This is a genomic window from Pseudothermotoga elfii DSM 9442 = NBRC 107921 (genome assembly GCF_000504085.1).
Lineage (GTDB): Bacteria > Thermotogota > Thermotogae > Thermotogales > DSM-5069 > Pseudothermotoga_B > Pseudothermotoga_B elfii.
In genome coordinates this window covers 1430721-1546063 of record NC_022792.1, presented here as the reverse complement: position 1 = coordinate 1546063, position 115343 = coordinate 1430721, and the positions used below count along the sequence as shown (strand labels likewise).

Sequence of the window (115343 nt, the reverse complement as noted above, 5' to 3'; positions counted from 1 at the left end):
TCGAAATCTTGGTTATTTTCAGTGCATCGTGAATAGGAACATGCTCGCTTATGATGACGATTTTCTTGATGCTATTTTCTACAGCGTCAAGAAAGGCATTCAGAACTTCTTCTTTTGGAACAAAGATGATAGCAGTATCGGGATTTTCTTTTGCCTCTTTCAGTGTCTTGTAAACTGGGATACCCTCAAATTCTGTGATTTTTCTTTTTGAAACACCACAAATAATATTTGTGCCATAGTTTTTCATTTTTATTGTATGATGACTACCATATTTTCCAGTAATTCCATAAACACAGACCCTGTCAGATTTACAAAACATAGCTCTCCCTCCTTAGAGCGTTTATAAGATCTGTGGTGCTGTCGAAAACCTTTATTCCATTTTCTGTTAAAAGTTTTCTGGAAAACATCTCATTGTTTCCTGTTATTCGGGCGAAGATTTGAATTTCCGGGTTCTTCCCTTTACATTCGATGATTGCTGAAGCAATTTCCATAGTATCGGTAATACCACCGAATATATTTGCGACTATTTTTTTATTTCTTTTACTTAGATCATTTAACACTTTCAGTGCATTTTCTTTTTTTGCTCCGCCGCCGAGATCGCAGAAAGCGCCGGGTTTAAGGCCGCATTCGATAACTGCATCGAAAGTTGCCATGACAATACCGGCTCCACAACCAATTATTCCCACATCACCTTGAAGTTCAGGATCAAAGCTGGGAATTTGTGGACACCAATTTTGTCTATAAAGAGCATTTTCATCGATATGCATAACACAATCCAGCATCATATATTCATCTTTGTTGTTGAAAGCGATCGGATTAATTTCAAGAAGTGTCAAATCTTTTTCTATAAAAAGATTTACCAGTTTATAAGTTATATCACGTACGTGATCTGGTAATTTACTGATATCTTCCATCTTAATTTTGACTATTTTTTGCTTTTCCACATCTTCTATATCAATCCCGCCGAATTCGGAATAGAGTACTGTTATATCTCTAATGTCTCTATCAATCAATATTGATAAATATTCTTCTCTATCGTGTTCAAAAACTTCCTCAACGAGCACCTTTGTACACTTTTCTCCTTTTATTTTTCTTCCAAGTAGATATGAAATTTTCTGGTAAGTTTCTTCGTATGATCTGGAGAAAACCACACCACCAGCTTTCATTCTCCCTCCAACCAGAACCTGGGCTTTCAAAACATGTGGAAGATCGAGTTGTTCAAGATCTCTTCGTTCAAAAGGCCCGTTGATCAATACGGATTTTGGTACATTAAATCCGTTTTCTTTTAGAACATTTTTTCCGACATATTCGTGAATTTTCATATCCTCACCTCCACACAAACAAAAATTTCCCAAATAGCCCTCAGCTATCGGGGAAGAATACACCTAAGGCAGGTCTCCCGGCTTCTGGATCATCCTACTCTCCGCGCCTTCCCGGATTGTACCAGTGGCCTTTCTGCGGATTTCGTCCCCAGTTACGGTTGCTGGGCAGCTCCGGATTTTCACCGGATTCCCTTTTAATCCATAAATGGAACCTCAGGTGGAAAATCATATTCAATTTTTACTATCTAAGGATAGAATATCATAAATGCTCTAACGATTGCCAGTTATGATATTTTTCTTTTTTGCGTATCGCTCAGGTCTAATCCAAGTGTCCCACCCGGATTCATAATGTTGTTGGGATCAAAGTATCTTTTTAAAGCTCTCATAACTTCAAGCTGATTTTTTCCTATACAGTTTTCAAACCATGGTGCAAATAATTTTCCTATTCCATGGTGATGACTCAACGCCGCGCCGTGTTTTACTATATTGTCGAGTATTCCGCTCTGGTACTCAACAAATTCCTCGATATTTTCAAATTTTCCTATGAATATGAAATACAGGTTAGTTCCCTGAGGGTAGAAATGCGAACAGTGGCTCATAACAATAGTTTTTGGCCTTTGTTTGCAGTATCTTCTGACGTTCTCCCAGACGTATTCAATTTGATCCCATGCCACGGCACATTCAAGGGTGTCTATTACTATGCCAAAATCGTTCAGATCATCTCTGAGGTATGGGTCTGTGAATCTGCCATGTTCCCAGGATTTTGCCACAAAACCTGTGGTGTACATCGCACCGTATTTTCTTGCCAGTTTTATTATGTTTCTTTTGACGTTTTTTGCGTAATTTTTCTCTCCCTGCGCTATGCCAAGGAGTAAACATCTTTTCATGGGCTTGAAACCCCGCAGGCTTATCATTTTGTCTATCAACGTATCTTCAACACCATAGAGTTTCAATGCAACATCTGTTTCTTCAGGATCTGATAATCTCATCACCGAAGGAACTCCAAATTGGGATTGCATTATCTCTTTGGTTGCTTCTATCGCGCTGTGAAAATCTGGAAAGATAAAACTGAACCTTTGGTCGTTTTCTGGAAGATATCTGAAGATTCTGAGTGTAGCCGAAACGAGTAATCCATAAGCACCTTCACTACCAATGAAGATCTGGTCTATTGATGGACCTAAAGCGGCCCTTGGGTATTCTTTTGTAATGATTTCTCCTACCGGGGTTATATATTCTTGGCAGATCACAAGATCCTCAATTTTTCCATAATATGTTGAATTTTGTCCCGCACCTCTTGTGACAATCCACCCACCAACGGTGGAGCCCTCAAAAGATTGGGGCAGATGACCGCAGGTATATCTATGCTCTGCGTTGAGTTCTTCAGGTGCGTTGTTCAATTTTCTCTCAAGCTCCGGGCCGTAGATACCCGGTTGAACTGTAACGGTGTGGTTAGTTTCATTCAACTTGAGAATTCGATTCATATGCTTTGTAAAATCTATGCACACACCACCGTTTACACATTCAGTCCCTCTTGTTACTGTTGAACCTCCTCCTCTTGGATAAACTGGTATTCTGTTTTCGTTGCAATACTTTACTATTTCCACGACATCTTTTTTATCTTTCGGAAACAAAACCGCATCCGGGAGATTTTCTATTTTCTTTTCTCTCAATCTCATCAAATCAAGCATAGTTTTCCCAAAACTTGCCTTTACTCTGGAGTAATCGTCTGTTTTTACGTTCTCGGCTCCAAGAATATTTTCGAAAACTTGAATGTGTTTCGAAGAAAGTTTTATCGGTATATCGACTTTTACCTGTTCAAAGCCTGGATTTACAGGATGCTCAAAGTGTTCATCAGATAATTCAAAAACTTGTTTCATCAATCTGTAAAGTCTTTTATTCGGGTGTTTAAAGAAATTTGGGTTTCCCCATTTAAATATCGATCTGTAAGAACCAGCGGGGGGTGCCTGTTCAATCCATTTGGGTTGAAATTCCATTTCTTTCACCTCTCAACATTCTGGATAACCAGTTATCTTTTGCATGGATCTATACAATGGACACAATCTGGCATACATTTTTTTGTAAACATGTTCATAAAGCTGGGAGTAAAGTTTTGCACGCTCTTTATTTGGAATAAATTGCTTGCTGTATCTAACCATTTTTTGAACAGCATCCTCAAAGGAAGAATAGTATTTTATTCCAACAAATCCGACTATGGCTGCTCCCAAACCAGAACCTTCGTAGGTTTCACCCCTGACCGTCTCTTTATTCAGAACATCTGCCAAAGTCTGGCAAACAAAATCTGATTTTGATCCTCCGCCTGTCACCATGACTTTTTCAATAGATGTGTGGGAAACTTTTTCTATTTTTTCTGCCGCGTCTTTCAACGCATAGGAAAGACCCTCTATTATTGCCCTATATAGATAAGCTCTGTTATGCACATCCCCAAACCCTATGATTGCCCCTCTTGCTTCTGGCATTTTCAAACCGGCGCCCCAATAAGGCTGAAGCATCAAACCAAGCGAACCAGGCTTGGTTATTTTCAACAATTCGTCAAAGACATCTTCGGCTGTTATGCCTTTTTCCTGTGCTATCTGAGATTCATAACTGCCAAACTCTTTCTTAAACCAGCTAACCATCCAGAAACCCCTGAATATCTCGACTTCTGGATTGAAACGATATGGAATCACAGCCGGGTATGAAGGCATGAATTTTAACGGCTCAAGGTATTTTCTGGAAGTTATTTGCATCGTGGTTGTTGTACCAAGGCTTGCACATGCAACAGATTCTGTCAAACATCCCAGCGCAATAGTTTCACAACCTTTGTCTGATCCAGCGGCTATTACTGGAGTTCCTTCTGCAATTTGAGTCAGCTGTGATGCTTTCTTTGTTAGAGTTCCTATCACAGTTGCCGGTTGGGCCAGATCGGGAAGTTTGTCTTTCTCTATTTGAAATAAATAAGGCTGATAATCGTGTTTTGGATCAGCCCATGTGAGTTTTTTGTAGTTAAATGGTATGTGACCTATTTGATTAGCAACCGAATCTATGAACTTACCAGTGAGAAGATAGTGAAACCAACCAGACAGCAACAGAAACTTGTGAGTTTTCTGCCAGATCTCAGGTTCATTCTGTCTGACCCAGTTTGCCTTACATTTTTTTGCCGAGATCATAGCTGCTTTGTTCATTCCAACTATCTTAAAGCCTATTTTGTAATGTAAAGGCAGTCTGCTGTCAAACTCAGCCATTCGTTGATCTAACCACAGGATTGCTGGCTTCAATGGACTCCCATCTTTGTCCAAGAAAACACAGGTATCTCGCTGTGTGGTTACTGTTACAGCTGTTATCTTTTTCCACAGAGCGCTGTTTTTTTCTTTAACAATCGAGCAGGCTTTTGAGAGTGCTTTTATGTAAACTTCTACATCCTGTTCAGCCCAGCCGGGTTTTGGTGAGGTGTAAGTTTGTGGGTATTCTTCTTTATGCATTTCTACTAATTTACCATCTGGATCAAAAAGAAGTGCCCTCAAGCTTTGTGTGCCGCAGTCTATTGTAAGTATCACATCAGACATACTCTATCACCTTCGATGTACCCGTTGCCACAAGATTTGCACCTGTTTTGGCTATGTTTTCAAAGACGATCTCTCCTCTTGTAACAGGTTTTTCAACAACAATTTTTTTCACACAGTCCATCACTTCTTTAAAAGATTCCAATGGTATAGGTCTATCTGTTTTTACCGGAAGCAGTTTGTGGCCAATTGTAGCAACGGTTGTACACAATATCCGCTTCGGGTTCAAAAGGTCGTTTTTGGCAAATTCAAGACCTCTCGGGCAACTGTAGCCACGAAAAGTTGCATTATTTTCGTCCAGGATTTCAATCTCACATCCCTTTGGGCAAACAATACACACTATTTTTTTGGTAGATTTCTCCACATTTTCTCCCCCCAAACCTGCAAGTTCGATAGCAATTTTACCCCCAGAAACCTCAAAATCAACAAATTCAGTTTGCTGTGGCCTGATTATCTCAAAAGTCTTTTGAGTAATTACCTCATTAGATCTAACAAGCAATTTTGCATTCTTTTTCTGATATTTTACGCGGAAAAACAACCTGATTTTTTCCTGACAGGGGAAACTGATTCTCTGAGGTACACAATAAGCAATATCGTTTGAAAATTCTATCTCTGAATAACTGTTAACTGTAAGTAACCCTTTTGAATACAGCGCTGCCGATCTTCCTGCGATCTTACCGGTTTGCGTCACATAATCTACAAGGTCGTGCACGTGCAGAGCATTCCCGCAACTGAAAACACCCTTTACACTTGTCATCATATTTTGATCAACAACTGGTCCTCTTGTTTTTTCGTCCATTTCTATTCCAAGTGACTCTGCAAGTTCATTTTCTGGTATTAATCCAACAGCCAGAATTAATCCATCGCATTCTATTATGCGGGCAGTAGAAGGAATGGGTTTTTTATTTTCATCGACTTTCATTATTTCAACAGCTTTTAATCTTTCTTTTCCGAATACTCTTGTCACTGTATGGGAAAGAAACAGAGGAATCTTGAAATCTTCCAGACATTGAGATATGTTCCTTGCAAGTCCAGATGGTTGCGATTGTATCTCATAAACCCCCAGCACCTGCGCCCCTTCTAATGTTAATCTCCGTGCCATTATCAAGCCTATATCTCCACTTCCGAGTATTACACACCGCTTGCAAGGCAAAAGACCCATTATGTTCACCAAGTATTGAGCAGTACCAGCTGTAAAAACACCGGCAGGCCTGTCGCCGTGTATAAAAATCTGTTTCGATGTTCTTTCTCTACAACCGGTAGCAAGGACAATTGCTTTGCTTTTTTTGATAGAAATTCCTCTATTATTTTGAATAGTTACATAGAAAAAATCATTCTCTTTTTTGATGTCAAGCACGAAGCTCTGAAGCAAGACGTCTATGTCAAGCTTGTTCAGTTTTTCTATATATCTTTCGGCATATTCTGGACCTGTTAATCTCTCCCTGAATTCAATCACTCCAAAGCCATCGTGAATGCATTGCTTTAAAATTCCCCCAGGCATAGGTTCTCTTTCCACAACCAGAACTTTTGCTCCAAAATTATTAGCTGATACCGCCGCAGATAGTCCTGCAGGCCCTGCCCCAATTACCAGCACATCGTAATCAGCCATGTCAATCACTCCTTGTTTTAGAAACCACTATATATGAAGAGCCACCTTTTTTTGTCAGATTCAGTACATCTATCTTTTGCTGAAGTGTCTGTAAAACATATGGGGTGCAAAAACCTCCTTGACACCTTCCCATACCACAGCGCGTTCTCCATTTTATGCCATCGAGGGTGGTTGCTGGTAAGGGTGAATTCACGGCTTTTATGATCTCTGCTTTTGTCACTTCTTCACATCTACATACAACAACGCCATAATCTGGCTCTTTTTTAATGAGTTTCTGTTTTTCTTCAAGTGGCAGATCTTTGAATAAAGGTTCACTCTTTCTGGCAGGTATAAATTCGGTGTTTGGCAGAACTTTGATCTCATTTGAGAGAATTTCTATACACATTTTGGCAATATCCTGTGCAATTGCCGGGGCACTTGTTAAGCCCGGGGATTGTATTCCAGCAGCATGAACTAAGTTTTTCACCTTTTCTGACTTTTCAACTATGAAATCCTCTTTGTAAGTTGCTGCCCTTGTACCGGCAAAGTATGTTATGACATCTTTTAAACCAAGACCTTCAACAAGTTTTGCGTGCCTTTTAATCAGTTCATTGAGGCTATCTTCATCTGTACTGTAATCTTCTTTGAAAGGGACTTCTTTTGCAGTAGGACCAAGTAGTAAATTTCCATGAACAGTTGGAATTAACCCCCCACCTTTTGTAACTGATTTTGCTTGAGTTATGTGTGGCATAGAAACAGTCAATTTTACAAGATTTTGTTTTTTTCTGTCTATTATTGCCATTTCTCCTTTTCTTGGATGTATGGTGAAAAATCTATCATTAGCAAGTTCAGCAATATAATCAGCCCAGAGCCCGGCTGCATTAACAACTACGCGAGGAAAGATTCTTCCTCTATTAGTCTGGACAGAAACAATTTTTTGTTGATTAAGTTCCATTGACTCAACAAAGGTCTGGAAAGAAAATTCCACGCCATTTTGAATAGCATTTTCAGCAAAAGCAAGGGTCATCTTAAAAGGATCGACAATTCCAGCACTTTTGAAAAAGCAAGCCCATGCAAAGTCGTCGGTTATTCTATGCTCAATCGATTTCAATCTTGCTTTTGAAAAAAATTGAATTGATTCAATCCCGTTTTTTCTGGCCCGAGAATGGATGAGCCCGGCGGCAACAAAGTAAATCCAGTGTTTGAACAAAATTGCCATGCCATTTTCTTCGAATGGAAAATCAAGTTGTTTAGAAAGTTCAGGTAACATTTTCAAACCACGTTGATTGTACAGAGCTTTCTTTGAACCTGGTCTGGGAGCAATTGGCGGGTGAGCCATACCTGCATTTCTTGAGCTTTGATGCATCGCTATGTCACTTTCTTTTTCAACTACGAGTGTACTTATTTTGTATCTTGATAGCTCTCTTGCTATTGTACAGCCTATAATTCCAGCTCCGATGATCAAAACATCGATTTTTTTATTTTCAAGTTTGTGGTCCTTTATATCAGGTTTTGATGGATTGTCTTTTTGAAGGCCTCTGCATTCTATCAGATTAACTACACCTTTTTCTGCAAAACGCGATGCAATTTTTCCAGCACTGACTACCTTTTCCCAATTGTCAACAATGCCTTCAAGGACTATTGAGCCGTCTTTTTCATATACTTCAATGCTTTTTGAAATCCTTCGTTTGAGAGTTTTTTCAAGGTTGATGATCTTAACCACCCCCTGTCATACGGTTGTCCGTACATCCTGATCTTAACTTATTGTTGTCTTTTTGTCAAGCTGTAACATTCAAGAATCAAAAGTCGCGTAAATAAGCCTTACAGGAAGGAAAGATATGCATATATTATGTTACAAAAAATCTCAATGTAATATATCAATGTCTATTATGTAACTTTAAAATAATATTAATTACCAAATAGAAACATAAAGTGAGATAAAATTCTTTTACAGGATAGGTAATATTAAGCATTAGTAAAAATATTATTTTACATCACATATCATAGGGAGGTGTTTCATATGAAATTCAGGTGTCTGTTAGCTCTGGTTACCATCATGTTGATAACTCTTGTAGCTTTTGCTGAAACTTTTCCTTCAAGGCCTGTGCAAATTATAGTTCCATGGTCGGCCGGAGGAGCTACTGATGTACTTTTTAGAGCAGTGGCCTCTGTTTTTCCAAAATATGCAAATGGACAACCTCTTGTTATTAACAATATTCCGGGTGCAGGTGCCGTTACAGGGGTGATGGAATTTCTAAAGGCAAAACCTGATGGTTATACACTGTTTTCACTTGCCACTCCTATTATCACAAAAATTCACTGGAGCGATGTTAAATTCACTGTTGATGACTTTGTACCTGTTATAAACATTGTCAATGACCCCAGCTATATTCTGGTTAAAGCAGATTCTCCATACAAAACTTTAAGCGATTTAATTGAGGCAGCAAAGAACAATCCTGAGACAATCACAATGGGGAATGGTGGTGCCGGTGGTGGGAATCACCTTGTAGCAGTTGCATTTGAAGATTTTGTGGGGATCCAGTTTATTCATGTGCCATTTAATGGCGGTGCGCCGGCTATCACAGCATTAGTTGGTGGTCATGTGGATGCTGTAATGGCAGCAGCTCCAGAGGGTGTTAGCAATGTTCAGAGTGGGCAGTTGAGAGTACTGGCTGTTCTCGGTGCATCAAGACTTTCCGTCTTTCCAGATGTTCCAACATCGGTTGAGTTAGGATACGATTTCAGACTTGGAATGTGGCGTGGCGTAGCTGCTCCAAAAGGAACACCATCAGAAATAGTTGAGACTTTACACGATATTTTCTATAAATGTATCAATGATCCTGAATTTCTTTCAAAAGCGAAAGAACTTGGTAGTGTTATATCCTATATGAATTCCGTGGAATTTTTCAATTTTGTGAGACGGCAAAATCAATTCTGGGAAAATCTTATGAAAAACAAGAAACTTGGAGAAAAATATGGAAAGTAACCTCCTCCCGCTTCGGCGGGGGGATATCGAGGAGGATGCTTGTGACTTCTCGCAAAAACGATTTTCTTTCTGGTCTGATTGTGTCGATCTTAGGATTAGTTTTTTTCCTTGGCACGATAGGTATTAAACCCGTAAAGCTCGGTTTGAGCCCGGCAGATTTTCCAAGATTGATAACGGTATCTATGATGATTCTTGGGGTTGTATTGTTGATAAAAGGCTTGTTAGTGAAGAATGATGAAACAAAGAAAAAAAGTGACACATCGGTTTTCTTGAAACTTATTTGCTTGGTCGTCATGCTCTTTGCATATATTTTGTTGATGGATAAAATAGGATTTCTCTACCTCACCCCGTTCTTAATCTTTTCATGTGCGTATTTGTTTGGTATGAAAAATTTATGGTTGAATATCGTTTTAAGTATTGTTGTTACTATCTCAGTCTATTATGTTTTTTCTCAGGTTTTCAAAATTCCACTTCCGCGTTTTTCGTTATGAGAGGTGTATAAAATGCTGGGTTACTGGATAGATGGAATTAAAACTGCTTTACAGCCTTCTTCAGTTATGTTGATGCTACTTGGAGTTGTTGGAGGTTTAATTGTTGGGGCTTTGCCCGGAGTAACTTCTTCAATGGGAATAATCTTACTTTTACCGTTCACCTATTATCTCGAACCAAAATTGGCTCTTTTGATGCTTGTTGGAATGTATTGTTCATCAATGTTTGGAGGGTCGATATCTGCTATTTTGCTTAGAACACCCGGTACACCTTCCGCGGCAGCAACGGCGCTGGACGGATATCCACTTGCCCAAAAAGGCAAAGCAGGAAAAGCTATCAGTGCAGCGTTAATAGGTTCTGTATGTGGAGGTCTTGCAAGTGGTCTTTGCATGATTTTTCTTGCTCCGTTTCTTGCAAAGATTGCCTTGAAATTTGGACCTGCAGAATATTTTTCTCTTGCTATTTTTGGCCTGACTATAATAGCAAGCGTATCAGGTAGAAATCTGGTGAAAGGCATCATTTCTGGTTTGATAGGCTTATTACTATCTGTAATTGGCATCGACAATATAAGAGGAACAGAGCGGCTCACATTTGGCATAAGTGCCTTTGAAAATGGTTTCGAATTTCTTCCAGTACTGATAGGTGTTTTTGCTGTATCGGAGATTTTCGGTCGCATAGAGAGAAAACAAAAAATAGAGCAGACAACAAAAACAGTAAGTGGGCTTTTGCTGACAAAAGATGAGTTCAAATCTATTTTAATTCCTATAATGTTCGGGATTGTGATAGGTACTTTTATCGGCGTGATACCGGGGACTGGGGGAACAATAGCAACTTTCCTTGCATACAATGAGTTAAGAAGGTGGTCCAAAAATAAAGAAAAATTTGGTCAAGGTGCTTTGGAAGGTGTGGCTGTCTGCGAAACCACAAACAACGCTGTTACTGGTGGAGCTATGGTTCCGGCTCTATCGTTAGGAATTCCAGGTGATGCTGTTACAGCTGTAATGCTTGGTGCGTTGATTCTGATAGGCGTTCGTCCTGGGCCGCTTTTGTTTACAGAACATCCAGACATCGTTTATACGCTTTTTGCAGGATGGTTTATTATTCAATTTTTAATGCTGATAGTTGGTTTTGCTTCAGTTCTGGTGGCACCAAATATATTGAAAGTTCCGGATGAGATTCTTATGCCCATAGTTATGGTTTTATGCATCGTTGGATCTTTTTCACTGCGAAATAATATCTATGATGTTATGGTTGCACTTGCTTTTGGTGTCATAGGATATCTGATGAGAAAAGCCAGATTCCCATTACCTCCACTTGTTTTAGGCTTGATTCTCGGACCACAAGCAGAGCAGAACCTAAACAGGGCTCTTTTAACATCAAAAAATGATTGGTTGATTATTTTTAAACGTCCTATTTCTCTTACGCTTCTTATCTTTGCATTTGCGTCTGTTGCCCTGTCTTTACTCAACTCTTACAGGGCTACAAAAAGGGAGGTTAACCGATGACAAGAATTGAAGAGGTAAGAATAAAACTTTCGAGGGTTAGGAATTTTTTAGACAAACATGGGCTCTCGGCAGTCCTTTTAAAAAAACAACCGAATTTTTCATGGATCACCGGCGGAGGGTTGAATATGGTTGGTATAGCTACGGAAATTGGGGTTGCTTCTGTGTTGATTACCCGAGAGAGCTGCTATATCCTGGCAAATAAGATAGAGTCTGAAAGAATGAAAGATGAAGAGTTAGGGGAGCTCAATTTCGAGATAATCGATTATGACTGGTTTGAAAATAAAGAGCTTGAGATTGTGAAAAAAATTGTTGATGGTAAAGTTGGTTGCGATGTTCCTGTATCTGATCTGAATTACGTTGAAAATGAGATAAACAAATTGAGGTATGAACTGACAGAGTCTGAAATAGAACGTTATATGTATCTTGGAGAGATACTTTCCAGATCGCTTGAAAGCGTTCTACTTTTCGTGAAACCAGGTGATAGTGAAGCGAGTGTAGCAGGAAAAATAAGTGAACAACTCTGGCAGTACAGAATAGATCCTACTGGATTTATGGTTGCGGCAGATGAAAGAGCTCGCTTGTACAGACATCCCATTCCCACATTGAAAAAAATTGAAAGATCTGTAATGGTGTCTGTGAATGCCAGATACAAAGGCTTGATAACCACAGTTACGCGTATGGTTTATTTTGGAAAAGTCCCGGCAGATGTGGTTACACAGTACAGAAATAATGTGGAAATTGAATGCATAATGATTGATAAAACCAGAGCAGGAGAAAAAATGAATGTCCCTGTTCTTGCTGCTATAGAAGAGTATAAAAGACGCGGATATCATGAAGAATGGAAATTTCATCATCAAGGTGGGCCAATGGGATATTACGCACGTGATATAAGAGTGACTCCAGCATGTGACGAAATTATAAGGCGAAATCAAGCCTTTTGCTGGAACCCTACAATAAGCGGCACAAAATCCGAAGACGGTTTTATAGTTACAGAATCTGGACCAATTATGATAACTAAACCATTTATTTTTCCAAAACTCGAAATAGGAATCGGCAATGTCAGATTTGTCAGACCTGATATTTTTGTGATGTAGGGAGGTATTCACGTGAGCAAAATAAGAGTTGGTATTGTCGGAGCCGGGTTTATAGCAAAGATACATATGGATGCTTTCAAAGAAAATTATCCATATTTCGAGGTAGTTGGTGTCTGCGCTTCAAAAAAGGAAAATGCTGAGAGATTCGCCAGAAATTACGATATTCCTGTTATTTTCAATAATTTCGAGCAATTGTGCGAGAGTGATCAAATTGATGTTGTTGATATATGTGCACCCACAAATCTGCACGATCTGATTACCTTGAAAGCCTGTGAATGCAAAAAGCATGTTATTTGTGAGAAACCGCTGCTTGGTTATCATGGTGAGGATAAACCAGATGTCGAAAGAGTAGGAACAGAGATTTCGAAAACAGAGATGTACAGGAAAGTTATGGAAAAAGTTGGGTTTTTGGAGCAAAAAATCGTCAGTGCAGGAATAAAGTTCATGTATGCAGAAAACTGGGTTTACGCACCTGCTGTTCAGAAAATGAAAAAACTGCTAAGGACTTCTAGCGGGGTTGTCTTTGAATTGAGGGCCGAGTGCAGTCATTCAGGTTCTCAAGCAAGTTATTCAAGAGAATGGAGAACCTCTGGTGGGGGGAGCTTGATGCGGCTCGGCTCTCATCCTGTGGCTGCTGTGTTGCATTTGAAAGCTTTTGAAGGAATCGTGCGTGATGGAGTCTCCATAAAACCAGTTGCTGTAACAGCACAAACTGGATTTCTGACAAAAATGTCAGCCTTAGAAGGTAAGGATTGCTACGTAGTAAGAGGCTGGGAGGATGTCGAAGATTGGTCAATCGTGATAATTGATTTCGAAGATGGCTCAAAAGCAACTGTTTTTTCGACAGATGTTAGCCTTGGGGGAATAAAAAATAGAATCGAACTCTATGGGTCGAATGCAATGATAACTGCAAATATAACACCTAACAACTCAATGATAGCTTTTGCACCCCGGGAAAATGTATGGAAAGAAGAGTACATAGCAGAGAAACTTGAAACCAAATCTGGGTATAGTTTTCCATCTTTTGATGAATTCTGGACGAGAGGATTTCCACAGGAGATGAGAGATTTTGCTTTATCAATAATTGAAGATAAAAAACCTGCCAGCGATTATGAACTTGCAAAACAGACGGTTCAGATCATCTATGCTGCATATTTATCTGCAGAATCCGGCAAAAAAGTTGAACTGGGCTAATGAAGGAAATTCTCTAAACGGATAGGAGGGGGTGTGAAGATGAGAAAGTTTGTTTTAGTTGTTTTGCTTGTCTCAACTATGGCAGTTTTTGGTTCACAGGTTTTCATTAAGGCTACCACACCTTTCCAGAAAGGTCATATTCTGGCAGATGCCATGGAAATGTTCAAAGAAAAGATCGAGGCTCTTACTAATGGTCGTATCGCTGTTGAATTGCAGATAGGCATTGTTTCTGAGGAGGAAGCAAATGTTCAGTGTTCGCAAGGAATAGTCGACATGCAATTCACGGGCGGTCGACCAGTGGAAGTATTTGCACCGGAATATTTCTTCGTCAATGCACCTTTTATCATCAAAGATTATGAACATTTTTTAAGGGTCTGGAATGGACCTCTTGGTGAAAAGGCAAAAGCTATGATTTCTGAGAAAGGGAACATGGTTTGCATAGGAACTATTTATCGTGGGTACAGGCAATTTACTTCCAACAAACCCATTCAAAAAGTAGAAGACCTGATAGGCATTAAGCTTAGATTGCCTGTTGTACAAACCTGGATAAAAGTATGGCAATCTCTTGGAGTGGAGCCGGTACCCGTTCCACTTCCGGAACTTTATCAGGCACTAAAAGAAGGTAGAGCAGAGGCATCAGAGGGCGATTTGACCCAGATATATTCTTTTAAACTCTATGAAGTTCAATCTTATTTGACACTGACGAATCATCTCTGTGGAGTTGGTTGGATAACGATGTACAGGCCTACTTTCGAAAAATTATCAGCGGAAGATCAGGAACTAATTAAGGCAATAATGGCTGAAGTTTGTAACTGGGCAACGGAAAAGATAAAAGACAATGAAAATAACATTATTGCTGAACTGCAAAAACTTGGTATGAAAGTAATTGTTCTCAATGAAGATGTCCTCCAGAAAATTAGAGAAATGGCAGAACCTGCGATTGAAGAATTATTCAAGACCACCTGGCCTGTAACGACCTGGGCAGAAGTCCTCGCCCAGTAAGGGTTGCCGCCTGGCAACCCTTTTGTGAATTACCTCCACCTGTGGGTGTGGTGACTTCCTGTTTCATCGATTAGACTTGCTACTGGGGCTGTATTACTGGTAGTAGGGGGCCAATCTCTACAGGCGTGAATTCGGACTGTTCCTGCCCTGCTGATTTCTTGTCATCTTGTATACCGAACCAGATATTTATCAACTGCTATTCATCCTTACAGAAGATGGAGATGAATTGCAGAATCTTCGTCAAATAAAATATATCTTCTTTCGTGAAAGGTGCTATAATTGTATTACCCACCCCAGGTGGGGAGCGTGAAACGTGAGGTGATACTGTGGAGAAAATAAAGAAGACTTTCACGGTGACCGGTATGACATGTGCAACATGTGCAAAGGCCGTTGAAAAAGCCCTCGGCAAAATTGAAGGTGTGGAATTTGCGGCAGTTAATCTGGCTACTTCAACAGGTTTTATCGTCGCTGAAAAAGAAATCCCTATTGAAATGATAAAGACCGCCGTTGAACAAGTTGGTTATGGTATATCAACTCAGCCCCCAGAGAAAATAGAAAAGAAAAGGTACATAGCTGCTAAAAGAAATCTGATATTTGCATGGCTTGTAACTCTTCCACTTGCTCTGATAATGTTGTACAACATGTTCATAAGTCCTGTAAACTACTTTGTCTGGCTCGAAATTTTTATGGGAGGCTTTGTTGTTTTCTATGTTGCAAAGGATACTATAAAAGGTGCATGGATTGCCCTTACTCATAAACACACCAATATGGATACGCTTATATTCTTCGGCTCTGTTGTATCATGGATTACCTCTGTTCTCGAAGCTTTTGGCCTGCCAGTCATGTCATTTGGCGCCATAGGTGCGATGATTGTAGCCTTCCATATAACCGGAAGGTTTATAGAATCCCACCTGAGGGATCGGGCAAGCAAAGAGATCAAATCACTTTTGAAACTTCAGGCAAAAGAAGCGCGTGTTATAACAGAAAAAGGTGAGATCACTGTGCCCTTAGAAGCAGTGAAAGAAGGTTTAATCGTATCGGTTCTTCCATCTGAAAGAATACCCGTTGACGGTGTTGTAATTTGGGGAAAATCTTCAGTTGATGAATCGGTCATAACTGGAGAATCAATACCAGTTCACAAAAAAGAGGATGACGAAGTGATAGGTGGTTCTCTGAATTTGACTGGTCCTCTCAGAATAAAGGTAACCAGAGTCGGCGAGGATAGTTTTTTGTCACAGATGATAAATCTGGTTCAGCAGGCTCAGGGTTCAAAAATACCTATTCAAGCGCTCGCAGACAGAATTACCATGTGGTTTGTCCCAACAATAATATCGCTGGCAGTTATAGCTTCTATTGTGTGGTATTTCAATTTTGAAAAGTTTGTACCCTTTCTTGACAAAATGAATGAAATTTTTCCATGGGTTATGAGCACGACAGAACCTGTCAATTTTGCAATTTTCGTCTTTGTTGCAACGATAGTTATAGCCTGTCCATGTGCTCTTGGACTGGCAACCCCGATGGCTCTTGTTACTGGAACAGGACTTGCTGCAAAAAAAGGTCTCTTGATAAAAAATGCTGAGGCTATTCAAACTTCTAAAGATGTGAAAGTGGTATTGATGGATAAAACAGGTACTCTTACTGAGGGAAAGCCAGCAGTGGTACAACACAATCTTGATGAAACCACTTTGAAAATAGTCGCGAGCATAGAAAAAAACTCCAATCATCCACTTGCCAGAGCAATATCTTCTACGGTCAAGGATTTTTTTGAGGTAAAAGATATCGATGAGATAGTTGGCGAAGGAATTAAGGCAAAGGTTGGTGAAGATGAGTACTTCGTGGGAAAACCGGTAAATCCAGATGTGTATGATTCTTTTTACAAAGAAGGAAAAACAGTGGTTGAAGTGAGAAAAAATGGTGATGTCGCAGGATTTCTTGCTATAGAAGACACCATAAGAAATGATTCAAAGGAAGCAGTGAGCAGGCTCAGGAATATGGGAATAAAGCCGGTAATGATAACGGGAGATAATGAGACAACGGCAAAAGCAGTGGCGAATAAAGTTGGTATAGACGAAGTTTATTCTAATGTTAAACCTCAGGACAAGCTTGATATAGTAAGAAGATATCAGGCTAAGGGATTAAAGGTTGTTATGATTGGCGATGGTATGAACGATGCCGGTGCTTTGAAAGGTGCAGATGTTGGAATTGCTGTAGGTAGCGGAACTGATTTGGCAATTGACAGTGCAGATGTGATCATCACAAAAGGTGGTATATCCAAGATAGTTGATACGATAGAGATATCCAAAAGAACTTTCAAAATCATAAAACAAAATCTTTTCTGGGCATTTTTTTACAACGTTATAGCTATACCGAGTGCTATGGCAGGGCTTTTACACCCGGTAATCGCTGAGATTGCCATGGCCTTGAGTTCCATAACGGTAACCCTGAACTCGTTGAGGATAAGTAAGGGGGTAGAAATATGATAGAAAAAATAACTGGACAGATGGCTCTGAAACAGATTATTGAGATGCACTCAGATCTTGGGGAAGCTTTGAGCAAGATGGGTTTCGACACATGTTGCAGCAAAATGTCTACTCTCGAAGATGCGTGCAAAGATAAAGGTAAAAATCTTCAATTGGTACTTGAAAAACTCAACCAAATCGTCGATCAACTGAATTTAATCGAAAGTATTGAAGAAAAGTTCAAGGAAAAAATATGAATTTGAAATTCTGTGGGTTGCTCAGCCTGAAGCAACCCACAGAATTAAATTTCACGGCATTTTGATTTGCTTGAGATTTTCTTTTATTGTTCGTGGTGTGATCCATCTCAGCAAATTTATCCATGAACCAGCTTTGTCATTTGTTCCTGAAGCTCTCGCACCACCAAAAGGTTGGCGAGACACTATTGCACCTGTGGGCTTATCATTTATGTAGAAATTTCCTGCAGCATATCGCAGTATTTTTTCAGCGAGAGCTATGGCGTATCTATCTTTTGAAAAAATGGCACCAGTTAGGCCAAAAGGTGTACTATTTTCGCATAATTTTAATGTTTCTTCATAATCATCATCGGAATAAACATATACAGTAACTATTGGTGCAAATATTTCTTCAACCATGAGCTTTCCACGAGGATTACTGGTCTTTATGACCGTTGGTTGTATGAACCACCCTTTTGAATCATCAAAGTTTCCTCCATAGATAAATTCGTATTCATCTTGATGTTCTCTGGCATACTCTATGTATAAAACAGCCCTTTTGTAAGCTGATTGATCAATCACAGCTCCCATGAAGTTCTCAAAATCGTCAACAGGGCCGTATTTAATCTTGCCGAGCTTTTCTACCAGAAAATTTCGTAAATCCGGCCAGAAACTTTCTGGAACATATACTCTGGAAACAGCTGAACATTTCTGCCCCTGTGATTCGAAAGCGCCTCTTATTATGCTTGTACCAACTTCTTCAATCTCTGCACTTTTGTGGACAAATATGAAATCCTTTCCGCCAGTTTCACCAACAAGTTTTGGAAAATTCTTATAGTTTACAATATTTTCTCCCACGGTTTTCCATATATCGATAAAAGTTTCGTAACTTCCAGTGAAATGAATTCCAGCAAGATTAGAATTTTTCAACAGTATATGTGCATTTTTGCTCCTGAATGGAACAAAATTTATTATTCCCTCAGGCAAACCAGCTTTTTCAAGAACTCTGACTATGTAATAATTGCTGAAAATGGTCGAGGTTGCGGGTTTCCAGATAACTGTATTTCCCATCATTGCGGGAGATGAAGGCAAATTTCCCGCTATAGAGAAAAAGTTGAAGGGCGTTATGGCACACACAAAACCTTCAAGTGGCCTGTAATCTAAACGATTGAGTTCCCCGGTTTCTTGATCAGGTTGTTGTTCGTAAATAAAATTTGCATAATAAGCGTTGAATCTGTAAAAATCGCAGAGTTCTATCAAATCTATCTCCGCTTCAAATGGATTTTTAGAATGGTTCATCATGATTGCCGCTATCGTTTTGAATCTTTCTGGACCGGACAGCAGTTCTGCTGCCTTCATGAATATCGAAACTCTGTGATACCAATCTAACTCAGCCCATTGCTCATGTGAATCGAGAGAAACTTCTATTGCCTTTTTCAATTCTCTTTCGCCTGCCAGATGAGCTCTTGCAAGGACAAGGTTGTGATCATGTGGAGATCTGATTTCTACAACGTCATCTGTGAATATTTCCTCACCACCAATTACAACCGGGATATCAATTGTCTGCGTTTTTATAGCATTGATTTCTCTTACAAGTTGTTCTCTTTCTTTACTGCCCTCAGAGTAAGTAATTATGTTCCTCATTTCACTGACTGGTTTGGAAATAATCCATTTCATTTTGCCACCTCCCACAATTTGAAATCTTTTGCAAAACAAAAAAGCCCTTCAACACAAAAAGAAGGGCTTTTTAAAGCACAGCAACACAACCATCCCTCCTTTCCAAACACGGGAGGCCAAGAAGTTTCCCTCTTGACCCTATCGGCCTGGATTCATAGGCATGAGCCCTTAGAAAACCAGGCTCGGAGGTTTTCAAATTATATGCTCAATTTTCTTACTATTCTTCCATCCTTCACCACGAACATCGTTTTGTTTTCCATCGGGACATAATCATTGTTCATTGGTTCTGAGCATACTACAAATCCATTCTTATCGTTGTACCAGAGCGTGTAATAATCTGCATTCGTGCTGTAACCACAATAGACAAGCAAATCATTTTTATTCATCATTAGAAAATTCATGCCGGTATGTTTGAAATTTTGGGCCACGTATGCTATTTTTTCTAAAAGCTCTTCGTAGGAATTAAACTGTCTAATTTTAAAAAAATAGGAATATGTATCACTTTCGATGAAATGAAACGGTATGTCGTATATAGTTCCATTATGACAGAAAGCCTTTCCACAATTGTCTATAAAAGGATGAACTTGCAATATACTCACCGGGAGATGCTCAGAAGCCTTTCTTGCATGGATTATACCTGCGTTCAGTTTCAAGGAAGGAAAGGTATCATCGAAGATGGGCCTTTGTGACCTGTGATAGACAACATTTTCACCGTTCAGGGCGTAAATTCCCCATCCATGATCGTGTGGCGCAAATTTTCCATTTTTTGCCATATTTTGAAGGTGCGCAAAAAAATCATCTATAGATCTTTCGCTCTTGAAGGAAAATCCAATCATTCTGCACACATCTATCACCAGTTATTAAGAATACCACCAAAACACGAATGATCTGATTAATTGTTCGTTATAAGGTCTTTTAGTCTATCTGAAGTAAATATCTCAGAAACTCTTTTCCATGTAATTGAGGATCAATTCAAGTTCTTCAAGTTTTTCTTCAATTTTTCCGCTTTCGACGGCTTGTTTAACACAAGTTTCTATGTGATTTTTTAGAACAGATGTGTTGACTTTTTTGAGCAGGGCAATAGTTGCGAGAATTTGTTTGGATATATCTATGCAGTATCTATCTTCCTCAATCATATTTATGACAGCTCTGAGTTGACCTTCAGCAATTTTTAGATCTTTCATAACATTTTGATGTTTGTGCATTTTATCACCTTAATTGATTTTAACACAAAAAAATATGGTCGGGGCGACTGGACTTGAACCAGCGACCTCCTGCTCCCAAGGCAGGCGCGCTAAGCCGTCTGCGCTACGCCCCGACTCACAAGTATATATATTATCACAAACATTTATATAATCAAGAGGCTATTTTTTCCATTTCTTGATTGATTTTGGATTAGATTGCTGAACCATTTTACTATCAAGCTGAGTTGAAAAAGAATGTTCTGAAAGAAAAACACAGTCAAAAGCCAGCTTGCTTCGCTTTGCTTCAAATTGGTGAAATCTGGATTTATTTGGATCATAACATGAAGTACAAGGCAAACAATGCCGTAGTTAAAGGGAGTGATTTGAAAGCAGATCTTTGATTTTCATATTGTTGAAACTGATTTTCTTTCTACAATGTGGGTTGGAAGGACTACCGTACGAAGGATTTTTTTCAGCTGATTACTCAATTTTTCAATCAATATGCGTGCACCAATTCGACCCATTTGCCAGCGTGGCTGAGAAACAGTTGTCAGAGGAGGAACTGTGTAAGAGGCAAAAGGGGCATCGTCAAAGGATATTAAAGAAACATCTTCTGGTATTTTCAACCCTGCCTCGTTCAAAGCTGTTATTACCCCAAGGGCGACATAATCGTTCACAGAAAAAATGGCGGTGAAATTTTTACCGTATTTCTTCAGATTATTTTTCACCCCTGTGTAACCTGTGTCCGGATTGAATCCACGTATGTTGCAACTTGAAAACTCGACATCTCTATATTTGGAGAGAAATTTTTCTATGCCCTTTTCCCGCTCATAGGAAGCGTAAACATTTGAAGGACCAGGCACGTAGAGAATTTTCTTGTGATGATGCTCATATAGATATCTCATAACGTGATATGCCCCACTGAAATTATCTATATTAACTGAATCGGCCCTCAATTCATCTATTCTGGAATCTACTGCTACCACAGGAACACCGCTATTCACGAATTTTTCAAGTAATTTTTCATCACTCCTGAGAGTGCATACGATAACACCATCGACTTTCCTCCTGAAATACTCGTCAAGTATTTCCTTTTCTATGTCTGGCACATTTCTTGTCAATGAAACCATAACGTCAAAATTGTTTTCAAAGGCATATTCTTCGATTCCGCTGAGAATTTCTGAATAGTGATAACCCCCCAAATCCGGAAGAAGTACACCTATGGTTCTGAGAAGTTCGCCATTTAGGCTATAATGCGGTTTTGGCTTGTATCCAAGCTCGCGTATTGCCTTCAGTACTTTTTTCCTAACCTCTTCAGAGACTCTGTTGCTCCCATTTATTACTCTTGAAACGGTTGCTATTGAAACCCCTGCATATTTTGCAACGTCTTTGATTGTTATCATCGATGCTACCCCCATATTTCAAGCAGTTTTTTAAATGTGTGTGCTGTATTTTTCTCAATGATTTTGCTGTACAAAAAATAGCTTGGGCGAGGTGTCAATGAACCATCGGCAAAGTCCACATGAATGAGTCCAAATCGCATGCTGTAACCCAATGCCCATTCAAAATTATCGGTAATTGACCAGTGAAGATATCCTTTTATATCCAGCCCATTTTCAATAAGTTTCTCTATTACACTTAGGTGCGAAACGATATAGTAAGGCCTATAAATATCTTTTATATCAGCAACGCCATTTTCAGTAATATAAATTGGTTTTTTGTATTTTTGCCAGCATGCAATTAGAATCTTTTCAAGCCCCTCAGGATATATTTCCCATCCATTATCCGTTGTTAGATGTCCATCAAATGATCTCGAATTTTGCTTGCAGCTTTGCCCAAATCCCCGAACTGTTTTCCAGGTGATCTTTAATCCGTTCAATTCGCATGGTTTTCTTTTTTTCACAACAGCTCTGGTGTAATAATTTGCCCCTAAGAAATCGGAATATTTCATGGCTTCATCGAGAAAATACCAGTTGGCAAATTTCATAGCTTCCTCAGCTGATTCATCTCCTTCGTACCATATTGTTGCGTATATTATTCCGACAGGTTTTTCAGTGAGTTGCTTCATTTTGTTATATGCTGATTTGTGGGCTTTTATCTGGTTTTCGATAGCCTTTTTGTAAAACTCCACACTCATTATTGATGGCGGAAAGCCAGAGTTTCTTGAAAGATATCCAAGCTGCGCAACTATGTTTGGCTCATTCATTGTACTGTACATATCACACAGATCATCGAAACATTTCACACAGAACTCTGCATACTTAGAAAATTCTTCCACCGATTTATCATTAATCCACCCATTTTTGGAGAAATCACAGTTTCGATTTACGTAAATTGGATCATGCAACCATATGGGAAGAGTAAAATGATTTAAATTTAAAATTACTCTTAGCCCTTTTTTTCTGGCATCTGTCACGATTTCTCTGTAATGCTCAACTGCCTTCATATCAGCGATTGATTGGAGTTGGTCACTTCTTGTGTCAAAGGTTGGCCGGGGAAAAATTCTCGACCATTCTATGCCAATTCGTATTGAATTTAATCCGCATTCTTCACATAATTTGTGAATTTCTTCATATCTTGACCAATAATTGACTCCATTTTCAACACAATCTTCACTTACCACGTAATTTAACTGATTCAATTCATCATGAATCCAGGCAAACCAATCGGTATTTGGATCTATGGATTTTTCATCGCCCATTTCAAATTGAAATCCGGATATAGAAACACCGAAAAGAAAATCTTTACCAAACATTTTTGTCACCTCTCTGTTTTTATTTCAAGGGAAAATATTCTTTTTTCCAGATCCACAAAGAGCTTCACATCACCTGATTTAGTACCACGTGAGATGATTTCATAACCATCTGTAGACATAATGTTTTTCACAAACGCACTCCCGGATATTAATCTCAAAGTTTTGTTGAGGATTTCTTTGCTTTGATCATCAATCAGAGATAAATCATCACTTACTACGATTATGTTGTCAAGTACACCGCACGTGTAGGCATACAGCTCTCTTTCGTTGAGTGTTAAGCTGGTTTGTTCGCTACGGAGCAAAAGACAATCCGGGTCATTCAACCAGAGTTTTCTGTGCATGAAATGCCTTGTTATTGCATTTCTCAAGGACCATTTTGCAGCTGGAGCACCCTCATCTGGTACATTTTCCCCCCAGAAAGGTGTTGTGTCGGGACCTACTCTCATGCCATCCACAAATCCAACAGCCGGTAGAAGTGGTGATCCACAGCCGAGAATGAAAGCATCTTTTACTGCTTTTCTTATAACCTCAAGTCCTTCTCTAAATACTTGTATTGGAGTTGATCCATTATGCCTTTTTCCAGGAATTGCCCCTGAGAAAAGAAAATCTATTTTGAAATAGAGGTACCCCATTTTTCTCAGTGTTGAAAATAATTCGTAAAGCCATTTTTTTACTTCACTTTTAGAAAGATCCAAGGAGAATATTTGATGGTCCCAGTTTCTGAAAGCTACTTTCGGCCGCTCCTCCTCTTTTACAAGCCAGTCTGGATGGTTTTGAGAAATGCTTGAGCTTTCTGAAACGCAAAACGGTGCTATCCAGATGCCCGGTTTCATCCCACTTTTTGCTATAGTTTCTGCCATTTGATAAAGTTGAGGAAAGCCGTCTTTTACTATTAACCAATCTCCTATATCTTTTTCATAACCATCATCTATCTGGAAAACCTCGAAAGGATAATTTGAGGCAAGGTTTATATTTTTCAATATTTCCTGCCATGTCAGATTCAAAAAATACTGATACCAGCTGCACCATCCTATTATGCTTTGTTTTCTAATAGAAACATTGTTTTCTTTTGCAATGAGTTCACCGTATTTCTCCAATAAAAAAGATTCATCAGCACCTTCCAGAATAACGAATGTTTCTAAAGGAACGTATTCATCAAATACTGCATCGAAGTAGTCTATATAGGCTGTCATAGCATTTTTCTGAACTGTGAAAAATGGGTGGGCAATTCTTGAACTGAGAAAGCCGTACAGTTTATTTTCTTCGAGTATGAAATAGTCGCTTTGAATTTGTTTCTCAAAGATATCTGGAAACAGGGAGGTAGTGTATTGCCAGTTATCATCTATCTGTCTTGGCAACTTAAGATGGTCTGTATTGATCACTTTACATGGCCCCCATGATTGCCAGTTGTTTATCAAAATTTTTTTCGAAGAATAGGTTTTGAAGAATTCAATTCTCCCGGGTTTTCCTTTGATGAATCCTGTTATTTTCCATCCATTTTCAATCTGTTTAGTAGTCCATTTTATTGAATAATTCTTCTCATTCAGTACAAAATTACCTTCCCTTATTCTGCTGCTGAACATCTCCATTTTTTACCCCCCTGTCAACCATAAAACTTGAAGCACATAACTTTGTGATTTTCCTCTATTTCAATCAACTCTGGTATTTGTTTTTGACATCTATGTTCTCTTACATTGCATCTGGAGAAATATTTGCATCCTGTTGATTCATCTTCAATAGTTTCTATTTTGATATGTTCTCGAAAGTCCCATTTTCTGTCTATTTCTGGAATTGATTCAAGAAGCATTTTAGTGTATGGATGGCATGGATTGTGAAAAACTTTTTGTGTGTCTCCCATCTCGACAATGTTTCCTCTATACATGATAAAAGATTCGTCACTTATGTAATATCCGAGTGACAGATCATGTGTGATGAAGATTACAGACATACCTGTTTTATCCTTTATTTTCGCCAGTAAATTCAATATATCGATTCTCGTAGAAGCATCAAGCATGCTAATTATTTCATCGGCAATGAGAATATTAAGTTCCAATAATAAAGTTCGTGCGATCAATATTCTTTGAAGCTGCCCTCCGCTCAGTTGATGTGGATATTTTCCGAGAATCTGAGACGGGTTCATGCCCACAGAAGTGAGTACTTTTTCTATTTTTTCTTTTCTCTGTGCGTTTTTCACATGTGGAAAAAATTCGTCAAAGACCACTTCAAAAACCCTATCTATTTTGTAGATTGGATTGAAAGAAGAATATGGATCCTGAAATATGCCCTGAACTTTTTTATAGTATTCTTTGCGATTTTTCGAAAATTTGCCAATGTCCTCTCCGTGGAAAAGAATCTGACCCGATGTTGGTTTAAGAAGTTTTAGAATGAGTTTTCCAACTGTTGTTTTTCCGCTACCACTTTCACCAATAAGAGAAACGATCTTCGATTCGTCTATGTCAAAAGAAATATTGTCTACAGCCCTCAATTTTTCCCTTCCGAAAAAGTCTAATGGGAATTCTTTCACCAGATTTTTCACTGAAAGCAGGGTCAATTTTTATCACCTTCTTCATAGAGCCAGCAGGCAACCTTTCTACTATCAATTTTGAAAACAGGTGGATCTTCTTCACATTTGTTGAAGGCCATAGGACATCTGTCTTTAAATCTGCAACCTGAATCTATATTAAGTAAATTTGGAGGATAACCAACTATACCCTTAAGCTTCCTTTGATAGTATCTAACACCTATTTTTGGCAGTGAACCAAGTAACAGCTTAGCGTATGGGGGAAGTGGTTTTCGAATAACATCTTCTATTGGTGATAACTCTGCTAATTTTCCTGCATACATTATAAGGACGCGATCTGCTATTTGCTTCAAAACAGATAGGTCATGGGTTATGAAAATGAGCGAACCCATGATTTTTTTCTCTCTCATTTCATAGAGCATCTGCAAAACTGCACGCTGTGTACTTACATCCAGAGCAGATGTTATTTCGTCTGCAATAAGTATTTCCGGGTTTAACAATGTGGCGATTACCATTGCAAGTCTTTGTTTCATGCCACCAGATAGTTCTATCGGGTACATCTCTATGACTTTTTCATTCAGGTTTACTATTTTAAGCCTTTCCTGGATTATATCTCTTCTGGATTCAAAGGTAAATCTGTGTTCTTTAAGGATATCCCTTATGATGTGCCTGATTTTCTTTGTTGGGTTCAAAGCATCCATGGCATATTGTGGAATCAGTGAAATTTTTTCGTACCTTATCTTTCTCATCTCTTTTTCAGGCAACCCCATAATATTTTTTCCATCAAGTAACGCTTCTCCAGAAATGTATTTCATGGGGGGTTTCAAAAATATCAACCCGGTGCCAAGTGTGGATTTTCCACAACCAGATTCTCCCGCAACACCGAGAATTTCTCCGCGATTAACCTCAAATGAAACATCATCGACAGCTTTCACATAACCATAGAGAGTGCTGTAATATATTTTAAGGTTTCTCACCTGCAATATTTGCTTTGACACGACTCTCACATCTCCCTCAGTTTGGGATTAAAGATTTCATCAAGTCCCGTATTCATGATATATAGTGTAGCGACTATAAGAGTGATTAGAGCTCCCGGTGTAATTGCCCACCACCACATTCCTAACTGGATTGCATTCCACAATGTAGCTTGCTGCATCATTATTCCAAGAGATATACCTCTTGTTGGCCCCAACCCTATAAAATCCAGCCCTGTGGCTGCAAGAATTGCGCCGCCAAACTGGAGAATAAAGACCATAAAAACATAAGACATCATATTTGGCATTATCTCTTGAAATATAATTTTCACTGACCCTACGCCGGTTATTCTCGCAAGATCGACAAATTCTCTTGTTTTCAAAGATAACGTCTGTGCTCTCACTGCCCTGGCAGTCCATGGCCAGGCTGTCAATCCAATAATCACGCTCTGTATGAAAATGCCCCTGTACGGCAGGTAAGCTGCTATTATTATCAACAATGCGAGGGTTGGTATTACCATAAGAATATTAGTCAGCATCATCAAAAATTCATCAAACCATCCACCTTTATACCCTGCTATGAATCCAATGCAAAGACCTATTACTGTAGCAATACCTCCCCCGAGGAGCCCAACAATCAGCGAATTTCTCAATCCATAAACAATCTGTGCAAACAAATCCTGGCCGAAAGTATTGGTTCCGAGCCAGTGATTTTTATTTGGTGGCTGGTATGGTGCTCCCACAAACTCCAGCGGGTCATATGGGGTTAAATTTGGACCAAAGATTGCCAGTATACTTAAAATACTCAATGTGCATATAGCAAAGATCACTTTTTTATTTCTGAGGAAAAAATATACGAATTCTTTTTTTGTCATCGAATCAAACCTCACCTGTGTAAGATTTTCTGATTCTTGGATCAATTACAACGTAAAAGATATCAACCAGAAAATTGGCAATTAAAACACCAAGTATTATGAACAGAAAGCATCCCTGCACGAGAAAATAATCCTGATTTAATATTCCCTGCATGAGTAGATAACCTATACCCGGATATGAAAAAACGATTTCAGTAGTTAACGTTCCAGCTACTGCTGTCCCTAATTGAGTGGCAAGTCCTGTTATTTGAGGAAGTATCGCATTTTTGTAAGCATACCGTCTAACCAATCTTTGAGAAGCTCCCAAGGTCTCTAAGTATCTCGAATAATTGGCTTCAAGTTCATATATAATCATATTTCGCATACCAATTGCCCATCCACCAAGCATGACCAGTACTAATGAGACAAATGGCAGTACCCAATGGTAAAGAAGGTTTGTAATGAATCTCCAGGAAAAAGATGGTGTGAGAGCAAAGCTGTAAGCTCCTGCAATAGGAAATATCTCCAGTACTACGCCAAATAACCACGCAAGCAATATGCCAAACCAGAAATATGGCGAAGCCGTCAGAGTGTAGAAAATTGGTAAAGCAACATTATCGAGTTTTTTCTTGCGAGCAACAAAAGCACCAAATCTGTTTCCTATGAGAAAACTGACCAGGATGGCTGGCAGAAGCAATCCGATAGAGTAAGGAAGAGCGCGAAGAATGACTTTCAGAACTGGTTGAGGATATAAATATATACTTGTACCAAGATCGCCTTTTAATAATGCTTTCCAGAAATTAATATACTGTTCGAATAAAGGTTTATCGAGCCCAAAAGCTTGTGTAAAATAACTCTGGAGAACCTTTGCAGATTCAGGCAAAGTGGCAAATCTTGATATCAAAAAATGAATGGGATTACCTGGCATAAATCTGGGAATAGCCCAATCTATAGTTACAGCGAAAAAGAATGTCAAGATGTATATGAGGACTTTCTTACACAGGAATTTTCTCAACAGATTCCCTCCTTAAAAACCCTGCCCAGAACTCCGGGCAGGGGAAAAACCTGAAACTATTTTGCTTTTATGTTGAAAAGCACTTTTACACCGCAGAGTTGCCAGTGACCTCCCCAGGAGATAGGCCATGCATAAGGATTGTTCTCATCTGGCCAGTTGGTCCAAACGTTTTCTACGGCCTGGAACCATGCTCCGTTATACCAGAGAGGAATAAACGGCAATTCTCTGAGCAATATTTCTGAGAGCTGTGCAACGGTTTGCCTTATTTTCTCTTCATTTGTGAAGGGTGTTCGGTTGAGTTCATCCAGAAGAACCTCTACATCAGGGTTTTCATATTTTCCAAAGTTACCAGAGTATGAATATTCTGATTCAACAGCATCAGGGTAAAATACGGCATTAAAATATGACCATATGGTGCTTGAAACTCCTGTGACATAATTGTTCAATATGATATCAAATTTTCCACCATACAAATCATCATTATACTTGGAGGCATCAGGATAAGATGGTTCCACATTTATACCCACTTTTCTCAGATCTTCTGCTATGGATTGTATTGAAACCATCCAGTCTGTCCAGCCATACGGGCATTCTATCGTTAGCTTAAACGACTTCCCATTTGGATCTTCCCTGAGTCCGTCTCCGTTCACATCTTTGAAACCAAGTTCATCCAGGATCTCTTTAGCCATCTGTGGATCATATTTGAAACCATATTTTTCTGCTACTTCAGATGGATAATACTTTATCCAGCCGGGAATTGGCATGATGCCAACTGCGTTGGATGGTTCTACCATTTTTTCGAAAGCTCTATCAACAATTTTATTTGGATCAATGGCAAAAGCCATAGCCCTCCTAAATTGAGCGATATTGAGAGGGTATTTTTTGACATTCAGAAATATGCCTGTCGTGTTAGCTGGTAACATGTAAGGTGCTTCCGAGTACCATGTGTGGATTCCATACGATTTTTTCAGTATAGGTATGCCCGGCAAGAAAAAGTTACTCCAGTCAAGCTCACCTTTCATCAACATCCCTACGGCAACATTGTTGCTGAGAATCCTGAGAATTACAACCCTTTCAGGTTTTGGATCGTATCCAACTTTGATGCCCCACCACTGCGGGTTTTTCCTGTACACATTTCTGTCATCAGCCCAGCTCTCAACATAATATGGCCCAGAGCCAACAGGTTTTTCGTTTGCACCCTGTAATATCTGCTCTTCAGTTCTATTTTCCCAGATGTGTTTGGGTACGATTGCTATACTTATGAGTTGTTGTCCCCATTCTTGATATCTTGGATCAGAGAATACGAAATTTAAAGTGAGGTTATCAATTTTCTGGATTTTCTCGAGCCACTCCCAGATAGGACTGTAGTTTATTCCGGTGTACTTTTTGGCAATCTCGAAAGTGAAAATTACATCATCGATCGTGAGTGGTTTTCCATCCTGCCATGAGATACCTTCTCTGAGTTTGATCTGATACGTATTGCTGTTAATCCATCTACCACTCTCCGCAAGCCATGGTTCGAATTCACCTGATAATGGATCATACAGAAACAGTGTTTCATAAACCAATCCGATAGTCCCAGTCACAGCGTTCCATGATGTGAACGGATTCCAGTTTGATGGTGGAGACCACATACCTCCTCCAACATAGACTGTTTTGCTTCTTTCAAATGTTTCGCCGAAGGCTGCAATTGTTATCAGAAGAACCATGGATAGAACCAGAAACTTTTTCATGCAAACACCCCCTTGTGGAAGTTCAGTTTGGATTTTTCCTGATGAAATCTATAATTTCATCTATATATGCAAATGCCAACGCGATGTAACTATCGGCTGCCCCGTAATATATAGCGAGTCTTCCCGTCTCAACATCGCAGATTGCCGTGCATGGGAAAACCACATTTGGGACAAAGCCAGATGTCTCATAATCTTCTTCGGGTGTTAAAAGATAATATTTTCCTCTGTAAAGAACCTTGTCTGGATTATCTATGTCAAGAAGGGCTCCACCGAAGCTGTACACATAGCCGTTGCAAGTGAGTGTAACACCATGATATATAAGAAGCCATCCAGCGTCTGTCTCTATTGGGACAGGACCAGCTCCTATTTTTAAATTTTCCCACCAGTTTTGTTTGTTTGTTCCCATGACATATCTGTGATTTCCCCAATGTATCATGTCAAAGCTTTCGCTGAGAAATATATCACCAAAAGGGGTGTGGCCATTGTCACTTGGTCTGTTTAGCATGATGTATTTTCCGTTTATCTTTCTTGGAAATAAAACACCATTTCTGTTAAAAGGAACATAAGCATTTGGAAGCCTGACGAAAGTTTTAAAATCTTTTGTTGTGCCTATACCGATAGTGGGGCCATGATCGTCTGTACAAAAAGTTATGTAATAGGAATCATCGATTTTTGTCAGTCTGGGATCATAAGCGTAATTTACCGGGAATGGTTTTCCATCAATATCGACCCATTTTATATCTTCTTCTTCAATATGCCATTGAATGCCATCTGTGCTTCTGCCAGAATGCAAAAATGGTACCCCATCTTTATGATCCACTCTAAATATTCCCACAAACTCATTTTTGTAAGGTACTATAGCTGAATTAAAAATTCTCGAACCTTTGAGAATAGGGTTTCTTTTAATTATAGGGTTTTTGCTGTATCGCCATACAACTTCTCTACATCCTTGCGGTTTGTTTTCCCAAGGAAGGTTATGAATTTTCTCGCCAAAAACCTTCAAGCAATATGTCCTCCTTAATGTCCTATTTAGACCTTTCTTGACCAAAAATTAGGCTCTCATGAAAACATTTTCATAGCAACTGTAATTTTCACGTTTTTTCGGAAAAAATATGAAAATGTTCCTGCGAAACTGACCTGATCTTTTTGAATCGCTGTTTTTCTTCTTTTTTTACTTTATATTAAAAATAACTGTTTATTGTACATACATTTGTAACTATACAGGAGATTTTTTTGCTTAGAATTCCAGAAAAAAGATTATGTTGATATATGTAAACATAAGATTACCAAACAAAAACATAGCGAAACATTTGTCTACAAGCGTATTGGAAATCGTTTTCTTTTAAGTGCTTTTTGTTTGCATTGGATGGCTTATATCTTTATAATAAAGACACGTTTAAAGCGGAGCGATGTTGATGGAAATTGTTCATGTCCCAGTCATGGTAAAAGAAGTGCTGAGTTATTTCAGCAATTTAAGAGGAGTGTTTCTGGATTGTACTGTAGGGGCAGGTGGACATAGCGAGGCGATACTCGAAAACATTAAAGGCAGCGTGGTCATAGGAATTGATGTAGATGAAGAAATCTTAAGTGTGGCGAAGCAGCGATTGAAAAAATACGAAAGCGAAGGCAGAGCGAAGTTACTGAAAGCTACGTATGTGGAGGCGCAAAGAGTTTTAAGCCAGCTTGGAGTAAAGGCAGTTAATGGAATAATAATGGATCTCGGCGTATCCACGCTGCAGCTTATGAAAGGCGAGCGTGGTTTTGCGTTTTCTTCAGATGGCCCATTAGATATGAGAATGGATAAGACGCAGCGTCTTACAGCGTATGATATCGTTAATTTCTGGCAGGAAAACCAGCTACGACGAATATTTTTTGAGTATGGGGAAGAGAAACGGTATGCAGGTCGTATAGCGCGTTTTATTGTCAAAAACAGACCTGTAGAAACAACGGCAAAGCTCGTTGAAGTTATAGCAAGAGCTTTACCTGAAAAAGAAAGAAGATTTCGAAGAAGGCATTTTGCAACCAGAGTTTTTCAGGCGATCAGGATAGCTGTAAACAACGAACTTGAGAATCTAAGAAATTTTTTGGTTCAGGTGCCAGATATTTTAAATCAAAATGGGCGAATAATTGTGATCTCTTTTCATTCACTTGAAGACAGAATAGTGAAGGAAGCTTTCAGATCCATTCAAGAATTAGATGTATTAACAAGAAAGCCTGTAAGACCGAGTTTGGAGGAGGTCAGAGAAAATCCGAAAGCTCGGAGCGCAAAGATGCGTATAGCGGAGCGAAAGTGAGAGGAGGAGGGGGTTTGGCCCTCGCGAGAATTCAAGCGAAGCGGAATTCAAAGGCTATTACGCGCACCTTGGTTCGTGACCTACCAAGATTGTTACTTATTCTGTTCTTTGGAACACTCGTAATCATATTTACAATTCCAGCTATCAGACTGACAAAAGTATCTGCTCAGCTCTCTCTACAAAACAAAGCACTCCAGATGAGAATTTTTGAGCTTGAGAAACAAATCGAGCAGCTTGAAAAAGAGCAATCATTAATTCTCGCCAGACAGGAAATAGTTAGACCAGAGGAGTATGAATAATGTATTCAGGTTGCGCGTGAAATTGATATTTTATGTGGCAGCTATATTTTCAGCGGTGATGGTTGTTTCTTTCCTTCTAAAAGGAAACGCTGCGTATTCGCCGAAGCACTGGATGATTACTTTGCCTGCCACAAGAGGTAAGTTGCTTGATGTCAATGATCGACTTTGTGCTGTCGATGAAGCGTTTTATGTTGCTTATCTGGATGTAAATTATCTTAAGCAGAGATATATTGATAGTATTGACGCGCAGCTTTCTCTACTTGTGAAAAATTTTAACCTGCCTTATTCACCAGCCGAATTGCTAAATGGCAAGACACGTTTTATAAGATTGGATGAATCTCGTGACAGGGAGGCTATAGTCAACAAAATCCCAACTTCGTTGCTTCCATTTATATCGATTGAAATTCAAACCAGAAGACGGCAAATCTCTGATTATGCTCTGGATAAAATTGTTGGCAGAGTAATTGATGGACACGGTACTGGAGGCGTGGAAGAAAAACTTGATAAGATTCTCAAAAAGAGAAAAGATGGAAAATTGCTGCTGAAATACCATGGGTTTGTCAGTTTGTCTCCGAATATAGAACAGATCATAGAACCCGAAGATGGCAGCGATGTTAAATTAAGCATAGATATAGACATTCAAAAAATTTGTTATGAGGAAATTCAGAAAGCCGTTTTGGAAAACAACGCAATTGCGGGCGGAGTTGTTGTAATGGAAACAAATACAGGAAAGATACGGGCTATGGTCACAACGAGAGATTGGAACGACGCAGTTTTGGGTTATTTTGAACCTGGTTCAGCAATTAAGCCTGTGATTTATTCGATTGCTATTGAGAATAACATAGTTGGGCCAGATGATGTTTTTGAATGTAATGGCAGTGTGAAACCAGTTGAAGATCTTGACATAGTGGTGAAGGATCTTGAAGCACATGGACAAGTTGATGTTCAGAAGGCACTTGCTGTATCCTGCAATACTGCGACGATCCTGATAGCTAAGAAGATAAAGGAAAAAATGGGAGAATATGGATATTATAGTTGGTTAAGGCGTTTCGGTTTAGGTGAAAAAACAGGTGTGGAAATAGCCGGGGAAATAGATGGTGTACTTAGAAGGCCTGAACAGTGGTCGAAAATAGATTTTGCAATGATCTCAATAGGTCATGGTATAGGTACACCTCCTCTTCAATTTCTTGCGGCATTTAATGTTATTGCAAACAGAGGAGAGTATGTTTATCCCACTTTGCTTGAAGAAAAGATACCTGAAACCAGAAGAATTGTCAGTGAAAAAACATCTTCTCTGGTCTGTCAAATGCTCAGAAAGGTTGTAGAAGAGGGTACAGGAATAAAAGCACAGGTTCCCGGTGTAAATGTAGCTGGCAAAACTGGTACAGCACAAAAAATAGCGGCCGGGGAGGGAAAATATTTTTCGATTTTCGCAGGGTTTTATCCGTACGAAAATCCAAAGTACACAATACTTGTTTACATAGACGAACCCTCGAATGAGAGATATCTTGCAAGTGAAGTGGCGGCTCCTGTCTTCGCCTCGATCGTTAGAAAAATTATAGATCTTTCAAGGGAAAGGTGGATCAGTTTTCCGAAAGGAATAATGCCAAATTTGAAAGGATTGAGCCTAAGAGATGCGCTCATAATTATGAACGAGCTGGGTGTGAAAAACGTGAGATTTAACGGAACAGGTCTGGTTGCTGATCAATATCCAGAAGCTGGTTCCAGTGATTTAAGAGAAGTTGTCTTGATATTAGAAGAGCCTTGACCGTGATCCCCCGTGATGATATAATTTGACTGGCGTTGGGAGGTCGTCTAATGGTAGGACAGCGGACTCTGGATCCGCCGGTGGAGGTTCGAGTCCTCCCCTCCCAGCCAGGGTCGCAGGCGAAAGCCTGCTTTTTTTTTGATCGTGCAAACATGCTATAATTTTTCTGTACAAAAGCTAAGGAGGTCAACGAAATGGAGCGAGTAGTTAAAACAGAGGATAAAAACATGGTTGTATGTGAATACACATTCACAAAAGATGAGATCGAAGAAGCTGAGGAAGTTGCATTAAGACAGGTAGTTAACAGAGTGGAAATACCCGGATTTAGAAAAGGGAGGGCTCCAAAGCAAATTGTAAGATCAAGATACCCGGAAACTGTAAAATCTGAAATGATTGACTTTTTCTGGCAAAAAATTGTAAAACAAATAGATGAACAGGAAAACATGCTTTTACCTCCTATCCTGGTCGATTTCGAGTTATCCAATAACAGAGCAAGAATGACAATAGAGGTTCACAGATTGCCAGATGTTGAGATCAAACCATTCGAGGATTTTGAGTTGAAGAAAGTTGACAAACCTTCTGTCATGAAAGACTATATTGAGAGAAAGTTGAAAGAGCTTCAGCAAACACACGCGATACTTGAACCAAAAGAAGGACCTGCGGAATACGACGATATGGTAAGAGTAAAAATGACTATTACGACAGATGGCAAAGTAATAATGAATCAGAAGGTAAGTGAATACGTCCTTTACAAAGAGGACGACAGACCTGTAGTCAGTGAGATAGTAGGCAAGAAGTCTGGCGATGTGGTTGAATTTGACAGAGATTTCGGAGAGGGAAAGGTATACCATTACAAAATAGAAATAGAGCAGGTAAATAAGAGGCGATTGATTGATATTTCAGACGAACTTGCAAAAACGGTAAGCGCCGAATATGAAACACTTGAGCAGTTGAAAGATGCCATAGAAAGAGAAGGAAACGAACTGTACGAGAAAGAGATGGATGAATTTTTGAAAACACAGGCTCTGGATTCACTGGTTAAAACTTCACAGCTTTTGGTATCTGAAAGGACGCTGTCGCAGTTAGTAGAAACGGTCTTTGATAAGATCAGGCGCGACAGAGAAGAGTATGAGAAATTACTGAAAGATCATGACAATAATCCGGAAAAACTGAGAGAGGCACTTAAGAACTACTATATAACAGATATGAAAGAAACCTATTCTATTCGGAAAGTTGCCCGGGAAAATAACCTGGATGTGTCGGAAGATGAGGTTCAAAATGAAGCAGAAAATCTGGCAATTGCCTGGGGAATATCGGTTGAAAGAGCGAAAAGTATTCTGAAGTCAAGAAACGATATCTTTGAGGATGTTCGCTGGGAATTGTTGAAAAGAAAAGTTGCCGAACTTATTGTTCAGCGCGCAAAGATAGTTGATGTTAAGCCGGAAGAACTTCAGAATGAGGGCAAGGAGGCTCAAAAAAATGAAGATAACTGACCAATTAATACCGACTGTTATTGAATCTACAGGAAGATATGAGCGGGCTTATGATATCTATTCCCGCCTTCTAAAAGATCGTATAGTATTTCTTGGTTACGCTATAGACGATCATGTGGCAAACCTCGTTGTTGCGCAACTTCTGTTCCTTGAGGCTGAGGATCCAGATAAGGATATTCAGCTTTATATAAACAGTCCCGGTGGGTCTGTAACAGCTGGCCTGGCCATATACGATACTATGCAGTACATAAAGAGTGATGTTGTGACTATATGTGTAGGACAGGCTGCTTCGATGGCGGCGGTTCTTCTTGCAAGCGGTACAAAGGGCAAACGATTTGCCCTACCCAACGCCAGGATAATGCTTCATCAACCACTTGGAGGAGCAGAGGGACCTGTGAAAGATGTCGAGATAATCACAAAAGAGCTGCTGAGGATTAAAAATCTCATTAACACAATACTGAGCGAGAAGACGGGACAGCCCCTGGATAGGATAGAAAAAGACACTGATCGAGATTTCTTTATGAGTGCTTATGAAGCTCTCGATTACGGGCTGGTGGATAAAGTAATAGAATCAAAAAGAAGGTGAGATTAATTGAAGCTCACCCCGATGATGCAACAGTACATGGATATAAAATCAAAGTATAAAGATGCTATTCTTCTCTTTCGCCTCGGAGATTTTTACGAGGCTTTTTTTGAAGACGCTGAGATTGTTTCTAAAACTCTGGATCTTGTCCTGACTCACAGGCAGGATGCTCCCATGGCTGGTGTACCTTATCATGCTTTGAACACATATTTGAAAAAACTTGTCCAATTCGGGTACAAAGTAGCAATATGTGATCAGGTGGAAGATCCTTCTACAGCTAAGGGTCTTGTAAAAAGAGAAGTAACCCGCATTGTCACGCCAGGTACAGTTTTAGAGGATGATCTACTTGATCAAAATTCCAATAATTACCTTGTTGCCATATGCAGGAAAAGCGAATACTCGGTCGCAGGTGTAGATATTTCAACAGGTGAGAGTTTTGTGGTGTCTTTCAAAGATTTTCAATCTATGATTGATTTTCTTGGGTCAGTGAAAGTATCTCAGGTACTTTGCGAACCAGATTTAAGGCAAGATCTTGAGAAAAATCTGGCTGATATAATGATAGAATCGCTTGCTGATTGGCATCTGGACGATGCTTTACTCGAAAAAGATATTGCAGAAGTATTCAAGGTTTCTGACATAGACCACCTCGAGCTTGGAAGTAATCTAAAAGTTTTTGGAGCGCTTGTAAGGTATTTAAGATACACATTAATGTCGCCATGCACACTTGTTAAGCCACCGAGGATTATCAGAGATCAGATGTATGTTTTTCTCGATCCTGCAACAATAGAGCATCTTAGCCTGGTTGGCGGAGAAAAAGGAAAAAATTTATTCGATGTTTTGAACCACACTAAAACATCGATGGGGTCCAGGTTGTTAAAAAATTGGATTCTCCAACCACTCAGAGATCTTTATGAGATAAATAAAAGACTTGACAAAGTGCAGGCATTTGTAGAAGATTCGATTCTTCTCAATGAAATTAGAGAGTATTTGCAAGCCGTGAGAGATATTCAGAGAATTGCAAATAGAATCAACTACGGAAAAGCCTCAGTGAAAGACCTCGTTGCTCTCCGATCAACACTTCAGGTATGTCCGTATATAAAAGAAGTTCTTTTAACAAATGAAGCGTTTCCTGAGGCGGCTATGGTTGACTGCTTGCATGATATTTGCGAAATTCTCAATGATGCGATAAAAGAAGAACCATCATCTGTTATAGGTGAAGGAAAAGTTATCAAAGAAGGTTATGATGAACAGCTTGATCAGTTGAGAGAACTTGTCTATCATTCTCAAGAATTCTTGAACAATTTTGAACAACGTGAAAGAGATCGAACTGGTATACCCAATTTGAGAGTTGGGTATAATTCAGTATTCGGCTATTATATTGAAATAACCAAATCACATTTATCAAAAATTCCACCCAATTATGTTAGAAAACAAACACTCGTCAACGCAGAGAGGTTCATAACAGATGAACTGAAAGAATTCGAGCAGAAGATGTTGACTGCTAAAGAAAATCTTGAAAGGCGCGAGAAAGAGATTTATGATGAGATATGCGCATCACTTTCTTCAAAAGTTGGCTTGATTATAGAATTGGCTGAATTTCTTGCACAGATAGATGTTCTCTCCACACTTGCATATGTTGCTATTCGCTATGGCTACACCAAACCGAGTTTCAGTAATGATGGAAAACTCCTGCTGAGAAATTCAAGGCACCCGGTTGTTGAAAGACTTGTGGATACCTTTGTACCAAATGATCTGGAAATGGATCGTACAAAGAATTTTATTATTTTGACTGGCCCAAATATGAGCGGCAAATCAACTTTTATAAGGCAGGTAGCGCTGGTTTCTATTATGGCGCAGATGGGCAGTTTTGTACCGGCAGATGAAGCGATATTACCTGTTTTCGACAGGATTTTTGCAAAAATGGGTATTCGAGACGATATAGCATCTGGTAAGAGTACGTTTTTAATAGAGATGAATGAGGTTGCCAAGATAGTTTATCAAGCAACAGAAAATAGTCTTATTTTGCTTGATGAAGTTGGAAGAGGTACCAGTACTTTCGATGGAATAAGTATAGCCTGGGCTGTATCGGAATATTTACAAAATCAGATAAGCTGTAAATGCATATTTGCGACTCATTTTACTGAACTCACAGAACTTGCAAAAATGTACGACGGCATAGTTAATAAGACTGTTCAGGTAATTGAAGAAAAAAATCAGGTGATTTTTTTGCACAGGGTTGTTGATGGAATAGCTGATAGAAGTTATGGAATTGAAGTAGCCGGCATCGCCGGATTGCCGGGTGAGATCATTCAACGGGCTCGAGAAGTACTTGATGTTATAGCCAATAAGAGCGAACTTGAGGACAAATTAAGAGTTATCAGCAGTGAAAAATTGAAAAAACTCAAAAAAAAGAAGGTGCATCCGAATCAAGCCCAACTGTGGTGATTTTCCAGTATTGCACACAACTCATTTGAATGCCGATGCCGATGGTTTTGCAAGTGTTTACTGGGGATATAGAATCATAGGTGGATATTTGTTTGTTCATCAGCCGGATGTAACGGTTTTGAATCTCATGAGAAAATTGAAAGTAGAAAACAGTATATTTCCAGAAAAAATCCACGCCTTTTATATTTACGACACATCTGAACCAGAAAAAATCCCATTCAGAGTTTACAACTATGCTGTTTTTGACCATCACGCAAATCCTGATTCTCAGTTCCTCAAGAAGGCTTTTATGAAATATGTAAGAATTAGAACAGCTAATGTTATGAACCTCTATGATTTGAGTGATGGAATAGATCTTGAGGAAGACATACTTTTTGCTTTTGCCGTAGCACTTGTTACTGATACTGGATTTCTAAAAGCAGCCAAAGGTGAAGAACTTGAATATCTTGCAAAGTTTCTCTGTGATCGCCCGCTCGATGAAGTTTTCGAAGTGGTTCTTTCTGGAAAAGTGAAAGATTACCAGAAATTTATCAAACATATCTCAAATATAGAAATAGTTAAAGATAAACTCACCTTAGCTATTGCAGAATGTGATGATGACGATGAGTTTCTCTGTGTGGTTGATTTGCTCATGTATCCATTAAATCTTTCAGTAGTAATAGGAAGGCTTCCATGGGGCAGCTGGGTGTACTGCAGAAAACCTCTTGTTCAGAGGGTTTATCAAACATTACTTAGAGAATTTCACAATCGAGATGCTGGAAGACTTTACGGTTTTTACGATGTAGATTTTTTAGTAAAAAAACTGCTGACGGAGTTTTAGAGAAAAAGGACACCATCTCGAGCAATCGAGAGAAAAAAAGCGAAATTGTCGGTTTTCTTCCTTCCATGATTTTTTATTGGGATTAGACGTTAGAAATAACTGAAAATTATTCTTGCATTTTAATGACATAAATGTTATATAATTAATATCATCATACGTATTACGTAATATGTTTTGGGAGGGAATTTAATGGCACATTTTAGAAAATCCCTGTATAGAGAGGTCCTTGATAAACTGAGAGCAGAGATAATCGAGCTTCCTGAGGGCACAAAGCTTCCACCTATAGATGAATTATGTGAAAAACTGCGTGTTAGCAGAACAATTGTGAGGGAAGTACTGGTTGCCCTTGAAAGAGAAGGGTTGATTGTGAGAAAACAGGGTTTAGGAACTTTTGTTATAAAAAATGAAGCCTTTGTTCATACAGGCATTGAATATTTAAGAGGACTTTTCAACATAATTTCTTCTTCAGGAAGAGCTCCTTCTTTCCTTATGAACGAGTGTGAAAAATTATTCGCAAATAGAGAAATTGCTAAACATCTTAATCTTGAACTCAATGCTCAAATTGCTGTAGCAAAACAATTGTATGCGGCTGATGGCATTCCAGTACTTTATGCGGAAACTTTTGTGGCAATTTCAAGGTTACCAGGATATTTCGAAAAATTCGCAGGCATTTTTCACGCAAATTCAGAAAAAATTTTGTTCGATATTCTGGAAAAGGAATATGGGGTGTCAATAAAATACGCAGTTGCTGAGATCAAGACGTTTTTAAGTAATAAAAAACTATCAAAGCTTTTAGAAATACCTGAGGGTACTCCTCTTGTTTTTCTATCTCAAATTCATTTCGACGGTGATGGAATTCCATGGATGTATTCAGAAGATTATGTAAATACCAGTATATTTACCCTGAAACTTGTAAGAAAAAGAATATAGGAGCGAGGGGGAATGATAGTGTTTTCGTATCAGATCGATTTTCGGCTGCCGACGGGTCTTGAAGGTAGGAAACAGTATCATATTCAATGCAGTGCAGGCGATATAGCTCCTGTGGTGCTTGTGCCAGGCGATCAGAATAGGGTTAGCAAGATAATCAAGCATATGGAAAAAGCTCGTAAAGTAGCAGAAAATAGAGGGTTTATCACTTATACAGGAACGTATAAAGGATTCACTTTAAGTGTCACTTCAACCGGTATGGGCGGACCGTCTGCCAGCATAGTTTATGAAGAATTAATAAACGTGGGTGCAAGAATTTTGATAAGGGTAGGGAGCGTTGCAGGACTTCAGAAAGATATTAACGAAGGTGACATAGTTGTTCCGTACGCCTGCGTTAGAGATGATGGTGTTACCAATTACTACATCTCTGAAAATTTTCCTGCCGTTGTTTCGCCCCCAGTTTATTGGGAACTGATGAATGCAGCCGAGCAAATGGGGGTCAAAGTAAAAACAGGTATACACTGGACACATTCATATTTTTACAGTAGATCAGCTGAATATTTTCAACGATGGCATCGAGTGGGAATCATTTCAATGGACATGGAAGCGTCTGCTTTGTTTGTTATTGCACACTTAAGAAATGTAATGGCTGGTTTTGTTGGTGTTTGCTATGCTAACAGATTTCTACAAACAGAAAATGGTGTGGTCGATCTTTCGGTTCCAGATATCAACCGTTCACATATACAGAACTCTGAAGAAAAGGCAATAATTATGACATTGAACGCGGCGATTAATCTTTACAGGCAGCTTGATAAAAGTTAAGAGAGTTGAGAGGAGGGGATTGGTTATGAAAACTTTTAGCTTTGTTTTTGCAGTATTTGTACTCATTGTATCCGGGACTTTGTTATCAGCAGACCTGAGATTAGTAAGCGAGGTTGGTATTCACACAGAAGCATGGAAAGCTTTAATCAAAGATTTTACAGATCAGACAGATATTAATATCGAAGTTGAGCAGATTCCATATGCACAATATTTTAACCAATTACTTTTAAGCTACACTTCTGGACGTGGTGATTACGATGTGCCCTATATTTCACTGTTGTGGTACCCAGCTCTCGCAAAAGCTGGTTATATTTCCCCCATATCGGATATACCAGGTTCAAATCAATTAAATTTCGATGACATCCCAGGAATATCAAATGCTGTGATTGACGGTAAAGTATATCTGGTACCGTTTTATCAAGAACTTGGTGGTATAGTTTATCGAACAGATCTTTTCAATAATCCAGAAGAACGGAAGAAGTTCAAAGAACAATTTGGTTATGAACTTCAACCCCCTGAGACTTTGAAGCAATATCTGGACGTTGCAAAGTTTTTTTATAGGCCACCTGATTTATATGGAGTTACCTTGATGGGGCAGAGGAGCATACATCTTGTTACTCACTTCATGCAGAGACTCTGGGCAATGGGAGGACAACTTTTTGATTCAGACATGAAGCCTGTTTTTAATTCAGATGTAGGAATAGCAGCTCTCGAAAATATGAAGGAATTTTTCAAATATGCGAGCCCTTCATCAAAAAATTACGTTTTTCAGGATGCATTGAGTGAATTTGAAAACGGAAAGAGCGCAATGGCGGAAATCTGGACAACAGCTCTTTTCTACGCAAATAATCCTGATATTTCCAAAGTTGCTGGTAAAGTGTCATTTGCGGGTTTTCCGAGAGATGAAAAACTACTTGGCGCGAAATTGCCAATGTTGTATATTACCTGGGGATTTGCTATAAGTTCTTCTGTTAAAGACAAAGAAAAGGCCCTCGAATGGATTAAGTTTGCTACTAAACCAGAAAACGAGATCAAGGTTTCACAAATTGGATGTATACCAGCACGTCTATCTGCATTGGATGATTCGAGGCTGATCGAAAAACTTCCATGGCTATCTATGTTCAAAGAAGCAATAGAAAACTGTATACCAACACCTTTGTATCCATTAATACCCGAGGGGCAGCAAATACTTTCTGACTACTTAGCACCGAATATTAGTGATTATCTATCCGGTGTTAAAACGGCTAAACAAGCACTGGATGACGCTGCAAATGGTGTATACAAGCTTTTAGAAGAACAAGGTTATTACAAAGGCAAGTGAAATGACCCTGGTGGAGAGTATCTTCTCTCTCCACCATATTTATTATTTGAACTTTGCCTGGGGGTGTTTGCTAAGAATGAAGAGGCAGGCAGTGTATTTTTATCTCCTTCCATCATTGTTGTTCGTAATAATAATATTTCTAATTCCCTTGATATATGCTACTTTCACGTCGTTTACCAAATGGTCATTATTAAGGCCTGATTTAGGAATCAGATTTATTGGATTGCGTAACTATGTCAATCTTTTCACCGACTCTTTCACCTGGTATTCTCTGAAGGTGACGCTTCTTTTTGTTGCTGGTGCAGTATCAATAGAAATAGTCCTGGGACTGGCTTTTGCACTGGCATTGAACACAGAATTTTTTGGGTGGAAAATTGTTCAATCACTCTACCTCGTGCCATTCATAATAGCTCCAGTTGTGGTTGGTTTTATATGGAAATTCATATTAGACAACAATTTTGGGTTAGTTCCTTATATTATTAAATTCATGGGGTTAGGAAAAACAGTGGAACACTTTCCATTGCTGGCCAATCCGAAAACAGCTTTGCTAATGCTTATAATAGCGGATATCTGGGAATTCACGCCTGTCGTCATGCTCATTCTCTTAGCGGGCCTTAAATCTCTGCCGTCAGAACCCTATGAAGCTGCAACCATTGATGGTGCAACACCCTTTAAAAAATTTATTTATATTACAGTACCCCTTTTAAGACCATCTATATTAGTGGCTGCTGTTTTGAGAACCCTTACTTGTCTTCAAGTTTTTGATTTGATCTATATAATGACTGGTGGCGGACCTGGGAGGTTGACTGAAACTTTATCGTTTTTTGCTTACAGTCAAGCTTTTATTTCTTATGACGTGGGGTTATCCTCAGCAGCAAATATGTTCATTCTATTCATCGCGATGATTTTTACGATCATCTATATGCGAGTCATTGGAGTTGAAGTTGAATGAGAAAAATCCCATTAAGATTCAAAATAGCCACTGCTATTGTAGTGTTGATTGGTTTGATATGGACTATGACGCCCATTTTGTGGATCGTTATGACCTCTTTTAAAGAAAGGGCCGAGCAGATGAATATACCGCCAACTTTATTTCCAAAAAGATGGACTGTTCAAAATTATGCAGAATTCTTTAAAAGAGCGGATTTTATTAGATCATTTTCTAACAGTATTCTTGTGACAGTATCATCAACGGCTATCTCATTAATAATGGCTTTACCGGGAGCATACGCTCTTGCAAGATTTAAATTTAAATTTAGAAATCTCTTTGCCTTTCTCATTTTACTTGCAAGAATGACACCCCCTATAGTTATGGTGGTTCCGTTTTTCTTAATTGCCAGATTTTTGGAATTGAATAGAACATATTTTCCAATCATTATAGCTTCATCTTTTCTCAGCGTACCATTTGCTTTGTGGATGATGAGAGGATTTTTTGCTGAGGTCCCAGGATCATTGGAAGAAGCTGCTTTAATTGACGGATGTACTCGTTCACAGGCTATCAGAAAAGTTATTCTTCCAGTAATAGCGCCTGGTCTTGCTGCTACATCAATTCTCTCTGCTCTAATTGCTTGGAATCAATTTATGTTTGCTGTTGTTCTGACAAATTCTTCCACAAGGACTCTCCCGGTGCTTGTCAACATGTTTGTATCAGAGAGAAATATCGATTGGGGGGCAATGAGCGCTGCTGCAGTGATTACCGCATTGCCAATGATTATCTTTGCTCTGCTCGTGCAAAATAATCTGGTTCGTGGGCTGGCAGCGGGGAGCGTTAAAGGATAAGTTACAATTAGCCATATGAAGCATATAGTGCACGATCGTGCACCTTGATCTATTTTCTGTCTTTGATAGTTGAGGGAATTCGAAAACATGCAGATAAGAATTGTGGACAAAAGATAGCTACAAGAAATTTGGAAAAGCAAAAGGGTAGGATATTTGCCCACCCTTTGCATAAGCCTCAAGTCCTTGCGCGCAGCGATTTCACCTTGTCCATGAGTTCCTTTACCCTGTTTTCGTCCACGTGATTTTCAAATCTCTTGTCGTATTTGAACGCTGTACCAACAATTGCACCATCTGCGACTCTTATTATCTCTTCGACGTTTTCGATGCAAACACCCGTATTCGCAAAAATAATCACATCAGGTAACACTTCCTTTATCTTCTGCAACGTACTGGTGTTTGCCGGTACCCCTGCCGTTAACCCAGAAACGCATAACGCATCTGGCCGATGGTTGAAGACCGTAGATTTTGCTATTTCTACCGGCTCTCTATCGGCAAGATATCGGGCACTTTCAGGAACTATGTTGAAGAGTAATCTCACCTTTTGTGCTCCTATGGCGCGTCTGTGCCTTGCCACTTCGCCAAAGTTCAGGTTCCACAAGCCGAAATCACTCGCGTACACACCCGAAAAAACCTCTCTGACAAAGTAGGCATCGACTGCAACAGCAAGATCGAGCGTCGCTATGGGATCCCACAATACATCTACTCCAAACGGGACCTTGATATAAGTTCTCAGCTCACCTATGATTCTCGCCATACAAGCCACGGTAACCGTGGGGACTTTCGTGACATATGGCATACTGAATTCGTTTGAGAAAAGTACACCATCAACGCCACCATTCTGCAGTGCCATCAGATCTCTTTTTGCCCATTCGATAACCTGCTTTAAATCTCCGTCACTGTAGTATGGATCTCCTGGTAGTGGGAGTAGGTGACACATGCCTATGAATGGTTTTTTTACTTTGAACATTTCTTCTAACCAATTCTGCACTTTTGATTACCTCCCTCGCCGTACGATTTATGATAGTTGCTGATCTGACAGACGAACCTGAAGATTGTGAACATCGTGCATTAGTGCCTTTGTTTGAGAGTAGAGTTCTCTGAACAATCTGTACTTGATTTCGTAAATGTCGGAGAAACTCAGGTCTGGTTCGATAGCACCCTGAATCTCAATCCAGTTGTTTATGGCCTCGATGTTTTTGAAAACACCAACTCCTATTGCAGCAAGAAATGCATCTCCATAAGATGCACCAATTTGCTGATTGGGAATATTCAGTTTGCTTGTGCAAATATCCGCTATGAGCTGTGTCAATAATGGATTTTTCAGACCACCACCAGCGAGTATGACACGCCGAGGTTGTATCCCTTCTTGTGTCATCACTTCAAAGTTGTGCCTTATACCGTATGCGATCGATTCCAGAATTGCACGTATAAGGTCGCCTCTGGTATGTTGAAGCGTCAGGCCAAAAAATATGCCCTTTGCCTCAGGGTCATTTATAGGGGTCCTCTCACCCGCAAAGTAAGGCAACACGATGATGCCTCTTGCACCCTTAGGAGAGTTCGAAGCCAATTTCGACAGCTCTTCAAATGCATTGCCTTTGCCATTTTTTTCCATTTCGAGTTCGATTTGTCCAAATTGATCCCGGAACCACGTGATAAGACTGCCTCCTGTTGACATACCACCCAAAGCTGCGAAAGTATTTTCCTGCATGAAATTGGAACTCCAGAAATTCTCAGACATTATTATCTTTGGTGTTCTGACGATGAAAAACACGCTACTACCAAGCATCAACATCATATCTCCTATTTGCGATACACCGGCACTAATGGCCTCAGCGGCTGCATCGGTCGTTCCAGCAACCACAGGAGTTCCCTCAGAAAGCCCAGTTTCACTCGCAGCTGTTGATGTAACTCGTCCCACGATCTCATGACTCCAGAAAGCCTCAGGAAGCATTTTGGTAGAAACAATCATCTCCATTTCGTCTACCCATTTTCGATTGAATACATCAAAAAGTGGGGCGTAACCAGCAGCAGAATAAATGTCTATTGCAGGTTTGCCAGTCAATTTGTATATTATATAAGATTGACTTGTCAAAAACCAGCGCGCTTTTGAATAGACTTCGGGTTCATTTCGCCGGATCCATAGGACTTTGGGCCCTGCGGCTTGGGAGGTCAATTTGGAGCCCGCCAGGCTCAGAATCTTCTTTTCACCGAGCACTTCCTCAAGATAATCTATCTCATCACCCGCACGGGTATCCACTCCATACAAAATCGCTTTGCGAAGGGGTTTCCCATCTTTGTCCACCGGTAACACACAAGGGCCTATGCCACTCGTACCGATGCCAATTATGTTCTTGGGTTGTACATCGGTAGCTTTCATCAAGTTTCTGACGATCACCACGAAATCGTTCCACCAAACTTTTTCCGGGTCGTGCTCAACAAAACCTGGTTTGGGTATTTCTATCTGGTGAGGTACCACATGGCTTGCCAACACATTTCCATCAAGATCTACCAGAACACCTTTGGAAGAGTATGTACCTACGTCTACACCAAGTAAACAAGTTTTCCCCACACACCTTCACCTCTGCATCAAATCAGTAGCTGCCCATTTTTGAAGATAAGTTCACCGTCCAGGTATATTTCCCCTTCATCGCGAAGATCTTTGATGATATCCCAATGTATTGCCGATTGATTGGTTCCACCAACGTCAGGATAGGCTCTGCCCATAGCTATATGAATGGTGCCATATATTTTTTCATCCAACAAAATATCTCCGCACATATGTTTAAGACCTGGGTTAGTGCCAATAGCAAACTCACCGATTCGACTCGCACCAGGATCGGTACTCAGAACTGCCTTCAAAAATTCTTCATTCTTTGACGCAGTTGCTTGTACGAGTTCTCCCATCTTCCAGCGAAGCGTTATATCCTGAACGACCTTGCCACCAAACACAGCAGGGGAATCGAAATAAATGGTTCCTTCAACTGTATGTTCAACGGGTGCAGTAGAAATCTCACCTCCGGGCATATTGATACGCCCATCATCCACACTCCAACTACGCCCTTCAACAGAAAAACTCAGATCAGTTCTCTTCCCCGCAAGGCGCACATGCTTGCCTTTGTTAAGAATCTTGACACAATCGTTCCACTTCTTACTGATCTGTGGCCAGTTCAGGAAGCATGCGTCGAAAAACATTTCTTCAAGGGTATCTTCATCAATTCCACCTTGCTGGGCGAGTGTCACAGAGGGTATTCTTACCAGGCACCACCGCGTCTTTTGCCAGCGTAAGGTCGACAATTTGCCAAGAGCACGGCGCAGCTTGGAAAGCTTATCAGCGGGAACAGCCCAGCATTCGTTGAGATTTGCAGCCCCTCGCAATCCGATGTAAACATCTGCCCACTCCATACCATAGGACTCTATCTCGGGTATCCGCGCTATTTGTTCATCAGAACCGAACTTTGTCAGGATCCGGTTCAGTTTTTCAGAGCGAAAAACGATCTGCGGATAGGCACCAACCTTTACTGCAGCTTCATACACTCCGCAAGTCGCAGGGTAGGAATTGATCTCCTCCATAGTTATGAGTAACTTCTCATCTCTTTTGATCTCTAAGGAATAATTGACCAATAAATCACCCAATTTTCTCCATCTCTCGTCCATGTGATTACCTCCCAGATCATGAATTCCCCTTTATGTTGATTCCGATTCTCTGTGCGATTCTCCTGACTATGAGTACCACAACCAAAAAGGCACCCCAGAAAAGGTCTTTGAAGAAACTTCCCCTTGGTGATGTCATCAAAAGAGCGTAGAAACCGGTCGAAAGCGTCTGAAGAATGACAGTAGCCAAGATCAAAGATACCATACTTCCAAACCCAGGTGAGACATTGGCCAGTGCAACGATCGCAAGGCTCAAGAGCGTATAAGTTTGTGTACCGTACTCGTATGCAACGGAACCGGTTCGGCTCATTATTATTATTCCTGCAACGGAACACAAAATACCACTCATGATATAAGTCTTCATCGTAATGGATTTATCAGGAATCCCTGAAAATCTCGCAGCATTTGGATTAGTACCGACCATTCGTATTTTGTAGCCTACCTTCGTGTATTCAATTACAAAATGAATGATAACCCCGCAGATGAGCAGTATTACAAACGGTGTGGGAATGCCGAAGATTTGACCTCGGCCGATCAATGAAAACTCGCTGGGGAAACCTGCAAGCCTTTTTCCTCTTGTGATACCTGCGGAGATACCGCGGTATAGAGTGAGTGTACCTAGAGTTGCAAGTATGGGTGGAATGCGTAAATAACCCACTAAAAGTCCATTGAGAGACCCGCAGGCAAAACCTATTGAGATCGCTATGAGTACTGTGATAAGAATAAAGAACGGAGCGGAAATTGACGAGAAGTTCTGGGATATAGCTTTGAGAAATAGTCCGGCAATGAGTGCTGACAAATTCGCGGTGTCATTAACTGATAGGTCAACACCGTTTACCATTGTGACAAGTCCCATGCCCAATCCCATGAGTCCAATCTCAGCGGATTGAGACACTATAACTGAGAAATTTCTCACACTCAAGAAACGTTTGGTGCTCAAACCAAATACAAAGATCACAATTGCAAGAATTACAATCAAAAACACGTTGTACTTATCTACAAACATTCGTCTTGCTCTCGTGGTGTTCCCGCTCATACTCGATTTCATCGAAAACCCCTCTCACAACGGAGTATTCACAATTCAGTTTCTGCGGAACAACCTCCTCAAAAAAGATCTTCCTCCGTCATTCTCGGTGATGGCCGATGAGATGGCAAAGAAAATGATAAGTATAGCACCTAATACAAACTGCTGATACTCAGCCGGTATTCCAAGGTAGATCAAACCCCTAGTTGATATCTGAATGAAAAACACACCAAGGATAACTCCTATCACAGAGCCGTATCCTCCTGTAATGGAAACTCCCCCAATTACAGCTGCAGCAATAACAAGAAGCTCATTTCCTCTGAACAGTATGGGATTAAAAAAGCGACTGTAAGAACTTTGAACTACACCAGCGATAGCTGCCAGCACCCCATCGATGATCAAGGCTACGCGAAGCGTTAGCTTTACGTTGTATCCGGTTCTTATAGCCACCTCACGGTTTCCACCTATTGCATACAAAGCGCGTCCCAACAAGGTGTATTTGAGCAGCCACCATATGAACAATGTGATGATCAAAAGATAGATAACAGAAGTGTGCAAGCCCGTGATACCAACAACGGGGTCCTTCACGGTCACCAGATATCGAGAATAGTATCCTACTAATCCTTGAGGAAGCTTGAAATTCATCGTTGGGCTGAGAAAATAAAGATTGAACCCGTACCAGAACATCCAAAGTCCCAGGGAAACGTGAAAGACTGGAAGATTGAAACTGGTGGCAATGATTCCAACAACCAAACCAGCCAAAGCGCCTATGATCGAAGCAATTATCAAATAGAGACTTATTCCACCCTGGTAGTTGAACTTGAGCAACATCATGTGAGTTGCGAATGAGCTCATCGCCGCTACTGAAACAAATGATATGTCTATTTCACCAGCGATAAGAACTGGCAAGATTCCCAAGGCCATGATAGAAAGTGGAAGTGAACTCCTCACAAGATCGAACAGAGTGGCAAAAGATAAAAACGCAGGACTGAAAAGACTTATAACAAAAGATACAACTCCGATCAAGATAGCCAATGTTATTTCATGTGAAAAAGTCTTTCCTTTTCTTGCCATATTCTATATCTCCCCAAGCAGTCTTTGATAAAGTCCTACCTCATCTATCTCTTCACGCTTGAACTGTCCTGATAACTTACCTTGCTTCATCAGCAATATCCGATCACAGAGATGCAACAGTTCGGGGATATCATCAGAAACGAGAATAACCCCTATCTGTTGCTCCTTAACCATGTTTCTAATCAACTTGTGAATATCGGCCTTCGAACCAACATCAATACCTACAGTTGGACCATTGAGTATGAAAAGCTTGGGTCCGCTGACCATCCACTTTGCAATAACCACCTTCTGTTGGTTTCCACCCGAGAGATTCTGGATGGCAGTGGCAGGTGACTGGGTTTTGACGTTTAGTTCTCTTACCCATTTTTCAGCAGTCTGCCAGATATTGTTTTTCTTGAGAACGCCGATTCGGCTTGACAAATTGTCCACAACCGTGACAACAAGATTGTTTGTAACCGATTGTGAGGCAAAGATTCCCTCAGTGATACGATCTTCGGGTATATAGCCTATTCCATTTTTCATCGCGTCGGGTATGCTTCGTATGTGAATCTGATGCCCGTCGAGATAGATATGACCAGAGCGTGCTGGCAATACGCCAAAAAGTGAGAGTGCCAGTTCTCTTTGACCCGATCCCAACAAACCGGTAATCCCCACTATCTCATGGTATCTCACATCGAATGATACATCAGAGAAATAGGGCTCATGAGAAAGGTTTTCAACTCTCAGAAGTTCTGGATTATTTTCTGACCGTTGAAGAACGGAGAATTCCTCGCTGTCAATCTTTCGTCCAATCATGTGCAATTCCATGGTCCTGAGATCCAGTTCCTGCATAGGCGCATCCAAGACCTTATTACCATCCCTGAAAATGATGACTCTATCTGCAACCTCTTTAACCTCGTAGAGCTTATGGCTGACAAAAAGAACAGAGATTCCATGTTTCTTCAGCTGGTTGATGATTCCGAACAGAGATCTAACCTCTTGGCGGGTCAAAGCAGTCGTAGGTTCATCCATTATGATGAGTCTGGCTCCCTGGACAAGTGTTTTTGCAATCGCAACGATCTGGCGCTCTGCAGCAGAAAGTTGCCGGACTTCTGCATCTAAGGAGATGTCCGAGGTGATCTTCTCAAGATTTTCCTTGGCTATTTCATACATTCTCTGCCAGTTGATTGTTTTTCTTCGCTGAGATATTATGTGGGGAATAGCGATATTTTCGGCAACTGTCAGATTGGGGAACAGAGAAAAATCTTGGTAGATCACATGTATGCCCTCTTGTATAGATCGCATAGGGTTCAGCTGTTTATAATGGCGTCCCAAGATGTAAATATCACCGGAATCGGATTTGTAAACCCCCGACAGAATCTTGATCATGGTGGATTTGCCCGAACCGTTTTCTCCTATCAGCCCCACTACTTCTCCCGTCTTTATTTGAAAACTCACATCGTTTAAAGCAGTGATCCCTCCGAATTTCTTAGTGATATGCTCTACTCGTACTAAGGAATCATCATTCACCTTTTGAGTACACCTCCAAGACTTTCAAAGATTCAAAACTCAACCTTTTCATGCTCGCCTCCAAGCCACCAACTTACACTGGTAGGTCTGGAAGCGAGCGTTAAAAGCCTTAGTACTACTTGACAAAACTACAAAACCAGCTCAGAAGTTGTACTTATCCATGTTCGATGCATCTATCAAGATCCAGCCTTGACCGTAGATTACTGGGACACCGTACTCGTTCTTGACAATGTGAATCTTCGTGTATCCGGGAACACCAAGATCCATACCTTCCTCGATTTTTTCTCCCTTCAAAAGCTTGTAGGCAACGACATTGGCAGCATACCCTGCCAAAGCAGGATCCCAACACATCGCCAAATCAACTGCGCCAGTTTTCAAAAGCTCTCCCGCATAGGATACGATACTGGTTCCAACTACCACGATCTTATCAGACAGACCAGCTTCCTGGACAGCTCTGCCGACACCGACAACATCACCTGCTGCAGATCCCAAAACTCCCTTGATATTTGGATATTTCTTTAAAAGATCTTTCATAGTGGTATAGGCAGCCTCGATATCTTCTCTGGACTCGAACTTTCCAATGCATTTCATCTTCGGGAAGTTCTTTTCCTGATAAACACGCGCAGCATCTTGCCACTCGTTGTGTGAAGCATTTGTGAGTGAACCAACAAACTGCACATATTCACCCTCATAACCCATACGTTGGGCCAACTGTCTCATCATTTCCTCGCCGTAGCTCTTGTTATCAAAAGCTTCAACATCATAATGAGCATATCTGGCGGTAGCTGCCTCATGCGTCACTACAATGATTCCACTATCCATTGCCTGTTTTTGAACCAGATCATTTTCTTGTACTCCGTATGGGACGTTAATTATCGCATCAACACCCTGAGCAATCAATTGTTCGATTATTGCAACCTGTTGCGCCGAATCAGCTACGGATGGTCCTTGCATGAACGCAGTAACACCATAGTCTTTTCCAAATTGTTTTACACCTTCCTCCATACGCATGAACCAGTTAAATGCGATGGACTTGACAACGGTTCCCATTACAAAATTTCCCTTGGAAGTCGCGAAAACCTCTCCGTTTGGAAGAAGAAGCATAGCACCAACTAAAGCCAAGACACTGACCAGCAAATAAAGTCTTTTCAACATCTCGCATACCCCCTTTTGATGAAATTAAGTTCTAAGCGGTTTTTTCGCTTAGATCCAATATCACTCCGTTGTTTAGAACATCACTGTTATTCCTCTCTTGCTAAGCTTATTCGATATATCTGACGGCAAAGGTTGATCGGTAATGATGGCTTTGAAAACATCTATGTCCGATACTCTTATGAATGCATTCTTGTTGAATTTTGTGTGATCAACCAGAAGATAACTACTTCTCGCTAATTCAATCATTTTCCGCTTTACAGCCACTTCAAAATTCGACGAATTGAACACACCATCAAGATTCCAGGCATCAGCCGCTATGAAGGCCTTGTCTGTTCTGAATGCCTCCAGAAATTCGACTGTCTCAGCGCCACCAATGGAGTAATATCCTGGGCGAACTTCTCCACAAGCTACAATTGTCTTGATTTGCGGCTGTTCTGCTAACGATTCTGCGATCCTAACATCCACCGTTACAATCCTCAGACCTCTCTTGCTCCTGAGCATCTTTGCAAAGTAGTAGACGGTAGTTCCCGAGTCAAGAAAGATTGTGTCTCCATTTTCGACCAGTTTCAGAGCCATCCGAGCTATTTTCTTCTTCTCTTCAGCCATTTGTGAAATCTTTAGGTCAAACATTGGTTCAAATCCGGATTTTTCAAGCGAATAGACTACCCCGCCATGCACCTTCTTTATTGGTGAGTTTGCATCTGAGCAAAGATTGTTTATGTCTCTTCTAATAGTTATCTCTGATACACCAAGTGCTTCAGCAAGATATTTTGTTGAAGCATTCCCTTCTGCTAAGAGAATTTCAAATATCCTCTGTAACCTTTCCGCTTTGTTCATTACACGCCACCCTTTAATATCATATCGATCACACATCTGATCATTTTTGATCCTTACACGATCATTATACTTCTAGACTAACACGTTTGTCAAGCAGGAGGCGTCATTCACTTTTGTTTCCTATGTCAATCATTTCATTAGAGTCATGAAAAAGTCGAGTGTGTAACTGTTATGAGAAAAACAAAAAGATAGGTATAAATCATGTGAGATCTACAACATCACAAACTTTGAAACAAAAAATAGATCAAGAGGAAAGGTTACTGATCATCTTGGAAGCTACACTTATGTCTACGAAATCTCAAATGAAACTGTCTAAAAGCCTGAAAGCATCGAACATAGAAAATCAGTGATTTAATAAACCATGAGGGGACAAATGATGAGAAGACTTGGAATAGTTGACTTTGGCGCTGCTGCAGTGATTACCGCATTGCCAATGATTATCTTTGCTCTGCTCGTGCAAAATAATCTGGTTCGTGGGCTGGCAGCGGGGAGCGTTAAAGGATAATCATTTCACATCATTAATTTCTGAGTAAGGAAACCATCTTTGAGCAAAAAGATCTTATTTGTAAAGTCATGGATATATTTTAAGTTGTGCGAAGTTATAACAACAGGTTTTTTAGAGTCTTTCCACTTTGAGAGTATTTTCTTAAGATTTTCTTTTCCCAGTTTATCCAGACCAGAGAATGGTTCATCAAGAAATAGAAAAAAAGGATCATGAGCGATTGCGGACGCAATTGCCACCTTTCGCGCTTCCCCACCTGACAGATCAAAGGGATTTCTTAAAAGTATTTTCTTATCAAGACCAACAAAGCTTGCTGCTTTTTCAACACGAGCTTTTATTCCATTTAATCCAAAATTTTTTGATGCGAACGCTATTTCTTCAAAAACAGTTTCACAGCAAAACTGATCTTCCGCATATTGCATAACATAACCTATTTTCTGATAATAATGTTCATCTTTTTTTATAGGTTGACCGTTTATCACAACAGTGCCAGATGACGGATTTAAAATACCCGCCATTATTTTCAAAAGAGTAGTTTTTCCAGATCCGCTTCTGCCGGTTATAGCTATGAAATCCCCCTGTGAAATTTCCATATTCACTTTCTGAAGGATTTTTCTTGAACTGTCATAGGAGAAATCAATATTTTTCAGGTTTAATTGAAACATCCCGGTCTCTCCACATCAGGAAAATCTTTTTCGAGAAACTCTTTAATCTCTCCTTCAAAATCGATTTTTCCGTTGTTCAGGTGGATTATCCAGTTTGAAGTATCAAGAAACTGCTCTAAATCATGAGTGGAGACCAGTATTGTTATACCAGAATCATTCAGGTCTTTCAAGCATTGTTTTATCTGTTTTGAATCCTGCTCATCGAGCATAGAAGTTGGTTCATCGAGAAACAAATATTTTGGTTTAAGGACAGTGACAGAAGCAGTAGCAAGCTTTTGAAGCTGCCCGGCAGAAAGTGTGGCTGGGTCCTTTTCTTTCAATTCGTACAGTCCAAAAGATTTCAAAGTTTTTTCTACCTCTTTTATCATCCGGTTTCTTTCCATGCCAATATTTTCGAGACCGAATGCTATATCTTCTTCAACAGTGGTACCTACAATCTGATTTAGTGGGTTATGGAAGACATATCCGCACAGGTATCTCAGATCATTTTGTGACAATTCTTTTTTGTCAAACATTATCTTTCCTTTTTGAATGGGTAACAGGCCACAAAGAATTTTCAATAAAGTTGTTTTCCCAGAAGCGTTTGCGCCTACGATGAGGACGAAGCTCCCATCTTTAATTTTGAAGGTAACTCTATCAAGGGCTTTTATGTTTCCATAATAGAAAGTTAAATCAATTATTTCAAGCACCTTTCAACCTCACTGATTTGTATATTCTTATTCCGCCTTCTTTACAGATATCTTCAACATTTCCGAAAGTTTCCTGCATTGCTTTCTTTATATAAGAACCACCCTTGTTGTGATAAGCAACAACCTGAAGAGAACCTTTTTCATTCAAGTGTTTGATTGATTCGTAGATCATTCTCAGCACAGTTGCCTTTCCGGCTGCCATGGGAGGGTTCAATAATATCACATCGAATTTTTCTTCTTGCCATGGATCGTAAAATGATCCACATTTTATGGTAACATCGACGTTGTTATCTTTTGCATTTATTCTGGCGAATTCCACAGCTCTTTCATTTACATCATTCATGTAAACTTCACTGTCTGGATATTCACCTTTCACGACAATTCCCACAACGCCATAACCACAACCAAGATCAAGCACTTTTTTACCATGTACAATAGCATGTTCAACGAGAATTTTTGTGGCTTTGTCTACCTTACCAAAACTGAAAACACCCGAAGGCGTCTTGAATTTATAGATTCTCCCATTTTTTAATTTTAAATTAGCTGTTCTGATTTTTAGTACGCTATTTGGTTTTCTGGTATAGTAGTGATCCATAGCTATCAAAGGGGCCCTTAAAGGCCCCAATATTATTTCTCCTTACTGGCAAGAGTAGCCTGCGCAGCTGCTAATCTTGCTACGGGAACTCTATAAGGTGAACAGCTCACATAATCAAGACCTGCTTTATGGAAGAAACTAATAGATCGTGGGTCTCCTCCATGTTCGCCACATACGCCGACTTTGAGGTTGCTTCTTGCTGATTTTCCTTTTCTGGTTCCCATCTCTACTAATGCGCCAACGCCTTCATAATCGAGAGTTTTGAATGGGTCATGCTCGAGTATGCCTTTTTGCAAATATTCGGGCAGGAACTTGCCAACATCATCTCTACTGAATGCAAAAGTCATCTGAGTTAAGTCATTTGTACCAAAACTGAAAAACTCGGCTTCTTTAGCAATTTCATCAGCTGTTATTGCTGCTCTTGGAACTTCAATCATTGTACCTATTTTGTAATCAATGTGGACATTTGCTTCTTTTATCATTTGATCCGCTACTTCCTTGATTATTTTTTTGAGAAAGACCAGTTCGTTTATATGTCCAACAAGTGGGATCATTATTTCTGGTACAACATCAAGATTTGATTCTTTTTTCAGCTCTATTGCTGCACCAATGATTGCTTTAGTTTGCATAACAGCTATTTCAGGATAAGTTATAGTCAATCTACAACCTCTGTGTCCGAGCATGGGATTGAGTTCGCTCAAAGAGATTACAACATCTTTTAATTCCTTGGATGAGATTCCAAGATCTTTTGCTGTTGCTTCTATCTGCTCATCGTCGTGAGGTAGAAATTCGTGGAGCGGTGGGTCGATAAGTCTTATTGTTACTGGATATCCTGCCATTGCCTTGAATAGACCCTTGAAGTCTTCTTTTTGAAGTGGAAGGAGTTCTTCTAATGCTTTTTCTCTTCCTTCTTTTGTTTTAGCAACAATCATTTTTCTGACTTTTGGTATTCTATCTTTTTCAAAGAACATGTGTTCTGTTCTACACAGTCCGATTCCCTCTGCCCCAAACTTCCTGGCTACTTCGGCATCCCTTGGTATGTCTGCGTTTGCCCTTACTCCCAATCTTCTTATTTCATCTGCCCACTCCAGTAATTTTGCTACTTCGCCTTCTAAACCAACAGGTTTAATTGTCGGAATTTTTCCGAGCAGTATCTCCCCGGTAGAGCCATTTATTGAGATCCAGTCTCCTTCTCTTACCACAGTATCGTTTACCCTGAAGAAACCTTCTTCTTCTTTAACTTCAACTGTTTCGGCTCCAACAACAGCAGGTTTACCTATACCGCGAGCCACAACTGCTGCATGAGATGTCATCCCGCCTCTCGACGTTAATATTCCCTGAGCAAAAGCCATTCCTCCAACATCTTCCGGGCTTGTCTCGGGTCGGACGAGAATAACCTGCTCGCCTTTTCGCCCTAACTCTTCGGCTTTCGATGAATCGAAAATCACAACTCCTGTGGCTGCGCCGGGGGATGCAGGTAAGCCCTTGGCTATAGATTTAGCCTGAGATAATGCTTTTTCATCAAATCTTGGGTGGAGCACTCTTTCGACATCTTCTGTTTTTACGCGCATTACAGCTTCTTCTTTGTTAATTAATCCTTCGTGAACCATATCTACAGCAATCTTTATCGCGGCTTTTGACGTTCTTTTACCGTTTCGTGTTTGGAGCATGTAAAGCTTTCCTTCTTCGATTGTGAATTCTATATCTTGCATGTCTTTGTAGTGTTTTTCGAGTTTTTTCATTATTCCAATCAGTTCATCATAAACGTTTGGCATCAATCTTTTGAGTTCGTCAAGTGGAAGAGGAGTTCTTATACCAGCAACTACATCTTCTCCCTGTGCGTTCTGCAAAAATTCACCGTATATCTCGTTTTCGCCAGTATTAGGATTTCTCGTGAAAGCCACACCTGTGCCTGATTTCTCTCCCATATTTCCAAAAACCATGGCAACTATATTTACCGCAGTTCCAAGCATCTGGTCTTCTCTAATGTTGTTTATCTCCCTGTATTTTATTGCACGCTCACTCATCCAGCTACCGAAAACGGCATCAATAGCAAGCCATAGTTGTTCTTCTACATTCTGTGGGAATTGCTTGTTTTCTTCTTCATAGATCTTTTTATAAAGTTCTACAAGTTTTTTAAGGTCGTTTTCATCAAGTTCGACATCAAGTTTTACGCCTTTAGCTTTTTTCATGTTATCGAGAGCTGTTTCAAATTTGTGTTTTGGAATACCGAGAGCTGTGTCACCAAGCATCTGAAGGAATCTTCTATAGGCGTCGTATGCAAAGCGAGGATTGCTCGTCATTTTTGCAAGACCTTCGACAGTCTTATCATTTAATCCAAGATTTAGGATTGTGTCCATCATTCCAGGCATCGAGACAGCTGCTCCGGATCTTACAGAAACAAGAAGAGGTTTCTCTGGATCTCCAAAACCCTTTCCTGTTGCTTCTTCCAATTTCTTCATCGCGTTTTTTACTTCTTCTCTCAAACCATCAGGATATGTACGATTGTTCTGATAAAAATATTTACACACCTCAGCAGAAATCGTGAAACCAGGCGGGACAGGTATACCAAGATTCGTCATTTCAGCAAGGTTCGCGCCTTTTCCACCGAGGATATCTTTCATCCCGGCTTTACCTTCGGCTACTCCATTTGCAAAAAAATAGACAAATTTTTTTGCCATCACAGCACCTCCTCATTTTAGATACCAATTTACAGTAAAAATTTTATCATTGACAGAGCTTGTTAAAAGCAATATTGAGTCCACAGTTATGCCAGTCAGTTTTTCAAGAATTGGTGAGAAATCCACAAAGATGAAAAATGGCATATCTGATTTGTAAAAGCTCAATGCTTTTTCAAGAGAACCTTTTTCATTTTTGAACTGGGCTGGCATAGTTGAGTACACTTTCAGTCTGTCTGATTCACTTGTTATGTATATTCCTTCAAGATCTATATAGCGAATCCCTGAATCAACTTTTATCTGTCCATTTGTTGTCTGATTTAACTCTTCTATGCTGATTTTGCCTCCTACTACGGCATACAAAACAGGGTTTGGTATTTGTTGATCTTCTTCCGAGAACAAGAAAGCTTCAATCATATTCGAAATTTTTAAAGAGAGGGCAAATTGGCCAGTAAGTTTGTCGGAAAGCTCTGTTAATTCTTCGAATTGTCCTTCTAAGTTTTCTGTCTTTGTCCCCTCGGGGAGAAAGGTTTCCATGTTTGAAAAGAGATTTGAATATGTAGAAGATAAATTCAAACTCTGATAAAGTTTTGAAAGTACTGAGAAATTACCCACGTTGGCAAATATGAATATTTCTCCGCCAAGATTTGGATCAGTATACATATTGAATTCTTTCGTTGATTTCATACCTTTTAAAAGATCTCTTGCTTTATCATTTTCCGGATATATCGAGTATTCTCCCGATATCTTATCAGAAAAAACCTTGATAGTTCCTTTCAGCGAGAAAACTGAATCCTGCATAGAAATTCTGGGTGAAAATAGCACGGCCCAGACTGAGCTGTCGGAAAACTTTTCCAGTATTTCCTCGGGGATAGTTCCTCCGCCCTTTAAGCATTGTTCCAAAAATTCCTTATCAGTAGATATTAAGAGATAACTGCCGCTCACAGCCGCCTGGAAATTTGCCCCGAGTATTTCTGTAACTGCCTTTAAAAGTTTCAGAGCATTTGAGGAAGGCCCCACTATAATGGCAATGTTATCTTTTTTTGTGACGATCATGACATCTTTGCTTATTAAATCGGTCAATTGTTCTGCTGTTGCACCGTATTGAACAAGTGAGCTTGCAAGAAATCCCTGAATCATGGGCTCAATACCAAGACTGTTAGCCAGTATATCTACCAGCTGTGTATTTTTCGCAAGTGAGTAATGAGTAGCATTATCTTTTGCAATAAAAATCTGCTCATAGTCTATCGGAACAAATTGAGTGATCCCGTAAAGTGATGCGACTAACACAATAAAGAAAAAAAACAACAACTTTTTCATGACAATCCCTCCTGTTTGTTGACCTTTTCACTCAATAATACCACGAAAATGGCGATGAAGAATCTTTTACTCCCAAAAACGCTTTAAATCAAAGGTTTTCTCTCTGTTATACGGCTAAAGTTCTTTATAGAAGGCTATTTCAGATTCACAACAATCCGTTTTTTAGCCTTTCATCAGGGGGGACTTGAAATTACCATCAAAAAAGTGCTATGATTCGTAAAAGAGGGAGATGAAGTCTCCCAAATCCCAATAAAGGAGGGGGATGACGGATGAACAAGAAAGAACTCGTCGACAAAGTATCAAAAAAAGCTGGCCTTAAGAAGAAGGATGTTAAGAAAGTCGTTGACATGGTTTTTGACACTGTGACAGACGCTCTTGCAAAAGGCGAAAAGGTTCAGCTTGTTGGCTTTGGGAGTTTTGAAGTAAGGAAAGCAGCTCAGAGAAAAGGAGTCAATCCACAAACCAAGAAGCCTATAACTATTCCTTCAAGAAAAGTCCCGAAGTTCAAACCTGGTAAAGCTCTCAAAGAGAAGGTTAAATGAGAGAGTGTGGGGGGCTTTGACTGCCCCCTTTTATTTTCCCACACAAAAATCTTTGAATATCCTATCAAGCAGATCGTCTGTATAATCTGTCCCAAGTAGCTTATCAATACTGCCCAAAGCCTCTTTAACTTTTTGAGCAACTATATCCAGAGGCAGCTTTTTTTTGAATGCTTCTATTGAATCTGATAATTCTTTTCTACAACTTGCGAGGTATTCATATTGCCTTTGGGTGGTTATGTACCCATCGGTTTGTTGAATAAGATCCTTCACAGATTTTATTATTTCTTCCTCTAAACGCTGTATACCTTCCTTTTTTAAAGCTGAGATGGTCAATACATGTGTGTTAGTTCCCAAGATTTTTTTTAGTTCTTCTCGATCTATTAAATCTGTTGCATCGATTTTATTTATAACAACTATGTACTTCTTTTCTTTTATAAGGCTCAGTATTTTTTTGTCGTTTTCGTCTACCGGTGTGGTTGCATCAAGGACAAAAAGGATTAAATTCCCTTCATCAGCAGCTTTTATAGCCCTTTCGACACCTATTTTTTCGACTTCATCATGAGAATGTCTTATACCAGCAGTGTCAATCAAAGTGAAGGAAATTCCATTTATCATCAACGGAACTTCTATTAAGTCTCTCGTTGTTCCGGGTATGTCTGTTACTATAGCCCGTTCCTCTTTTACTAAAGTGTTCAGCAAGGTAGATTTTCCAACATTCGGTTTTCCAATAATTACTACTTTAATACCGGATGATAAAATAAGTCTGTTCTGAGCGTTTTTGAGAATTTCCTCAATTTGCAAAATAGCATCGTTTAGTTCCTTTTCTATCAAATAGGGATCTGTCAGGATTTCGTCTGGGTAATCAAACTCTACCTCTATTTTTGCAAGTGTTCCAAGCAATGTTTCTCTCAATTTATGAACAATTTCGGATAGCCTTCCTGCAAGATTTGCGGCAACAAGTTTAACTGTTTTGCGTGAAGAAGCTTCTATAATTTGCTTTACAGCCTCTGCTTTTGTCAAATCAATTTTTCCATTAAGAAAAGCTCTTCTCGTAAATTCACCCGGTTCAGCAGGCCTTGCACCGTGAGAAATTAGAGTATCAAGAATAGATTGGGTTACAGCTATTCCGCCGTGGCACATTATTTCAATCATATCTTCTCCGGTATATGAGTTTGGCGATTTATAGAAAATCACCATTACTTCGTCGAGTATTGTTCCATCAGAGTCTTTAACATAGTTGTGAAAAGCTTTTCTTGGTTCAATTTTTGTTTTCCTAAGCAAGACATTCTGACATATTTGCCAAGATTTGCTGCCACTCATTCTAATTACTGATATAGCACCAGTTCCTATTGGTGTTGAGATTGCAACTATTGTGTCCGGCAAATATTTTACCCTCCCAAGTACTCTTTCACTATTTTATTAACCAGTTTTCCATCAGCTTTTCCCTTCACTTGTGGCATTATCAATTTCATAGCTGTGCCCAGGTCCTTCGGATTCGAAAGATTGTTTTGCCGGATGATTTTCATGACTAATTGTCTTATTTCGTCTTCACTCATTTGTTCTGGTAGATACGAATTGATAATATCTAATTCTTCCTGCTCTTCTGATACAAGATCATTCCTTCCAGCTTGTTTGTACATATCAATTGACTCTATTCTCTTTTTGGCTTCTTTGATCATAATTTGAACAATTTCTTCGTCGGTGGCCTGTGCCATCTTTTCTACTTCAAAGTTCTTGATAGCAGACATAAGTAATCTCACAGTTCTGATTTTTGCTTCGTTTCTGTTCTTCATAGCATCTTTCAAGTCGAAAGCTAACCTTTCTTTTAGAGTCATTTTACCAGCCTCCTGTTTTTTCAGTCCTGATAATTTTTATACACTCGTTGTATAATAATTACAGATGAATAAAGTGTGAACTACCTCCGCTTTTAGAAACGAAGGCTTCCTGCTTCATCGACCAGACTTGCCTTGCGGTAGAGGTCCAGTCTCCACAGGCGTCAATTCGGGCTGTTCCATCCCTACTAATTGGTTATATAAATCTAATCCATACTCTCTCAAGTTTATTGCAGCGTTTTCATCTCTATCGTGAGTTGTTCCACATTTAGGGCATGTCCAGACGCGGTCTTTCAATTCAAGTTCTTTGTTAATGTATCCGCATATACTACATGTTTTTGAAGAAGGAAAAAATTGACCTGCTTCTATTACTTTTACATCATACATGTCTGCTTTATATTTTAGAAAACTTATAAACTTTGACCATGAATTATCAAGGATGTGTTTGGCAAGTTTTGTTCTTGTCAGTCCTTTAATATTTAATCCTTCAACCACCACGACTTGGTTATCGTCTATGATGGTCTTTGACAATTTATGAAGAAAATCTTCTCTTGCGTTTCTTATATATTCATGCTTTTTGGCAAGCACTATTCTTGCTTTTTCATAGTTTTTCGAATTCCGTTGTTTTCTTGATAACTGCCTTTGTAATCTTTTTAGTCGTTTTTCGTTTTTAATAAGGTATTTTGGATATTCAATCTTCACAATTCCTGTATCAGTTGCGATTGTAGCAAAGCTTATAATTCCAACGTCTATTCCACATATTAGATTTTTCTTGTTATTGTTGTAATCTTGCTTTGGTTCTTCTTCAACAAGCACGCTAACATAATACTTCCCTGTTTTTGTTTTTGAAATTGTTACTGACTTTATAGTTCCTTCAAATGTTCTGTGCTGTTTCATTCTTATTAGTGTTTTTAGTTTTGGTATTTTCAGATACTCGGCAATAAGCATTACTGTTCCGTTTTGGTTGTTTGTAGTAAAAGATTGTTTGTCTTTTTTCTTTTTGAATTTCGGTATTCCAAACATTTTTCTATTTTTGAAGTGATTTCTGAATGCTTGCTCTTGTTGTAACTGTACATTAGCAAGTGCAAGACTATCTACTTCCCTTAGAAAAGGAAATTCCTCTTTATATTTGGCAGGAGTTATTCTTGGAAGTCTTTCACCGCGTTCCAAAGCTTGCAATTTTTCTTCAAGTATTTTATTCCAAACAAATCTACAGCTGCCAAAGGTTTTTTCAAAAAATTCTCTTTGTTCCTTTGTCGGATAAATTCTGTACTTATAGGCTCTGAGCACTCTTAGCACCTTGACTTTCGATGTATTTTCTAATTATCTCAATTGGTACTCCAGCTGTCGATATCAAACAATAGCTTCTGGACCAAAAATTTCCTTTCCAAAGCTTTTTTCTAATTTCTGGAAATTCTTTCTTTATAAGTCTTGATGAAGCACTTTTGTAGGCGTTTATGAATTTTGAAAGTTGCGTTGTTGGAGTAGCTTTAAATAAGACGTGTACGTGGTCTCTGTCATGATTCCATTCCAACAGTGTTATGTTATAGCTCGGTTGGATATACTCAAATATTTCTTTGAGTCTTTTAGAAATTTGGTCAGTAATCACATCACGTCTATATTTTATTACCAGCACAAGATGATAATGTAAAAGAAATACTGAATGTTTATTAGTATCTAACTTCATAATCGTCACCTATATCATTATATACCGAAACTGATTTTTGTCAATACTTTTTCTCCAACAATTCATCTCCATCTTCTATAAGATGGAGACTTCTTGTCGGATTTCTTGTTAAAGTAGAAGTAGGACAATTTGATGTACAGGCTATTATAAATCCCAACATTCGAAGAGCAGAGTATCAGAATGGTGTGATGAAAGACTTTGACAGTATAAAGGAATACGTAAAGATAAGAGATAACTATCAATGTCATTATAAAGATTTAAGATCTGATATACAATGTTCAGAAAAACTAACAGCAGACCATATAATACCGCGTAGTAAAGGCGGGACAGATAATCCAACCAATTTAGTCTGTTGTTGTGAGACTCATAATATGGCAAAGGGGAATATGTCGTATGAAGAGTTTACAGGGAAAAAGTTACCGAAAATAAGAGATTTTCGGTCAACAGTTTTTATGAATGTTTTAAGAGATTATCTTGTGCCTAAATTACAAAAAATAGCGTATACATTTGGGTTATATACTAAAAGGACAAGAAGAGAGTGGGGGTTAGAGAAATCGCATATTAATGATGCTATTGCTATTACAGGGATAAGGCCAAAGAAGCAAGATGATGTGTGGTATTATTGTGAAGCAAGTTAGGAAAAAGAAACGTAGTTTGCATGAAGAAATTCCTCGTAAAGGTAGAAGTCAACCTAATAGAGAAGCAAAAAGAAACAGTAAGAACACAAAAGAAATAGTAACAAGAAAAAAGAAATGGTGTTTATGGGACAAGGTGTATATACCAGAACTACAAATAGCAGGGTTTATAAGCGGTTTTACAGGAAAGTGGGTATATGTGCAGAATATTTATGGTGAGTATCTGCAAGTTTCAGGCAAATACAAACAGATAAATTCAGAAAAACTCAATCTGATATGTAGAAACAATAGCTATATTTGTCAGCAATTCATCTCCATCTTCTATAAGATGGAGACTTCTTGCTAAATTTTTGTTAAAGAGGAGGTGAAACAATGAATGAACAGACGAAATTGGTGCTCAAATATGCCCTTGCACGCGAGATAGAAGGCAGAAATTTTTATAAAGACTGGCTTTCCAAATTAAGCAATTCTCAATTGAAGGACATATTCAAACAACTTGCAGAGATGGAACAGGCGCACGCCGAGTATATAGAATCTCTTTTAAAAGATGAAATTGATGCAGGATTATCTTTTCAAGGTTCACAATATTTTGAAAATAGAAAACTTCAGGAGATAGGAGAAAAAGATGAGTTTCTGACAGATCTGTCTGTTTTAAGAATGGCATATCTGATAGAACATGATTTTGCAAATTTTTACGAGAGTGCCGCTCAAAAAACAGATGATTTGAAGATGAAAGATTCGCTTATTTCTCTTGCTAACTGGGAAAAGGAACATAGAGATATGCTCAGAGAACTCTATGATGAATCAATGAAACAGTTCTGGGATGATCAGGGCTTTGTGCCTCTTTTTTAGATCAGTCTAAAACCTGAATTACCCTTAAATTTTTTTCTTTCGATATATCTACGACAGAACCATCTTGTAATCGAACAACAGGCCGAGTAATATGATTTTTTGTGTTTGCGACAACGACTGCTTTTTCGTTGTTGCTTAATAAAACTGTTGTTCCAATGGGATAAAGTCCCATAATTGATATGAAGGCAGACAAAACTTTCTTATCAATCTTTCCTACGGAGGCCATTCTTATTAACTCAGATATGGCTTTGTATGGTGACCATGGTGCTTTGTAAGATCTGTTTGAGATTAGAGCATCGTATATATCTGCAGCGGCAATAATTCTGGCTGGCAGTGATATACTATCTGATTTAAGCCCTCTTAGATAGCCTGTCCCATCAAGTTTTTCGTGATGATCTTTTACGCCACTCAGGACAAATTCATCTTCCACTTTGGACAATTTACATATTCTTTCTCCAAATTCAACATGTCGCTTTACGACCTCGAACTCATTTTGGGTAAGTCTTCTCGGAGCATACAGAATATCTTTAGGTACCATTATTTTTCCTACATCGTGGATAATGGCTGAAAAAGTCAGTCTTGCTATGTCGCTTATCTTAAGTCCCATCTCCATTGCTACAAGAGATGAAATTATTCCAACATGGACTTCATGAACATAAGTGTATTCTTCGTCATTTTCCTGAATAAGAAAAATCAAAGATATCTTGTCAGAAAAATTTTTCACCACGTTGTTCACAATTTCCTGCGAAAGATTTTCAATATTTTTTTTGTTTATGGTCATTTTTTCGCCTGCGGTTTTAAAAATATCTTTGATATCCTTCTTGATTTTATCTATTTTCTGTGATTCTATTACAGGTGGAATTGCTGGTGGTATCTTGACCCACAGGTATCTTACATTCGATTTTTTGAGGATTTCAATTTTTTCTGAATCGAGCATTTCCCCCATTTTGATTACCGGTGGCTGCTCCTTAGAAAGTTTTATAGTTTCCATACATATATCTCCGGGAAGCAAAGAATCTACCACTTTCCAGATAAGCTGACCTTCAGTTTGAGTCATAGCTCTTTCATCAACCTTTCTTCTCCATGTGGAATTATACAGGTCCAGTGCCATCTGTTTTCACAAATCTCTCGCCATAGATTTTGAACATGATTGTATTCAACAGATTCGATTTTTTCGAATAACCTTTCAATCGGTAGTGGTTCACTTCTTGATATGAGAAATTCGAGTACATAAGCAAACACACTCGGAACACTTTCTGTGATCATTTGAAGTTTTCCAATTAACCTCTTTTTGCCGTATTCAAAATAATGTTTTTCTATTGTGGCCCTTTTCAATATGGTGTTTATTTCCTGTACATATCTTGGAAACTTTTCAGTACTTGTAGATGCATAGATACCTATTAAAGAAGATTCTTTCCAGAAATTGCCAACTGTGTCAATTTCATAAACCAATCCAAGCTTTTCTCTTATCGTGTTGAATAATAAAGAGCTCATTCCACTTCCCAATAGAGTATTGAGAACGAGAAGGGCAGGATATCTCTTATCTTCAAGACCTATTTCGATTGGAGTTCCTGTAATCATGTGTACCTGAGTTATGTTCGATCTGGCTTCATAAGCATTGGAAGGATTGCTGAAATTCACTTTCAGGTTGTTTTCAGAAACGGGTTTATCATTTCTCAGGATATTCGCAATTGTTTTTAAGAGATCATCAGTTACCTTGCCCACGACAATAACCTTGATACTACCGTAGTGTTTCTGATGAAATTTTTTCAGCACATCGGCGTCGATTTTTTTCACCGTTTCTTCGTATCCACTGATCGGCCTGGAATAAGGTTCTTTTAATATACTCTCAGCAAACAGATCATGAACGCGAGTTAAATGATCTTCGTTATAGGATTTTATTTCCTCTATGACCACAGATTTCTCCAGATTTACCGCCTCTTCTTCGATGAGAGGGCTAAAGACAAGTTCTCCGAGTATGTCCACAGCTTTTTCAAAATGAAAGTATGGAACTCTGGCATAGTACACTGTGAAATCTTTTGTGGTGAACGCGTTTAAACTACCTCCGAAAACTTCCAGTTCATATTTCAGCGAGAACTCATCGTATCTTTTCGTACCTTTAAATACTATATGTTCCAGAAGGTGTGCGCAGCCTGCATATTCTTTGTCTTCAGATGTTGAACCTGCCGGAACAATGAATGCAATTGATACAGTTTCAACACCGTTTACCGGTACAATGTAGATCTTATTTGAATTTGTTTTTTTTATCTCAATTTGCATGCATAATCCTCCCTGTTTTACACAAAAAGCCAGCAAAATGCTGGCATTTGTTGGTTAAAGATTCTCTCTTAATTATCGTTTTTTCTATGTCTCTTGAATGAACGCTTCTCGCCATGCTTATGATCCGGAGAATCGGAAAATTCCTCGAGTTGAAGTCTTCCAAGATTATCTATGTTGCTAACTTTGACACGCATTGTTTCTCCTATTTTTACAGTTTTCAAGTCTGTTATAAGTTTGCTCTGGTGCAACAGTCCCACTTTTCCGGGAGATATTTCCACAAAAACACCAAAAGGTTCAATACGTGTCACTTTTCCACTAAATACGTCGCCAACGGAGATTTCTTTTAATATAGAATTAATCTGCTCAATAGCAGCATCTACTTTTTCCTCGTTGCCGCCGATCACACTTACTTTACCTGTGAGATCGTCAACCGAGATTTTAACATCATAGTCTTTTATCAGGGCTTTTATGATTTTTCCTCCCGGGCCAATTATCTCAGCCACTTTTGATGGATCTATTGATATTACTTTTATTACAGGGGCATACTTGGATAAAGTGTCTCTTGGTTTGGAAATCGTTTCGTAAAGTTTTTCAAGTACATATAATCTCGCTTCCTTAGCTTGATTTAAAGCTCTTTCAAGTAGATCGGCAGAAACTCCAGATACTTTGCAATCCATCTGAAATGCTGTTATACCATCGCGAGTACCTGCAACTTTGAAGTCCATATCTCCCCAGTGGTCTTCTGCGCCGAGAATGTCCGTCAAAACTATCTGCGAATCTTTTTCGAGTATCAACCCCATAGCTACACCGGCTACGTGTTTGCTAATTGGTACGCCGGCGTCCATAAGGGCGAGAGAACCAGAACACACTGTTGCCATCGAAGAAGAGCCATTGGATTCGAGAATCTCCGAAACAATACGAATTGTGTATGGAAATCTGTCTTCATCAGGTAATACAAATTTTAAAGCCCTTTCCGCCAGATGTCCGTGCCCAATTTCACGCCTGCTTGGTCCTCTAAGCGGTTTTACTTCACCTGTGGAGAAGGGAGGAAAATTATAATGGAGCATGAATCTTTTTGTTCCCTCTTCGAGTAGAGAATCTATTATCTGTTCATCCATTGGTGCCCCAAGAGTAACTATACCGAGACTCTGTGTCTCGCCTCTGGTAAACAACGCGGAGCCGTGAACTCGCGGAAGCAGGCCTGTTTCACAGGTTATTGGTCTTATATCTTTCGGTTTCCTCATATCCAGTCGAGTGCCTTCTTCCACTATGATTCTTCTCATTTTATACTTCAGTGCTTCTTCATATTTGTCTTTCAACAAAACTGACAATTCTTCGATTTTTTCAGTTCCATATCTGGCCTCTAAGATTTCATAGATTTTTTTGAAATACTCACTCAGAGCGTTGCTTCTTGCTTTTTTCCCTTGGATTAAAAGTCTTTCTCTCAATTCGTTGCCATCAAGCAATTGCGAAAATTCTTTTTCAATTTCTTCTGGCAAAGTTTTTTCCGCAATCTGTGCTTTTTCAATATTGAAATAGGAAAGAATTTCTTTCTCGAAATCAATGATTTGCTTGATAGCATCGTGTGCTTTGAGAAGAGCCTGAAGCATCTGAGACTCGCTGACTTCTTTTGCTTCACCTTCAACCATTGTTATGGTGTCTTCAGTACCAGCAACAACTATATCAAGCAGACTTTTTTGAAGCTGATCTTCAGTTGGAAACAGTACTATTTTTCCATCAACCAATCCCACTCTCACTGCCGCGACGATTCCATTGAATGGTATGTCTGATATGTTCAAAGCGAGCGAAGCAGCAAAAACACCAACTATATCCGGTGTGTTAACCGAGTCTGTCGATATAACTGTCACAACCACCTGAACTTCATTGCGCAGGTGTTTTGGGAAAAGAGGTCTTATTGGCCTGTCGATAGTTCTTGCCGAGAGTATAGCCATTTCGCTTGGTTTTCCTTCTCTTTTTATGAATCCTCCCGGTATTTTACCTGCGGCGTAAAATCTCTCCTGAAATTCAACAGTCAAAGGGACAAAATCGATCCCTTCTACTGCGGAATCAGACATGACAGCAGTTGCAAGGACTGTCGTATCGCCAATTCTGGCAACAACAGCACCATTGGCCTGTTTGGCCACTTTTCCATGTTCAACAATAAATTCTCTTCCAAGTATTTCGCGTTTCCAAGTTTTCAAATTAATCACCTCAACTTTTGCTTTGAAGAAACCAAAAGCGGGCAGATGCCCGCCTTTTATAAATTTTAACTTGTTAACCTCTAAGATTTAGTTTTTCAATCAGGGATTTATAGGACTCGGGATTTGATTTTCTCAAATATCTAAGGAGCTTTCTACGCCTTCCAACCATTTTCATTAGACCACGCCGAGAGTGAAAATCTTTTGGGTGGGCTTTTAAATGCTCAGTAAGGTGTCTTATTCTTGCCGTTAAAATAGCTACCTGTACCTCTGCAGATCCCGTGTCTTTCTCGTTGATTCTAAACTGTTCGATGATTTTCTTCTTCTCCTCTTGATTCATTAACTGCACCTCCATAGTCGAAGTCCACCAACCCAGGCAGGGTTCAGTCCCATGTCCAAGTTGGGGCTGGAGCGGGCGACGGGATTCGAACCCGCGACCCTCAGCTTGGGAAGCTGATGCTCTACCGCTGAGCTACACCCGCACAAAACATTTATACCACAGTTTCCGGGTACATGAACTTATCACAACAAAAATTAAACACACAGTCCATCTGATGAAACAATCTCAACAATTTTCTGTGCGTTGGCATTATCGAGAATGAAATTATAAAATCGATAAGCCTGTACATCCATTTGCCCTGTTTTGTCAAGAAAATAGTTTTTAACCTTTGCCCTAAGCTGTTCTTTTTCTTCTCTGCTCATCAGTGCTACTGATTGGACAATCTCAAAAATCCTTTTGTCTTCCCGACAAGCTCTTACAATCTCTTGAAGAACATCTTCCATTTCCTCAAGATTGTTTCTGAGTCACAAAGACTTTGAAGGACATTCCTGTTCGTGTTTCATTGTCGATTAACGCTTCGATGAATCCAGGAACCATGTAAATGTCTTTCCCACCCTCGTTCAAAAATCTTCTCGCTACAGCGATAGCTTTCACAGCCTGGTTAACAGCCCCCGCACCAATCGCTTGAATTTCGACTTTGTCTGCTTTTGAAAGGGCACCAGCAATAGCACCAGCTACTTTGTTTGGATTTGACCCTGAGCTCACCTTCAAAATCTCCATTCTACCAATCCTCCTTGGATTAAAGGATGTGCGCAATTATTTTACCACAATTTCATGGTATTTCAACCGCACGTAAATATTTTGTTGCCTCTTCTGGGGGCATCGGGTTTATATAAAATCCTGATCCCCACTCGAATCCAGCAACTTTCGTCAGGCGTGGCACGATTTCTAAATGCCAGTGATAATAATTCTTTCCTTCCCCTGTGTTTGGAGCCGTGTGAAGCATGAAATTGTAAGGTGGGTTGTCAAGGGCGCCGTATATTTTGTAGAGAGTGTTCTTGAGTATCTGCGAAAACGACTTAACCTCCTTGTCAAGGATGTTTCTGAAATCGTGTGAATGCCTTTTAGGTATAATCCATGTCTCGCATGGAAATCTTGCAGCAAAAGGCTCTATCGAAACGAAATCTTCATTTTCTTCAACTATTCTTTCTTGAAGCTGAAGTTCCTGATCTATTATGTCGCAAAAAACACATCTCTCTTTGTAAGAAAAATATTCCTGAGAACCGCTGAGTTCTTCTTGGACTCTTTTGGGGATTGTTGGAATTGCTATTAATTGACTGTGAGGGTGCTGAAGAGATGCGCCTGCATCACTACCGTGGTTTTTGAAAATCAGGACATACTGTATTTTTGAATCTTTCATTATCGTTTCAAATCTCTGCTTGTAAGCCCATATAACCTCTTCCACCTGTTTGTAATCCATCAATGCAAGGTGAGTGTTGTGATCTGGTGTCTCGATAATTACTTCATGGTAACCAAAGCCATCCATTGCGTCAAACATACCTACTCCATATTTTCTGGGCGTCAGGTCAGGGTTCACGGCGCCAAATTTATTGGGTACCACTCTTACCCACCAGCCAGGTGTATTTGGCGCGGTGTCGGCAGGTCTGAATGCAATTATCTCCGGCGGGGTAGTATGCTCGTTTCCGTAGTCAAATGGGCAAAAACCTGCTTTTTCTTCTACTTTCGGTTTGACAAAATCATGTGGCCGCTTTGCCCTCTCGGTAGCTATTATCACCCATCTTTTTATGACCGGATCTTTTCTGAACTCAGGCATTCTTTCTCCTCCTCAGAATTGCTTTTTCCGTAAAGCTTCCTGGTAAATCTTTAGATACTGCTTTGCCGACCTGTCCCAGGAAACATCTGTTTTCATTGCGTTTTTAACTACTTTACCCCAGTGATCTTTTTCTTTCTTGTAAAAATATACTGCTTTTGCTACAGTTTCAAGTAAATGTGCCGTGTCATATTCTCTAAAACCGAATCCATTACCGTCTCTTGTTTTTGGATCGTACTCCTTTACTGAATCAGCAAGTCCACCGGTATAACGAACTATTGGCACTGTACCATATCTCAAACTGTACATCTGACCCAATCCACATGGTTCGTATCTTGATGGCATCAGGAACATATCGCTTGCCGCGTAAATTTTCTGTGCCAAATCTACATCGAATTTCATGTTGCTGGAAATTTTCTGCGGGTATTTTTTCTCAATATTTTTAAAGAATTCTTCGTATTTCTTATCTCCTGTTCCAAGTACGACAAACTGTATGTCGAACATCATCATGTAATCGACAATTTTTTCTATAAGATCAAGACCTTTTTGATCAACAAGTCTGTTTATCATACCTATGAGGGGTACATCGTCCCTCACCTGCAGATTTAGTTCCTTCTGCAGTTCGGATTTATTCATTTTTTTCTTTTCAATATGGTCTATATCGTAATTAACATATATTCTTTTATCAGTTGCTGGATTGTATTCTGAATAATCGATTCCATTCAGAATACCATACAGGTCTTCTGCTCTTAGTCTGAGAACACCATCGAGTTTTTCGCCAAATTGTTCTGTCTGGATTTCCTGAGCATAGGTTGGGCTCACAGTTGTTACTATGTCGCTGAATAATATACCGCCTTTTAGGAAATTTATTTGACCGTAAAATTCCAAACCGTCTATGTTGAATAAATAGGCGGGTAAACCTGCGAATTTCATGTAACCTGGATTAAACACACCCTGATAACCAAGATTATGGATGGTGAAAACTGTAGCTGTTCTATTAAAAAACGGATCTGTCCTATATAAAGTTTTTAAATAAACCGGGACCAGGCCAGTTTGCCAGTCGTGGGCATGTACTATGTCGAATGTTTCTGAAAGGTATTTCATGGCTTCAATTGCTGCATTTGAGAAAAAAATAGACTGCTCCGCCAAATCAGGTCCTTCATATACATTATCTGCGGAGAAATAATAATCGTTCGATATAAAATAAACTGAAACATTTGTGGCCGGTACAGTTGATTTGTACAAATCGAATTTTTCTTTGGTTTGAAGATTCGGCAAAGAGATTGCCCTGGCCACTTCTTTTATCTCCAGGCCAAGTTTTTCACAGTTTTTTGAGACAATTTTATGGAAGGGCATAAAAACAGTAACTTTTACCCCCTGTTTTTCTATAACTTTTGGTAAAGATCCGACAACATCGGCGAGTCCACCGACTTTAGCAAATGGGTATACCTCATAAGCAACCATAGCGACTCTCATGCTATCACCTCTTTTGAATTATACCATGGCTTTAAAAATCAATGATTCTTCATACCGAGGAACTCACTTAGAATATCTTCCAAACCAATTTTTATATATCCCTGATCGGATTGTAACCCAATCTCGACAAAAATTGGTAAAGGTATTTGATACGCTATGTGGGAATTAAAGACAGATCTAAACCATATTTTGTAACTGTTTTCTTTTGCGCTGAGAGTGTTTGAAAAGCCAGCTGAGAAATTTATGCTGTCAGTTGCGCAAAATCCATCTACCGTACCGATATTCAACAATGGTCCGGGAATTACCACATGTGCACCGTATTGGACAAATTCTTTAGCTGCCTGACCAAAAAGTTGAAGCAAAAAATCTTTTATCAGGAAAGCTTTTGAAAAACCAATTCGAAAATCCGGTAAAGCAGAGATCCAGAGAGCAAGATCTGGAAAACTTTGCTGATGCAATTTCCCGCCAACAGATCCTGTTGTGTAGATAACTTGCAGGTCTGGAGTCAAACTCAGTGTTTCATTGATCTCAATACCTGCTATCAAATCTACCTTTTCCGACACCGTGCTTTTATTTATTCGAAATGGTACATCCAGTTCTGTTCTTAAAGAAAATTGTTGATCTTTTTGATCGAACTGTATAGAAAATAAAGCATCCTTTCCAGAATTAAGCAAAAGTTTTGCAGCCCAGTTTTCCCACGACCAAATAAATCCAAAAATGGCGTAATTATCCATAAGATCGTCCCAAAAACCAGCGGCAACTCCTAATCCGTAATCTGTTCCTTCTAAGGATGGTGAAAAATAAGGAAATGGCAGAACAAATCTCGGTTTGATTGAATCATAGAAATATTGTTCTTCATCGAGGATAACAGATTTCAAAGGTTCTGGACTGAATTCCTTAAAAGACAAATGAATTTCGTGATCTAAAACTTTATCCTGTCTGAAGAGAGAAAAACCTCCCGGTACAGCTTTAAAATAATAGATTTTGTCATAGAGAATCAGGGAGGATATGGCATCTGTTGCAGAAATTTCCAGCAGTTTCCCATTTTCTATATCAAGCAAATATGGTGTAAATTTTCCCGAATAATCTGCACAAAAATAAAGTGAATTAGAGATAAGTTTTGGCGATACCTCTGTAAATATATTGTTTGTCAGATTCATTATGTGCGCTTCTTTATCAATCATGAATAAATCCACCTGATTTTGTGTTTTTGCAGTAAAGATAATTTTATCTTCTGATGCAGTTATCTGGAGGGGTATTAAGTTTTCTTTTGGCTCGAGGATCTTTCTTGTTTCTCTGTTTCTCAAATCATATACTTCTATAGTTCTCTGACCATTTTGCTGCCTGATCATTGCAAGTTCAAAATCATTCATCCAGGCTATATCAACAATGCCAGTTATTTGAAGGTCTTTCACGCTTCCGGAATAAAGATACAATTTTGAGATTGATGATCCATTTTCATTTGCATACCTTGCTATGGCAATCAATCGAGTTCTGTTAACTGCAAATGATATTACGTTATCAACGTCTATTAATTTGACATTTTCTTCAGCAAAGGTGTCGTAATAATAAATTGCCTCCTCACCATTGTATTTCCTGGCTGCATAGTAAATTCTCCACGCATTTAGATCAAGTTTGCTTATTGAAAGAAGCGTTTCTGATAGTTTTTCGCCCTTTGTGGAATAATTCTTTATAGAAAGCCAATCTTTTATTTCTCTGTCTGAAAGTACTGTTTTCAATGATCTGTAGAAACCGGATAATGGATTTTGAGAAATTTTCTCGAAGAGTTTCATTACCGCGTCATGACCGTGCTTAGTTTCAATATACTTCAGTAATGACAATCCCTGAACATAGCTTGGGCCACCTGCAAGCCATCTACGTGAATTTATGGACGAAGCATACCTTACTCCCACGTCACTGCTTTTTGCAACATCCATGTAGTTTTCGAAAAGTGTATCACTGGCACGCCCAGTACCTGTTATATAGGTTTCAAAATACGTTGCGAGTCCTTCATGTAAATACATAGGAATAAGGATTGACTGCAGAAATGCTGGAACAGCATGCCCAAAAATTTTCAGAGGCGAAAAGTAATCTGCAAAGTTATTTGAAATAAAAAGATGTGCCAGTTCGTGGGTGAAGCAAAATGTGACCCAGTTCTTGTAGTTCGGCGTTAAAATGTACGGGTCAATATCGTTGGGATAGATTACTATAACGTTATTCAATGGGTTTGCAAATCCGTTTGAAATATCAGTTTTGTCAATCAAATATACAACGGGTCTTTTTGCAAGATGAAGGTTGAATTCTTCTGATAATTTACTGTAGATTTTATCGGCTTCCTGGGCAAGCAAAAATGCTTGTCTTTCAAGCCCTTCTTCAAAGGCGATATCAACCCACAGAGTTTTTATCATTTTGAATTTTCCCATTCCAATTGCTAAACTGCAAGCCATAAGTATCGCAAAAACAAATTTCTTCATTCAGCTTTTCTCCAGTTCTTTAAAAATATAATTCACCACAACTTCGATTGCTTTATCGTTATATCCACCCTTTGGCACTATTATATCTGCTTTCCGCTTGGTTGGCTCCACATGAGCATCGTGCATTGGTTTGACTGTTTCGAGATACTGATTTATCACCGATTCCATTGTTCTTCCTCTTTCTTTAACATCTCGCATGAGTCTGCGAATGAATCTTATGTCGCTTTCGGCATCAACATAGACCGACAAACCGTACAATCTGCTGATCTCTTCGTAATAAAGTGCAAAGATTCCTTCAACAATAATCACGTTTTTCGGGGAAAAATGTATCTGCTCTTTTTTTCTAACGTAGTTTACGAAGTCGTATGTCGGTATCTCAACTGAGTACCCTTTTAGAAGATTCTCAAGGTGTTCTTTCAGTAATTCATGTTCTATAACATTTGGATGATCGTAATTAATCTTTTTTCTCTCTTCAAAGGTTAAATGACTCATGTCTCTGTAGTAATTGTCCATTGGCAGAAGGGCGCATTTTTGCTGACCAACTTTTTTGATTATTTTGTTTGCAACGGTAGTTTTTCCAGAACCTGTTCCTCCACCAATACCTATCAGCAGCATTTTATACCTCCTGAGAATAATCATATCAGATTTCTATTTTTACATCTGTTTGATCCATATCTTAACAATTAAGTGTATAATATACTGGCTTTTGAAAAAAAGCACGTCTTCAGATCCCAAACCCCGGTGCCCTCTCTGCAGGGTCGGTGAGGGAGTTGAAGAAGACGGAAGATTTAACCAAAACTTCAGGAGGTGTTTTAATGCCGGTTATAACCATGAAACAGTTACTTGAAGCAGGGGTTCATTTTGGACACAGGACAAGAAGGTGGAACCCCAAAATGGCTCCTTATATTTATGGAGCCCGTAAAGGTATTTATATCATTGATCTTCAAAAAACTCTGAAGCTTGTGGAGGAAGCCTGTGATTTTGTGAAGTCCAAAGCAAGCGAAGGAGCAACAATGATTTTCGTTGGGACCAAAAAACAGGCTCAGCATGTTGTAAAAGAAGAAGCTGGAAAGTGCGGTGCTTTTTATGTTAACAACCGATGGCTTGGAGGTCTCATAACGAATTTCAAGACAATCAAACCGCGCATCGATAAGCTTATAGAGCTTGAGGAAATGGAGAAAAACGGTGAGCTTGCAAAATTGCCCAAAAAAGAGCAGAGCAGGCTCAGAAAAGCTTTAGAAAAGCTCAGAAAAAACCTCGGGGGCCTCAAAGCTATGGACAGAATACCAGACATAATTTACGTCATAGACCCGAGGAAAGAGAGAATAGCTGTTGCAGAGGCAAATAAAATGGGAATACCAGTTATAGGAGTAGTGGATACCAATTGTGACCCAGATCCTGTTGATTTCGTTATTCCGGCGAATGACGATGCCATCAGATCAATAAAATTGATCACCTCTAAAATAGCTGAAGCTTACCTCGAAGGCCGCGAAGGCGTGTCATTCACCGAGGAAACGCCTTCTGAACCAATTCAGTCTGATTCCAGTGAAGAAGAGGAAGGTTCGCTCGACATATCTGACCTGTTTGAAGATACAGATCTCAAAGAGGAGGAATAAATAAGGAGGCTTCTGCCTCCTTTTCATTAGATTATGAGGGTTTTTTTCAAAACCTACGGTTGCCAGATGAATCTCAATGATACTGAAACTATGGCAGGGATACTTTCTCAGCATGGTTATGAGGTAGTAAATTTGCCAGAAGAAGCAGACATTGTTATATTGAATACCTGCGTTGTTCGCCAAAAATCCCAGGAAAAATATCATTCTGCCCTTGGACAGTTTGTTAAGCTGAAAAAGTCTGGAAAGATAAAACTGATAGGGATTGCTGGTTGTGGTTCAAATCTGGAAGGGGAAGAATTAATAAAAAGCGGAGCAGATTTTGTCATTGGATCGCGATCAATTGGGAAAATTGCTGAGGTTCTTCAGAAGGCTGCCAGGGGAGAAAAAATTGTCTATCTCGAAGATGATATTTGTACCGTGGATTCTAAGACGCCAAGAATGAGGTTTTCCAAACATCATGCGTGGATAACTATTATTCACGGATGTAACAGATTCTGTACGTATTGCATCGTACCTTATACGAGAGGCAGAGAAAAGAGCAGACCATTACCGGATGTTCTGTTAGAGGTTGAAAAACTTGCGAAGAACGGTGTGAAGGAAATAACATTTCTTGGACAAAATGTAGATGCGTACGGGAAAGATTTAAAAGATGGGACAAATCTGGCTTCACTTATCGAACAGGCAGGCAAATTTGAGCAGATAAAAAGAATATGGTTTCTCACATCTTATCCAACTGATATTACTGATAAATTAATAGAAACTGTTGCTGAAGACCCCAAAGCCGCAAAATCATTCCACATTCCGGTTCAATCCGGGAGTAATAGGATTTTGCGATTGATGAATCGCAGATACGACAGGGACCAATTTCTTCAGTTAGTGGAAAAAATAAGAAGCAAGATACCCCATGCCTCTATAAGTAGCGACATCATAGTTGGTTTTCCAACCGAAACTGAATATGATTATATGCAAACAATGGACCTGGTCAGGAAAGCCCGTTTCGAGAGACTTAATCTTGCTGTGTATTCACCAAGACAGGGCACAGTAGCAAGCAAGTATTTCAAAGACGATGTACCGAGAGAAGAAAAGGTTCAAAGATTAAATAAATTACTTGAGTTGCAAAAACAGATCAACAGAGAACTCAATATGCAGTACCTCGGGAAAGTTGTTGAAATAATAGTTGAAGGAAAGACAAAAGAGGGTTTGTATTACGGCAGGGATATCAGAAATAAAGTGATCATTTTTTCTTCTCAGGAAGTTTCTGAAGGAGAAAATGTTTTGCTGAAGATTGATAAGATAACAGCAGGTCCTCTGTATGGAAAGTTGCAAAAAAAATGCGGGCTCTAAAGCCCGCCAAAGCCGTGGGGGGTGTATCTCAAGGGGGATAGGGGGGTTTCTTCATTTTCTAATTAAATTGTATCCACTTCAAGTTAAAAATACTATCACTTTAAGTTCCTATGTAACAACGTTTCTGTTAACAAAATACTAAGACAAAAATAGTCTAATTTTTTTCTCTCAATAAATAGACGCTTATGTTGACTAAAAGGTTCAAGAAACCATATACCCAGTTTTATTTTTGATCTAGAAAATTGTTTATTACATCTTCGAGATCCGGTTTACCAATTTCCTGCAGTTCATACCTGACTCTTACCGCAGGTTTATTGAGTTTCATAACTCGTCTCAAATCTATTGGTGTACCAATTATAACCAGATCTGCGTTCGATGAGTTGATAGTCTCTTCCAGTTCTTTTATCTGTTTTTCTCCATATCCCATGGCTGGTAGTATCAGGTCAAGATGATTGTATTTTTTATAAGTTTCTACTATAGATCCAACTGCAAAAGGTCTTGGGTCAATTATTTCAGAAGCTCCAAATTTTTTTGCCGCTACAAATCCTGCACCGTACTTCATCTCGCCATGTGTTAGAGTAGGCCCGTCTTCTACCACAAGCACTTTCTTTCCTTTTATTACTTTGTAGTTTTCAACAAAAATTGGTGAACTCGCATCAACAACTATTGCATCTGGGTTCCATTTTTCTATATTTTTCCTGACGATTTCAATGCCTTCCATTGATGCTGTCTCTTCTTTATTTATAACTACAACATCTGCCATGAGAAGATTGGTCATACCGGGGTAATAACTTGTTTCATGACCAGGCCTGTGAGGATCTACCACAACTATTAGCAAATTTGGTTTGTAGAAGGGAAAATCGTTATTTCCTCCATCCCACAAAATCACGTCTGGATTTTCTGCTTCGGCGCTTTTTAAAATAGCTTCATAATCAACACCGGCGTAGATGACTGAATTCCTATCGATGTGTGGTTCATATTCTTCTCTTTCTTCAATTGTACATTTATGTTTATCGAGATCTTCATAAGTTGCAAAGCGTTGCACTTTCTGCTCTACCAGGTTTCCATAAGGCATAGGATGCCTTATCGAAATTACTTTAAGGCCTTTTTCTCTCAGTATATCGAGAACCCTCCTGGTGGTCTGGCTCTTTCCACATCCTGTTCTTATTGCGCATATTGCTATAACAGGTTTGCTTGATTTTATCATTGTGTGCTTTGGCCCCATTAATTTAAAATCTGCACCAGCTGAAGTCACAATTGCGGCTTTTTCCATAACGTACTGATGTGGCAGGTCGCTATAAGCGAGTATCACTTCATCAACATCATGACTTTTGATTATTTCTGTCAGCTTTGATTCTGGCTCAATTGGGATACCATTTGGATAGAGTTTTCCGGCAAGTTCTGAAGGATAAACTCTTCCTTCAATATCTGGAATCTGTGTCGCTGTAAAGGCAACCACTTCATATTCTTCGTTGTCTCTGAAGTATGTGTTGAAGTTGTGAAAATCTCTACCTGCAGCACCCATAATGATGACTTTTTTCCGCACAATACTCACCTCCGAGGTCTTTGATGTAATTCCTCCTGGTAGTATACCAATCATGGGATAATTGTGTCATTTCCAAAATATCACCTGAAAGTTTCGATAACGATGATTAGGTAAAAAAAGTACCTGCAAGGCTCAAGTATGCTCACGTATGCTCGAGTATGCTGCCTTTGCTTTTCGTGAACTGTTTATCTTATTTTCGATATTTTTTGTTCTGTAAAAACCAGCTAACAAAGAACAGCACACTGATTAAAACTAATGGAGTACATATGATCAGGTAAGTGAGGAATGATTGCCCGCGGGCAACAGTCAGGTAAATTGCAGGAAAAATTATAAACAAAATACCCCCTATCCACTCTCATTTCCATGAGATGATCAGTGCAACGAGCAGGATCGCGGTGGGTATAAGATGGATCAGGAATGCCAGAATCGATTCTGATACGGTAACTTTTTCGCTGAATGCGTCAAAAGCAAATAGGCTTATAAACAGAATATATGCAATACATAGAACTCTCGGTATCCAAAATAGAAGCCTGTTTTTGTTCATTTCAACCACCTCTAAATTCATTATACTCTTGAGCATTGATGCAATTTTTGATATAACCATCTTTTAGATGAAAAAAAGATCTGATATCATAACGTTTGTTTGGAATCGGGAGGTGTTTAAATTGAAAACTATAGGCATAATTGGTTTTGGCGCGAGTGCTATAGGTTTCGTTCAAGGATTAATCGATAGTGGAAAAATCGATAAATACGGGATAACAATTTTTGAAAGAGGCAGAGATCATATGCATAACACCATTTCTGGTGTTAGAATGGACGGAAAAATATTTATCTCAAGAAATATGGGAGGGGATCTACACATTCCGGCGGATATTCAAGCAAAGATAGTGGAATTCTATCTTTTGCATTCAGGGTTTAAACCCTCTATGAACGATAGAAGAAATATAATCCAGTACCTCCGTTCTTTTGAGAAAGATGGGAAAAAAATCGAATTTGGCGAGTCGTTTTCAAATGAAGAGGTGTATCGAAATTTCTACCATTATGGGTTTGAACCAGTAAAAGCCTATTTCTTTCATCTGGGTACAGATGTACTAAAACAGACAAATACAAGTATATACAGTTATTTTTCATCGTTCAAAAACATAGATTTTTCTTTCAACACAATCGTTCAGGATGTTCAAATTAGCTCACCGTTCAAGGTTATGACAAACCATGGGGAATACTTTTTTGATGAACTTGTAATAGCTGTTGGAAGAAGTGGACATAGTTTAATGGAACGTATAAAAAAGCAATATCCCGATCTCGTGAGTGAAAATTATTATGTTGATATAGGTGTGAGATATGAGTTGCCGGATCATGTAATGGAAAGGTATTCGGATATGTATGAAGTTAAAGTCAGGTATAAAACAAGGACAGGATACATGTGCAGGTTATTTTGTCAGAATCCATCGGGTAGGGTTACTCTCGAGAAGTATGAAGATTTTACCACTGTAAATGGCTTTTCAGACACTTACCAGAAAACGGAAAACACTAATTTCGCGGTTCTGGTGACAACCAGGTTCACAGAACCGTTTAAAGATCCAACCGGATATGGGAAGAATCTCGCAAAGCTTGCAAACATACTCGCCGGAGATGATAGAAAAGTCTTACTTCAAACCTATGGCGATTTTAAAGAACACAGAAGAACAAAAAGACTCTCCAGAGTGTACCCCACTCTTGATGAAAATAGCTTTATTCTTGGAGATGCAAACCTTGTTTTTCCATCGAAGATAAGAGAATCTATAATAGATTTTATCGAGAACCTCAACAGAGTTATTGATGGCGTTTCCTATTTTGATAATCTTCTATATGCTGTTGAGGTGAAATTTTATTCGAACAAGTTCAACAACAATATAGTTGAGAATCTTCACGTAATAGGAGATTGTTCTGGCTGGACCAGGTCTATACAATATGCAACATCCATGGGATATATGCATGCATGCTCTAAAACCACTTCTTTTTCTTGAAATAAAATATCATTGTTATAACCATGCCTGCCATCAAGAAAAGAACGAATGGATATCCAAATTCCCATTCAAGCTCAGGCATATGGGCAAAATTCATTCCATATATGCCCACAATGAAAGTCAGTGGTATGAAAATGGTTGCTATGATAGTTAAAGTTTTCATAATTTCATTTGTTTTGTTACTTACACTTGATAGATAAACATCTAATATTCCAGACGATATATCTCTTAAACTTTCAATAATGTCGATAATTTGCACAGTGTGATCATAAACATCTCTAAAGTAGATGACAGAACTTTCCAGCACAAATTCACTTCTGAGAAGTTTTGCCAGCAGTTCTCTCAATGGCCAGATCGATTTTCTCATCGTTATGAGGTTCTTTTTCAACTGGTTTATTTTTTGAACAGTTTCCAAAGATGGTTTTGATACAACCTCTGATTCGAGTTCTTCCAGATTTTCATCCAGATGCTCAAGAATCAAGAAATAGTGATCAACTATAGCATCTATAATCGCATATACGAGGTATTCACTGCCGCTTTTTCTTATAATACCATTGGCTGCTTTTATCCTGCTTCTCAAAGAATCAAATACATCGCCAGATTTTTCCTGAAAAGTAAGAACGTAATTCTTTCCAAAAACTATGCTGACCTGCTCCGATTCAATCTCACAGGATTCCTGATTGTAAGTCAACATTTTTAAAACGATAAAATTGTATGTATCAAAGTGCTCGATTTTAGGCCTTTGATGAATATTTAGAATATCTTCCAGACTCAGAGGATGTATACTGTAGTATTTGCCTATTTTCTGTATTGTTTCCGTATTATGCAAGCCAGTGATATTTATCCAGCTTACTGTAGGAGAATCTTTAAATGAAAAGGATGCCTCTACATCAGTTTCCTGAATTTCTCTGAAATTATTTTCATCATAATCAAGAATTGAGATTTCAAAATGATTCTTTTCTTTTCCAGTATATATGAGTGTCCCTGGTGGCAAACCAAGTTTTTTTGCATAATTTTTTGGCGTCATATTTAACATCTCCAATTTATTGGATAACAAATCCGACTCTGGTTAATTCTTCCTCAGGAGAAAAATCCGATATTGTATAAAACATCCCGGTTCTGTAATTTGAATCAACCCCGATTTTCTGCTGCCATTCATCAATTTCAGTAACATCATAAACTATGCCGTTTATCCCCACGAAAGATTTCATTAAATCTTTTGATATGACTTTCACTTTTGTTCCGTTAAAGTGCTTCAAATCTTCCCTGCTGAAAACAAGCAACCCTACCGGGTAAATACGATTTAACATATCTTCATGCCCGGGTCTTTGCAAAATTTCAAATGTCAACTCGCTGCCCATAGGATAACCGAAATGAACACCTTTTTGTACAGTTTTAGAATCAGCCATATCATACACAACACCAAAGGCAGAAACATAATTTTTCGTACCATCTTTCCCATATTTACCAAGTTGAGTATAAGTGAAAACAAGTATTCCAAATGGCCTCATTTGATCAAGTTTTACAGGTCCATGAGGAGATAATTTCAAGATCTCGTATGTTAACTCCTGACCAGCGCTGTGCATATTTCTGTGAGATCCATCTCGCCATAATTTGGAAGAAGATACATCGTAAACAACTCCGTTAACAGCTACCAGAGCAGTATTTTTCTTTCCATTGTAAAGAGCAAGCTCGTCAATTGTGATCACAAGAATGCCTGCAATTTTTTCTTTCGAAAGCAGATTCTGATCGACGTCGGCTTTTGTTCTAAATTTTTCTTCGGAAGGCATTTCATAAACAATACCTTCTACTGATGTATAATTTTTGTTCTTCATAAAGGTTTCAAGACTTATTAAAGGCAATTTTCCATCAAACTCACGAATGTTAAAAGTTTTTAAATCAAAACTGAGGGAAATAGCAGAAATCACAGTGAGAGCTAACAAAAGTAGTTTTTTCATTGTTACACCTCCTGAAAAATGATATCATATTATTTTTTCATTTGCAAAGAACACATTTGTCATTTTTACTTCTGTATTTCCTGATCAGAGGATGATAAAATATTTTTGATTTGATCTGGGAGGAGGCAAGAAAATGGCACCTGTGAAAATCAGTATTATCGGGGCAGGAAGTGCGGTTTTTTCTATGAGGCTTGTTAACGACCTCTGTAAAATTTCTGGATTAGCAGGAAGTCTTGTTTCTCTAATGGATATCGACGAAAAGCGGCTTAACGCAGTTCATAATCTGGCAACAAGATATGTAAAAGAGCTTGGGGCTGATTTGAGATTTGAGAAAACCACGCAGCTCGAGGTTTCACTTAGAGATGCAGATTTTGTGATAAATACGGCTATGGTAGGGGGACATTCTTATCTCGAAAAAGCGCGCAGAATAGGTGAAAAGCACGGGTATTACAGAGGTATAGACACGCAGGAATTAAACATGGTTTCAGATTATTACACCCTGAGCAATTTTAACCAGCTTAAGTTTTTTGTCGATCTGGCAAAGTTGATGGAAAATATATGCCCGAATGCCTGGCTTTTGCAAACTGCAAATCCCGTTTTTGAGGGAACCAATTTAATCAAGCGCTGCTCTGATATTAAAGTAGTTGGCTTCTGTCATGGCCATTATGGAGTTCATGAAATAGTTGAGGCACTTGGACTTGACATCAAAAGAGTTGACTGGCAAGTAGTGGGTTTTAATCATGCTATCTGGCTCAACAGATTTTCGTACGATGGTGAAAATGGATATGATCTAATTGACAAATGGATCGAAGAAAACTCAAAAGACTGGAAGCCAAAAACACCGTTTGATCTTCAATTAAGTCCTGCTGCAATTGATATGTACAGATTTTATGGTTTGATGCCCATAGGAGATACTGTCAGAAACAGTACGTGGAAATATAATTACGATCTTCAATTGAAGAAAAAATGGTATGGAGAACCGTGGGGCGGAGCTGATTCAGAGATAGGATGGCAATGGTATCAGGAAAGATTGAAAATGATAACCGAGGCGATAGATTATCTATCTTCCAACAACGCTTTGAAGCTTTTGTCTTTGGAATCATATTTGAAATTTTTGCCGAAAGGCTCTGTACCCGAAGAATTGAAAGAAGAAATCAAGATTTTTACATCAAAAGACGCTCTGAGTGGCGAGCAGCATATACCTTTTATTGACGCAGTGGTGAATAACAACGCTCAGAGGTTTGTTATAAATATTCCGAATAAAGGTTATCTATCTCAGATACCTGACGGAGTTGTTGTGGAAGTACCCGCATTGGTTAATAAAAGTGGCTGGCATGTGGAAAAAATAGATCCTCCATTGAATGAAAAGGTTGTAAAAATGTATTTGATACCAAGGATGCTCAGGATGGAATGGGCGCTTGAAGCTATTATGAATGGTGATAAAGAGATTCTTGTAGAAATTCTTTTAAGAGATGTCAGAACACAATCTTACGAGCAGGCAGTGGAAGTTATAGAAGAGATCCTTTCTTTACCTGAAAACGAACCGATGAGAAATCACTATAGCAAGAAAAAGAGATTGTGATATACTTAGTTTTAGAACTTTTTGTGATTTTGAAGGGAGGAATTTGAATGAAAAAGCTGCTTGTGCTCTTGGCCGCTTTGGTTGCAGTGGTTGCGATGGCTCAGGTGAATCTTGATGTCTATGGTAATTATAATTTCCTGATCGCCGCAACCCCAGTTGAAGCAACCAGTACAAGTTACGTTTCTTTTGGTGCTCTTATAACTTATGAAGTGTCCGAAGGCGTAGAAATAGGTGGAGGGGCAGGACTTGCTTATTTTTTGCCTGACGCAACATCAGCCTCGGCTTTGCTCGGTGTGAACACGCAGTATGCACTTGATTTGATTGTTGGTGCAAAGTATATCTTACCGATCGACGACTTTTCATCTGTTGTAATCAAGGGCTATGGTGGATTATCGATACCAGGTATAACCGATTTCAATAACTTTGGTTATCTGGTTGGTATTGGCGCAGCTTACACGTATGATATGGTTGATTTCTCGATTGGAGCCGGCGCTGGTATAGAGATGAGAACCTACGGTTCAAACAACTGTACAGCGATACCTGTTGGAGCCAGTATAAGCATCAGGTTTTAAAAATATTGAAAGCCCCGCTTAAAGCGGGGCTTTATTGTGGTCAGGTTTATGAAAACTAAGCTTACCCAACAACTTTCACATGGGCTGCCTGGGGACCTTTAGGACCATCTTGAATCTCAAACTCAACTTCCTGACCTTCCTTGAGGGTCTTAAAACCGTCCATTTCCAGTGCTGACCAGTGAACAAAGACGTCTCCACCCTCCTGCTTTGTAATGAAACCATACCCTTTCTTGGGGTCAAACCATTTTACAGTACCTTTCATGATGCTACTCCTCCTCGTAAAAACGAAGTAACCCTTCACGGGCTTAAAAAATTATACGCTTTTGGAAGAAAAAAGTCAAAATCTACCGAAGTATCCACTGAACTATCATAAAATACATAATTATTCCAGAAACATCGACTATAGTTGTCAACAAAGGGCCTGCCATTATCGCAGGATCTATTTTAATCAGACGGGCGAGGAATGGCAAAGCCGCCCCAAGAGCATTTGCAAAGATTACAACCACCATAAGTGCTACTGAAACTGCTAATCCTATTTCAAGGGCTTGACTTATCATCATGGATCTGAAGAATAAGACTATTCCAAGTATGGCACCAAGAACGAGTCCTATAGCTGTTTCTCTGAGAAGAACCTTCCACCAATCTTTAAGTTTGATGTCTCCAAGCGCCATGCCTCTTATTACAAGTGCAGATATCTGAGAACCTATGTTCCCGCCCGTGTCCATCATTGTAGGCATAAAAGCAGCAACTATAGGTAGAGAAGCAAGAAAGTGCTCAAATTTTGCTATTACATTACCATTTATGCTCTCCATCAAAAGTAAAGCTATAAGCCATGGTAATCTTTTGAAAATGAGCTTCCAGCCACTAAGGTGTAAATATGGTTGTTCAGTTGTCACGATTGAGCTCATTTTTTGAATGTCTTCTGTGGCTTCTTCATCGATAACATCTACAATATCATCTATAGTAATTATCCCTATGAGCCTCTGTTCACTATCCACAACAGGGATTGCTATCAAATCGTATTTTTTCATTATCTGGGCTACTTCTTCCTGGTCTGTTGTTGCATAAACAAAAACTGGTTCGGAATCCATTGTTTGTTCCACGTATAAATCTGGTTCTGAAAAAATCAGGTCCTGCAATTCAACAGTACCAAGCAGTATTCTCGATTTATCTATTACAGGCATCAGATGAACAGTTTCTTTGTCTTTACCTTCTTTTCTAATTTTCTCCAGAGCTTCGCTGACTGTCATATTCGGGTTTAATTCAAGGCATTTGGGAGTAGTTAAACGTCCAGCCGAGTTTTCAGGATAATTCAGCAAGGATAAGGTTAATTTTCTTTCTTCCGGGGTCAGAAAGGAAAGAAGCTTATTCACAACATTCGCAGGCATTTCTTCGAGCAATTCTGCTCTGTCATCCGGGTCCATAGAAGAAATAATTTCACTTAATCTTTCTTCTTTAAAGAGCTCTATGAGTTCCATTTGGTCATCTGTTTCAAGTTCACTGAATACCACGGCTGCCTGGTCTTTGGACAAGAATCTAAAAACAATTATTTTTTCATCTGCCGGGAGCTCTTCAATCAATTCAAGGATTTCGGCGGGTTCCTGTTGAGAAAGAATGGTTTTCAAAGTCCTGAAATCACCGTTTTCAATAAGTTTCTTGATATCAACCTGGACTTTTACTTTCATCAATTCACCTCCTTAAAAATTTACGGTGGTAAACTAAAAGAACTACTGGTGCTTTCCAAGACAATTCACCTCCTAATAATGATCTACACAGATATTTTACGCTTTGAAACTTCTGTTAGTTCACATGGTTTTTAAAGATATGAACACTCGAAAGTTACAAAATTAATTCAAGGCATTTGAGAGTCAGGGGTTTTGAAAACGTAAGTGTTATTAATCAATAACCTCGCTCGCCGCTTTTTTCAAGCGATTCATAACAGAAAAGAGTATGCCCTGAGGTTCTAAGCCAATCACTATGACCGATTCTGCATTTAGAGAATCTACTTCGCGAAGCACATGAAATAAATTTTGAGCTATCGTGAATGGCTCTCTTAATTTTCCCATTATTATTGTTTTGCGCCCATAGAATCTATCTGACATTTCTTCAGGACAGATGATTGGTGAATCTGGGTGTTTGCTCAAAACTTCATCGAGTTTTTTCTCGTTGATTACAAGGATAAGAGGTTTATCCGGTGCATAATGCCTGTAGGCCATGCCAGGTGCAAGAGGTTTAACTGGTTCATTCTCTTTTTTCAGAAGAAAATCCGGGATATAAAGATTAGGTACTATCTTCTTTATTTCCTCAATTGTTGCAGGTCCCGGCCTTAACAGGACAGGATAGTCCCTTGAAAGATCGACGATAGTTGATTCCAAACCAAGCGGCGTTTCACCACCGTCTATTATTACATCAACCGAGCCGTACAGGTCAGCTATCACGTGCTCGGCTCTTGTTGGGCTTGGTTTTCCAGAGAGGTTCGCGCTTGGAGCTGCTACTGGTGTACCGGAAAGCCTTAAAAAAACCTGTGCGACTGGATGACTTGGCATTCTGATGGCAACAGTTTCAAGCCCACCAGTTACTTCTCTCGGTACATTCGCTTTTTTTCTGAAGATGAATGTTACCGGTCCAGGCCAAAAGACATCCATTACATACGAATTTTGCTCTATATCTCCTTCTACCAGCTCTTCAAGTTGTTTTTTGTCGTATATGTGAATTATCAGAGGATTGTCTGCGGGCCTGTTTTTTATTTGAAAGATTTTTAATACGGCACTGATGTTAAAACAATCTGCGCCAAGTCCATAGACTGTTTCAGTAGGAAATGCGACGACACCGCCTTCTTTTATCGTCTGTGCCGCTTTTCTCAATATACCTTCGTTTGGATTGAGTGGATCTACTTTTATCAATGTGGTCATTTTGGCTCCTCCAAATACAGTTTTTCAAGCTTTTTGCCATATTTGTTCTCCATGAACGTACACGGCTATCGGATCATCTTCCAGTTTCAATGGATTTTTTTCGTAAATTGCAAAATCAGCTGCATAACCTATTTCTATTTTGCCAATATTCCTCAGACCAGTTGTTTCTGAAGAAGCATATGTGTACAAATTTATTGCATCCATGAGGTGAAATCCCATCCTTAGAGCTGATTCAATTACATATTTGGGGTCATGTGGTGAAACAGGTGCGTCAGTCGAAAAGGTTACCCTGTATCCTTCTTTGAATAATTTCAAGAAATCGTACTTCAATCCATAAAATTCCTTAGATATTCTTCGTGATATTAATTCCTGATCTTCAAATGCAAAATGTGGTTGCACACAAAAATAGGTGTCTTTTAAATATTTTAGGTCTTTTTCATCTATTAGCTGAGCATGTATAAGTCTGTTTTTCGGATAATTTTTGAGTGCCATTGCCACTTCATGGACTGCAGCATCGCCTATCGCATGTATACATAACTGAACTTTTTTTCTGCTGCATATTTCAGCAAATCTCTCTATTTGCTGTGAGTTTGCCAAACACATGCCTCTGTAGGATTTCTCATCCGCATAAGGTTTGCTGAGATATGCGGTTTTACCGCCAAGAGATCCATCTGCGAATATTTTCACGCCTTTTACATAAACTCTTTCTGTCAAAACTCCGAATTCGTTGAATCGTTCTAAATCTTCTATTCTGGAAAAATGAAGTTTTTCAAAAATTCTGATCCTTGATTTTTTGAGAATTCTTTTCAGTTCGTCCCAGCTCAAGCCATGAAGGTCGTCCGAGTGAACAAATGTGACTCCGTGTTTTAAGAACTCTTCCTCGCCAATTTTAAAAAGCCTTTCGGCATCTTCGTTGTTCAAGCGTCCTCTGATTTTTTCCAGTTCGTCCTCTTTGAAAATTCCATCTTCTTTATACATATTGATCAGATTCATAGCAGATTGATTCAAAACAGCCACATGCCCACACTTTCGTGTTAGAACAACTGGTTTTTGAATTTTATCAAGCATCTTTTTATCTGGATAACCTCCGAGAGTTTGTTCACTCCAGCCTCTGCCAAGAATTATTTTTTTGTCTTGTTTTATCAACAATTGGAACAATTCTTCCTGGGAGCAGATTTTTTCAAGATTTAGATGTTCACATTTTTGACCAACACCCAGAATGTGCGCATGAGAATCCACGAAACCGGGCATGACATACATTCCTGAAAGATCTATAACAGGTCCAGATGAGCTATCGGTGAAGATACCATTTTCAACAAATAGATCACTTTTTTCAAAATTACCGTTTCTGTAGACAGCACAGTTTCGAAAGATCATTTTCTCACCTTCAAAAGAGTTTTTTCTCTATTTGTTCGAGTTTTTCCTTATCCAGCTCGTAGAAGCCATCTTCCCTTGTGCACCATGCTGGCAATGGAAAACGAACAGTTATAGGGATTCGCATAAAAGGCTGATCGACTATAACTTCGCCTTGTTGTAAAAGGGATGCTCTTTGTTTTTGCTCAGTTGTTAGATGAGAATATTCCGGTTTTTCCAGTTCTGCTCCTTTTTGCCTCCCAACTACTGTGGTTGAGGACTGAGTTATTATTCTGTAATCTACTTCAGAAGCCGTCTGTTCTGCGCCTATAAGTATCACGCGGAATGATCTGCCGCGCTCTGCTATATCTCTGAAGATATTTCCAAGAGGTCCGCCCCCATGCCGCGGGGCATATTTGTTGAGTTCATCGAGAAATATAAAAACAGGATCTTGGTCTGTTTTTTCTTCTCGCGATCTCATAATTTCAACAAGTACAGCGCCCACAACAAAAGATTGAATTCTTGGTCTTAATTTTGAAATATCTATTACTGTGACCTGACCTGGTTTATCCCAATCAATTCTGTGTTGGTCTTTCAGACCAAGTTCATCAGATAAAAAGTTTGTTTCTGCCCAGATCAGGTCCATACCTATATTTTTTATAGATTTTAATCTTCTAATCATTGCGGAAATAGTGGCTTTTCCTCTGAGTTCCTCTTCAATTTTTTTGGAGAGTTCTTCGTCCTTAGAAAACATTTCTATCAGGTTGTCTATCCCTTCGGGAATTTTTGCCTGGGTAACTATATCGAAGCCATTTGAAATAGCTGTGCGGAGGATCACTTCATCGCTGTTTGATGATGTGATGCAGTTGTTGGCTTTGCAGAATTTAATAGCCATTCTGATGGCTTCTTCAAGCCGCTCGTAGAAAAATTCCTGAACGGTTGTTACAGCAAGCTGGAGGTTTTGATTTGACTCAAGCTCTTCAGGATCGAACATCAGCTCAAATAACCCCATTTTGAAGATGTCAATAGAATCCCAACCATATGCAAATACACCATCATATCTTTTGTTTGACCATGGTGTTAACGTCTTTTTTGATTTCCTTGGCGCGTAAAATTTCACAGTTTCGAAAGGCTGAGGTTTAATTTTCATTGCTTCGTACATTTTTACCCATTCTTTTCCTGATTCGTCTTGCTGAGAATTTCGCCAATCTTTTGACCATTTATCTAAGAAAAGTAGCCCCTCGCCTTTTACATTGAAAATTACAAATCGTGAGCGAGACAGATATCCCATCAATTCATTGTCTTCACGGAGCCTTCTACCAGTATCGAGAAAAGATTTCACAAGAAATGTCGCATAAGAAGTTTTGGATGCAACCCCAGATTGTCCAGAAATGTTTATATGTGCACCATTTTCGCCAAGAATATATCTGATATCAGCATAAGCAGGTCTACCATTTTTAAAAACACCTATAGGTACTGCCATACGTTGTTTGATAAGTTCGTCAAATCCAAAAGCGATATCTATCTCTTCTTCACTTGCCATGAAAACCTCGGTGCCTGGTGGCGGGGGTACCTGCGGTGCATCAGAAATGAGCTTGCCTTTTTCTTTTCTCAACATGCGCGTGGTTGTTATGGTAGCTGTATAAAAAACAAATGCTGGTGAAAGACCTTTTAGAGCTATTTCTTCTTCATAGCCTGAATTAGGACCAAAATCCCATTTTGCATTAATTTCAGTAACAATTCCATAATAAACAATTTCTCCGTACGGTTTGTAAGAGAAAACTACTTTCACAACATCATCTATCTGAACCATATGAGTGGGTTGATTTTGTGATTGATACAACCGCACAAAAAATCTATATGGGGTCGAATTATTTATGCCTGTCACGACACCTACTGTCATTTAATTCGCCAACCTCCTTTTGAAGGCTAATTGCATCATACTACCTACTGCTAGAGGCGTTTTTGGCGCAGTGAATATAATTTTTTTGCCAAACTGGACACGCCCAGTTATTCCAAATAATTCCTCGAAAACCTCAAAAACACCTTCTTTTGGTAACACAATTTTTTCATCTGCTTTTAAATAGCAATGCATCTTATCTGAATTTTCGTCTATGCTTTCTATAACGAATTCCAGCAGATAATCTCTTCCTAAGAGCTTTGAAACATTATCTATATCTCCGTGCTGTATAAGTTTTCTCAGTAAAGAACTGCTTATTCTGTTACCCTTCAGATCAGTTATATCACTGAAAATCTCCAGTTTGGTGCCGTTTTGTGAGCACAATCTTCTCAAGAGTTCTATATCTCCGGTTGCATTCTTGCCAAATTTGAAATCTTCTCCAACAACCAGAAATTCGGCATCAGATAAATATTCTTTGAAAAAATCTTCTGCCGGCATATCTTTTATTTCAAGTAGATCAAGAACTTCTATATATTGGGCAAATCTTGAAATCTCAGCTACTCTTGAAGATATAGGCATTATTAATCCTTCAAAGTTTTCGTCGAAGAAATCAAATGGATAAGAAACCACATAGACAGTACTTGTTATTTTATATTCCTCTGAAATTTGCTGGACTCTTTTCAGCAATCTTTGATGACCAAGATGAACACCATCAAAAACACCAACAGTTACAGCTGACTTCTTCACGTAAGATTCCCCCTGAAAACCTTCAGAGGTTTCAAAAGGTTTTCATCAGCTTCTTTTTTCATCAATGTTCTTATAAACGATGATTTTCTCTCGGTTCTGGCTATGCATATCAGTTCGTTGCTAAATATCACCTGAACCAGACTATTTTTTTCGAATTCTTCGAATTTTTCTATATCACTTACTTTAATTTTTGCTCCGTTAAAAGCTTTCCCGAGAGCTTCTCTCTTAAGAATCACTTTCGGAAAATCAAGAATTGATGATAGTTTTCTCAAATGCTTTAGAATTTCCAGTTCATCGATTTTGAAAACATCTATAGCTTCATCAACACTGAACGAGCCTGTTGATAGTCTTCTCAGTTCAACTGCTACTGCTCCACAATTCAGGGCATATCCAACGTCCATGCATAAAGACCTTATGTAAGTACCCGGTGAGACTTTTGCTGTGAATGAAATATCGCAACCTTCAACAGAGATATCTTTTATTTCATATACAGTCACTTCCCGGGGTGGTAATCTTATTATTTTACCTTTTCTTGCAAGCTCGTACAGTTTCTCACCTTTATATTTTCGAGCAGAATAGGCTGGCGGAACTTGTTTATAAGTTCCTGTAAAGGATTTTAGAACCTCAATAATCTGCGATTCAGTGACATTTACAGGCCTTTTTTCAACAATTTCGCCAGTAATATCGAAGGTTTCTGTTATTATCCCAAGCCTCATTTTCACCCGATAAACTTTTTCATGGTTCATCAGATATTCGAGTACTCTTGTCCCATTTCCGACACCGATTATCAAAAGCCCTGTTGCAAACGGATCAAGTGTTCCTGCATGCCCGACTTTCCTCACACACAGCTTTTTTCTCACTTCATTGACTACATCGTGAGAAGTAATTCCTTCTGGCTTGTCAACAAGCAAGATCCCATTTGGAATCACTGAGTTTCTTCCTCCTTAATCTTGTTAAGCAATTCCTGTATTCTCACACTGGCTTCAATTCCCGGATCTTCCTTGAATCTAATTTGAGGCGCCGTGTACAGATCAAGGTTGTTGGCTAAATATGTTCTGAAATAACCTTTTATTTTGTCCAAATACTCAACAGTTTTAACCCGTTCATCTTTATCACCCATGGCACTGACATAAACATCAGCAAATCTTTTATCATTTGATAGTTCTACACGGGAGATAGTTATGATCTGTCCGGAGATCTTTGGATCTTTCGCTTCTCTCAAAGCTTCAGTAATAAGTTTCATGATTTCAGATTCAAGCATAGCTTTTCTGTAATCAGGTCTCATTCAGGACACCTCCTGTTCTATTTTCATAAATTCCTCCGCCGCCTTTAATTTATCTTTCATTTTATCTGCATAATTGGTTAAAAAGCGGGGTTTTATACCAAGTATATTCAAGGCAAAAGAGGATAGCTTTAAACCTCCGTAAGTATACGAATTGCCGTGTTTCATAAGATTGATAAAAAAATCAGATATGTGTACCATGGCAACTACATCCGAATATACAGAATCTGCAAAATTATTCGGTACATGGTGACCCGCGGCAGATTGAACTACTATCTCTGGAAGATTCCACTGCTCTATCATTTTACCACTTATCATGGCGTGATTTGGAAGATTTAATTTTTCTTCAGCCTGTGAGAACGAGATTCCTAAGTTCTCTGTCAGTTTTGCAACAGCGCTGAATGCATCGGGTGAAATGTAGTCAAGTGCAACTTTGCCAATATCGTGAAGTAATCCTGCTATGAACAGTTCTTCTTTGTTGGGGTAGCCTGTCATTTGAGCCAGAAGCTCACAGCCAACCGCGACACCAAGAAAGTGTTTCCAAAGTTGCATGTGATTTATAGAGGATTTCTTATTTCCTTTTAAGACTGAGCTGTAGGTGAAAACACTTAGAGCGATATTTCGAACTGTTTTAAATCCCAAGATCATTATGGCTTCATTCAAAGCCACTATTTTGCGAGGCAAGCCATAATACGCTGAGTTGACAAGTCTCAGTATTCGAACAGTTAAACTCGCATCGAGTTTAATGACCTCGGATAATTCCTTGGCGGAAGCGTTTGGATCAGACGCGACAGATATTATTTTCTGTACAATTGGATCCGGCGTCGGTAGCTCTTCAATTTTGCTCAAAATGTCTTCGAAATGCATTTTCTACTCTCCCTGTGGAATTTTGACGTAGAAAACCGTTCCTTCATGGGGTTTGCTTTCAAACCAGATTTGCCCCCCATGAAGTTCAACAATTTCTTTACTTATCGCAAGTCCAAGGCCTGTTCCTTCTGTTCGATAATCGGAAACGGAATCTGCTCTGAAAAACTTCTCAAAGATTTTATTTTGATGTTGTTTTTCTATTCCTATCCCATTGTCGGCTACTGAAATGATTACTGAATCCTGGTGAGTCTCAGCTGAAAGCTTGACGTATTTTTCGCTGGCCTCTTCTTTGCTATATTTTATTCCGTTGCTTATAAGGTTTATCAGAACCTGCCGAATTCTCTTCTGGTCTGCAACTATATAGATTGGCTTACTTTTGCCACATTGGAGTTTCACTTTTTTTGATCTGGCAAACTCCGACATTGATTGAATTACCTGCATTATGAGCTCGGTCAAATCAAATTTACTTTTTTCGAGAACCATAGCTTTTTGTTCCAGTTTTGCAAAATCGAGCAATTCATCCAACAAACTTTCCAGATGAAGGCTTTCTTTGTATACAATTTGCAAAAAGCCTGTTAGAGTATCTTTATCCATACTTTCAGGATCAGCCAGAATTGTTTCTGTGTAGGCCTTTATAGCAGTCAAAGGTGTTCTCAATTCGTGAGAAACGGTGGCTATGAAATCTGTTTTTAGTCTATCTGCTGCCCTGAGTTTTTCAAGTTCTTTGGTATTTGTCACATCGGTAATGGTTATCAGTACCTGCGGTTGATCTTCATATTCCACATTTTCCGCAATAATTGAATAAAAAGATTCGTTTAACTCTACTTCGATTATTTGCCGCATTTTTGTAGTTAATACCGTGCTGGCTACTTTTTCTATAGTTTTCACCAGGTCACTATCTTTTTGGTGATGAACGTACTGAAGGTTTGAAAAAACGGGATTGAGATTTGAATCGAGAACAACAACCATTTGTGGAAAGGAGTTAAAAATTTGCTGCATATATCTCATTGTTTCTTCTACAACTTCGTGTTGCTTTTCGAGCGACTGGTACAACTCCAGATTTTCCAGCACTGTAGCAGAAAGAAAAGCAAATGTGCGGATCGTGTCAATTACTTCGAAAGCAGGTTCTTCATGTGTATAAGCGATGAGCACGCCGAGAATTCTATCCACTTTTACAAGTGGAAAAATCAGAGCAATTTTGCTTCCTTCTGGTATAGATGTAAAGGAAAGTGTTTTGGTTGACCATTTTATCATTTCCATCAGTTCATTGTCCGGTGCAAACTCACCACCGTCAGAAATCCTAAGGTTGAAATCGCTGTCAAGTATTGCAATTAATTCGCAGTTGACAAATTTCTGAACGATTTTAATCAGTGAAGCAAGCAAGGTCTCCGGATCTTTTACATTACTTGTCTGTCTTATAAAGCTTGAAATCAGTGTGTAAATTTTTTGAGAACTTGCTGATAGTGGCATAATGCTCTCTCCTCTTGAGCTGTTCTTAATTTATTATAGCAATCTTTATGTAAAAACTACGCTGTAGTACAATTGAAAAAGTAAGGGAGGAGTTTTTATGTCGAAGGAATTGTTGATTAAAATCCTGGAATCAATTATTACTATTGTGGTTTCATATCTTGTTTACAGACTTTTGTACAAGTCTATAGCCAAAACATTTGAGGTAGCTGGCAAAGAATTGAGGATGAAAAACACGGTGAGAGTTTTTCTCGCTACGTTTACCGTCGTTATTTCGCTGATGGTAATTCTGAATATATGGAAAATAAATCTCGTACCATATTTAACTGCGTTTGGAATAACCGGTTTTGTTGTTGGTCTCGCTTTTCAAGAACCACTATCGAATTTCATATCGGGCATTCTGGTGCTGCTCACCGGTAAATTAAGAGAAGGAGATGTTGTGGACGTCGATGGTACAAGTGGTGTTGTGGAAGTGATCAACTACAATCATACAATATTGAGAATGTTCGATGGCAAGAAGATCCTTATCCCAAATAAGCAGGTCTGGAATGGCAAGATAACACACTTCTGGCCTGGCCCTGTTAGAAGACTGTCCATGAAAATATCGGTTTCTTACGATTCGGATCTTTCAAAAGTTCTTGAACTTCTGCAGAAATGTGTTGAAGAGGAACCCCTTGTGGAAAAAGAAGGAGTCAGTAATTTTGTAGTTTTCAGCGGTTTTGCTGATTCATCAATAGATTTCGAGGTTTTATACTGGATAAAACGTGAAAATTATTTTGAAGCTCAGCATGCACTGGCTCAGAGAATCAAGAGAACTTTCGACGAAAATGGAATATCTATTCCTTTCCCACAGATGGATGTTCACATAGAAGGGAGAAATTGACAGTCATGATTTTGAACGAAAGCCTTTTTTGTGCTATGGATACTGAAACAACAGGGATTGACCCTATGAACGGCGATAGGATAGTTGAAGTTGCTATTGTACCCGTTTACAAAGGCAGAATACTGTATCGTTCTATCTATCACACACTCGTGAACCCAAAGATAAGAATTCCTGCAACAATAGAAAAAATTCACAGGATAACCAATGAAGATATAGAGAATGCCCCAACCATTGAACAGGTTTTCGGACAAATGAGATCTTTTATGCGCAGATCAATAATGATTTTTCACAGAGCTGAGTTTGATTTAACCTTCATAGATATTTCCGCAAAAGAAATCGGAACATTTCCACCTTCAATTGACTACATAGACACCAGGGAAATATCCGAGATAATCTTTGGTGAGAAAAAAGCACTCTCGTGGTTGGCCGAGAGATTTGGTTTTGAAAAACCAAATCATAGAGCTCTAACAGACGCAATAACAACAGCTAAGTTGTTTTTGAAGATGACACGCAAACTCGCTGGCTCACAAATCGAAGAACTCGTTCATACATGGAGGGGTCAAGAATGGTGAAAAATTATGTACTTGACACAAATGTTTTAATTCATGATCCGCAAGCTATATATTCTTTTCAGGACAATAACGTTATACTGCCTTTACCTGTTATAGAGGAATTGGATAAGCTCAAAAGAAGGTCTGATTCAGCCGGAAAATCAGCAAGGGAAGTGATAAGAGAGCTTGACAAACTCAGACTCACGGGTGATCTATCAAAAGGGATAAAACTGAAAAATTCAGGTACAGTAAGTATCATGACGATCACTGACGGCAAAAGAGAGACTCCCGATTTTCTCTATGAAAAATATGTTGACAACTGGATACTTGGCTACGTTTTGAGACTCGGTAGAACTTCTTCTGTTCCAACAATCCTGGTGAGTAAAGATATCAGTTTAAGAGTGAAAGCTTCAGCGCTTGGTATAGCGGCTCAGGATTATTTGACTGATAGATCGGACCTCTCGGTTCTGCCATCTGGTTATGTGGAAGTGCACCAAGAACTCAGAGAAGGTCAGGAATTTGATAGTATGGAGAATCAATATATAAAAAGTCCATCAGGTTATTTTAAGGTGAGAAACAAAACACTCAGGAGGATATCTATTGACCTGTCGAGTAGTATCTGGGGCATCCACGCACTCAATGAACAACAGCTTTTTGCGATGGATGCTTTGCTCGACGATGAGGTAAAACTTGTCACGCTTATTGGTATAGCAGGAACGGGTAAAACGTTAATAGCGCTTGCATGTGCACTTGAAAAAACTCTCAAAGATAAGAAATACAAGCGGATAATTGTTACCAGACCACTGGTACCTATGGGAAAAGATATTGGATATTTGCCAGGTTCTATAGAAGAGAAGTTGCAGCCATGGATAGAGCCGGTGATGGATAATCTTGAGTTTCTCTTTGACAGAGTGCAGATGAATTTGAAAGAATTTCTCAAAAAAGATATTATGCAGATAAGTGCTTTGAGTTTTATAAGAGGCAGAAGTATACCAGATCAGTACATCATAGTTGATGAAGCTCAAAATCTAACTCCTCATGAGGTGAAGACTATTCTGACAAGAGTAGGCGAAGGTGCAAAAATAGTGCTTCTGGGAGATGCTTATCAGATAGATACACCTTATCTTGATAAAGACAGCAACGGACTTGTTTATGCTGCTTCAAGGCTAATTGGCAATCATCTTGTTGCGCATATAACTCTTACAAAAGGTGAGAGATCTGAACTTGCCACACTGGCCGCAAGCAAACTTTAAGGAGGCAAAATTATGGCTGTGATACAGACAGTTGATTTGACAAAAAGATTCGGTGAACTGAAAGCGGTTGATACTGTAAATTTGGCAGTAGAGAAAGGAGAAATCTATGGTTTTCTCGGGCCAAATGGCGCTGGGAAAACCACAACTATAAGAATGCTCACAGGGACTCTGAAGCCAACTTCTGGCGAGGTAAAAATACTTGGAATAGATATGAGATCTAACGAGATAGAGATTAAGAAAAGAATTGGTGTGGTTCCAGATGAACCGAAGATCTATCCAAATTTGAAAGGGTACGAATTCATAAATTTTATTGGAGATATTTATCGACTTGACAAGGTAAAGATGAATCAGCGTGTGGAAGAGCTGTGTGAGGCTTTTAGTATAGATTTTCTTCAGAAAGCGGTTTCTGATATGTCTCATGGCATGAAGCAAAAACTTTATCTTGTGAGTGTTTTGATGAGAAAGCCAGAAATTCTGTTTCTTGATGAGCCTACTGTCGGCCTTGATGCAAGATCTGCAAAAATTTTGAAGATGCTTTTACAGAAATATACATCTGATGGAAGCACTGTTTTCATGACAACACATGTACTGGAGATAGCAGAAAAGATGTGTACAAGAATTGGGATAATACACAAAGGTAAGCTTATAGTTGAAGGAACGCTTTCTCAACTTCGCGAATATGTTAAAAGTTCCCAGGCTTCTCTTGAAGATGTTTTCTTGCAGTTAACGACTGAAGGTGAGGATATAGCTTCGATTGTGAAGGAGTTGTGAATAATGAATCAGCTGATAATACTTTTAAAATACGGATTAAAAGGTTCTTCAAGTATTTTTACTGGAAAACAAAGATCGTCTCGAAGTTTTTTTTCTCTTTTCATATCCATAATTGCTTATCTTCCCATATCTTTTGTTTTTTATGATTTCTTCAAATCTGCCTCGCAAATACAGATAAGTCAGTACAATCTTGCGACGGTGTTTTTATCATATTGGTCCATCTTGATGGGCGGAATATTCATTGTATCTTTTGTACCAAGTCTTGTCAGCTCTTTTGTCAGAAACGAGGAAATACAGTTCCTTTTAACGCTTCCTGTCAAAAGATCTACAATAGTTTTTTATCAAATGATTCTCACGCTTGTTCTGCAATCTTTTACTGTGATCGTATATTTATTTGTTGTGCCGATTTATTCCTTAATTATGAAGAAGAGTATCCTCTTTGGCATTCTGAATGCTTTTCTAATGTGCTTTTTTCTTTTGTCTATTTCTGTTTTACTTGCATCTTTACTGGGTTTATGGATGTCTCGATCAACAGCAAAAAAAATTACTGTGATCGGTATTATTTTGACGTTAATTGCCCTTTTCACCGCAATTCAGTTTCCGGATATGGTATCTAATCAGCAGTCTTTAGAGAAATTTGTGAAGATTGGCCAAATTTTCCTAAGTAAAATGAATATTTTTTCCTGGCCCATTCTTGCCATTTCTGGAGAATATATTTACACCTTCTATCTTGCCATTTTATGTACAGGCAGCTGGTTTCTCTGTCTGAGAGTCTCTGAGATGCTTACATTCGAGGAAATATCTGCTAAAAAAAAGAAGGTATCAAAAAAGTATTCCGGCCTCAACGGATTTTACTGGAAGGATCTCAAGCTTGTTTTTAGACATCATCAGTCAATTTTTATGATAATTTATCCGGTTGTATTTGGATTGATTTTCGCTTTTTCAAACAGATGGTTTGTTTCACCAATGCTTATCACCATTGTTATCAGTACAATGTACACGTCAATGAATTCAGCTTTGCTTATGAAGCAAGAGTTCGAAACCTGGCCTTTTTGTCGGTTACTTCCTCTGACAAGTGCTCAGCTCATTATGCCAAAAATAATTATTCCATCGCTCATCTATACAATTATTTTTGCCGGTATGACTGCATTTTTTCAGGCATTTTTTCATACACCATTGAGCATCTACGCTATCATTTTTGTTGTTTTTATTCTGTACGTATTTGCATCTACCTTTGGATCTTATCTTTTTATGAAAGAAGCGCGTAAGGTAGAGATTTCTAATCCATCAAGGATACTCAATATAAAAGATGTCATATTACTTGAAGCGATTTCGTTTGCTCTAAGCATTGCTTCGATCTTACCACTTTCGTTGTATATGTTTTCTAAAAAAACGCTTTCCGATTTGTTCAGTTCCCAATTGATGACAATCCTTGTGGGTGTTTTTCTCCCTGCAGGTACTCTCATTCTTACAGTCGGTTTAATAAAAAAATTTATAAAGAAAATTTTTGATAGATGGGGATCATTTGAGTAACTGTTCATTGTGCGAACTATTTTGATATAATCAATCATGAGGTGATAGGCGTGAACAAGGCATTAGTTGATGAGCTTATTGAGTTTTCATTATCAGCTGGCATTTCCGGGAGGGAAGAAAAAATAAGGGATCTTGTCATATCTCGTCTTCCCGGTGTGAATTACAAGGTAGATAATGTTGGAAATCTTGTAGTTGAGCTTGGAGAAGGAAATGAATCAGTTGCCATCATGGCTCATATGGATGAAATAGGTCTTTTGATAACCGGTATCACGCCGGATGGATGCCTTACATTCAGGAAAGTTGGTGGTTTCGATGATCGACTTTTGCTCGGGGAGCATGTGAATGTTGTGACAGATTCCGGTGTGGTAGATGGCGTTATAGGGATAACTCCTCCACATCTTGGGGGGATTCAATCAGCAGAAAACCTGAGAATAGATGTAGGTGCTCACAACAAAGAAGAAGCAGAAGAAATGGGAATAAAGGTTTTTGATTTTGCTGTTTTTAAGAAGCACGTCAGTGTTTTGAACAACAGATATCTTTCAGTAAGGTCACTTGATGACAGATTTGGCTGTGTAGCTTTAATCTATGTTTTAAAAAACATCATAAAGAAAAGTCTCAAAAAGAAGATTTATTTTGTCTGGACTGTTCAGGAAGAAATAGGGCTAAAAGGCGCCAAAGCTTTTGTTTCGAGAAATAGAATCGATATGTGTTATGCTGTGGATTCTTTCGCGTGCTGTTCTTCTTTGACAGGACCGGTTATGTGTGGAAAAGGACCTGTTTTGAGAGTGGCAGATAACAGTGCTATAGCGAGTTATGACGAGGTGAAAAAAATACTTCGTCTTGCAAATGCAAACGGTGTTCCAGTACAAATAGGGGTGACGGGAGGAGGCACAGACGGATCAACAGCAATGGAGTTTGGCTCAAAGATGGTACCAGTAACACTGGCTGTTAAATATCTGCATTCTCAGGCTGAATATATTTCTCTTGAAGATTTTGAGAATCTGACAAAGCTTTTGTCAATCCTGCTTGAAAAATAGGAGTGATTGTGTGCTTTATATTCTTATTTTTCTATCCGGTATAGCTTCTGGTTTTTTGAATGTTGTGGCAGGTGGCGGCAGTCTTATAACTCTTCCGCTTTTAACTATGCTCGGCATGGGGATAGATATAGCAAACGGCACAAACAGAATAGCTATTCTTCTTCAAAATATAGTGGCAGTGAGAAATTTTCATAAAAACAGAGTTTTACCTGTTAAAACAGCCTTGTTATATGCAGTACCGGCTGCTATTGGATCAATTGTTGGTACTGCTATAGTTGTTGATATAAACAAAGATCTGCTTAAAAAGATAGTTGGTGTAGTATTACTCATTATGGCTGTTTTTTTGCTGTCAAAACCAAAGATGTGGACTGAAGAGAGAAAAAAGAGCGTCAACGTTTTTCTGACTGCTTTTGTCTTCTTTTGTATAGGTGTGTATGGTGGGTTTATTCAGGCTGGGGTTGGGTTTTTCTTCATATTTTTTACTGCGACACTTCTTGGGTTTGACCTGGTCAGAAATAATGCTCTCAAGGTCTTCATAGTGCTTGCCTACACACCAATTTCTTTGTTGATATTTGTTCTCAATGGAAAAGTGGAGCCATTGGCAGGACTGATACTTGGGCTTGGAAGTATGCTTGGTGCTTCTATGGGAGCGAGATTTGCTATAAAGAAAGGTGCTAACTGGTTGAGATTTATAGTTTTTGCTGCTGTGATTGTAAGTGGCATCAGTTATTTGATTTGATCTTGTGGTTCACAATTGTCCTTCTTAAGAAAAAGTAAGAAATCATCACAAATGCAAGTATTGTATAAGCGTTTTTGATACCGATGACATTTCCAATCAGGCCGAAAATGAATGTACCGGTTGGCGATGCTCCAGTGCTTATAAGGGCGTACAAAGACATTGTACGCCCTCTCATATTACCCGGAGAAACAAACTGTGTGCGACTGTTTGTTATGTTGAAAAAAATTGTCTGTGCTGCACCATTTATAAATGACATGATATATGCTATAGATGGAAAGATAGATGTTGCAAGTGTACTCACCCCGATTAAAAGTATGAGATATTCTTCCCTAACAGATATGACCTGTTCTGGTTCCATGCCTCCTGCAACCAGAGCACCTATAAAAGCTCCAAGCCCCATCGACCCCATGATTAAACCGTAACCTACAAGATCTGTTCTGACCGCACTTTTTGCGAAAGCCTGCATAAGCATGCTGTATGGCATACCAAAAAAGGCGTATATCATAAGCGAAGCAAATGTTACCAGCAGCGTTTTGTTCTTAACAGTGAATTGGATGCCGTCTTTTAAATCTGCTATAAAAGCTCGCTTGGATGGAGGAATGTGTTCATATTTTAAAGGTATTGTTGGAAGCACTACAAGTAAAGGAACGAATGAAAGTGCATTCACGATAAAGCCGAAAGTCAACCCGTAGTATTTCACCACGAATCCGGCTATAGATGGTCCTACCATTCTTGCAACGTTAAATATCATAGAATGCAGTGCAAGTGCATTGGGTAAATGACTCTTAGGTACTATGTTTCCAATAAAAGTGTTCCTTGAAGGCAAATAAAAGGAACCTGATATTCCCATAAGAACACTCAGCAACAGTAACTGAACGGGAGTCAGGATATTTTTACTTACGAGGTATGCCATTATTGTTGCATTTATTGCATCGGCAAGTTGTGTTAAAAAAAGCACCTCTCTCGGTCCAAACCAATCTATAAGTACCCCGCTTACTGGCGATAATAAGACTGTTGGAAAACCTTTTAAAAACGCAATCAGTCCTATAAAACCCGCTGCTTTATCTTCCGGAAATAAGTTAACAGCGACCCAGCCGCGCAACGTCGTATCTATCCAGGTACCCATCAAAGAAACACTTTGGGGTATCCAGAAGAGTGTGTAGTTTTTATTTCTTAGAGCCCTGAAAGGATTAGAGTATTTCGCCATACGAACAAATTTATAAAACTAATCTGTTACAGATGATGGCTCAATAACGTGAAGAAACGGTATACTTAAAGATTATTCCATCAGAAAAGATTAATTTGCAAAATTCATACCTGGAAACTCATCAATTTTTCAGAAGCCAGGGAAGAACTCTTTACAAATTTTTGGCAAACTATTTTGAAAAGATTTTTGCCTCATCTTTTCCAATCTCGTTGCTGATAAATGAATTTTTGCATAGCATCCAGCAATTTAAATTGGTCGGCAAATTTTTTCGATTAAATAGATTTGTTCTTTTGATTGCGAGTCTCTCCCGACCGTGTTTCAATCCTGTGGTGTTTCTGTTACAACAACACTCTGATTTTCTTGCAAATAACTGTTGGATTTATATAATCCACAGATTTTCTCAGCAGTCCTTCTATGAAGAATACAGGAGATCTATATGATTTGCACCGTTCCAGACAACCTGGGAACGGGCACAGTTAACTCTTTTAGAATTTTTGAAAGATAAAGCTATCATGAGGGCTTTCTGTAAAACTATGAATTAACAGCACTCCTGCCCCTGAGTTTTCTGAGTACCAAACAGGATTTATCAGAGTAGTTTCTTTGAATACTTTTAGTTTCATGCCATTACCTGATTAATGGAAAATTGATGTACTGAAAGTTTATGTTTACCTTATTAAAATAAATGCGTAAAACTTATGAAGATATAATATCAAAAAAATGTGTGAGAGGAAGTGTGAAATGATATCTGTAGTCATTAAGAATTTTTTCAGAATAAATGCTATGATAATGCGCACTGACGCCCCGAAAGATTCTCCGGGCGTTTAAGTGTGCTTGGAGAATATCGAAGGGGCGTTCTCAAATGGGAACGCCCCTTTTTTGTAAGGGGGAGAATATGGTACATACATACAAGCCTGAGAAAGAAGAATGTATGCCAGACAAAAGAATATTTCTTGCCAGAGCGGGTGCTAAATACTCGACGTTGGCAAGAGACCAGCTGATCAAGAAGATAAATTCACTGTTTCTGGAAGCATATGATCAGATAGATCCTGTTGTGTGGTATTCATTCTTCGAAAAATCAGAGCTTCCAAAAGAGCTCATCCCAGATACCTTCGAAAATGTGGGAAAGATTACGATTTTTTTGTCGACTCTTGGAAAAAAGATAGATATGCTGATCGAATATTATTCAGATTCTGGTAAAACCTTTGAATCTCTAATAATAGATTCATGGGCTTCTGAATCTCTCGAAAAGCTCAATGAGAATGTGGACAGAAAATTCAGGGAGCAATTTGGAGCTGGCACAATGAGATTTTCACCTGGTTACGGCAATGTTGATATGCGTATGAATAAATACATAGTTGAAAGACTTTTGAGGGCAGATCAGGTGAAAGTTCTTGAGAGTGGTGTAATGATTCCAAGAAAGACTACAACTTGCATGATAGGGTGGTTAAGTGTATGAGAAGAAATGAATTTTTTCAGTTGCTCCAGGAGAGAGTTTTGTTTCTTGATGGTGCATATGGGACAGAGTTTTTTAAAAGAGGAGTAAACGGGTTAATTGAGCTTTTGAATATTGAGGATCCAGAAGAGGTTCAAAAGCTTCACAGAGAATATATAGAAGCAGGCTCGGACATAATATTGACAAATACATTCAGCGCCAACAGGCTCAAATTGCGTGCTTACAATTTGGAAAAGGATTTAGAAAGGATTAATATTAACGCAGTTAAGATTGCAAAATCTGTTTCTGGTGGAAAATTTGTTTTCGGCGATATATCTTCTACAGGAAATTTCATAAGTCCCCTCGGAGATCTCGATTTTGAAGAGGCTTACGAGGTTTTTAAAGAGCAGGCTTCTTTACTTATAGAAGCTGGTGTGGATGGAATAATATTAGAAACGATGTCAGATCTAAAAGAGCTTAAAGCTGCTATTATCGCAGTTCGTGATTTATCCCATGAAATACCTCTGATAGCACATATGACTTTCGAAGCAGATGGAAAAACAGTCAGTGGAACCTCCGTAGAGATTTTCGCAACTCTCATGAATGACCTCGATGTTGATGTGGTTGGCATAAACTGTTCACTTGAACCAGATGAAATGTTGCCTGTTTTCACTAAGCTATCGGAGCTTTCCATGAAACCACTTTGTGTTGAGCCGAATGCAGGAAAGCCCATTCTCAAGAAAGGCAGACTCAGCTATAAAACCACTCCGAAAGAATTTGCCGTTTATATGGCAGATTTTATTGAACTTGGGGCAAATATCGTAGGAGGTTGTTGCGGTACCGGTCCTGAACATATAAAGGTTATGTGCAAATATATAAGCAATCAAAAACCCCGAAAAAGACAAGTTAAGAGAGAACAATATCTTTCTTCAAGAACTATCTTGAGACCTACTGACACATTTTTAGTAATAGGTGAGAGAATCAACGCAAGTGGAAAAAAAAAGCTGCAAGCCAAGATTCAGCAGATGGATTTTTCGCAAGTTGTTGAACTCTCTCAACTTCAGGAGCAGGAAGGTTGCGATGCTATAGACTTGAATTTTGGGATAGAAAAACTGTTAACTCACGATCATTTTAGACGAGCAATTGTAGAACTTGACAAAAGATCTTCACTCCCTGTTTCGTTCGATATACAGAATCTCCACTTCCTCGAAAGTGCAATGAGAGAATATGCTGGAAGAGGGTTGATCAACTCAGCTTTTGCAAGAGAAGATCATCTCGAAGAACGAATAAGACTTTTAAAAAAATATGGCGGTATGTTGATTGTGCTTGCCATGGAAAAGCATGTACCTGAAACAGCTCAGCAGAGATTTAAAATTGCTATGAAAACTGCTGAATTTCTGAAAGATCATGATGTTGATCTTGAGAGGGTCTATTTTGATCCACTGGTGCTACCTGCTGGCGCAAAAAATGATTATCATGCAACTTTAAAAGCAATTGAACTCATGAACCGGGCTGGTTTGAAAACATCAATAGGTCTTTCAAACCTGAGTTTTGGGCTTGCTAACAGAGAGAGTGTCAATGCAGCTTTTCTCGCATTGTGTATCGAAAAAGGATTGAGTGCGGCTATATTGAATAGTGCGGAAGCAACAACAATGAATGTCCTTCGTGGCGCATTGCAACTTAAAGGAAAAGAGCCTGCAAAAACAGAGCAGGTGATAGAAGATGAACTGGTGAAGTTAATAGTGAGCGGGCAAAAAGAAAAATTGATGAATTTTGTGAAAGATTCGCTGAAAGAAAAAGAGCCTCTTTATATAAGTCAAAATATGCTTGCCAGGGCAATGGAGCAGATAGGGACTCTTTATTCCAAGGGTATTATTTACCTTCCTCATTTGATTCTGGCTTCTGAAACAGTTCAGCCAGCTTTTGATTATCTGAACAACCTTCTTGGCGAAGCTCAGGCAAAGCTTGGCAAGGTATTGCTTGCTACTGTTCAGGGGGATATACACGATATTGGAAAAAGAATTGTGGCGACTGTTTTAAAGAGCGGTGGATTTGAAGTTTACGATGTTGGGAAAGATGTACCAGCTCAAAAGATCCTCTCGGAGTGCGAGCGTTTAAAACCTGATATAGTTGGCCTTTCTGCTATGATGACAACCACTGTTGGACAAGTAAAAGAGGTTTCTGATTTGCTCAAAAAGAACAACGTGCGCGTTGTAGTAATAGCTGGTGGTGCTTCAATGAATGAGCAACTTGCGAACCAATTTGGTGTATTGTATGCAAAAGATGCCCTCAAGGCACTGGAAATATGTAAAAAAATAGTCAGAAAGGAAAATGAAAGATGAAAAAAGTTGTGCTCAAATTTGGTGGCTCAAGTTTGAAAAATAAAGATGATCTTTCGAAAATTTTTGAGGTTGTCAGGATGTACGACAGATCTTTTATTTTAGTGGTCTCTGCAGTTAATGGTGTGACAAATTCTTTAATCAGGGCGTTGAAAGTCATTAAAGACATAGATATCGATGAATTTCTTTTTGATTTATATTCGATTTATCAAAATTTTCTGGATAGAGAATATTCCGACTTAAAAGAAAGGGTTTATCAGATAAGAGATCTGCTGATGGGAGCAAAATTAATTGGGCGAGTACCAGATTTTGTTTATGACCATGTCGTCAGTCATGGAGAAAGGTGTTCTTCTCTGCTCCTGAGCCATTATTTTAATGATCACGGGCTTCAATGTGAAGAAGCCCTACCAGAGCAATTTGGATTGTTAACAGATGGAAGATTTAAGAGCGCGTCGATTGATTTATATACCAGTGAGAAAAATCTAAAAGATTTTTTTAAGGACAACAAGAATTATATAGTTCCAGGTTTTTACGGCATTTATGAAGGAGAAATCACGATTCTTGGCCGCGGGGGAAGTGATTATTCAGCAACTTCCATAGCTTACTGTATAGATGCAGAAAGGGTTGATTTATACAAAGATGTTTCTGGATTCATGACGTGCGATCCAAAATGTGTTGATGGAGTTCAGCCGGTGAGCAGGCTTACCTATGATGAGGCAGCAGAATTATCTTATTTTGGTGCCAAAATACTTCATCATTCTGCAGTTGATCCTGTTAAGAAAAAAAACATCCCACTTTACATTTACAATATAAATTCCTTCAGATCGATCGAAAATCCAGACACAGTAATATCATCCAGCGGATCAGTCACAGATGAAATAATTAAAAGTATATCTTTCACTGATGATATAGCGATCATTCAATTCAAAGGGCCCAATGTTGGGCGTGTTCCTGGTCTTCTTGGACAGATTGCCTCTAATTTTGGAAATGAAGGAATAAACATAAAATCTGTTGTGACTTCCCAGACGAGCATAAACGTTCTCATCTCTCATCAGGATATAGAAAAATGCCGCAAAATAACATCCAAGATGAAAATAAGCGAAGTCGAAAATATATGCTATAAAGAAAAGATTTCTCTTATTGCAGCAGTTGGTGACGGGATTCTAAAAAAGCATGGCGTTGCTGCGAGGATTTTCTCTGCTGTCTCCAAGCAATGCATAAATGTACAAATGATATCTGCGGGTGCCTCAGACGTAACTATCTATTTTCTGGTAGACACCAGAGATAGAGACAATGCTTTAAGGGCTATTCATAAGGAATTTTTTGGAGGTGAGAGATGTGAAAACAGTTGAGCAAATTAATGAGAAGATCAAGCGTGGAGAAGCAGTTGTTATGACAGCTGAAGAAGTAGTTCAGCTTGCCAGAGAATCATCCGTAAAAGAAGTGGCAAAAAAAGTCGATGTCGTGACCACGGCGACTTTCGCACCGATGTGTTCAAGTGGAGCTTTTATAAATTTCGGGCACACAATGCCACCTATGCGCATGGAAAAAATCCAATTATCTGGTGTTGATGTTTACGGAGGTCTGGCCGCGGTAGATGGATATGTAGGAGCTACTCAGGAATCTCAGGAAGATAAAACATTTGGTGGTGCCCATATAATAGAAGCCTTGATTAAAGGGAAAAATTTGCAACTGAAAACTTCTGGAAAAGGCACAGATTGTTATCCAAGAAAACAGTTTGAAGGTTATATAAACAAGGAGGTTATAAATGATTTCTTCCTTTTTAATCCGAGAAATGCTTATCAAAATTACGCTGCTGCGACGAACAGCTCTGATTTAACTATATATACCTATATGGGAAAGTTGCTGCCAAATTTTGGGAATGTGACTTACTCAACATCAGGAGAATTAAGTCCCCTGCTGAAAGATCCAAATATGTACACAATAGGTTTAGGAACAAGAATCTTTTTATGCGGTACAGATGGCTATGTAATATGGCCAGGTACTCAGTTTAGAAATGATGTTGAGACTAACAGATATGGAGTACCAATTAGTGCAGCAAGAACTATTTCTGTAATTGGGGATGCCAAGAAAATGAATCATAGATACATAAAGGCTGCATATTTCAAAGGTTATGGTGTGACTCTGTTTGTAGGGATAGGAGTACCAATTCCAATTTTGAATGAGGAAATAGCCTTTTTTGCTTCGCTCGGAAACGAACAAATAGAGACAGAAGTGAAAGATTATGGAAAAGAAGGCAGGCCAACCCTCATGCGTGTTAATTATGCTCAGCTCAGAAGTGGCTATATAGAAATTGGAGGAAAAAAAGTGAAAACATCATCCATATCAAGCTTGAGCATGGCCCGCGAAATAGCAGCTGTATTGAAAACATGGATTGAAAGTGGCACTTTTTTGATAACCAGTCCTGTTCAATTGTTCAACGAAGAGAGATCCATTAAAAGCCTTAAGGAAGTTTCTGCCAAGATTGAGAAAGAAGATAAACCAGAATGTGTTGACTGTGGTGCATGCGTGAGTTTATGCCCTTTCGACGCACTTTTGCTTGTAGATGGAAAGTTCACTTTCCTCAGGGAGAAATGTACCATGTGTTTACAGTGTTCTGATGCATGCCCGGTGGGAGTGAAATTACCTCCAGATGAATAGATTTTATAGAAGCTGGCATTCAAAAAGATTCAAAAGTTTCACGGTTGTTTACAGGGAGTCCGATTTATGGATTGGTGTTGATGTATATGACGAAAGTATGAAAAACGGCGTTTATCAATCACTCATTGAGATACACTCTCAGATCAGAGAATGTATTTCGAGGTATCCAAAGTTTTTAGTTTCCTTCAAGCCAGTAGATATAAGTAGTGAATCAGGTGTTATAAAAAGAATGCTTTCAGCATCAAAACTTGCCGGGGTGGGTCCTATGGCTTCTATTGCAGGAGCGATTGCTGATGAAATTGGAGATTTGTTGATAGAAAGATATGGCTGCAAAGAAGTTTTAATCGAAAACGGGGGAGATATATTTGTAAAAAATATTGAGCCGGTAGTGGTATCTGTATATGCTGGAAATTCAGTTCTGTCTGGCAAAATTGGGCTTGAGATTCCACCGGGGCGATGGGGGATATGTACCTCTTCGGGCACTGTTGGACATTCAATAAGTTTTGGCAACGCTGATGCAGTGACAGTTGTTTCGGAAACGGCAGCTGTTGCCGATGCTTTTGCAACATCGTATTGTAACAGAGTAAAAAAGGAAGAAGATATTGGCAATCTTCTGAACAAGGCTCTAAATGAATATGTATTGACTGTTCTGGTTATTTATGGGGATAAATTCGGTCTAATAGGAGAACACGAGCTTAGATTGATTGAGCGTGAAGAGGATGGTGTTCATGAAAGTGATTGATTGTGTGAAAAAAGGTCAGATACTCTCAATAGAAATCTTGCCGCCAAACAGAGGACAGAATATAGAAGAAATATACGCTGTTTTGGATGAACTGATGAACTTTCCAATATCATTTATCAATGTTACAAAACATGCTCCAGAGATGACATATTTGGAGCTCGAAGATGGGATTGTAAAGGTTCCCAAAGTAAAACGCCCGGGAACCGTGGGAATGACCGCCGCACTTATGAACAGGTACAATATTGATGTTGTTCCACATGTTTTGTGCTTTGGGATGAACAAATACCAGATAGAGGATATGTTGATAGACCTCCACTTGATAGGCGTTCGGAATTTATTTGTCATTAGAGGCGAGTACGAGAATCAGACGATAGAGGAAAAAGATAGCTACTCGCATGCCTCAGATTTGGTGAAACAGATTTCAAATATGAATATGGGAGAATATCTTTATCCATGTGAAAATGCGAAACCAACAGATTTTTGCATAGGTGTTGCGGGTTATCCTGAAAAGCATTTTGAAGCACCAAATATAGAAGAAGATATGAGGTATTTAAAGAAAAAGATCGAATCTGGTGCCGATTATGTAATCACACAAATGATTTTTGATTTTGATGTTTACAAAAAATTTGTGGAGCGTGCACGGCAGCTTTCAATAAATGTTCCTATTATTCCTGGGGTAAAACCCGTTGTAAGCTTGAAATCTATTTACACTATACCAAGAAAATTTTTCGTTAATATACCAGAATCATTTGTTAAGCAGATGCAAGAAGCAAAGACACATAGAGAAGAATTTCAGATTGGAACAAAGTATATGGCAAAACTGGTTGAGAAGCTTTTGAGTTCCGGAGCTCCAGGTGTGCATGTTTTTACAATGGGAAGAGGGCAATCCACAAAAGCCTTGCTCGAGGCTGTTTTCAATAGATAAAGGAGGAGAATGGTATGAAGGTAGCTATTCTTGGTGCAACAGGGCTTGTTGGACAGAGATTTGTTCAATTGCTTTCAAATCATCCATTTTTTGAGATAACAGCTCTGGCAGCTTCTGATAATTCTGTGGGAAAAAAGTACAGAGAAGCAGTTCAATGGCGCTTGAATGTTCCTGTAGCCGAAAAAGCAGGAGATATGGTTTTAAAAAAATGCACACCTGATATAGATTGTGATTATGTGTTTTCTGCTTTGCCTTCAGATGTTGCAGGCGAAATTGAGGAGGAATTTGCAAACGCAGGATACATTGTTTTCTCAAATGCCGCGAGCCATAGAATGGACGAGGATGTACCTCTAATTATCCCTGAAGTTAATCTGGATCATTTGAAAATAACCGAAACTCAAAAGAGAAAAGGAAAAATAATTACCAACCCCAATTGCTCAACGATAGGTTTTACAATGGTTCTTAAACCCATAATGGATAGATTCGGTATAGAAGAGGCAAATGTTGTCACAATGCAGGCTATTTCTGGCGCGGGATATCCCGGTGTACCATCTATGGATATAATTGACAATATTGTGCCGTTCATAAAAAATGAGGAAGAAAAAATCATGACCGAATCAAAAAAAATACTTGGCAGATTGAAAGATGGAAAAATATACCCGGCGAATCTCGATATTTTCGCACAGTGCAACAGGGTAGCCGTTGTTGACGGTCATATGCTATCTGTAACTATCAAAACTCAGGAAAAGGCCACTTTAAGTGAAATTGTGAGAGCTTTTGAAGATTTTCAACCACTTAAAGGAATGTATCTTCCAACCGCACCTGAAAAACCTGTTTTTTATTTGACAGGAGTTGATTCTCCGCAGCCGAAGTTGCACAGAGATCTTGGTGGTGGAATGAGTGTCAGTGTTGGCAGGTTGAAACAGTATTCGAACAAACAGTTTGGGCTCGTTGCTCTTGTTCATAATACAATCAGAGGGGCTGCCGGGTGTGCAGTTCTCAATGCAGAGATTTATAATATTTTCAGGGGATAATCTGAGTATGAAATTTGTTGTGTATGTATTAGTATCAACAGTTTTTCTCATCAGTTCAATGATTATAATTGATTCCACGATGAACCACGCAAAAGCTGTATGCGAAGAGATTGAAAACGACATAGATTTTTTCATGACGGTAGACTTTCTCAGGATCGACTTCTGGTCTAAATCGGTTTCGTCAGCAGCTGTTATGGAAAACAAGCTGGCTTTTGAAGAGATAGTGGATGATAAGATGAAAGTTGTTAATTATTTGGTTCAATACGACAGAGAAGAGAAACTCTACAATTTGAAACGTGTTGCGCACGACGGAGTGAATGTAGTATACAGATCTCAAACACCTATTTATTTCAAAAGGTCTTCAGACGATGTTTGGACTTTATGTATTGAAAAATTCGAATTTGATATGATTGCATCAACTCCCTCAGAGCTTCGGGGATCTTATAGAATACCGTATATGTTAAATCCCAAATTGCTGTATGTGAGGGAAAAATGATTACTTTTCTTCTATTTTTGGTTTTTCGAGAAGTTTGAATTTTCTCTTCAATTCTTTTATGTTCATTTCTTTGAGAACAAGGCTTCCAAGAAAATATTGAAAAGGT

Annotated in this window: 106 protein-coding genes, 3 tRNA genes, 1 pseudogene and 2 riboswitches (2 of these 112 cut by a window edge); of the genes and pseudogenes, 47 read left to right on the top strand and 63 right to left on the bottom strand. The window is 39.0% G+C overall.

Annotated elements, in window-relative coordinates; translation table 11 throughout:
• The 6 genes from TEL01S_RS07470 to TEL01S_RS07445 form a co-directional block, all read right to left on the bottom strand.
• Positions 1-319, bottom strand: the 5' portion of a protein-coding gene (locus TEL01S_RS07470; protein WP_012003494.1) for a succinate--CoA ligase subunit alpha. Its footprint begins 518 nt before the window's first position; only the first 319 of its 837 coding nucleotides appear in the window; its start codon is at positions 317-319; the stop codon falls past the left edge of the window.
• Positions 309-1322, bottom strand: a complete 1014-nt coding sequence (locus TEL01S_RS07465; protein WP_028843879.1) for an ATP-grasp domain-containing protein — start codon at positions 1320-1322, stop codon at positions 309-311. The genes TEL01S_RS07470 and TEL01S_RS07465 overlap by 11 nt, the downstream gene beginning before the upstream one ends.
• Positions 1323-1372: 50 nt before the next feature.
• A riboswitch (cobalamin riboswitch) is annotated at positions 1373-1553 on the bottom strand.
• Positions 1554-1606: 53 nt separating this feature from the next.
• Positions 1607-3316 (bottom strand): FAD-binding oxidoreductase, encoded by a 1710-nt coding sequence (locus TEL01S_RS07460; protein WP_012003492.1) that lies wholly within the window; start codon positions 3314-3316, stop codon positions 1607-1609.
• Positions 3317-3328: 12 nt separating this feature from the next.
• Complete coding sequence (locus tag TEL01S_RS07455; protein ID WP_012003491.1) at positions 3329-4885, bottom strand: FGGY-family carbohydrate kinase; 1557 nt, start codon at positions 4883-4885, stop codon at positions 3329-3331.
• Positions 4878-6491, bottom strand: coding sequence for an FAD-dependent oxidoreductase (locus TEL01S_RS11205; protein WP_012003490.1), 1614 nt, complete (start codon positions 6489-6491; stop codon positions 4878-4880). The genes TEL01S_RS07455 and TEL01S_RS11205 overlap by 8 nt, the downstream gene beginning before the upstream one ends.
• A 1-nt stretch (position 6492) precedes the next feature.
• Positions 6493-8193: an NAD(P)/FAD-dependent oxidoreductase gene (locus TEL01S_RS07445; protein WP_028843880.1), complete on the bottom strand. Its 1701-nt coding sequence runs from the start codon at positions 8191-8193 to the stop codon at positions 6493-6495.
• A 297-nt stretch (positions 8194-8490) separates the two neighbouring features.
• Here TEL01S_RS07445 and TEL01S_RS07440 point away from each other — a divergent pair, with 297 nt between their 5' ends.
• The 8 genes from TEL01S_RS07440 to TEL01S_RS07405 all read left to right on the top strand — a co-directional run bounded on the left by TEL01S_RS07440 (position 8491) and on the right by TEL01S_RS07405 (position 17456).
• Positions 8491-9456 (top strand): tripartite tricarboxylate transporter substrate binding protein, encoded by a 966-nt coding sequence (locus tag TEL01S_RS07440; protein WP_028843881.1) that lies wholly within the window; start codon positions 8491-8493, stop codon positions 9454-9456.
• Between the two features lie 35 nt (positions 9457-9491).
• The gene (locus TEL01S_RS07435; RefSeq protein ID WP_012003487.1) at positions 9492-9947 is read left to right on the top strand and encodes a tripartite tricarboxylate transporter TctB family protein; all 456 of its coding nucleotides are present in this window, start codon (positions 9492-9494) and stop codon (positions 9945-9947) included.
• 12 nt (positions 9948-9959) lie between these two features.
• Complete coding sequence (locus TEL01S_RS07430) at positions 9960-11450, top strand: tripartite tricarboxylate transporter permease (protein WP_012003486.1); 1491 nt, start codon at positions 9960-9962, stop codon at positions 11448-11450.
• Complete coding sequence (locus TEL01S_RS07425) at positions 11447-12544, top strand: M24 family metallopeptidase (protein ID WP_012003485.1); 1098 nt, start codon at positions 11447-11449, stop codon at positions 12542-12544. Before TEL01S_RS07430 ends, TEL01S_RS07425 begins: the two co-directional genes overlap by 4 nt.
• A 12-nt stretch (positions 12545-12556) precedes the next feature.
• A complete protein-coding gene (locus TEL01S_RS07420; protein ID WP_028843882.1) occupies positions 12557-13738 on the top strand; it encodes a Gfo/Idh/MocA family protein in 1182 nt (393 codons plus the stop codon).
• 39 nt (positions 13739-13777) lie between these two features.
• The gene (locus TEL01S_RS07415; protein WP_012003483.1) at positions 13778-14740 is read left to right on the top strand and encodes a TRAP transporter substrate-binding protein; all 963 of its coding nucleotides are present in this window, start codon (positions 13778-13780) and stop codon (positions 14738-14740) included.
• A 326-nt stretch (positions 14741-15066) separates the two neighbouring features.
• On the top strand, positions 15067-17220 hold the full coding sequence (locus TEL01S_RS07410) for a heavy metal translocating P-type ATPase (protein WP_028843883.1): 2154 nt from the start codon (positions 15067-15069) through the stop codon (positions 17218-17220).
• A complete protein-coding gene (locus TEL01S_RS07405) occupies positions 17217-17456 on the top strand; it encodes a hypothetical protein (protein ID WP_012003481.1) in 240 nt (79 codons plus the stop codon). The genes TEL01S_RS07410 and TEL01S_RS07405 overlap by 4 nt, the downstream gene beginning before the upstream one ends.
• Positions 17457-17507: 51 nt before the next feature.
• Here TEL01S_RS07405 and pruA read toward each other — a convergent pair whose 3' ends face one another.
• The 13 genes from pruA to TEL01S_RS07340 all read right to left on the bottom strand — a co-directional run bounded on the left by pruA (position 17508) and on the right by TEL01S_RS07340 (position 31148).
• Entirely contained in the window at positions 17508-19109 is a 1602-nt protein-coding gene (gene pruA / locus TEL01S_RS07400) for an L-glutamate gamma-semialdehyde dehydrogenase (RefSeq protein ID WP_038051565.1), read from the bottom strand.
• Positions 19110-19188: 79 nt separating this feature from the next.
• Positions 19189-19309, bottom strand: a riboswitch (molybdenum cofactor riboswitch).
• Complete coding sequence (locus TEL01S_RS07395; RefSeq protein ID WP_049753361.1) at positions 19307-19963, bottom strand: class II glutamine amidotransferase; 657 nt, start codon at positions 19961-19963, stop codon at positions 19307-19309. Its footprint overlaps the riboswitch before it by 3 nt.
• Positions 19964-20047: 84 nt before the next feature.
• Complete coding sequence (locus TEL01S_RS07390; RefSeq protein WP_012003478.1) at positions 20048-20314, bottom strand: metal-sensing transcriptional repressor; 267 nt, start codon at positions 20312-20314, stop codon at positions 20048-20050.
• Positions 20315-20349: 35 nt separating this feature from the next.
• Positions 20350-20427: transfer RNA gene (locus tag TEL01S_RS07385), tRNA-Pro, on the bottom strand.
• Between the two features lie 270 nt (positions 20428-20697).
• Positions 20698-21696: a LacI family DNA-binding transcriptional regulator gene (locus tag TEL01S_RS07380; RefSeq protein ID WP_012003477.1), complete on the bottom strand. Its 999-nt coding sequence runs from the start codon at positions 21694-21696 to the stop codon at positions 20698-20700.
• Positions 21697-21701: 5 nt separating this feature from the next.
• Complete coding sequence (locus tag TEL01S_RS07375; RefSeq protein WP_012003476.1) at positions 21702-23048, bottom strand: glycoside hydrolase family 1 protein; 1347 nt, start codon at positions 23046-23048, stop codon at positions 21702-21704.
• Positions 23049-23053: 5 nt separating this feature from the next.
• Positions 23054-24637, bottom strand: coding sequence for a glycoside hydrolase family 36 protein (locus TEL01S_RS07370; RefSeq protein ID WP_012003475.1), 1584 nt, complete (start codon positions 24635-24637; stop codon positions 23054-23056).
• A 14-nt stretch (positions 24638-24651) separates the two neighbouring features.
• The gene (locus TEL01S_RS07365) at positions 24652-25599 is read right to left on the bottom strand and encodes an ABC transporter ATP-binding protein (RefSeq protein ID WP_012003474.1); all 948 of its coding nucleotides are present in this window, start codon (positions 25597-25599) and stop codon (positions 24652-24654) included.
• Positions 25596-26567: an ABC transporter ATP-binding protein gene (locus TEL01S_RS07360; RefSeq protein ID WP_144313083.1), complete on the bottom strand. Its 972-nt coding sequence runs from the start codon at positions 26565-26567 to the stop codon at positions 25596-25598. The genes TEL01S_RS07365 and TEL01S_RS07360 overlap by 4 nt, the downstream gene beginning before the upstream one ends.
• A gap of 5 nt (positions 26568-26572) precedes the next feature.
• On the bottom strand, positions 26573-27418 hold the full coding sequence (locus TEL01S_RS07355) for an ABC transporter permease (protein WP_012003472.1): 846 nt from the start codon (positions 27416-27418) through the stop codon (positions 26573-26575).
• Positions 27419-27422: 4 nt separating this feature from the next.
• Positions 27423-28412, bottom strand: a complete 990-nt coding sequence (locus tag TEL01S_RS07350) for an ABC transporter permease (RefSeq protein WP_012003471.1) — start codon at positions 28410-28412, stop codon at positions 27423-27425.
• Positions 28413-28468: 56 nt separating this feature from the next.
• Positions 28469-30145: an ABC transporter substrate-binding protein gene (locus tag TEL01S_RS07345; protein WP_012003470.1), complete on the bottom strand. Its 1677-nt coding sequence runs from the start codon at positions 30143-30145 to the stop codon at positions 28469-28471.
• Positions 30146-30167: 22 nt separating this feature from the next.
• Positions 30168-31148 (bottom strand): glycoside hydrolase family 130 protein, encoded by a 981-nt coding sequence (locus TEL01S_RS07340; protein ID WP_012003469.1) that lies wholly within the window; start codon positions 31146-31148, stop codon positions 30168-30170.
• 412 nt (positions 31149-31560) lie between these two features.
• On the opposite strand from TEL01S_RS07340, the gene rsmH reads away from it, so the two are divergent.
• The 13 genes from rsmH (at position 31561) to TEL01S_RS07275 (ending at position 44696) form a co-directional block, all read left to right on the top strand.
• Positions 31561-32439 carry a 16S rRNA (cytosine(1402)-N(4))-methyltransferase RsmH gene (gene rsmH / locus TEL01S_RS07335; RefSeq protein ID WP_012003468.1) on the top strand — a complete coding sequence of 293 codons (879 nt, stop codon included), beginning with the start codon at positions 31561-31563 and terminating at the stop codon, positions 32437-32439.
• A gap of 14 nt (positions 32440-32453) precedes the next feature.
• A complete protein-coding gene (locus tag TEL01S_RS07330; RefSeq protein ID WP_028843886.1) occupies positions 32454-32738 on the top strand; it encodes a hypothetical protein in 285 nt (94 codons plus the stop codon).
• A gap of 16 nt (positions 32739-32754) precedes the next feature.
• A complete protein-coding gene (locus TEL01S_RS07325; RefSeq protein WP_012003466.1) occupies positions 32755-34506 on the top strand; it encodes a penicillin-binding protein in 1752 nt (583 codons plus the stop codon).
• 36 nt (positions 34507-34542) lie between these two features.
• A tRNA-Gln gene (locus TEL01S_RS07320) sits at positions 34543-34616 on the top strand.
• Positions 34617-34700: 84 nt separating this feature from the next.
• Positions 34701-35999, top strand: coding sequence for a trigger factor (gene tig, locus TEL01S_RS07315; protein ID WP_012003465.1), 1299 nt, complete (start codon positions 34701-34703; stop codon positions 35997-35999).
• Entirely contained in the window at positions 35962-36585 is a 624-nt protein-coding gene (gene clpP, locus TEL01S_RS07310) for an ATP-dependent Clp endopeptidase proteolytic subunit ClpP (protein WP_038051571.1), read from the top strand. The genes tig and clpP overlap by 38 nt, the downstream gene beginning before the upstream one ends.
• Before the next feature lie 6 nt (positions 36586-36591).
• Positions 36592-39027 carry a DNA mismatch repair protein MutS gene (gene mutS / locus TEL01S_RS07305; protein WP_012003463.1) on the top strand — a complete coding sequence of 812 codons (2436 nt, stop codon included), beginning with the start codon at positions 36592-36594 and terminating at the stop codon, positions 39025-39027.
• Positions 39028-39037: 10 nt separating this feature from the next.
• On the top strand, positions 39038-39847 hold the full coding sequence (locus tag TEL01S_RS07300; protein ID WP_012003462.1) for a DHH family phosphoesterase: 810 nt from the start codon (positions 39038-39040) through the stop codon (positions 39845-39847).
• A 189-nt stretch (positions 39848-40036) separates the two neighbouring features.
• Positions 40037-40777 carry a GntR family transcriptional regulator gene (locus TEL01S_RS07295; RefSeq protein WP_012003461.1) on the top strand — a complete coding sequence of 247 codons (741 nt, stop codon included), beginning with the start codon at positions 40037-40039 and terminating at the stop codon, positions 40775-40777.
• Between the two features lie 12 nt (positions 40778-40789).
• Entirely contained in the window at positions 40790-41596 is an 807-nt protein-coding gene (locus TEL01S_RS07290; protein WP_012003460.1) for a nucleoside phosphorylase, read from the top strand.
• Positions 41597-41621: 25 nt separating this feature from the next.
• Entirely contained in the window at positions 41622-42917 is a 1296-nt protein-coding gene (locus tag TEL01S_RS07285) for an ABC transporter substrate-binding protein (RefSeq protein ID WP_012003459.1), read from the top strand.
• Between the two features lie 76 nt (positions 42918-42993).
• Positions 42994-43869 (top strand): carbohydrate ABC transporter permease, encoded by an 876-nt coding sequence (locus TEL01S_RS07280; RefSeq protein ID WP_012003458.1) that lies wholly within the window; start codon positions 42994-42996, stop codon positions 43867-43869.
• The gene (locus TEL01S_RS07275) at positions 43866-44696 is read left to right on the top strand and encodes a carbohydrate ABC transporter permease (protein ID WP_012003457.1); all 831 of its coding nucleotides are present in this window, start codon (positions 43866-43868) and stop codon (positions 44694-44696) included. The genes TEL01S_RS07280 and TEL01S_RS07275 overlap by 4 nt, the downstream gene beginning before the upstream one ends.
• A 175-nt stretch (positions 44697-44871) precedes the next feature.
• Here the strand turns inward: TEL01S_RS07275 and TEL01S_RS07270 are convergent, their stop codons facing one another.
• From TEL01S_RS07270 to TEL01S_RS07235, 8 genes are all read right to left on the bottom strand, one after another.
• The gene (locus tag TEL01S_RS07270; protein ID WP_012003456.1) at positions 44872-45684 is read right to left on the bottom strand and encodes a BtpA/SgcQ family protein; all 813 of its coding nucleotides are present in this window, start codon (positions 45682-45684) and stop codon (positions 44872-44874) included.
• Between the two features lie 27 nt (positions 45685-45711).
• Positions 45712-47265 carry an FGGY-family carbohydrate kinase gene (locus TEL01S_RS07265; RefSeq protein ID WP_012003455.1) on the bottom strand — a complete coding sequence of 518 codons (1554 nt, stop codon included), beginning with the start codon at positions 47263-47265 and terminating at the stop codon, positions 45712-45714.
• 17 nt (positions 47266-47282) lie between these two features.
• Positions 47283-48350 carry an aminopeptidase gene (locus TEL01S_RS07260; protein WP_012003454.1) on the bottom strand — a complete coding sequence of 356 codons (1068 nt, stop codon included), beginning with the start codon at positions 48348-48350 and terminating at the stop codon, positions 47283-47285.
• A 16-nt stretch (positions 48351-48366) separates the two neighbouring features.
• The gene (locus tag TEL01S_RS07255) at positions 48367-49395 is read right to left on the bottom strand and encodes an ABC transporter permease (RefSeq protein ID WP_012003453.1); all 1029 of its coding nucleotides are present in this window, start codon (positions 49393-49395) and stop codon (positions 48367-48369) included.
• Positions 49396-49428: 33 nt separating this feature from the next.
• On the bottom strand, positions 49429-50445 hold the full coding sequence (locus TEL01S_RS07250; protein ID WP_012003452.1) for an ABC transporter permease: 1017 nt from the start codon (positions 50443-50445) through the stop codon (positions 49429-49431).
• Between the two features lie 3 nt (positions 50446-50448).
• Entirely contained in the window at positions 50449-51954 is a 1506-nt protein-coding gene (locus tag TEL01S_RS07245; protein ID WP_012003451.1) for a sugar ABC transporter ATP-binding protein, read from the bottom strand.
• Between the two features lie 141 nt (positions 51955-52095).
• A complete protein-coding gene (locus tag TEL01S_RS07240) occupies positions 52096-53109 on the bottom strand; it encodes an autoinducer 2 ABC transporter substrate-binding protein (protein WP_012003450.1) in 1014 nt (337 codons plus the stop codon).
• Positions 53110-53181: 72 nt separating this feature from the next.
• The gene (locus TEL01S_RS07235) at positions 53182-53946 is read right to left on the bottom strand and encodes a DeoR/GlpR family DNA-binding transcription regulator (protein ID WP_012003449.1); all 765 of its coding nucleotides are present in this window, start codon (positions 53944-53946) and stop codon (positions 53182-53184) included.
• Between the two features lie 373 nt (positions 53947-54319).
• Here TEL01S_RS07235 and TEL01S_RS11200 point away from each other — a divergent pair, with 373 nt between their 5' ends.
• Positions 54320-54451, top strand: coding sequence for a hypothetical protein (locus TEL01S_RS11200; RefSeq protein WP_266105289.1), 132 nt, complete (start codon positions 54320-54322; stop codon positions 54449-54451).
• 5 nt (positions 54452-54456) lie between these two features.
• Here the strand turns inward: TEL01S_RS11200 and TEL01S_RS07230 are convergent, their stop codons facing one another.
• From TEL01S_RS07230 to TEL01S_RS07210, 5 genes are read right to left on the bottom strand one after another with little or no spacing between them, the layout of a single operon-like run.
• Positions 54457-55113, bottom strand: a complete 657-nt coding sequence (locus tag TEL01S_RS07230; protein ID WP_038051574.1) for an energy-coupling factor ABC transporter ATP-binding protein — start codon at positions 55111-55113, stop codon at positions 54457-54459.
• The gene (locus TEL01S_RS07225; protein ID WP_012003447.1) at positions 55101-55802 is read right to left on the bottom strand and encodes an energy-coupling factor ABC transporter ATP-binding protein; all 702 of its coding nucleotides are present in this window, start codon (positions 55800-55802) and stop codon (positions 55101-55103) included. The genes TEL01S_RS07230 and TEL01S_RS07225 overlap by 13 nt, the downstream gene beginning before the upstream one ends.
• Positions 55795-56397, bottom strand: coding sequence for a class I SAM-dependent methyltransferase (locus tag TEL01S_RS07220; RefSeq protein ID WP_038051828.1), 603 nt, complete (start codon positions 56395-56397; stop codon positions 55795-55797). Before TEL01S_RS07220 ends, TEL01S_RS07225 begins: the two co-directional genes overlap by 8 nt.
• Positions 56398-56429: 32 nt before the next feature.
• Positions 56430-59078, bottom strand: a complete 2649-nt coding sequence (ppdK, locus tag TEL01S_RS07215) for a pyruvate, phosphate dikinase (protein WP_012003445.1) — start codon at positions 59076-59078, stop codon at positions 56430-56432.
• Positions 59079-59090: 12 nt separating this feature from the next.
• Positions 59091-60395, bottom strand: a complete 1305-nt coding sequence (locus TEL01S_RS07210) for a hypothetical protein (RefSeq protein ID WP_028843889.1) — start codon at positions 60393-60395, stop codon at positions 59091-59093.
• Positions 60396-60664: 269 nt separating this feature from the next.
• Here TEL01S_RS07210 and hup point away from each other — a divergent pair, with 269 nt between their 5' ends.
• Positions 60665-60937: a DNA-binding protein HU gene (gene hup, locus TEL01S_RS07205; protein ID WP_012003443.1), complete on the top strand. Its 273-nt coding sequence runs from the start codon at positions 60665-60667 to the stop codon at positions 60935-60937.
• 30 nt (positions 60938-60967) lie between these two features.
• On the opposite strand, the gene mnmE is transcribed toward hup, so the two are convergent.
• The 4 genes from mnmE to tnpA all read right to left on the bottom strand — a co-directional run bounded on the left by mnmE (position 60968) and on the right by tnpA (position 64456).
• A complete protein-coding gene (mnmE, locus tag TEL01S_RS07200; RefSeq protein ID WP_012003442.1) occupies positions 60968-62320 on the bottom strand; it encodes a tRNA uridine-5-carboxymethylaminomethyl(34) synthesis GTPase MnmE in 1353 nt (450 codons plus the stop codon).
• A gap of 5 nt (positions 62321-62325) precedes the next feature.
• Complete coding sequence (locus TEL01S_RS07195; RefSeq protein WP_012003441.1) at positions 62326-62772, bottom strand: GatB/YqeY domain-containing protein; 447 nt, start codon at positions 62770-62772, stop codon at positions 62326-62328.
• A gap of 114 nt (positions 62773-62886) precedes the next feature.
• A complete protein-coding gene (locus TEL01S_RS07190) occupies positions 62887-64059 on the bottom strand; it encodes an RNA-guided endonuclease TnpB family protein (protein WP_012003440.1) in 1173 nt (390 codons plus the stop codon).
• On the bottom strand, positions 64043-64456 hold the full coding sequence (gene tnpA, locus TEL01S_RS07185; protein WP_012003439.1) for an IS200/IS605 family transposase: 414 nt from the start codon (positions 64454-64456) through the stop codon (positions 64043-64045). Before tnpA ends, TEL01S_RS07190 begins: the two co-directional genes overlap by 17 nt.
• A 188-nt stretch (positions 64457-64644) precedes the next feature.
• Between tnpA and TEL01S_RS07180 the strand changes: the two genes are divergently transcribed.
• From TEL01S_RS07180 to TEL01S_RS07170, 3 genes are read left to right on the top strand one after another with little or no spacing between them, the layout of a single operon-like run.
• Positions 64645-65094, top strand: a complete 450-nt coding sequence (locus TEL01S_RS07180) for an HNH endonuclease (RefSeq protein ID WP_041426471.1) — start codon at positions 64645-64647, stop codon at positions 65092-65094.
• Positions 65081-65437, top strand: a complete 357-nt coding sequence (locus TEL01S_RS07175) for a hypothetical protein (protein ID WP_028843890.1) — start codon at positions 65081-65083, stop codon at positions 65435-65437. The genes TEL01S_RS07180 and TEL01S_RS07175 overlap by 14 nt, the downstream gene beginning before the upstream one ends.
• A gap of 26 nt (positions 65438-65463) precedes the next feature.
• A complete protein-coding gene (locus TEL01S_RS07170; protein WP_028843891.1) occupies positions 65464-65943 on the top strand; it encodes a ferritin-like domain-containing protein in 480 nt (159 codons plus the stop codon).
• Position 65944: 1 nt separating this feature from the next.
• On the opposite strand, the gene TEL01S_RS07165 is transcribed toward TEL01S_RS07170, so the two are convergent.
• From TEL01S_RS07165 to udk, 11 genes are all read right to left on the bottom strand, one after another.
• The gene (locus TEL01S_RS07165) at positions 65945-67054 is read right to left on the bottom strand and encodes an HD-GYP domain-containing protein (protein ID WP_232504352.1); all 1110 of its coding nucleotides are present in this window, start codon (positions 67052-67054) and stop codon (positions 65945-65947) included.
• Positions 66997-68223 (bottom strand): M16 family metallopeptidase, encoded by a 1227-nt coding sequence (locus tag TEL01S_RS07160; RefSeq protein ID WP_012003436.1) that lies wholly within the window; start codon positions 68221-68223, stop codon positions 66997-66999. Before TEL01S_RS07160 ends, TEL01S_RS07165 begins: the two co-directional genes overlap by 58 nt.
• Before the next feature lie 68 nt (positions 68224-68291).
• On the bottom strand, positions 68292-70424 hold the full coding sequence (locus TEL01S_RS07155; protein WP_012003435.1) for a polyribonucleotide nucleotidyltransferase: 2133 nt from the start codon (positions 70422-70424) through the stop codon (positions 68292-68294).
• A gap of 73 nt (positions 70425-70497) precedes the next feature.
• Positions 70498-70761 (bottom strand): 30S ribosomal protein S15, encoded by a 264-nt coding sequence (gene rpsO, locus TEL01S_RS07150; protein ID WP_012003434.1) that lies wholly within the window; start codon positions 70759-70761, stop codon positions 70498-70500.
• A gap of 67 nt (positions 70762-70828) precedes the next feature.
• Positions 70829-70903 (bottom strand) — tRNA-Gly (locus TEL01S_RS07145).
• Between the two features lie 52 nt (positions 70904-70955).
• The gene (locus tag TEL01S_RS07140; protein WP_012003433.1) at positions 70956-71204 is read right to left on the bottom strand and encodes a hypothetical protein; all 249 of its coding nucleotides are present in this window, start codon (positions 71202-71204) and stop codon (positions 70956-70958) included.
• Positions 71205-71208: 4 nt separating this feature from the next.
• Positions 71209-71481 (bottom strand): stage V sporulation protein S, encoded by a 273-nt coding sequence (locus TEL01S_RS07135; RefSeq protein ID WP_012003432.1) that lies wholly within the window; start codon positions 71479-71481, stop codon positions 71209-71211.
• Positions 71482-71533: 52 nt separating this feature from the next.
• Positions 71534-72535: a galactose-1-phosphate uridylyltransferase gene (gene galT, locus TEL01S_RS07130; protein ID WP_012003431.1), complete on the bottom strand. Its 1002-nt coding sequence runs from the start codon at positions 72533-72535 to the stop codon at positions 71534-71536.
• A 12-nt stretch (positions 72536-72547) separates the two neighbouring features.
• Complete coding sequence (locus TEL01S_RS07125; protein WP_012003430.1) at positions 72548-74008, bottom strand: glycogen synthase; 1461 nt, start codon at positions 74006-74008, stop codon at positions 72548-72550.
• Positions 74009-74046: 38 nt separating this feature from the next.
• Positions 74047-76482 (bottom strand): gluzincin family metallopeptidase, encoded by a 2436-nt coding sequence (locus tag TEL01S_RS07120; protein WP_028843893.1) that lies wholly within the window; start codon positions 76480-76482, stop codon positions 74047-74049.
• The gene (udk, locus tag TEL01S_RS07115) at positions 76483-77097 is read right to left on the bottom strand and encodes a uridine kinase (RefSeq protein ID WP_012003428.1); all 615 of its coding nucleotides are present in this window, start codon (positions 77095-77097) and stop codon (positions 76483-76485) included.
• A gap of 200 nt (positions 77098-77297) precedes the next feature.
• On the opposite strand from udk, the gene rpsB reads away from it, so the two are divergent.
• Positions 77298-78098, top strand: a complete 801-nt coding sequence (rpsB, locus tag TEL01S_RS07110) for a 30S ribosomal protein S2 (RefSeq protein ID WP_012003427.1) — start codon at positions 77298-77300, stop codon at positions 78096-78098.
• A gap of 33 nt (positions 78099-78131) precedes the next feature.
• Positions 78132-79442 carry a tRNA (N6-isopentenyl adenosine(37)-C2)-methylthiotransferase MiaB gene (gene miaB / locus TEL01S_RS07105; RefSeq protein ID WP_012003426.1) on the top strand — a complete coding sequence of 437 codons (1311 nt, stop codon included), beginning with the start codon at positions 78132-78134 and terminating at the stop codon, positions 79440-79442.
• Between the two features lie 223 nt (positions 79443-79665).
• Here the strand turns inward: miaB and TEL01S_RS07100 are convergent, their stop codons facing one another.
• The gene (locus tag TEL01S_RS07100; protein ID WP_232504351.1) at positions 79666-80988 is read right to left on the bottom strand and encodes a cyclic 2,3-diphosphoglycerate synthase; all 1323 of its coding nucleotides are present in this window, start codon (positions 80986-80988) and stop codon (positions 79666-79668) included.
• Between the two features lie 190 nt (positions 80989-81178).
• Positions 81179-81475 (bottom strand): annotated as a pseudogene (locus tag TEL01S_RS11220) (DUF7670 domain-containing protein).
• Between TEL01S_RS11220 and TEL01S_RS11165 the strand changes: the two are divergent.
• Together TEL01S_RS11165 and TEL01S_RS07090 are read left to right on the top strand one after the other, a co-directional pair.
• Positions 81384-81599, top strand: a complete 216-nt coding sequence (locus TEL01S_RS11165; protein ID WP_028843895.1) for a hypothetical protein — start codon at positions 81384-81386, stop codon at positions 81597-81599. The pseudogene TEL01S_RS11220 and the gene TEL01S_RS11165 sit on opposite strands and share 92 nt — an antisense overlap.
• Before the next feature lie 54 nt (positions 81600-81653).
• On the top strand, positions 81654-82994 hold the full coding sequence (locus TEL01S_RS07090; RefSeq protein ID WP_028843896.1) for an FAD-dependent protein: 1341 nt from the start codon (positions 81654-81656) through the stop codon (positions 82992-82994).
• Here the strand turns inward: TEL01S_RS07090 and corA are convergent.
• The gene (corA, locus tag TEL01S_RS07085; protein WP_028843897.1) at positions 82972-84021 is read right to left on the bottom strand and encodes a magnesium/cobalt transporter CorA; all 1050 of its coding nucleotides are present in this window, start codon (positions 84019-84021) and stop codon (positions 82972-82974) included. The genes TEL01S_RS07090 and corA overlap by 23 nt on opposite strands.
• A gap of 16 nt (positions 84022-84037) precedes the next feature.
• On the bottom strand, positions 84038-84952 hold the full coding sequence (locus TEL01S_RS11090) for a cytochrome b5-like heme/steroid binding domain-containing protein (protein WP_070104242.1): 915 nt from the start codon (positions 84950-84952) through the stop codon (positions 84038-84040).
• Positions 84953-85085: 133 nt separating this feature from the next.
• Here TEL01S_RS11090 and aglA point away from each other — a divergent pair, with 133 nt between their 5' ends.
• Positions 85086-86534: an alpha-glucosidase AglA gene (gene aglA, locus TEL01S_RS07075; protein ID WP_028843898.1), complete on the top strand. Its 1449-nt coding sequence runs from the start codon at positions 85086-85088 to the stop codon at positions 86532-86534.
• Between the two features lie 47 nt (positions 86535-86581).
• Positions 86582-87106 carry a hypothetical protein gene (locus TEL01S_RS07070; protein WP_012003419.1) on the top strand — a complete coding sequence of 175 codons (525 nt, stop codon included), beginning with the start codon at positions 86582-86584 and terminating at the stop codon, positions 87104-87106.
• A 61-nt stretch (positions 87107-87167) separates the two neighbouring features.
• On the opposite strand, the gene TEL01S_RS07065 is transcribed toward TEL01S_RS07070, so the two are convergent.
• From TEL01S_RS07065 to TEL01S_RS07020, 10 genes are all read right to left on the bottom strand, one after another.
• A complete protein-coding gene (locus TEL01S_RS07065) occupies positions 87168-87368 on the bottom strand; it encodes a cold shock domain-containing protein (RefSeq protein ID WP_012003418.1) in 201 nt (66 codons plus the stop codon).
• Positions 87369-87450: 82 nt separating this feature from the next.
• Positions 87451-88791, bottom strand: coding sequence for a magnesium transporter (gene mgtE, locus TEL01S_RS07060; protein ID WP_028843899.1), 1341 nt, complete (start codon positions 88789-88791; stop codon positions 87451-87453).
• A 210-nt stretch (positions 88792-89001) separates the two neighbouring features.
• Complete coding sequence (locus tag TEL01S_RS07055) at positions 89002-90018, bottom strand: L-threonylcarbamoyladenylate synthase (RefSeq protein ID WP_028843900.1); 1017 nt, start codon at positions 90016-90018, stop codon at positions 89002-89004.
• Positions 90019-90042: 24 nt separating this feature from the next.
• Positions 90043-91395, bottom strand: coding sequence for an amidohydrolase (locus tag TEL01S_RS07050; RefSeq protein WP_028843901.1), 1353 nt, complete (start codon positions 91393-91395; stop codon positions 90043-90045).
• A gap of 10 nt (positions 91396-91405) precedes the next feature.
• The gene (locus TEL01S_RS07045; protein WP_028843902.1) at positions 91406-93274 is read right to left on the bottom strand and encodes an ATP-binding protein; all 1869 of its coding nucleotides are present in this window, start codon (positions 93272-93274) and stop codon (positions 91406-91408) included.
• The gene (locus tag TEL01S_RS07040) at positions 93275-94018 is read right to left on the bottom strand and encodes an FAD synthetase family protein (protein ID WP_028843903.1); all 744 of its coding nucleotides are present in this window, start codon (positions 94016-94018) and stop codon (positions 93275-93277) included.
• Complete coding sequence (gene truB / locus TEL01S_RS07035; RefSeq protein WP_012003412.1) at positions 94015-94947, bottom strand: tRNA pseudouridine(55) synthase TruB; 933 nt, start codon at positions 94945-94947, stop codon at positions 94015-94017. Before truB ends, TEL01S_RS07040 begins: the two co-directional genes overlap by 4 nt.
• Positions 94944-95303 (bottom strand): 30S ribosome-binding factor RbfA, encoded by a 360-nt coding sequence (gene rbfA / locus TEL01S_RS07030; protein WP_012003411.1) that lies wholly within the window; start codon positions 95301-95303, stop codon positions 94944-94946. The genes truB and rbfA overlap by 4 nt, the downstream gene beginning before the upstream one ends.
• A complete protein-coding gene (locus TEL01S_RS07025; protein ID WP_012003410.1) occupies positions 95304-96167 on the bottom strand; it encodes an HDOD domain-containing protein in 864 nt (287 codons plus the stop codon). It abuts the gene before it with no gap.
• 3 nt (positions 96168-96170) lie between these two features.
• Entirely contained in the window at positions 96171-97637 is a 1467-nt protein-coding gene (locus tag TEL01S_RS07020; protein ID WP_028843905.1) for a sensor histidine kinase, read from the bottom strand.
• Between the two features lie 97 nt (positions 97638-97734).
• Here TEL01S_RS07020 and TEL01S_RS07015 point away from each other — a divergent pair, with 97 nt between their 5' ends.
• Genes TEL01S_RS07015 through TEL01S_RS06985 form a run of 7 tightly spaced genes read left to right on the top strand, consistent with a single transcriptional unit; the run spans position 97735 to position 104401 of the window.
• Positions 97735-98517, top strand: a complete 783-nt coding sequence (locus TEL01S_RS07015) for a mechanosensitive ion channel family protein (RefSeq protein ID WP_012003408.1) — start codon at positions 97735-97737, stop codon at positions 98515-98517.
• Between the two features lie 5 nt (positions 98518-98522).
• Positions 98523-99089, top strand: a complete 567-nt coding sequence (locus TEL01S_RS07010) for a 3'-5' exonuclease (RefSeq protein ID WP_028843907.1) — start codon at positions 98523-98525, stop codon at positions 99087-99089.
• The gene (locus TEL01S_RS07005) at positions 99083-100321 is read left to right on the top strand and encodes a PhoH family protein (protein WP_028843908.1); all 1239 of its coding nucleotides are present in this window, start codon (positions 99083-99085) and stop codon (positions 100319-100321) included. The genes TEL01S_RS07010 and TEL01S_RS07005 overlap by 7 nt, the downstream gene beginning before the upstream one ends.
• Positions 100322-100333: 12 nt before the next feature.
• A complete protein-coding gene (locus TEL01S_RS07000; protein ID WP_038051581.1) occupies positions 100334-101092 on the top strand; it encodes an ABC transporter ATP-binding protein in 759 nt (252 codons plus the stop codon).
• Positions 101093-101095: 3 nt separating this feature from the next.
• Positions 101096-102625, top strand: coding sequence for a hypothetical protein (locus TEL01S_RS06995; protein WP_028843910.1), 1530 nt, complete (start codon positions 101096-101098; stop codon positions 102623-102625).
• Positions 102626-102675: 50 nt separating this feature from the next.
• Positions 102676-103662, top strand: coding sequence for a M42 family metallopeptidase (locus TEL01S_RS06990; protein WP_028843911.1), 987 nt, complete (start codon positions 102676-102678; stop codon positions 103660-103662).
• A gap of 10 nt (positions 103663-103672) precedes the next feature.
• The gene (locus TEL01S_RS06985; protein ID WP_028843912.1) at positions 103673-104401 is read left to right on the top strand and encodes a sulfite exporter TauE/SafE family protein; all 729 of its coding nucleotides are present in this window, start codon (positions 103673-103675) and stop codon (positions 104399-104401) included.
• On the opposite strand, the gene TEL01S_RS06980 is transcribed toward TEL01S_RS06985, so the two are convergent.
• A complete protein-coding gene (locus TEL01S_RS06980; RefSeq protein WP_028843913.1) occupies positions 104385-105608 on the bottom strand; it encodes an MFS transporter in 1224 nt (407 codons plus the stop codon). The genes TEL01S_RS06985 and TEL01S_RS06980 overlap by 17 nt on opposite strands.
• 892 nt (positions 105609-106500) lie before the next feature.
• Here TEL01S_RS06980 and TEL01S_RS06975 point away from each other — a divergent pair.
• The 8 genes from TEL01S_RS06975 to TEL01S_RS06940 are packed head-to-tail and all read left to right on the top strand — an operon-like array spanning position 106501 to position 115237.
• Positions 106501-107064: a methionine synthase gene (locus TEL01S_RS06975; RefSeq protein ID WP_028843914.1), complete on the top strand. Its 564-nt coding sequence runs from the start codon at positions 106501-106503 to the stop codon at positions 107062-107064.
• Positions 107061-109382, top strand: a complete 2322-nt coding sequence (locus TEL01S_RS06970; RefSeq protein WP_028843915.1) for a homocysteine S-methyltransferase family protein — start codon at positions 107061-107063, stop codon at positions 109380-109382. The genes TEL01S_RS06975 and TEL01S_RS06970 overlap by 4 nt, the downstream gene beginning before the upstream one ends.
• Positions 109379-110731 carry an aspartate kinase gene (locus tag TEL01S_RS06965; RefSeq protein WP_028843916.1) on the top strand — a complete coding sequence of 451 codons (1353 nt, stop codon included), beginning with the start codon at positions 109379-109381 and terminating at the stop codon, positions 110729-110731. The genes TEL01S_RS06970 and TEL01S_RS06965 overlap by 4 nt, the downstream gene beginning before the upstream one ends.
• Positions 110718-112040 carry a homocysteine biosynthesis protein gene (locus tag TEL01S_RS06960; protein ID WP_028843917.1) on the top strand — a complete coding sequence of 441 codons (1323 nt, stop codon included), beginning with the start codon at positions 110718-110720 and terminating at the stop codon, positions 112038-112040. The genes TEL01S_RS06965 and TEL01S_RS06960 overlap by 14 nt, the downstream gene beginning before the upstream one ends.
• A complete protein-coding gene (locus tag TEL01S_RS06955) occupies positions 112033-112782 on the top strand; it encodes a UPF0280 family protein (protein WP_028843918.1) in 750 nt (249 codons plus the stop codon). The genes TEL01S_RS06960 and TEL01S_RS06955 overlap by 8 nt, the downstream gene beginning before the upstream one ends.
• Positions 112769-113707: a methylenetetrahydrofolate reductase gene (locus TEL01S_RS06950; RefSeq protein WP_038051585.1), complete on the top strand. Its 939-nt coding sequence runs from the start codon at positions 112769-112771 to the stop codon at positions 113705-113707. Before TEL01S_RS06955 ends, TEL01S_RS06950 begins: the two co-directional genes overlap by 14 nt.
• A 14-nt stretch (positions 113708-113721) precedes the next feature.
• Complete coding sequence (asd, locus tag TEL01S_RS06945) at positions 113722-114741, top strand: aspartate-semialdehyde dehydrogenase (protein WP_028843920.1); 1020 nt, start codon at positions 113722-113724, stop codon at positions 114739-114741.
• Between the two features lie 7 nt (positions 114742-114748).
• On the top strand, positions 114749-115237 hold the full coding sequence (locus TEL01S_RS06940) for a hypothetical protein (RefSeq protein ID WP_041428435.1): 489 nt from the start codon (positions 114749-114751) through the stop codon (positions 115235-115237).
• Here the strand turns inward: TEL01S_RS06940 and TEL01S_RS06935 are convergent, their stop codons facing one another.
• Positions 115238-115343, bottom strand: the end of a protein-coding gene (locus TEL01S_RS06935) for a dienelactone hydrolase family protein (RefSeq protein WP_028843922.1). The gene runs 890 nt beyond the window's last position; only the last 106 of its 996 coding nucleotides appear in the window; its start codon lies off the right edge, out of view; it ends in the stop codon at positions 115238-115240.

Coding starts and splice junctions, on each gene's coding strand:
- TEL01S_RS07465 (WP_028843879.1), bottom strand. CDS start 1,322: ATGAAAATTCACGAATATGTCGGAAAAAATGTTCTAAAAGAAAACGGA.
- TEL01S_RS07020 (WP_028843905.1), bottom strand. CDS start 97,637: ATGCCACTATCAGCAAGTTCTCAAAAAATTTACACACTGATTTCAAGC.
- TEL01S_RS07235 (WP_012003449.1), bottom strand. CDS start 53,946: ATGAACAAAGCGGAAAGGTTACAGAGGATATTTGAAATTCTCTTAGCA.
- TEL01S_RS07295 (WP_012003461.1), top strand. CDS start 40,037: ATGGCACATTTTAGAAAATCCCTGTATAGAGAGGTCCTTGATAAACTG.
- TEL01S_RS07275 (WP_012003457.1), top strand. CDS start 43,866: ATGAGAAAAATCCCATTAAGATTCAAAATAGCCACTGCTATTGTAGTG.
- TEL01S_RS06940 (WP_041428435.1), top strand. CDS start 114,749: ATGAAATTTGTTGTGTATGTATTAGTATCAACAGTTTTTCTCATCAGT.
- TEL01S_RS07165 (WP_232504352.1), bottom strand. CDS start 67,054: ATGGCACTGGACCTGTATAATTCCACATGGAGAAGAAAGGTTGATGAA.
- TEL01S_RS07455 (WP_012003491.1), bottom strand. CDS start 4,885: ATGTCTGATGTGATACTTACAATAGACTGCGGCACACAAAGCTTGAGG.
- TEL01S_RS07055 (WP_028843900.1), bottom strand. CDS start 90,018: ATGACCACATTGATAAAAGTAGATCCACTCAATCCAAACGAAGGTATA.
- TEL01S_RS11205 (WP_012003490.1), bottom strand. CDS start 6,491: ATGGCTGATTACGATGTGCTGGTAATTGGGGCAGGGCCTGCAGGACTA.
- rpsO (WP_012003434.1), bottom strand. CDS start 70,761: ATGAATCAAGAGGAGAAGAAGAAAATCATCGAACAGTTTAGAATCAAC.
- miaB (WP_012003426.1), top strand. CDS start 78,132: ATGAGGGTTTTTTTCAAAACCTACGGTTGCCAGATGAATCTCAATGAT.
- TEL01S_RS07045 (WP_028843902.1), bottom strand. CDS start 93,274: ATGACAGTAGGTGTCGTGACAGGCATAAATAATTCGACCCCATATAGA.
- TEL01S_RS07005 (WP_028843908.1), top strand. CDS start 99,083: ATGGTGAAAAATTATGTACTTGACACAAATGTTTTAATTCATGATCCG.
- TEL01S_RS06995 (WP_028843910.1), top strand. CDS start 101,096: ATGAATCAGCTGATAATACTTTTAAAATACGGATTAAAAGGTTCTTCA.
- TEL01S_RS06965 (WP_028843916.1), top strand. CDS start 109,379: ATGAAAAAAGTTGTGCTCAAATTTGGTGGCTCAAGTTTGAAAAATAAA.
- TEL01S_RS07255 (WP_012003453.1), bottom strand. CDS start 49,395: ATGAAATCGAGTATGAGCGGGAACACCACGAGAGCAAGACGAATGTTT.
- mgtE (WP_028843899.1), bottom strand. CDS start 88,791: ATGAAAGTAAAAGTCCAGGTTGATATCAAGAAACTTATTGAAAACGGT.
- TEL01S_RS11090 (WP_070104242.1), bottom strand. CDS start 84,952: ATGAAAAAACTACTTTTGTTAGCTCTCACTGTGATTTCTGCTATTTCC.
- TEL01S_RS07050 (WP_028843901.1), bottom strand. CDS start 91,395: ATGATCTTTCGAAACTGTGCTGTCTACAGAAACGGTAATTTTGAAAAA.
- rpsB (WP_012003427.1), top strand. CDS start 77,298: ATGCCGGTTATAACCATGAAACAGTTACTTGAAGCAGGGGTTCATTTT.
- TEL01S_RS07195 (WP_012003441.1), bottom strand. CDS start 62,772: ATGACTCTAAAAGAAAGGTTAGCTTTCGACTTGAAAGATGCTATGAAG.
- TEL01S_RS07280 (WP_012003458.1), top strand. CDS start 42,994: ATGAAGAGGCAGGCAGTGTATTTTTATCTCCTTCCATCATTGTTGTTC.
- tnpA (WP_012003439.1), bottom strand. CDS start 64,456: ATGAAGTTAGATACTAATAAACATTCAGTATTTCTTTTACATTATCAT.
- TEL01S_RS07405 (WP_012003481.1), top strand. CDS start 17,217: ATGATAGAAAAAATAACTGGACAGATGGCTCTGAAACAGATTATTGAG.
- TEL01S_RS07460 (WP_012003492.1), bottom strand. CDS start 3,316: ATGGAATTTCAACCCAAATGGATTGAACAGGCACCCCCCGCTGGTTCT.
- TEL01S_RS07065 (WP_012003418.1), bottom strand. CDS start 87,368: ATGAAAGGTACTGTAAAATGGTTTGACCCCAAGAAAGGGTATGGTTTC.
- TEL01S_RS07355 (WP_012003472.1), bottom strand. CDS start 27,418: ATGACAAAAAAAGAATTCGTATATTTTTTCCTCAGAAATAAAAAAGTG.
- asd (WP_028843920.1), top strand. CDS start 113,722: ATGAAGGTAGCTATTCTTGGTGCAACAGGGCTTGTTGGACAGAGATTT.
- TEL01S_RS07025 (WP_012003410.1), bottom strand. CDS start 96,167: ATGCATTTCGAAGACATTTTGAGCAAAATTGAAGAGCTACCGACGCCG.
- TEL01S_RS07160 (WP_012003436.1), bottom strand. CDS start 68,223: ATGCAAATTGAGATAAAAAAAACAAATTCAAATAAGATCTACATTGTA.
- TEL01S_RS07260 (WP_012003454.1), bottom strand. CDS start 48,350: ATGGACGAGAGATGGAGAAAATTGGGTGATTTATTGGTCAATTATTCC.
- TEL01S_RS07370 (WP_012003475.1), bottom strand. CDS start 24,637: ATGGAGATGTTCAGCAGCAGAATAAGGGAAGGTAATTTTGTACTGAAT.
- rsmH (WP_012003468.1), top strand. CDS start 31,561: ATGGAAATTGTTCATGTCCCAGTCATGGTAAAAGAAGTGCTGAGTTAT.
- corA (WP_028843897.1), bottom strand. CDS start 84,021: ATGACGCCAAAAAATTATGCAAAAAAACTTGGTTTGCCACCAGGGACA.
- TEL01S_RS07390 (WP_012003478.1), bottom strand. CDS start 20,314: ATGCACAAACATCAAAATGTTATGAAAGATCTAAAAATTGCTGAAGGT.
- TEL01S_RS07010 (WP_028843907.1), top strand. CDS start 98,523: ATGATTTTGAACGAAAGCCTTTTTTGTGCTATGGATACTGAAACAACA.
- TEL01S_RS07170 (WP_028843891.1), top strand. CDS start 65,464: ATGAATGAACAGACGAAATTGGTGCTCAAATATGCCCTTGCACGCGAG.
- TEL01S_RS06950 (WP_038051585.1), top strand. CDS start 112,769: ATGAAAGTGATTGATTGTGTGAAAAAAGGTCAGATACTCTCAATAGAA.
- TEL01S_RS07120 (WP_028843893.1), bottom strand. CDS start 76,482: ATGAAGAAATTTGTTTTTGCGATACTTATGGCTTGCAGTTTAGCAATT.
- clpP (WP_038051571.1), top strand. CDS start 35,962: ATGAGGGCAAGGAGGCTCAAAAAAATGAAGATAACTGACCAATTAATA.
- pruA (WP_038051565.1), bottom strand. CDS start 19,109: ATGAAATGGATTATTTCCAAACCAGTCAGTGAAATGAGGAACATAATT.
- TEL01S_RS07430 (WP_012003486.1), top strand. CDS start 9,960: ATGCTGGGTTACTGGATAGATGGAATTAAAACTGCTTTACAGCCTTCT.
- rbfA (WP_012003411.1), bottom strand. CDS start 95,303: ATGAGACCTGATTACAGAAAAGCTATGCTTGAATCTGAAATCATGAAA.
- TEL01S_RS07380 (WP_012003477.1), bottom strand. CDS start 21,696: ATGATAACAATCAAAGACGTTGCAAAATATGCAGGGGTTTCAATAGCA.
- TEL01S_RS07180 (WP_041426471.1), top strand. CDS start 64,645: ATGAAAGACTTTGACAGTATAAAGGAATACGTAAAGATAAGAGATAAC.
- TEL01S_RS07015 (WP_012003408.1), top strand. CDS start 97,735: ATGTCGAAGGAATTGTTGATTAAAATCCTGGAATCAATTATTACTATT.
- udk (WP_012003428.1), bottom strand. CDS start 77,097: ATGCTGCTGATAGGTATTGGTGGAGGAACAGGTTCTGGAAAAACTACC.
- TEL01S_RS07290 (WP_012003460.1), top strand. CDS start 40,790: ATGATAGTGTTTTCGTATCAGATCGATTTTCGGCTGCCGACGGGTCTT.
- TEL01S_RS07440 (WP_028843881.1), top strand. CDS start 8,491: ATGAAATTCAGGTGTCTGTTAGCTCTGGTTACCATCATGTTGATAACT.
- TEL01S_RS07210 (WP_028843889.1), bottom strand. CDS start 60,395: ATGAAAAAGTTGTTGTTTTTTTTCTTTATTGTGTTAGTCGCATCACTT.
- TEL01S_RS06975 (WP_028843914.1), top strand. CDS start 106,501: ATGGTACATACATACAAGCCTGAGAAAGAAGAATGTATGCCAGACAAA.
- TEL01S_RS06970 (WP_028843915.1), top strand. CDS start 107,061: ATGAGAAGAAATGAATTTTTTCAGTTGCTCCAGGAGAGAGTTTTGTTT.
- TEL01S_RS07135 (WP_012003432.1), bottom strand. CDS start 71,481: ATGGAGATTTTGAAGGTGAGCTCAGGGTCAAATCCAAACAAAGTAGCT.
- TEL01S_RS07415 (WP_012003483.1), top strand. CDS start 13,778: ATGAGAAAGTTTGTTTTAGTTGTTTTGCTTGTCTCAACTATGGCAGTT.
- TEL01S_RS07250 (WP_012003452.1), bottom strand. CDS start 50,445: ATGGCAAGAAAAGGAAAGACTTTTTCACATGAAATAACATTGGCTATC.
- TEL01S_RS07435 (WP_012003487.1), top strand. CDS start 9,492: ATGCTTGTGACTTCTCGCAAAAACGATTTTCTTTCTGGTCTGATTGTG.
- TEL01S_RS11200 (WP_266105289.1), top strand. CDS start 54,320: ATGATGAGAAGACTTGGAATAGTTGACTTTGGCGCTGCTGCAGTGATT.
- TEL01S_RS07285 (WP_012003459.1), top strand. CDS start 41,622: ATGAAAACTTTTAGCTTTGTTTTTGCAGTATTTGTACTCATTGTATCC.
- hup (WP_012003443.1), top strand. CDS start 60,665: ATGAACAAGAAAGAACTCGTCGACAAAGTATCAAAAAAAGCTGGCCTT.
- TEL01S_RS07345 (WP_012003470.1), bottom strand. CDS start 30,145: ATGAAAAAGTTTCTGGTTCTATCCATGGTTCTTCTGATAACAATTGCA.
- TEL01S_RS07240 (WP_012003450.1), bottom strand. CDS start 53,109: ATGTTGAAAAGACTTTATTTGCTGGTCAGTGTCTTGGCTTTAGTTGGT.
- TEL01S_RS07140 (WP_012003433.1), bottom strand. CDS start 71,204: ATGGAAGATGTTCTTCAAGAGATTGTAAGAGCTTGTCGGGAAGACAAA.
- TEL01S_RS07125 (WP_012003430.1), bottom strand. CDS start 74,008: ATGAGAGTCGCTATGGTTGCTTATGAGGTATACCCATTTGCTAAAGTC.
- TEL01S_RS07000 (WP_038051581.1), top strand. CDS start 100,334: ATGGCTGTGATACAGACAGTTGATTTGACAAAAAGATTCGGTGAACTG.
- TEL01S_RS06955 (WP_028843918.1), top strand. CDS start 112,033: ATGAATAGATTTTATAGAAGCTGGCATTCAAAAAGATTCAAAAGTTTC.
- tig (WP_012003465.1), top strand. CDS start 34,701: ATGGAGCGAGTAGTTAAAACAGAGGATAAAAACATGGTTGTATGTGAA.
- TEL01S_RS06980 (WP_028843913.1), bottom strand. CDS start 105,608: ATGGCGAAATACTCTAATCCTTTCAGGGCTCTAAGAAATAAAAACTAC.
- ppdK (WP_012003445.1), bottom strand. CDS start 59,078: ATGGCAAAAAAATTTGTCTATTTTTTTGCAAATGGAGTAGCCGAAGGT.
- TEL01S_RS07375 (WP_012003476.1), bottom strand. CDS start 23,048: ATGTTTGGTAAAGATTTTCTTTTCGGTGTTTCTATATCCGGATTTCAA.
- TEL01S_RS07220 (WP_038051828.1), bottom strand. CDS start 56,397: ATGGATCACTACTATACCAGAAAACCAAATAGCGTACTAAAAATCAGA.
- TEL01S_RS07425 (WP_012003485.1), top strand. CDS start 11,447: ATGACAAGAATTGAAGAGGTAAGAATAAAACTTTCGAGGGTTAGGAAT.
- galT (WP_012003431.1), bottom strand. CDS start 72,535: ATGCCTGAGTTCAGAAAAGATCCGGTCATAAAAAGATGGGTGATAATA.
- TEL01S_RS07230 (WP_038051574.1), bottom strand. CDS start 55,113: ATGTTTCAATTAAACCTGAAAAATATTGATTTCTCCTATGACAGTTCA.
- TEL01S_RS07070 (WP_012003419.1), top strand. CDS start 86,582: ATGAAAAAGCTGCTTGTGCTCTTGGCCGCTTTGGTTGCAGTGGTTGCG.
- aglA (WP_028843898.1), top strand. CDS start 85,086: ATGGCACCTGTGAAAATCAGTATTATCGGGGCAGGAAGTGCGGTTTTT.